We start from the raw sequence: 110,058 nt of genomic DNA on the forward strand, positions 1-110,058 counted from the left end.
ATCTTGTGTAGCTGTTTCAAAGTCGATCTTGCGGTTACCCCATATTTGGGCAACAGGCATTTTTTCGCCATCTTCGACATGTAAACGTGCCTGTGCACTAAATTTTGCTTTTGGGTGTGTAATGCTGCGGGCATTGGTGAATTCAGTGAAATAAACATCCGGACCACCAGCATGGGCAACTACCCGACGAAAAACTGAGTCAGTGACAGCTTCCATTGGTGCCATTGAAAAAAATGGGAGCTTATCTAAGCCTGCGACTGCCGGGTGATTTTGTGCTTCATCAACTACATTTTGCCAGTAGGCAGAATTTACTTGTACCATTATTGTTTTCCTTTCTGAGTGTAACTTTATTTATCAGTATTGTGCGAAATAAATCTAGACTTTATTATCTTAGCGGTATTTATCATATTTTTCAAGATACTTACATTAAGAAAGAAGGACTTTAAACATACCTTTGAGATACCCAGATTTCCATTTATTTAATAAATATTCACAATAAGTGTATAAAATTAAGGAAAGATGTGATAGAATCTAATTTAAATTTAACAAAGATAAATGGGGGCTGGATATAATGTGGCACAAAAGGAAAAGTAAGTTAATGTTAGTGGGACTAGTTTGTCTGACAATGATCGGTAGTTTGGCAGCCTGTGGTAAGAAAGGTGAAAGTGACGATAGTGTGAAACGAATTCAGGATAAAGGCAAGATCACTATGGGAACTTCAGCTGATGCACCTCCATTTGAATATACAACAGTTAAGAATGGTAAAAAGAAAATTGCGGGCTTTGACGTGATGCTGGCAGAAAAAATCGCAGAAGAATTGGATGTTAAGTTGAAAATAGAAAATGTTGCTTTTCCCTCACTGGTGACAGAATTACAAGATAAAAAGATCGATATGGTTTTATCAAGTATGGTAGCTAGTTCTGACCGGAAGAAAGTCGTTAGTTTTTCCAAACCTTATCATCAGGGTTCTAATGTCTTATTAGTTAGAAAAGCTGATGCAGCTAAATACCAAAAAATCAGTGACCTTGATGGGAAGTCGATCGGTGCACAACAAGGTTCGGCTAAAGAAAAAGTTGCTAAAAAACAGCTGCCTAAAGCTAATTTGGTAACAGAAGGTAACTTAGGCACTTTAACGACTGAACTAAAGGTAGGTAAGGTCGATGGTGTTATTTTAGGAAAAGAAGATTCAAAGCTTTATACACTAAAATATCCAGATATTTATTCGACGACTAACATTAAGCTGAAAACCTCTGGAGATATTGATGCTGTCAGTGTTGGCCTGAATAAAGATGATCAAGCTCTAAAGAAAAAAATCAACCAAGTTATTCAGAAACTAAAAAAGTCTGGCGAATTAGATAAGATGTTAGCTCAAGCACAAAAAGAACAAATTAATGAAAGTAAGTGAGAATAAAAAATGAATAAAAACTCAAAAATTGAAATTTTACAAAAAATGATCCAGATCCAATCAATCAATGATCATGAAACAAATGTAGCTGATTATATTATTTCCTTGTTTGCACCATATCCAGATGTACAGATCAAAAAAGTTGAGTATGAACCTGGTCGCGACAATTTAGTCGTTACGATAGGTGACCACAACGGACCAATTTTTGGTTTGTCAGGACATATGGATGTGGTTGCGGCAGGTAATGAAGCTGACTGGGATGAACCTCCCTTTTCTGGAGCTTTAAAAGACGGCCGGGTCTTTGGCCGGGGAGCTTCGGACATGAAAAGCGGGTTAGCTGCGGTAGTGATCGCAATGCTGGAATTATTAGAAGCAAAAACTAAGTTAACTGGTCAGGTCCGTTTATTGGCAACAGTCGGTGAAGAAACTGGGGAGTATGGTGCAGCCCAGTTAACTAGGGCCGGGTACGCCGATAATTTGACCGGATTGGTGATTGCCGAACCAAGTACTGATATGAAAGACATGGTCTATACTGCACGTGGAGTGATCGACTATGAGGTCACTTCGACAGGTAAAGGAGCACACAGTGCACGGCCTTGGTTAGGCATTAACGCCATCGATAATCTATGGGACTATTACCACTTAGCCAAAGAAAGATTATCTAAGTTTGACCATAAAGACCAGATCTTAGGACACGTAACACATGAGATCACTAAAATTAGCGGGGGTGAACAGGTTAATAGTATCCCTGCGCAAGCTAAGTATATGGGCAATATTAGGACGATCCCCGAATACCCCAATAAGTTGTTTTACGCTGAATTAGAATCGGTGTTAGACGAATTGAATGCCAAAGAAGGTTATGATCTTTCTTTAAGATATAGTTTTCCAGAAGAGGCGATCATCGGATCTAAGGATACATCGTTAGCCAAAACAGCTGCCGGAGTATACCAAGATGTTTTTGGTCATGCACCAAATCTAGCGGGAAGTTTAGGGGCAAATGATGGAGCTGAATTTCTACAAGCTCAGGGCGATTTCAATAGTCTCGTCTGTGGTCCTGGTTCTGATTCGTCACATCAGGCAAACGAGTATGTCGATGTAGATATTTATTTAAAAGCAATTGAATTTTATAAAAAACTAGCCTTGCAGTTTGTGAGTTGAACATAAATTAGGAGAGTGGAATAAAACATCTTTTGGAACATGTTTAAGGGCCATCGATTTAACCAACTAAATAGTTAGACCGATGGCCCTTTTAGTATCGCACAGCTAGTTTTGTCACAGCCTCTTATTTTTAATTACTTCGATGGTTTAAAGATGTAGCCAGTTTATCTCCTATGACTTGAACGACTACAACTAAGATTAAGACGATCAAAGTCGCAACAACAGTTACATCGTTGTTGAAACGATTATAACCGTATGAAATGGCGGTATTACCTAACCCCCCAGCACCGATTGCACCGGCCATTGCAGTTAACCCAATCAAACTGATCAAGGTCACGGTAGTAACGCGAGCGATCTCTGAACGGGCTTCACGCAGATAAACCGTAAATACAATATCAAAAAAAGTTGCCCCGACCGATTGTGCTGCTTCAATGATCCCTTGGTCAACACTGGATAAAGCCACCTGGACCTGGCGTGCATAAAAAGGGAATACACCTAAAGAAAGTGGTACTAAAGCCGCCGTGGTCCCGATTTGAGTATGTACGATCAGCTGGGTCACTGGCGCAATAAAGGCCAATAAGATAATAAATGGAATTGCGCGAAAAAATGAAACTATCTTATCGCAGATGTTAAAGATCACTTTGTTAGGGTAAACACCTTCAGGAGTAGTCAAGACTAGCCCGATTCCAAATAATAGGCCTAAGATCCCGCCAAATAGAAACGACCAAAAAGTCATATAAAAGGTTTGACCGATCGCAGTTAGCCACCCGGCTTCATCAGTCCAACCCTGGGCAAGTACATTTGGGAATACTTTTGCTAAAAATTCACTCATTTAAACGGCCTCCGTTTCAAGTTTTTCTGCCAGCACACCGTGACTCAACAAGTATTGCTTGGCTTGTTGACGAGCTTTGTTTTCACCGTGCAATATTACGTATAAAGTACCGATCGGTTTTTCTTTGAGTAAGTCGACGTTTCCATAAATAATACTAGTTTCTACGTTGAATTTTTCGAATAGGCGTGTTGTTAAGGGTTCCTGAATTGATTTTCCAGAATAAACCAAGTGATAGATCTCTTCGTTTTCTGTGAGTTCATAATTTTGTAAAAGTTTGATCGCGGTTCGCGAAGCATTTTGAGCACCAACTAATTCCTGTGTTAGTGGTTCTTTGGCATTAGTAAAGATGTCTATTAAATTACCGCGTTCAATGATCTTACCTTGCTCCATGACTGCAACCTTGTTGGCGATCCGTTTGACGGCTGCCATTTCATGGGTGATCAAGACGATAGTTAGGCCTAATTTTTGGTTTAATGATTTTAGTAGATCCAATATCTGATTGGTATTTTTGGGATCAAGCGCGGAAGTTGCTTCGTCTGAGATCAAGATCTCAGGGTCATTAGCTAAAGCACGCGCGATGGCGACACGTTGTTGTTGACCACCAGATAGTTGTGCTGGAAAGTGATTTTTTTGTTCAGTCAGATCGACTAATTCTAGTAAATGCTCGGCCTTTTTTTGGCGCTGTTTTTCATTTAACGAACTGTGTTTCAAGGCAAATTCTACGTTTTGAATGGCAGTTTGTTCATTCAGTAAATTGAAATGCTGGAAGATCATGCCGATCTTGCGACGCTTGGTCCGCAAATCTTTTTTATCGATGCGCTGAATAGATTGCTCATTTTTTGAAAAAAATATGTCGTTATTTACGGTGACCTTACCAGCCGTTGGTTCTTGTAACAAATTGATGACTCGAACTAAGGTCGATTTACCCGCACCTGAATAACCTACGACACCATAAATATCACCTTGATCTACAGTTAAAGAAACGTCATCGATGGCTTTGATCAAACTTTGATGTTGTTGAAAATAAACTTTGATATTGCTTAATTCAATGATTGAATTGCTCATGTATCTGACCTCCTTGAAATTTTGAATTTGATTTTTATTTGATTAGGACGAGAAGAAAATTGTTGGTGGACTAGGTTGCTAAAAGACAAGATGTTGTTTTCTATTTTGTATAAAAAAAGTCCCCTAGATCAGTTGATCTAAAGGACGAGAAAACCCGCGGTACCACCTTAATTATTAGTGCGCATGTGCGACTAATATCTTTATCGAAGTGGAAGTTAACGGATCCCCCGCAACAACTGCTTGCACACTTGTTGGCCTAACAGAGCTCATCTTCTCGCAGTGTTTGGTTATGTCGTTTCAGCTACAGACATTCTCTGAGAAACCTTACATAGCGATACTCTTCTCTTTGTTTTTATAAGATTAAAATTTGATGTCACTAAATTTAGCATTTAAATTGTTGGTCGTCAAGAAAAATTATAATAAATAATTAAAGCTAAGAAAATTTTGTTCTGAAAAATGGTTGATTAAGCATTGATAAATAAGCATTTTATAAATAAAAAATGTGGCGATTAAGTACTGAAATAAAAATTGTTCCAAAAAAAACTTGCAATACTTAAAATTAACTAGTAGACTTGCATTAAATTAAAATTAAAATATTATGTGATGAAGAGAAGAGTAGTTTGCAAGTAGTTTTTTCAGAGAGAGTCCGTTATGCTGTGAGGGCTTAAAACGAAAGAAGATGAAGATGAGCTCTGAGCATTAGTGGTTGTGCAAGCAATTATTACAGTAAGACCTGTTATCGTCTAGCTTATTGATTCTAGTAAGTTGTTGAGGTGTTTTCTGTGAGGAAGACACGAATTAAGGTGGTAACGCGTTGCTTTCGTCCTTTACTTGGGGCGGAAGCTTTTTTTATACCCAAAATTAAGTAAGTTAGTCAAAGTAAATATATTTCAGGAGGGATCATTCATGAAAAGAACAGAAAAAATTAAGGTGTTACAAGATCTAGTCCAGTTACATACGGTCAATGGCAATGAAATAGTTGTCGCGCAATATTTGCAAAGTTTACTTGAGAAACACGGAATTCAAGCCAAAATTGATGCTTTCGGTGACAACAGGGCAGACCTTGTGGCAGAGATCGGTGACGCGGATCCAACTAAAAAAGTTTTAGCTTTTACTGGCCACCAAGATACAGTCGCTGTGGGAAACATTGATTCTTGGAAACATGATCCATTTGCTGCTGAGGTCAGCGGCGATAGGTTATATGGGCGTGGAGCTTCTGACATGAAAAGTGGTTTAGCTGCGATCGCGATCGCATTGATAGAATTATCAGAAAATGACGAAGTCAAACTTAAAGGTAAGTTGCGCTTTATTGCGACTGCTGGCGAAGAATACGGGACGCCTGGTGCTTATCGTTTGAATGAACAACATGTGATCGATGATGCTGATGCTTTGGTAGTTGGTGAACCGACAAATGGTAACGTGTCTTATGCTCATTCCGGTAGTTTTAATTACCGTATTAAAAGTACTGGTAAATCGGCGCATAGCTCAACACCAACGGAGGGGATCAATGCTATTCAAGGATTGATAAATTATATCAATGTGGAAAAAGACTTGTTTGCTGATACACCAACTGATCCTTATTTAGGTGAAGTTCAGCATAGCATTACCGTGATCAACGGTGGCGAGCAAGTCAATACGATCCCTGATCAAGCTGAACTATTAGGCAATATTCGTCCCACGCGAGAATTTAATAATCAAAAAGTCATTGAACGGATCACAGGTGCTGTTAATGACCTGAACGCAAAAAATGATGTCCAGCTTGAATTAGAGATCATTCATAATTTTGAACCTGTTGAAACAGATTCAGAGCATGAATTTGTGCAATTAGCCAAAAAAGTAGCGCAAGATAATTTTACAGATCGTGAAGTTAAACTACAGACGATGAATGGTGCGACAGATGCCAGTGTTTTTGTTAAAAATAATCCAGGATTACCAACTGTAGTTTTAGGAGCTGATAACAGTAAAACTGATCACCAGCTTAATGAATATACGACCTTGAGCAGTTATTTGGAATTGATCGAAGTTTATCAGCAGATCGCAGAAAACTTTTTGAAATAAATTAATTGGAAATTAAAAACTAGGAGGGTATTGTAATGAAAAAAGGGTGGAAGTATTTAATTGGTATCGTGGTAGTTGTTGTGATAGTGATCGCGGGTTATTTTAGCTTTGGTGATAAGTCACAAGCAAAAGAAAAGACGATCACGGTTGGGGTAGTTGCGCCGGCAGATAAAGATACACACGTTTGGGATGCCGTTAAAAAAGAGGCTAAAGATAAATATGGTTTAACGGTCAAACTCAAAGAATTTAGTGATTGGAATCAGCCCAATAAGGCAGTAGCAAATGGTGAGCTAGACGTAAATTCCTTTCAAACCAAGGAATTCCTAGATGATTGGAATAAAGCACATGATAATACCTTAACATCTGTAGGTCAGACTATCATTGCTCCATTACGGTTATATTCAAAAAAAGTAGATTCAGTCGCTGATATCAAAAATGGCGCAACGATCACGATCGCAAATGATGCAGTTAACGAATCTCGTGGTTTGAAATTACTGCAAAATGCTGGACTGATCAAATTAAAGTCCGATGATTCACTAGCAACAACTAAAGATATCGCGGAAAATCCAAAGAATTTGAAAATCAAAGAAGTTGATGGTAGTCAAACAGCGCGGGCATTATCTAGTGAAGATGCTTCGGTCGTAAACGGCGGCTTTGCTGTGTCAGGTAACATCCCCTTGAAATATACTCTATATAAGGAAAAGCTAGATAAAAATTCTAAACCTTACATTAATGTTTTAGCCGTTTCCAAAAAGAAAAAGGACTCTCAAGCTTTTAAAAATCTGGTTAAGGCTTATCAAAGTAAATCAGTTAAAAAAGAAATCAAAAAACAATATAACTCATTGATCATTCCAGGCTGGGACTTAGACCTAGATTAGAACGATCGGAGTAATGTGAACAACAATTGCACTTTAATGGGAGGTAAACAATAGTGAAAATGACATTTACGGCTGCTGGTGATGCCATTATCCAACGGCATATACCTCAAGGCGGTTATCCCGGATATGATAAATTTAAAGAATTGTTGAGCCAAGGTGACACATGCTTCTTTAATTTGGAAACGACTTTACATCATTATGAATCGTATGGTTCTCAGTATAGTGGGGGTGGTTATCTGTGTGGTCCGCCCGAAGTTTTAGAAGACGTGAAGAAATTAGGCTTTAATGTTACTTCTTTTGCTAACAACCATACCTTAGATTATTCTTACGGTGGCTTAGAAAAAACTTTGGAAAACGTTAAACAAGCTGGCATTCCTTGTGCGGGCGCCGGAAGTAATTTGCAAGAAGCAGCGCAGCCAGTCTATTATGAGTCGCCTACTGGCAGAGTAGCGGTCATTGCCGCTACTAGTACTTTTAATCCGGCTGCGATCGCGGGAAATGCATCGGCTTATATACAGGGACGGCCCGGGCTAAATCCAGTACGATTTACAACAACCTACTATATTAAACAAGATGATGTATCACGTTTCAAAAAGATCATTAGAGAAACGCAGATCGATGATGAAAACGAATTTTATCGTCAGTCTGGTTTTGCTCCCGCAGTACCAGATGATGAGATCACTTTTGGAGATTATAGTTTTAAAGTCGCAGACAAACGCGGCTTTAGCACTAGCGTTGATACCAGAGATCTGGCTAGATTTCAAAAGATCATTGCTGAGGCAAAAACACAGGCTGATTATGTATTGATTTCTCTGCATTGTCATGAAATGAAGGGAAAAGACCGTGAGTCGTTGCCTGATTTTGAAAAAGAATTTGCCCATAAGTGTATCGACTACGGCGCTGATGCGATCATCGGTCATGGGCCACATACGATCCGGGGACTTGAGATTTATCAGGGGCGACCGATTTTTTATTCACTGGGAGACATTATCTTGAATATTCAAAATTTGACTAAAGCGCCAGCTGATTATTTTGAAAGTTTTTCGTTACCGACCGATTCTACGATTGCTGACTTGTTTAATGCACAGTGGGCTGGTTATACACGTGGGATGCATGTTGATCCTAAATTATACGAAACTGTTGTACCATACTGGCAAGTTGAAGATGGCCAGCTGACTGAGTTAACTTTGACACCGATCGAACTTGGTTTTGACTATCCTTTATCAGATAATCGCAAGGGTTGGCCAGTAGTTGCGCAAGACGATCAAATATTGCAGCGATTAGCTGACTTATCCGAACCATTAGGAACTAAATTTGAAATCAGGGATAATGTGGCACACTTGCGGTTATAAAATGAAATTTATTATTAAGGAAAGTGAGAAAAAGATGTTTTGAAGCCGATTTGTAACGGCGATTGAATTATTTTGGGTCGAAGCGAAGAACCAGAATAATGCAATCGTTGTTGCAGTATGGCTTCAATCTTTCGGAACACCTTTAAGGGCCGGCAATCTACCCCATTTAATGGGATAGATCGACGACCCTTTTAGTATCGCACAGTTAGTTTTACCTCAGTTCCTTTTAATTGGGGGTTGAATATAAGTAGCTTTAAACCTGACTCTAGTGGTAAGCTTGTAATAATTTAATTCAAGGGGGGGGGAAGTTAATTGTACGGAACGATATTTAATGCTTCAATGATCGTTGTTGGTAGTGTTATTGGTAATTTATTTAAAAGTAAGTTTGCTCCCAAATTCCAAACAGTATTGATGGAAGCACTTGGTTTAGCGGCCGTTATAATCGGGATCCATACGGTGATCGAACCGCTGGATAAAAGCACACTGCCGGTTTTGTTCATTATTAGTTTGGCAATCGGCGGGATTTTAGGAACAATGTGGAACATACAAGGACATTTTGATCGAATCGTTCAACGTTTTACCAACAGTGAATTAAGCGCTGGGTTGGCGACTGCTGTTTTACTGTTTTGTTTTGGCTCGTTGTCGATTTTAGGCCCGATCAATGCTGCTTTAGACCATGATTATTCTTTCCTATTGACAAATGGTGTCTTAGATCTGATCACTTCGATCGTGCTCGGAGCGGCGTATGGCCTTGGTATTGCCTGGGGTGCAGTCGTGCTGCTTGGTTGGCAGGGCAGCTTATATGTGTTGGCTTTAGTCTTTAGATCTGCTTTAAGTCCAGCTTTGTTAAATGAGTTGATGATCGTTGGTGGGGTCTTGATTTTCGCTTCAGGGTTGAGTGTTTTGGAGATCAAGAAAATCAATACATTAAATTTCTTGCCTGCTTTATTGGTGCCGCCACTGGTTTTAGGGATTCTTCATTTTTTCTAGTTTGGACTTAAGTTTTGAAGTGGTGTTTTTGTTATCAGGATTCGTGTTATTTTAAGGATAGTGAATAATGGAAGGAAGCAGATGATTTGAAAGTCCTTGGAATTTTAGGATCACATCGGCGTGATGGTGTTACTGCAAAATTATTGGATGCAGTTTTAAAAGGAGTCGATCCGGCACATGAAACAGCAACGATTTACCTAGAGGATTATGAGTTCAAGCCGGATACATATGAAAGTAAAGATAAAGTATTAGACCAGCTAGAAGCCAAGTTGCTTGAAAGTGATGTTTGAGTGATAGCGGCACCGACTTATTGGCGTAATTTGTCTGGAAAGATGAAAGATTTCTTCGATTGTATGCGTCAAAGGCTGGTTCGTTTTGACAGAAAAGGTGAGACTCATCCTGACCGGTTTAAAAACAAGCATTATTTGAGTATCACTGACTGTTATACAGGCGCTTTTGAAAACTGGGTGACCGGTGTGACCGACCAAAGTTTACGGACGATCGATCAAGTGATGTCTGCAGCAGGCGTGATCAAGATAAATGAGATCGTAATGACCAATAGTTGGGGTGTTCAAGAATTGTCAGCTGGCAAAAAGGCTGAATGTTTGAAACGTGGAAAACAGATCAATTCAATTCAAAAAAAGGATGATAGTACATTGAAACGATATATTCAGTTATTTTTTATGGTTGCAGTGATGGCACTTGCGGCGATGGGGATCCAAGTTGGTCTGGGCCTGATGCCGAAAACAAACTTTTGGCTGAGTTATAGTTCGTTTGTTGTGATCTTCTTTGTTCTATTGGCATGTATCCTACATTTTGCAACCTATGTTAAACATAAACGCAAATAGTATGTTGAATCTGCAATTAATGCGGGTTTGTCTAATATAACAACTGCTAAAATAGTTAAAAAGCAAGTGTCATTTTCGCGATGATATGTTTGTATTATCACGACAACGAAAAGGAAAACATGAGGCTGGGATAAAGCAATGTCCCGGTTTCTTTTTTTGCTAAAAATAATCAAATTATCGCTTGTAATTTTTATAGCATAAGCGCGTTTCAAAAGTCTGAATTTTCAATGTAATGCCATTTACGCCATTCCTGTCCTGTGCTTTGCTACGGCCAAAAATGGCGTAAACGACGTTACACACTGACTTCAAAACGATATTTGTCCTGCGCTCGTGTTTTTGTTTAGAGATAATTTTAGAGTGCGTTGTCTTTTGTATTTATTAATTTGCATTTATTATTATAGTCAAACAGGTAAATTAAGTTTGGTTGTTTATCCTAAATAAATGTAAGGAGCCTTGCTTATGAAAACCATGAGCATGTGCTTTCTGGTCAAGATAAGTTATTTGGAAAACAGGGACTATTGATCAGTTTCGAGGAGGCTTTTTAATATGATAGATAAATTTTTGATCACGGGGGCTAATCGTGGAATCGGATTTGAAATGAGTAAGCAGTTAGGTTTGAGCAACTATTTTGTAGTGCTTGGTGCGCGGAGTTTGGACAAAGGAAAAGACGCTTGTGCTCAGTTGGTTCAAGCAGGCGTTCCAGCAGAAAGGTTAGACGTTGTGCGGTTGGATCTAGATGATACTAATTCGATCTCGGCGGCTTTTAAACAAGTTAAACAAAAGCATCCAGATCTAAATTATTTGATAAATAATGCGGGAATCGCAGGACAAATGGATAAACCGGCATTGGAAACAACTGCTGCAGATTATCGCCAAACGCTTGAAACAAATTTCTTTGGGACTTTAGCAGTTATTCAAAATTTCTTGCCGTTGCTGCAACAAAATCACGGCAAAATTGCTGCAATTACAGGTCCATTCTCTGCCACTAAATGGTACAATCCAGCAGCTTATCGGGTCTCTAAAATTACGCTAAATGCTCTGCTGCAAACCTTAGCGGTTGATATCAGTAATCAAAAGTTACCTTTGTCTGTCTTTGGAATTTTTCCTGGCGGAGTTTCGACTGAGATCAACGGTTATCGTCAGGGCAGCTACATGAAAGATGTTGCTACAGCAGCTCATGATATTTTAAAAGTTGTTTTGGACGGACAAGACCATAACGGACAGATCATTGGAGCAGACGGTCAAGTATTATCGGGTATTTCGGATTAAGTAGTTTTCAGAAATAAACTGCGTTATACTGGAGAATAACAATTTTAAGAGTGAGGAAAATGAATGAAAGCAGCACAACGATTACCACAGAAAATAAAAAATGTCTGGCAGCTCAGTGCGTTATTGTCATTGGTCATTGGCTTAGTTGTCTGGGCGATCGTCGTTTGGGCAGTAGGTCATTTTGACTGGCCCAAATGGATCGATCATATTTTTTTAGCACTCGTTCTGCTTGATTTTGTTACAGAATTACTGGTGATACCTTACCGTTATCGCTTCTGGCTGTATCAGATCACACCGACCGACGTTGAGATCGAGTCTGGCTTTTTCTTGCATAAGCAAACGGCGATCCCTATTTCACGGATCCAAAATGTTACTTTACAAGCTGGACCTTTGTTTCAGTTCTTTCATTTGCAAAGTGTAAAAATCGAGACTGCAGCAGCCGCGCACGAAATTGCAGGCGTTTTGCCAGAAACCGCGACGCAGTTAAAGAAACAACTGATGGAATTAGCGCAAGAGGAGGATGTTAATGCAAGTTAGACGACTTCATCCGGTGGCATTACTTTATTTTTGGTATCAGTCGTTTAAAAGTGGTCTGCTGTATCTTTTTATTTCGTTTGCCTTTAATTTTAGCGATAAATTAGATGGTTATTTTGGGGGAGCTGTGACCATAATTCTGTTGCTCACAGTTCTTGGTGGTATCTTGAAGTATCTGCGTTATACTTATGAACTTACGCCCCAAGAAATTATTTTAAATTCGGGGATAATTTTTCAAAAACATTTGTATATTTCATATGCTAAGATCCAGACCTTGCAGACCAAACAGTGGTTTTATTTGCGGCCATTTGGTTTGTTATCTTTACAAGTCGAAACTTCTAGTCAGTCTGAAGATGCACCGGAGGCTATTTTACCAGTTGTTTCACGAAAAGTAGTTGCACAGATCCAGGAAAAACGTGACGCGTTTCAGACAAAAGAACAGCAAACTGAAACTTTTCCAAAACTAATAATAATTTGACAGAAAAAGTTTCGGAAGGATATGAGCCATCTTACCAGATCAAAGGGCGTGACCTGAATTTATATGCTTTGACTTCTTTGGGATTTTTTCCCTTAGTTTTAGGCTTCTTAGCCATATATAATCGACTTTCCAACGCGATTCCGCAAAAATATCTTGACTCAGCCATGGAAACTTTAGTACATGAAAGTGGCTTGATTTTAAGTTTACTTGCGCTCGTGATCGTTTTGTTGGCACTCGGAGTTTCGTATTTGCTGGTGCTCAATCGTTATTTCGGCTTTGAAGTTCATCAAGAAAAAGAACAGTTGGTCACCACTAAAGGTTTACTACAGCAAAACGTCGTGACTGCTCGCCCGGAAAAAATTCAAGCGGTCGTAATTTCACAATCATTTTTACGTCAAGCTTTGAAGTTAGCAACGATCCAGCTAGTTCTGGCCTCGCAAGCGGCAAATGATGAACAAGATGAGGATCTAGTTTTGTTGCCAGTACTTAGTCAAGGTCAGGCGTTGAAAAAAGCCAGCCGTTTTGTTAAATGGCTGCCTCAAAAAACCCCTAACTTGCAAATGGTAGGACGTATCGGGCGCTGGCGGCTCCTACGTAATATGTTGTTACCAACAATTTTGCTGGTCGTGTCAGTTGGGGTGTTCTTTCGGCCATATGGCTGGTTGGCGACGATCTTATTACCTTTTGCATTTTGGGTCGGACATTATGCTGGTGCAAATAGCGGTCTGGCAGTGACAAATTCAGATATTTTGCTAGCACAAAGCGGTCATTTGCTAACGCGTAAAATGTACTTGATCCCTCATAACAAGATCCAAGCACTAAGTATGAAACAGACAGTTTGGATGAAAAAAGCAGGATTAAGCCACCTTGAGATAGTTTTACGGTCAGGTAATTCACAACATGAAGAAGAAATACGCTACTTGCCTCAAGAACAAGTTGAAAAGATCTATCAGTGGTATCGTCAAAAATAAAAGCCAGTGCTTGTTTTGAACAGGCACTGGCTTTTATTTTGTTATTATTTTAAAACTTTGTGGGATCAAACAGTCAACCGTTTCAAATTTCCAGTCAAAGGGAAGATAGTAAGTGATCTGGTAAGCGTGTAGATACATTCGATCGGCGATGATATCACTGTATAAGGGATCGCCAACAATGGCCATTTTCTGACTGGCTAAGTGGACTCGGATCTGATGTGTGCGGCCAGTTTCTAAGGATAATTTGACCAGAGCATACTGGTCGTTATGTTGTAGGACTTCATAGTGAGTCTTTGCTGTTAATCCATCGGCAGTTACTTTCCGCTTGCGTTTGTCAGCTGGATCTAGCCCGATCGGTCCATCGATCACTCCACTAAGTGGTAGCTCAGAATTAAAGGCGGTTACAGCAACATAGTTACGTTGCATAGTTTTGCGTGCTAACTGACGTTCTAAAATTGGGATCACCAGTGGATCTTTACCGATCATGATCAATCCACTGGTCAGCATGTCCAGTCGGTGTAACATCAGCGGCGGGGTATCTAAGTAAGTTGCCAATTCATTATAAAGGGTGCCGTTTTCGTCCGGACGATTAGGATGGGTTTTAATACCCTGGGGTTTATCGACGACGATTAAGTCTGAATTTTCCGTAATGACTTGGAAATTGACGATGGGTGCTGGTAAATAATGTTGAATTTTAATGTCGGTATCTAAAGTTAGGTCGATCTGATCACCGTTTTGTATTAGATTGTTGTAAGAGATGTATTCGCCGTTTACGAGTATCGAACGGTTGATCCGTAATTCGTGTTGCCATTTCTTCGGAACGAGCCACTCTTTGAGAGTATCACGCACTGAAAGTGGTTTTGGCATATGATCGATTTGGAAATGTCGTTCTAAATGCAATTGTGTCAGACTCCTGTTCATAGTAATAAGCTTCATTATAAGCTATCGCGTACTTGATAACAAAGAAAAATTAGTCTAGATGTTTGTTTGGCCGGTCGGATAAAGGTCGAAAGAATTTGTTACTGGTTAAGATTCGTGAAGCAGGTATTAAAGGTAGGAATGTGATGCATAGTTAGTAGAAGTAAGTGTTACAAATAGAAATGCGAAGCCAAGTCAGTGAAAGTGAGTAGCGCAAATAGAAATGTGAAGCCAAGTCAGTGAAAGTAAGTGTCACAAGTAGAAATGCGATACCAAGTCGGTGAAAGTAAGCATCACAAATAGAAATATGATACCAAGTTAGTGAAAGTAAGTATCACAAATAGAAATGTGATGCATAGTTAGTGGAAGTAAGTGTTACAAATAGAAATGTACTCCTAATTTAGTTCATCCGGCCAGGTAGCAGTCGAACATGGTAATCAAACAGTTTGTAACTTAGACAAGCACGAGTTAGCCGAGGCTTAAAATTGTCATTTTATTTAAAAAATCGTTAATATTTAAGTAAGGGGAAAATAAGTTTGGTACTGATCATGACAGACAAGTTATCAGGCATAGTTATGGCAATATTACTTGAACCTAAGGGAGATTTAAGCCATGAATTTTGGAAATGTCATTATTTTTGCAATATTTGCGTTGTTTTGTACTGTTTTTTTCAAACATGATTAACACTAACCAAAGTAACGGTTTGTCTGGACTCTGTATATTATTATGGGAGGATTTATTTATGTATGAAAGAAATCGTTTTGATCCGTTTTCGCTGATCATCGGGATATTGATTGTCATTGTGGGGATTTTGGCTCTGCGGAACCCCTTTGCTTCATTTGGCACGATCGTGGTCTTAATGGCGATCGCTGCAATCATCGAAGGGATCTTCAAGCTTTTTGAAATTCGTAACGTTGCCCGTTCCTTGCAAATGAGCAGTGGTTGGTGGACTTTCAGTGGAATTATCGATATTTTATTTGGTATTTTATTGTTTTTCGTACCGAGTATCGGCGGCGTGGTTGTTTGGATCTCAATCGCTATTTGGTTTATCGTTGACTCACTGTTTGAGCTATGGTTGAGTCGCTTCTTACGCAATAATAATAAAACTTATTACTGGTTTACAGTCATCATCTCAATTTTAGGTGTAGTCTTGGGTGTGATCTTGTTGTTTAAACCAGCTTATGCAATTTCAATAGCAATTTTCTTATTAGCCTTTTACTTGTTATTATTTGGGATCAACCAAATAATTCGTTCATTCTAAAAATGATAAATGGAGCTGGTTAAATGGTAGAAGTTCAAAGTTCAGCCATTAAATCTCTGTGCAAATTAGTGCCCGCATTAGTTGCGGGTTTTTTTAGCTATTCTAAAAGCTGGCGTCATTTTTGGAAGACTTATTCAAGTAAAGTCCCCCGTGAATTTGGACCATTGTTAAGTTTTAACTTCAAACGTGCTTTAAAGAAACAAATTCAGTTATTAAAAAAGAAGGACAAATGGGACCAAGCAGCTTTACAAGAATATATTAAACGAGTGCAAGAACGAACATTTAAGCAAACACGGCCGCAAGAAATCTTTGAAGCTATGGCAAAAGAATTCGAACAGACTCAAGTGGTTGGGTCAGAGGTATATACGCAAATGTATTTGGCTAGTCGCTTGAGATCTAAGAAGAAATTACGCTTAGTTTTGCGACATTTAGGCGCGAGAGTGGACCAGTTTGGCTTTTTACAGTTGACTGGCGGGCATCTTTTGGCTCAAGAGCTGTTATTGAATGAGCTTTTTTATGGAGCTTTTCGTTTTGATGTGTGTCAGGTTTACGCAAATGAAGATGGCTTAAAACGAGATAGTTTAGGCCAGCGGATCCACTTATTTCGCAGTTGGCTCGATCGACAAAACTTGAATTATGTTCGACAAAATTATCGTGGTGATACGGACTTTGCTAAATTACAAAATTATGCTTACCAGACGGGGCAATCATTAGATTTGACTACTAATGCTAGTTTTCATAACCGAACACAAGGAAACTTTACTTATCCTAAGTATATGAAAATACAAGTCCCTGCTAGTAATACTCTAACTTTTGGCAAATTAAATAACGCACGTATGGTTGAATTTATTGTAGATCTAACAACGGAAAAATTTGTCAGTGAGTGGAACGTTTATCATGAAACTACTGGCGGCCAGATCGATTCAGATCCAAACCACTATGATTTGACCGAATTGGCACAAGTCGCAAATACTGAATCTTTGAACTATGGTATTCCGCACGGTCAGCAACATGACATGTCAAATAAAGAACATGCTCATTATGATTTAGACGTTTATCATCCAAATGACCCCGAAGTACGAAAATTTGCTACTAAAATTTTTCATAGTCCAAAAACAATGGCTAAGGGTGGAAACTACGTGGATCTAATTAAGCATTTATCTGACCTAAGGGTATGGCAATCAATCCCGTTAAACCAAAAGCCGATAGTTTACAGTAAATATTTGGAATCGAGTCGTAACAAAGGTATCGTTAAAGGCATTGCTCATTCAGATAATGGGGGAAATCGGTCTAGTTAAACAAGTGTCTTAAAAGTAGCGATTTTAGACAAAATAGGGCAAATATGGTACAATATAAAAGTATTTATAGTGACTTTTAGCGCTAAAACATGCATTAAATAGATATGTTAAATTTACTTGTCAGGCACTGTACGCATTGTATAGTGCTTTTAATTATAGGAGGATTGCATCAATGGCTAGAGTTGTTCAACAAATCAAATTGGTGGTCAATGGGACACCGTCTTATTGTGTATATATGGGAACAAAGGAAGAAAATGACGCCGATATTACCGGTGGTAAGGGCCATTTGGTCGTGATCTGTCCAGGTGGAGAATTTGAACCAGAAATGTTAGCCCACCGCGATGGTTCTGAATTTGACTTAACTGGAGAAAATAAGATATCAAAAATCAAAGTTAGAGAAGCTTTCCGGATCGATGATGTTCCATACAAGACGATCATGCCTGATATTGTTGATCCAGACGAGGAAAAGGCGGCAGAAGAAGGAAAAGAAGAATAAAAATAAGGAAGTAACGGGGCTGGGACAAAACTGGCTGTCCAATCATAAAAGGGCCGTCGATCTATCTCATTAAATGGGATAAATCGACGGCCCTTAAACGTGTTTCAAAAGATTGAATCCTTACTATAACGATGATCCTTATTCTGGCTCTTCGCTTTGCTACGACCCAAAATAACGCAATCATCGTTACAAATCGGATTCAAAGCATTTTTTGCCCCACTTTCGTTTTTTAAGCGGAATGTTTGGGTAAGCAAGATAAAATCGTTAAAATAAGGATGTAGGCAAAAGTGAGTTAGAAAGATAGCAGGTCACTTTTGTTTAGTTTTAGTAGTTGAGTTTTAGCAAGTGAGAAATTCAATATTACTCGCTATTACTTTGTTTTTGAAAGGGTGGATCTTTATGTCTAATATTGCTAAATCAAGTATTAAACACATTGGTCGTCAAGTTAGCGCTGAGTCTGGCGGTCATTCAATTATTTTAGATGAACCGGTTAAGTCAAAAGGTACCGATGCGGGTGCTAATCCGGTGCAATATTTGTTGATGGCTTTAAATGGTTGTTTGTCGATCACGGCAGAATCATTGGCCGCAAGTCGTGGAGTTGACCTGCAAAAATTTGACCTAACAACTACTGGTGAAACACAGCGTTTCCCAGATAAATCATCTAAAGTTGGTAAGATCAAGGTAAGCTTTGACATGGAATCAGACCTTGGTTCTGGGGACCAACATCAATTTATCGATGAAGTGCTTAAACGCTGCACGGTGCATAATTCACTAGATAAAGATATTGAGTATCAATTTGAATATTAAAAAAGCGGCTTATTTAGGCCGTTTTTTTGTTCATCTTTTTGGTTATTTCAACATGTTTAGTTGATGTCCTGCCACGCTGTGAACTTGTTCCAGCACGATCATGGCATTCGGATCGATCTGTTCAATCAAAGGAAAGAGCTTGGCAGACTGCTTTTTACTACAAATGATATAGATCATTGCACGTTCTTCACCACTGTAATAACCATGAGTATGTACCATTGTGATACCTTGCTTTAACTGATTAGATAAAGATGCAGACATTTGCTCGACCTTAGGTGTAATGATCTTGATCGAGTATTTCGCACCAAACATGTCATTGAAAATATTTAGTACAACAGCAGAAATATAGAGTTCGATCATAGTTAAAAACATGCGTTCAGTCCCGATGATAAAACCAGAAGGAATGGCGACTAATAGGTCACAAAATAACATGGCTGAACCGGTTTGGACACCCAAATATTTATTTAGGATCGAAGCAATTATCGTACTGCCAGCGATGGTTCCGTCTGCACGGTAGATCAAACCTAACGCAATGCCCATGAAAACTCCAGCAATAATAGCGGGGATCAAAGTTTGTTTCGTATGGTACTGAAAAATTGGCGGTAATTTGAGAAAAATCGAGATCCAAACAACACACCATAATGAATAGAAGATAGTTTTTTTATCCAGAAGTTTGAAACCGATCAGTAAGATGATCGAGTTTAAAACGATGTTGGTCAATGCAGGTTGGATATGTAAGGCGTAATACCCGATCGCCGTCAAACCAGTGACGCCACCTTCACCAATTTGGTGAGGTAATAATAGACTGTTGATCGCGACTGAGTAAATGAAAGAACCTAACATGATCAGTAAACACTTGCGAATGACTATCATAGTTGTTTTTTGCATAGTCGTGTCCTCCTTTGAGACAGCTTCATGTTTCAGCATGTCATATTCATTGCCTAAAATCAACCGGATCCTCCAGTAAAAAATTGCTAGAAATTTGGATAAAATTTACTAAATATAGAGCTATATTTCTCCGTGCTGGCGCTTACATCGTTGATGCTACGGCCTTTAAAATTGGTACGTCCCAATTTTAAAAAAGGTTGACTTTTTGCCAAAATGATTTATCATAGAAAATGAAGATCGGTAGGACCGGTCAGTGATAATAACAATCAAAGGTTTAGCAACTTAATAAGGAGTGTGCTTAAAATATGCCTGTAAATTATGATTCAAAAGAATATTTAGAACTTTTAGACAAATATTGGCGCGCAGCTAACTATATTTCAGTTGGTCAGCTTTTCTTACGTGACAATCCTTTATTGAAGCGTGATTTGACTGCAGACGATGTTAAAGTTAAGCCGATTGGCCACTGGGGTACGATCGTTTCCCAAAACTTCATCTATGCTCAATTAAATCGTGTTATTAATAAGTACGACTTGAACATGTTTTATATTGAAGGTTCCGGTCATGGTGGCCAAGTTATGGTTTCTAACTCATACTTGGATGGCAGTTATTCCGACATTTACCCTGAAATTTCTCAGGATGAAGAGGGTATGAAGAAGTTGTTTAAACAATTCTCATTCCCTGGCGGAGTTGCTTCTCATGCTGCACCTGAAACACCCGGTTCGATCCATGAAGGTGGGGAACTAGGTTATTCATTATCACACGGTACAGGTGCTATTTTAGATAATCCTGACGTGATCGCTGCCGTTGAAATTGGTGACGGTGAATCAGAAACTGGTCCATTGGCTGCTTCATGGTTCTCTGACAAATTCATCAACCCAGTTAAAGATGGTGCTGTATTGCCTATCATTAACATGAACGGTTTCAAGATCTCTAACCCAACCGTACTTTCACGGATGAGTGACGAAGACTTGACAAGTTACTTCAAGGGTATGGGCTGGGAGCCTTACTTCGTTGAAGCAGATGCAAATACAGATCACTTAGAAGTATCTGAAAAATTTGCTAAGACATTGGATACTGTGGTTGAAGAAATCAAAGACATCCAAAAGAAAGCTCGTTCAGCCGCTAAAGCAGCTGACGGACAAGCAGATTTGCCTAACTGGCCAATGATCATCTTCCGTTCACCTAAGGGCTGGACTGGTCCTAAGTCTAACCTTGACGGTGATCCGATCGAAGGTTCGTTCCGTGCCCACCAGGTTCCGATCCCTGTTGATTCAGAGCATATGGAACACAAGGACATGTTGATCGATTGGTTGAAGTCATACAAACCTGAAGAATTATTCGATGAAAATGGTAAATTGAAAGACGAGATCCGAGAAATTGCTCCTAAGGGTGCTCAGCGGATGTCAGTTAACCCAATTACTAATGGTGGTCTTGACCCACAATCATTGAAGTTCCCAGATGTTCGTGACTACGCTGTTAAATTTGACAAACGCGGTGTTGAACAACATTCAGATATGATCGAATGGGCTAAATGGTTGAACAAGGTTTCTGAATTGAACCCAACGAACTTCCGTGGTTTTGGTCCTGACGAAAGTGAATCAAACCGTTTGTACGCTATGCTTGATGGTCAGAAACGTCAATGGATGGAAGACATCAAGGACGGAAACGACCATAATCTAGCTAACTCTGGTCGTATCATTGATTCACAATTGTCAGAACATCAAGCTGAAGGTTGGCTTGAAGGTTACGTTTTGACAGGTCGCCATGGTTTCTTCGCAACTTATGAATCATTTGGTCGTGTCGTTGACTCAATGTTGACACAACACTTCAAGTGGTTACGTAAAGCTAAAGAACAATCATGGAGAAAACAATATCCTTCATTGAATATTGTTGATACTTCAACTGTCTTCCAGCAAGACCATAATGGGTATACTCACCAAGATCCAGGTATGCTAACACATTTAGCTGAAAAGAAACCTGAATTTATTCGTGAATATATTCCAGCTGACGCTAACGAATTGCTGGCAGTTGGTGACAAGGCCTTCCGTGACTACGAAAAGATCAACGTGATCGTTTCATCCAAGCATCCACGTCGTCAGTGGTACAGTATTGAAGAAGCTAAGAAGATCGTTGACCAAGGCTTAGGTTATATTGACTGGGCTTCAACTGATCAAGGTGCAGAACCTGACTTAGTGATTGCTGCTGCTGGTAGCGAACCAAACTTGGAAGCTTTGGCTGCAATTTCATTGTTGAACAAAGAATTCCCTGAAATGAAGATCCGCTTTATCAATGTGGTTGATATCTTGAAGTTACGTTCACCTAAGAACGACCCTCGTGGTTTGACGGATGAAGAATTCGACAAGTACTTCACGAAGGATAAACCAGTGATCTTTGCATTCCACGGTTACGAAGACTTGATCAAAGACATTTTCTTTGACCGTCATAACCGTAATGTTCACATTCATGGTTATCGTGAAAACGGTGATATCACAACACCATTTGACATGCGTGTTTTGAATGAATTGGATCGTTTCCACTTAGCTAAGGATGCTGTTGAATCAGTCCCTGCTTATGCACAAAAGGGTATGTACTTCGCAAAACGTATGGATGACATGGTTGCAAAACACAACCAGTACATTCGTGACGAAGGTACTGATTTGCCAGAAGTGGAAAATTGGAATTGGGAACCATTACAAAAATAATAAAAATCTGTAAATAAGGTAAGAAGCATCTTGTCTATCATGACAGGATGCTTTCTTTTTCTAAGATTTTCTAAGTAGGCTTTAAATTATAGTGCAAGTATGATAACTTCTTAGAGTGGATTTATAAAAGGAGAGAATTATTTTATGGCGCAATTTCAACAGATCGGTTTGAAGATAAATGATGAGGACGCCCACGCAGTATATGTCGGTGGACAAACAAGTAAAGGACATATCGTCATGATTTCTTCAGAGGGCAAACCTTCGACACAAATGTTGAAGCACAGTGATGCTCGCCAATTTGAACTGGCTGATGAAAATACGATCGAAAAAATTAAGGTCCAAGATGCATACAGGATCAATAACATTAAGTACGAAGACATTGAAAAAGATGTTGTGCAACAAGATTAAGTAAGGACAGAGCTTTTGGTGGGTCATCCCACTGATGGCTCTTTTTTTGTCAAATTTTAACGTGAATTGGCGTTTTTTGCGTATTTATTAGTAAATGAGTGGGGAGGTTAGGCAAATGCGCGAAAAGTGTTTTGAATATCAGTATTTACAAACACTGAATGAAAGAACGGATTTGTTGCCAGCAGAAAAACTACAGCTGCAACGCTTAATACGGGGTTATAGTGGCGAAAGTAATTTGGACAAATTAGCACAGAACTATTTCAGACGTTCGGGGTTAGTGATGGATGATTTAAATTTGGCATATCAAAACGAGCGTATTCAAGTTGATAAGATAATCGTGGTGGGAAATATAGTTTATTTGATCGACGTTAAAAATTACCAGGGCAGTTACACTTATCAAAATAACAGCTGGTATTGTGGAAATAAATTGTTAACGAATAACATCTTTCGGCAAATCGATCGTGCCCATGATGTTTTAATGCAGATTTTTTTGCAAATGAGATTTCGTTAGAAATTCGACGTGTTTTGATATTTATGGATCCGACAGTCAAGATTGAAATCAATCAGCCAATCATCCAAAAAGTCTTGCGGGTGGAAGAAGCTGCTGCTTGGCTGATGAAACTAAATAATGAAACAAAAATTTATTCTCAAGAAAACGTGAAACGCTGGTATGGTACATTGACGAAGTATTCTGTCCCACCGTATCGACCACAAGCAGATTTTGGCAGTCAAACTAAGCGAGTTTTGCGGCCAGGAATTTGTTGTCCTAAGTGTCATAAATTTGATTGGACAACTTATCGGTATTACTTATGTTGTTGTCATTGAGGTTTTTGTCAGAGCAAGGAGCAAGCGTATGTCAGCACGATTTGTGATCATGGCGTGTTATTTTTTAGGGGAAACTTGAAGCGTAAGGAGTTAAAGCAATTTTTTGGAAAGGATTGGAGTGAGAAATATATCCGGACCCAATTGAAAAAACATTTTTCTTGTTAAGTAACCATGGAAGGAGTAGTTGTTACCAAAATAAAGGATTAAAATTTGAATATTGGTTTAAAAATCAGCAGGATTATTTTAAGTCTCTTGAAAAAAGACAAAAGTGGAAGAAGAATTAGGGAATGCCGATCCGTTATATTAAATTTTACAGATGAATTTCATTGTAGCAGTAGTTACTCAGAGTCATAGGTCCGAAAAAAGTTAATTGGCTCCAAGTTAAAGCGATGTAGGTCCAAATGGAAGCTAAACGGCCCTAAGTTAGAGCGATGTGGGTCCAAATAGAAGTTAATTGGCCCCAAGTCGAAGCGATGTAGGTCCAAATAGAGATCCTAGCAAGTTCTATCTTAATAAATTATCCCCAGCTGCCTTTTGAAATGACAACTGGGGATAATTTTTATTCAAAAACATCGTTTGCAAGTACCTCTTGGACCCGTTTGATTTCAACCTGATTTAACTCGTATTTGTCAAAAACAAATTTATTGATCTCGTTTCTTAAATCTTTACCAGATAGTTGTTCTGTCACTAACTTTTCCAAACGTGTGCGCTCACTGACCGATAGTTTTGCAAAAGGTAGTTCTTCCAAATTGCCGCGCAAGACTTTCGGACTGGCAAATAAAACCTGGTTCAAGTATTGAAAGAGTGCTGAGTTCAAGAATGCTAGGACGGTTTTAACACTATGCGTGTCAACTTTTGGAACTAAGATATTTGCACTATTTAGTGTTAGTCGTTGTTGATCATCATAAGCGAAGATTAGTTGGTCGTTAATAAATTTGTACACTAACTTTTCTGGACTACGGTAGACTTCTTCTGTTGCTGTTTGTTGAAAATTCTCACGTTGAAACTTGAGGAAACGTTGTGGTGACCGCAACAAGTATGGCTGCACATCCTTACCAGTTAATAGTGGTTCTGCTCCTGTTGCTGCTTGCTTTAAGACATATTTCTGGTTATTCCCAGTCACGATCCCTAACCCCCAGGTACTGTTTCTTAGATCCGCATGTGGTTTTTGCCAAATGTCGTGTAAAATTTGGCAGTCACTTTTTTGTAATGGTAAGAAATTGTGTTGTGGCATTTTGTTTAAAGTTACTTGCGGAACTGTGATTTGCTGGCCACTTTTTCTGAAAATAACCTTATTATTAGTAGTTTTTCCTTTAGTCAGTACCAACAACACAACGTCTGAAACTACTCCCTGAAAGAGGTGCGGTAAATAAGTGATCGATTTAATTACACTATTTGCTAAAATCAACTGCCGCACTGGCTCATGCGTCCCGATATTTAACAGAGAAACTGGCAAGACAAAAGCTAAAGTGCCTCCATCACTTAGTTCCTGTACACTTTTCTCGATGAAGTAGGCAAATGAATCGGCCCTTTGAAATTGGCTATCAGGAACAGCTGTTAGTTTTTTTGCACCCCAGGGTGGATTTCCCACAATATAAGAGTACTTTTGTAAAGTGGGGGTTGGATCTCGCAAAAAATCTCTGACCACAATGTCCGGATAGGAGTTATCCGTTAGTGGAGCTTGCAGTAATAAATTGGCCGTTGCTAGTAAAACAGCGATTGGATCAGTGTCTGTGCCGTGTAAAGCTGCAACTGGGATATTAAATTCCCGTACTAACTCAACTAGGAAGATCCCAGTCCCTACCGCTGGATCCAAAAAGTCGGCATTATTGTCAACGAAAACTTGCTGTAATAATTCGTCGGCTGCAAAAAAAGGAGTATAGTACAAGCCATTTTTATTGCGTGCACCCTCAGCTTGCAAGGTTTGATAAAGCGCGCCTAAAAAGTCTGGCTCTTCAAAATCGACATGGAAGCGTTTAATACCTGGGATTTCTCTTACATGAGTAAGTTGTTTAGTCACTGCCTGTTGAAAGCGTGCTTTGTTGTCGTCACTGATAGTGCTTGCTTGTTTGACTGCCGATAAAGCGAGCTGGCAAATAAACTGTTGCAAGTCGAGCTTATTAACTGTAATGAAATCAGCCAGCGACAGGATCACTTGTTTATTTTCACTATTTTTAATGTATTTATCTGGGAAAATTTTACGTAGAGATTCTGTCTTATTGGCGCGATGCAGTAATTTTTTTTCGTTGCTGCCTAGTCGTTGCCAGTTTGCCAGAGTTGCTTTACTGACGGTTCGTTTCATCGGGCACTCTCCTAATGTTGTAATTATAATTATTTTAGCATGAAAGTTACCATAATATAAAAGAGGCTGGGACAAAACCATATCCCAGTCTCTTCTTTTGCTACGGCCAAAAATGGCGTAAACGACGTTACATACCGGCTTCAAAACGACTTTTGTCCCGCTCTCTATACGATCATTTAATTTGATTTAAGGCATCTTTGACTGCTGCTTGTAAAGCATAGCTTGATGTTGAGGCACCAGCGACGGCATCGACATTGACCTTATTTTGTTCAACCATTTTTTGTGGCAATTCTTTTAAGGCATTGACACCAACGTCGCTACTTTCACTTTGTTGTAAAATTTCAATGTTTTTAAGATTTTTATCATGATCGGCTGTCAAACGAACCACAATGTCCCCGCCGATTCCCTCTTGGCTGCGTCCAATGTATTGATTTGGGCCTGTCTCATAATGTTGATCGTTTAGGCGATCATCACTAGTGATCATGAAGGTGGAATTTTCTGAGTTTGTTACGACTTGTTCGGGCATGTCTTCTTTTGAGACAGCGGCGTTTTGCCCCGCAATTTTACCGAAAATCAGACATTCGGCTAAGTTTCCGCCTCCTTGATATTGGTTGGCACAGATCCCGCCAAGTTCACCAGCAGAATACAAATGTGGGATCGGTTCGCCCTTAGTATCAAGTACTTCTGCTCGTGAGTTGCGCCGCGGACCACCTTGGGTATTGAGCATGGTTTGTTTCATGCGTACGGCATAAATTGGACCAGTTTCAAATACTTTTAACGTTTCAGCTGGCCGGTGGAATTCTGGGTCGTTTTGATCTAACGCTGCCTGGTTGAACCGGGCTAATGTTATTTGTAAATTATCAGAATCAAGCTCAATTCTTTGGCCTAATTCTTCGATCGAATCTGCAACCACGATATTTTCTCGGTATGGGGCGTATTGTCCGATGATCTCATCAGCGTCCAACTCTTTTTTCTTAACTGAATCAAAAATCAAGTAAGGATGATCTTGATTAAGCGGAACTTTCCACTGTCCGTGATTTTTAATGTGTCCGTGGCGATTTTCTTCTGCTTCATTAAAATAACGTGTACCATCGTCACCAACCACAAAGATGCTCCCATGGGCCACAGCATTATTTTGCTCGCCGATCATCAAACGCCCACGGTGATTTTTTGGAACTGAAAAAGCCATACCATGTAATAAGCCGAGTGATTCAAAGTTATTCATGTGCCAAAGATCAGCGCCCACTTCTTGTGCCATCCGGACACCTGCACCTTGATTGTACAGAGTGCCAAGAGGGGTTAGGTTGGAGGCTCCTAAGTTATCTTCGACCATGGTCTGATTGTTTTCAAAACCACCTGTTGCTAAAACAACACCGTTTCTAGCCTGAATATTACGTAAAACGTGATCGCGTTCGATCACCACACCCATGATAGTTTTAGAAGTTGGATCTTGGATCAGTTCAATAGCTGGTGTACTATAGAGAACATCGATCTGTTGACTGCGATGTGAGATCTGTTGTTTCAAATTTTGCCATAAAGCAGCGTCAAACATTCCCGGGTGAACAGTCGTAAAATCATAGGATCCGACCCCGCCGTATTCAGGAAATTCCTCGTATGCATTACGGGCAAAACCGCCTTTTTCAGGAAAATGTTCCCGCCAGCTAAAGGGTTTTACTCCCAAATAGTTTTTAACGTATTTTGGTATATTGACCATTCCTTCAACAAAAGTATCGATTATTTTTTCATCTAAGTTCATAGGAGCAGTCAGATTTTGATAATATTTCTTAGTTTGGTCAAAATCACTACCAGTCCCGATCAATTGGGCGGAATAACGAGTATTACCACCTTCATGACCTTCTGGTGCGGAGTCAACTAGCAAGACTTTCGCACCATCATCCGCTGCAAAACGGGCCGCGGTTGCTCCGGCACCACCAAATCCTAAGACAACGACATCATATGTTGCATCAAAACGAACTTCATTTGTGATAGCCATTAGTTATCCTCCTTAATATCGCTTAGGTGTCTATTACAAGTTAATAGTATCACAAATATGAAAGCGCTTAAATCAAGAAGCTGCCATCTTCCATAGCAAATTTTATTTATCTGAATATGTCGAGTAAAAAATGCAATAGATCATGGAAACCGCTTAAAGATTATTCTTTGATGAGATGCAGCTAACAGATCAACTCAGATATATTAATAATGACTTTTTTTATTACACAAGTGCGAATTTTTTTGATATGTTAAAATAACAACAAGTATAGTGGACATAAAAACTTAGTTAGTAACGGTTCTGCAAAGGATAGCAGCACCCGTTTCCTGACTGAGTATATTTCACACTCTTATAAAAAAGAAGGACTTCTTATGCAACATAAAAATAAAAAAAGACATTTTTCGATGCCCACGGCCTTTACGATCTTATTCTTATTGATCGTTGTGATCGCCATTTTGACCTGGATCATTCCTGCCGGTAAATATGATGTTGATCAAGCAGGTGAGGTTATCCGTAATAGTTATCACGGTGTTTCAAGCAAGCCGCAAGGTTTATGGGATATCTTGATGGCGCCCGTTATTGGGATGGTCGGCAATGCTCAGACTGACGGTGCGATCTCGATTTCTTTATTCATCTTAGTGATCGGCGGTTTTTTGGGTGTTGTTAACCAAACTAATGCTTTAAACGATGGTATCAAAGTTTTAGTTAATAAATATTCCAAGCAAAAGAAAATGCTGATCCCTTTATTGACCTTATTATTTGCAATTGGTGGTTCAACTTTTGGGATGTCAGAGGAAACGATGGCTTTTTACCCATTATTGATCCCGATAATGCAAGCGATGGGATTAGATGCGCTAGTAGCGGTGGCAATTCCACTAGTGGGTACACAGATCGGTAATCTAGCTTCAACTGTTAATCCGTTTGCGACGGGTGTTGCCTCACAAACGTTACATATTTCGATGGGGGACGGCTTGATCTCACGGTTGATCCTGCTAGTTTTAACTTTGGCTTTGTCCGTGTGGTACATCTATCATTACGCTTCTAAAATCGAAAAAGATCCCACGAGATCATTGTTGTATACAAATAAAAATTCTGCTCAAATCACGGACGAAAAGACTTCATCAAAAGAAGTTCCGACTTTAACTAAGGGACAAAAGCACGTTTTGTGGATCTTTGGTTTGACATTTATGATCATGATCGTTGGGTTAGTACCATGGCAGACGATCGATCCTAACTGGACTTTTTTTGAGACATTTTTAAAGTGGCTCAGAAACGTTCCCTTCTTGGGTACATTATTTGGTAAAAACATGGTGGCTTTTGGCAGTTGGTATTTTAATGAGATCACAATGTTGTTTTTCGGAATGTCAATTTTGATCAAATTCGTTTATCATATGCCAGAAGAAAAATTTGTTGCTTACTTTATGGATGGAGTTAAAGACTTTGCCAGTGTTGCGATCGTGGTTGCTTTGGCACGCGGACTTCAAGTTGTAATGGACGCGGGTATGATCACTGACACTGTTTTGCACTGGGGTGAGCTAGTCTTGCAGGGTTCCAGCAAGATAATGTTCACACTTGTGACCTATGTCTTTTATTTGCCAATGACTTTTTTGATCCCATCTACTTCTGGTTTAGCTGCCGCGACGATGGGAATCATTGGACCGATGGGGCACTTTGCGGGCGTTGATCCTAACATCGTTGTCAGCATCTATCAGGCAGCTTCAGGTTTGATCAACATGTTGACACCAACTTCAGCTGTCGTAGTCGGTGCGATGCAGATCGCTCATATCAATATTTCAACTTGGTGGAAGTGGGTCTGGAAGTTAGCTTTAGGTTTGTTAGTACTTTCATGTGCATATTTTGTATTGTTAGCTGTGCTGTAAGTCAAATTAAAAGGAGGACTTTTCAAGATGGATAGACAAAGGCAAATTAAACTATTACAAGACCTGATTCAAATCGAGACGATCGATGATCACGAAAAACAAGTTGTTGATTATTTGGAAAAACTATTTGCGCCCTATGGTAACCGCGTTTCTTTAACACGTGTACCGTATCAAGGTGACCGTGAGAGTGTTGTTATTTCGATTGGCCCGACTAATGGTGATTTTACGCTAGGATTTTCTGGGCATATGGATGTTGTTAACTTAGGTGATCGTTCTGTCTGGAAAGATGATCCCTTTTCTGGCAAATTATACGACAATGATACTAAGATATATGGTCGAGGCACGACTGACATGAAGAGTGGTTTGGCTGGTATGATCGGAACATTTTTAACTTTACTAGATGAAAAGGTCGAATTAACTGGCGAGTTACGTCTTTTGGCCACGGTTGGTGAAGAAACTGGTATGTGGGGTTCAGAAGAGCTGACCAAGCAAGGTTATGTCGATGACTTAGATGTCTTGGTGATCGGTGAAGATACGACTGATTTGAATGTGGTCTATGCCAGCAATGGTGATATTGATTACACGGTCACATCGTATGGAAAAGTCGCCATTAGTTCTAAGGCTGGTGCAGGGATCAATGCCTTAGATAATATGCTTGATTTTATTGACTTGGCTAATGATAAATTACGTAATTTACCACGAATCCATGAAACTTTAGGACCAGTAGTGCATAACGTTACGATGATCTCGGGCGGAGACCAGGTCAATAGTATTCCAGGGAAAATCACAGCACGTGGTAATATTCGGATCAACCCGTTGTATACTGTGGCAGAGATCCAGGCGATCTTAGAAGATGTTGTAGGACAAATTAATCAAATGCCCCAACATAAGTTTGATTTACAATATGACTACTTGGGCGAAGCAGTTGATGGTGACCTTAAAGGTGAGTATGTCACCACGGCTAAGTCGATGTTGACTGATATTTTAGACAAACCTGTCAAGATCGTGGGTGAGCCAGGAGCAACCGATGCTTCTAATTTTGTCAAAAGCAAAAATGCTCCAACTATGATCGTGGTCGGTCCAGGCAATGATTCCGTGCATCAGATCGACGAATACGTGGATGTGGCGGAGTATTTAGCCGCGGCTGAGTTTTACGAAAGATTTGCGAAAAAATATTTAAGTTAATAATATAAGTCAGGGAGAGTGGACCAAAAGATGTTTTGAAGCCTTACTATAACCACGACTTCAAAACATTTTTTGGAACACGATTAAGGGCTGTTGATCTATCTCAATTAATGGGATAGACCAACGGCCTTTTTAGCATTGGAAGGCTAGTTTTGTCTCATCCCACTTTTTTTCCGTTTTTTAAGTTTCAAAAAAATATACAGAGTTAAATTTGTCCTCCGACAAACTCTGCTTGAGCAATTAACACTGGTTGATAATAATACAGAAAAGCTACCATTAAAATGGACTTTGTCTGAGATATTATATATAGTATACATAAATTTTTTTAGATAGCATTTTAGGTAAATTGTTGTTAGAATTGTCATCGATATTACTTATAAAATGTTAGCCAAAACAGAGGTGGAAATTTAAAGCTGGCAATTTTTAATGAAAGAGAGAGTTTAAGTAGTGGAAAAGAAAAAAATTATTGATGGTAAGACGCTAGTTGGCCTAGCTATTATTACTGTTTTCTGGTTTTCAGGCAGTTGGGGTGGAATGTCTGGCGACGCAGTTAAGGTTGCCGGTATTTTTATTGGTACACTGTTCTTGTGGTTGACGGTCGATATTTCCTGGCCAAGTATGTTAAGTATTGCCTTATTGTCTCTGGTACCTTCATTAGGCCCGGAGTCTGTTTTTGCAAGTTCGTTTGGGAATAGTACATTTTTGTTCTTAATGTTTACGTTTATTGTTACATATACTTTATCTCAGACTAGCATGATCAAACGTATCGCCGTTTTATTTGTGACAAATCGCTTTGCCCAGCGGGGGCCGTGGAGTTTCACGCTTTCTTTTTTTGCGGTGATCTTATTACTAGGGTTGTTCATGTCTCCTACGATTTTATTTTTCCTGTTATTACCGATCTTGGAAGAAATTTTTTCGCTATTGGATCTGCAAAAAGGAGAAAGTTTTGCGGAATTATTAATGGTTGGTTTAGTTGCTTTTACTTGTTTAGCTGCTGGAATGACACCGATCGCCCATGTTTATCCAGTTATCGCACTAGGGATCTTAGAATCGCTTACTAATATTTCTGTAGGTAACTTTGCGTACATTGAGTTTGCTTTGCCTGCTGGTTTGTTGATCTTTGCTGCGGTTATTTTGTTGTGGAAATTATTATTTAAACCAGATATGACTAAATTCAAACAATTGACGCGAGATGATTTTGCTGCAACTTTTGCCCATAAGTTGACCCGCCGTGAAAAATGGATCATTACAATTTTTGCTATTATCGTAGCGGCCTGGATCTTACCAGAACCGCTTAAGTCGCTCTGGCCGAATATCCCATTTGATTTGAGCAAGTATGGTAATGCTTTTCCACCACTAGTCGGCACGGTCGTACTGGCTATTTTAAATATCGATGGCAAACCGTTGCTTAATTTGAAAGATGCTTTATCTAATGGAGTTTCTTGGCCGACTTTACTGATGTCGACCGGCACTTTGGCGTTGGGCGCGGCTTTGACCAGCAAAAAAGTGGGGCTCTTAGACGTGATCCGTTCCGGGATGGGTTCTTTGATCAAGGGTCAGTCACTTGCTTTAGTCGTGGTATTGTTCATTGTTTGGACTGCCCTCGAAAGCAGCTTTTCTTCGCATATCATGACAGTGCAAGTTGTCGTATCCTTAGCCGTTCCAACTGCCATGGCAACGGGTCAGTTAAATGTAGCCGCTTTGGCTTGTGTGATCGGCATGGCTTCTTCGACGGGTATCGCTGCACCTTCAGCGATGCCTGCTACTGCGGCTGCGAGCGGCTCAGGCTGGGCTAATACATCGTCTTTGATGAAATATGGATTGGTTTTGTTAGTCGTTGTGATCGTTGTAATGGCGGTCGTGGCCTATCCATTAGCTGCCAGCATTTTATAGCAGACAAAATTTATCAAATGCGTGCGCGATTCAGCCACTGATTAGATTTAAAGGAGACAAGATGAAATTATGGGAAATATTCAAACAATACTGACTAACAGAGTCAGTGGATTATTAGCAAGTTTACGACATAGTGGGATCAAACAAGTTGTTTTATCACCGGGCTCACGTTCCACTCCTGTTGCGATCTTATTAGGAAAGATGCAAGATGAAGGTCAAATTAAATTATATATCGATGTTGACGAACGTTCGGCGGCCTTTTTTGGTCTGGGGATCGCTAAGGCTAGTGGTCAACCGGTACTGTTGGTATGCACGTCTGGGACCGCTGCTGCTAATTATTATCCAGCGATCTGGGAAGCTGATTCAACTAACGTGCCACTGGTCGTCTTGACCACAGATCGTCCGCCAGAATTACAAGAGATAGGTACACCACAGACTTTGGACCAGCCAAAAATGTATAGCACGGCTGTTAAAGGTTTTTATCAATTACCGTCTCCTAGCGCTGGTGATGGCAACGCAGAACTAGCCTATACTGATTATATTGTTCAAAAAGCAGTTGATCAGGCCTGCCAGCATCCATGCGGTCCGGTGCATTTGAATCTGCCGTTACGCAAACCATTGATGCCAGATGTTGATCAAGTTGTGAGCTTACCAGAACAAAACATTTTCCAAACAAAGCTGACACCAGTTTTAACATCAGCTGCGAAACAACACTTGACGCGACTATTTGCTGGTAAAAAAGGCTTGATCATCGCAGGTCCAGTCCAAGATGGGCACCAAAATGCCGCAGAGATCGCAGAATTTGCCGAACAGATGAACTGGCCGATCTTAGCTGATCCGTTATCTGGTTTACGGGGATACTCACACGCGTTAAGCACGGGGGACCAGCTTTTTAAAGCGTGGGACAAGCTACCCACTGATTTTCAACCGGAAGTGATCGTACGAACTGGGGCCACGTTAGTTTCAGCTTCCATGATCAACTGGTTGGCTAACAAAAGTGCACCAGTCATATATTTGGACGAAGATTGCTCGTGGAAAGACCATTCCTTAAGTACAACAGAAAGGATCGCAGCTGCTCCTGCACAGATCTTACCGCAGTTAAGCGACCTAAAGCCAGCTGTTAGCCAATGGTTTGAACGGTGGAGAAAATTAAGCCGAACTATTAGGAAAATACTTGAAACAGCTACCAGTTTTCATCCTTTGAATGAGCCAGGTGTTGCTAGTGTGATCAGTAAAAATTTACCAGCTGACGCAACTTTATTTGTCAGCAACTCCATGCCGATCAGGGATATTGACGTGCAATTTGATCCACAAATAACTAGCACTCAAGTATTATGTAACCGTGGGGCTGACGGGATCGATGGTGTTAATTCGACGGCATTAGGTGTGGCTTCACAATTACAAAATAATTATTTATATATCGGTGACTTAGCCTTTTTCCATGACCTGACAGGTTTGATGATGGCTCGAAAGTATGATTTAGATTTGACTGTCATCGTGCAAAATAATGATGGTGGCGGCATCTTTTCGATCTTGCCGCAGTACCAGGAAAAAACGCAGTTTGAAAAAGTTTTTGGAACGCCGTTGGATTTAAAAATTTCAGCAATTGCGGATATGTATGATGCCAAATATTGCAAGATAACAACGGCGGGTGAATTAGCGGACATTATTAGACAACAGCCGCATGGATTAACGATAGTTGAAGTTGTTGTACCACGCCAGGCTGTACCTGAACAACAAGATCACTTAAAAGCAGCAGTCGCTGACCGATTACAGGAGTTTTTAGATGAAAATCACGGTTAACTCACAAAAATATTACATTGAACAAAAAGGAAAAGGGACGCCGACCTGGTTACTGTTACACGGCTTTATGGGTTCGCATCATGACTTTGACCAGATCAGCGAACAATTACCTGGCCAAGTTTTAGTTCCAGACCTATTAGGGCACGGACAAAGCAGCTGTAGTCACCACCAACACGACTATCAGATGGAACGACAGGCCGCTGATTTGGCTAGTTTGTTAGAGCAATTACAGGTCAAACAAGTCATTTTAGTCGGGTATTCGATGGGAGGACGTTTAGCGTTAGATTTTGCTTTACGTTATCCAGATCTAGTACAAGCCTTAGTTTTGGAAAGCTCAACTGCCGGGATCGCCGACAAAATGGCACGACAAAAACGCATAGAACATGATGAACAACAGGCACAGCAATTAGAAAATGAGTCATTTAGTCGGTTTGTCGACTACTGGGAAAGCCTGCCTTTGTTTGATTCGCAAAAGCATTTGCCGACCAACATTCAACAAAAGATCCGCGAGCAGCGCCTAAGGCAAGACCCACAAGCATTAGCAGCTAGCTTGCGTGGGATGGGGACCGGCTCAATGCCTAATTTGTGGAAACAATTGCCGCAGCTTACTTGCCCCACGACTTTGCTAACTGGAAAATTGGATGCCAAATTCAACAAATTGACCAGTCAAATGAAAGAACTGATCCCCAAAGCACAAAGATATGTACTGAGTGGTGCAGGGCACAACCTACATTTGGAAAAGCCAGAGTTGTATGTATTACAATTACTACAAGTTTTCGCGCGCACGATGCAAGCAAAATAGGGGAGTTGTTGGATATGAAAATTGTGGATCTAAGGCTATTACCCATGACTTTACCGTTAAAGCAACCATTTGTTTCCAGTCACGAAACTTTGACACAGCGAGAATTAACTGTCATAGAACTGACAGATGTAAGTGGTCTTAGGGGCTATGGTGAACTAGAAGCATTTTCACAGCCATTTTATACCAGAGAAACACAGGTAACAGCACGATGGATAATAAAAAATGTTTTAGAAAGTTTGCTGGTAAATGTTGAGTTTGACCAGCCTGAAGACCTGTACACTAAATTAGCACCTGTTAAAGGAAATCATTTGGCTAAAGCCGCAGTCGACTCAGCGGTCTGGGACTTGTTTGCCAAACAACAACAGCGTTCCTTAGCGGATGTGTTAGCAAAAAAAGCGGACACTACTAGAAAAAATGTCGTTAAAGTCGGAATCAGCATCGGTATTTTGCCCCTTGAACAAACTATTAGAAGAGTTGAGCGCGCGATCAAGCAAGAGTATGGACGGATCAAGTTGAAGGTTCAGGGAAACGATGATTTGCAACGGATCGCTGCCGTACGGGAATATTTCCCGGCAATACAATTATGTGTAGATGCTAATGGCTCGCTAAAACCTGCATTAGGTTTGGCAGAAAAAATCGATGCTTTACAACTGACCATGTTAGAAGATCCTTTTTCTATGGAGCAGCACGAACAAACTGCTGAATTGCAAGCAAAGTTAAAAACGGACCTGTGCTATGATGAGCCGATCGAGAGTGTGGCAGACGCGATCCAGGCAATCGAGGCACATGAATGTCGCGTTATTTCGATGAAAACCAGTGTCTTGGGGGGGTTAACACCAGCCTTAGAAATGGTCGCGGCTCATAAAAGGTACGGCTTTCCCATTTGGTGTGGTGGCATGGTTGAAGGCGGCCTGGGCCGCGCAACTAATCTAGCTTTAGCGAGTTTGGATGAGTTTGCGTTTCCAGGCGACATCTCTGAAACAGCACAGTATTATGAAAAAGATTATGCTAGACCAGGGTTTGTGATTCAGCATGGGGCATTACAAGTGCCAACTGGAAGTGGAACTGGAGTTGAATTATGTCCAGGTCTTGAACGAATATAGTTTGAATGTCTGTACATTTGCTCAGTAGTCTCAGCAATAAAACATGCTATTACTTAAAAAAGCTTAACTAAAGGTCACCTTGATAGCTTTTAATTGATAAACTTTGGTACAATCTAAGAGGATATATAATTTTGGATTATTTGAAAGGATGATTATCAATGGTTTGGATCATTGTCATTGTGATCGTTGCAATTTTAGCAATTTATTTATGGACAAGTTATAATAAATTGCAACGCGCTACTAATAGTATCAATACAGCGGAAAAGCAGATCGATATTCAATTGAAGTATCGGGCTGATCTGATTCCGAATGTCGTTGAGACGGTGAAAGGTTATGCAACGCACGAACAAGAAACATTTACGAAGTTAACAGAAATGCGTAGTAAAGTAGCTGACTCTAGTTTGGATGTTAATGAACGTTCCAAAGCCGATCAGCAAATGTCACATACGCTAGGTAACTTATTTGCTGTGGCAGAAAACTACCCAGACTTAAAAGCTAGCACTAACTTCTTGAATCTTCAAGAACAGCTGACAACGATCGAAAATAAGGTCGCCGCTGCTCGTCAAATGTATAACAAGCATATCTTGTCATACAACAACTTGGTCACAACTTTTCCAGCCAACATTGTGGCTAAAATGTTTAGCTTCGCGGTTAAACCTAACTTGGAAGTTATTACAGATGAGTCACAACGGGAAGCTCCACAAGTTAAATTTTAAGGTGGCGATTAAAGTATGACCATTGAGGAACAGATTGCGAAAAATAAACGCAATTCAACGATCGTAATGATCGGCTTTAGTGCTTTGGTCACCATAATCGGCCTTTTCATTGGACTCTTAGTGGGTTGGATGATGGACTCGGCTCCAGAAGAACTGTGGAAAATCACTTTTATTACAGCTGGAGGATTCTTAATTGCGGCAGCTGCTTATTCTTTGTACGTATATTACAATACGACCAGTGTTTTTATGAGTTCGGTTCGTGGTAGGAAGCTCGAAGCACAAAATGCTTCCTTAGCTGAAACTCAGCTTTTGAATGTGATCGATGAATTACAGATTACAGCGGAGATCCCAGTCCCTGAAGTTTATTTAGTAAAAGATCAAGAAGCTAATGCTTTTGCGACTGGACGTGACCCAAATCACGCTGCAATAGGTGTGAATACTGGTTTGTTGAAAATGATGAACCGAGAAGAATTAAAAAGCGTCTTGGCTCATGAAATGTCGCACATCAAAAACTATGATATCCGTTCAGGTTCGATCACAGTAGCTTTGACGAGCTTTATTGCTGGTGTTGGTTATTGGTTAGTCGAACTTGGTGAGAGTACTTTGTGGTTTGGAGATAGTGGTCGTAGCCGACGGAAAAATGATAATGATAAAAGTAGCGCAATGATTGGTCTAGTCATGTTGTTAGGTGGTTGGCTGATCCAGTTGATCGGTGTGCCGATCGCATTATTGATGCAACTTGCGCTTTCACGGCAACGTGAGAGTTTAGCGGATATTTCCGGTGTGGATATGACACAAGATCCAAAAGGTTTGATCGATGCTTTGACCAAATTAAAGAAAGATCAGACCCCGAGTTCATACGCTAATAGTAAAGCAGCGACTTTATGTTTCCAGACTCCTTTATCAAAAAAAGACGTTAAAGAAATGAAAAAGGAAAACTTGGCCGAACCAAAGCAGCATAAATTTAGTTTAACGAGTTTACTCGACACTCATCCCCCATTGGATGAACGGATCGAGCGACTAAGAAAACTGATCGAATAAAAGAAAAATAAAAACATTTATACTTCTCCTTATAGTAGGCACAAAAGAAAAGCACGTATTCTGCTAATAAGGAGAGTTTTTTGTCTAGAAAACCAAACATGACAGTGAGCCAAAAGATGCTTTGAAGCCGATTTGTAACGATGATTGCGTTATTTTGGGTCGTAGCGAAACGAAGAACCAGGATAACACAATCGTTGTTACAGTAAGGCTTCAATCTTTTGGAACACGTTTAAGAGCCATCGATTTAACCCATTTTAATGGGATAGATGGATGGCCCTTTTATAACCGCACAGCTAGTTTTGTCCCAGCCCCTTCAGGCTGTTATTATGACTTTAACAATAAATGTGGTGCTTTTACCGTAGAAAAGTTGAGCTTAGGTTTAAAACTTTATAAGAGTAAAAAACAGTAATTCTCAACTAATGGCTGAATAGCTGAGAAATTACTGTTAAATATATAAAGGAAAAGCATAATTCAAGTAGTAATAGATTTAAGTGAAATCAACTACCATCCGTCCGATGATCTTGTTATTTTTCATTTCATCGATAATATCGTTGACTTCAGACAATTTACGTGTTTGCACGATTGGTTTAACTTTTTGCTCAGCACCGAATTGGAAAGCTTCTGCCAAATCTTGGCGTGTGCCGACTAAGGAACCAGCAACTTTGATTCCATCTAAAACAGTCTTAGAAATGTTGAGCTGCATGTCACCTTGAGGCAAGGCAATTGCAACCAAGGTCCCGTCTGCGCGTAAGGCGTTGACGGCGGAGGTGAAAGAATCCTTGCTAACAGCAGTGATCACAGCACTATGCACACCACCAACTTTATCTTGCAAGACCTGTGCAGCATCTTCTTTATTGGAGTTGATCGTCAAGTCAGCGCCTAATTTTTTAACTGCTGCTAGTTTGTCATCGTTAATGTCAACAGCTGCTACATGGGCACCGAAGACATTATGAGCGTATTGCACTGCTAAGTTTCCTAAGCCTCCGGTCCCAACTACTTCAACCCATTGGCCAGGTTTAAGGTCGCCAGTTTTTAAACCTTTGTAGACTGTGACGCCAGCACAAGTTAATGAAGTAGCCTCAACCGGGTCTAATTCGTCTGGGACTTTGACAGCGTAGTTAGCGGGTACGATACATTCTTCGGCCATGGCACCATCAACGTTAAAACCGGAGTTTAAAACATTACGACATAAGGTTTCACGGCCAGTTGTGCAGTATTCACAGTGACCACAACCAGAATAGAACCATGCGATCGAAACACGGTCACCAACTTTAAGGTTAGTAACATCACCAGCTGTTTTGATCACTTTCCCGACACCTTCATGACCGATGATCCGACCAGGGACCTTGCCAAAATCCCCGGCAGCGACATGCAGATCAGTATGGCACAGGCCACAATATTCCATTTTGACTAAGGCCTCACCTTCGTGTAAAGCACGCAAAGTAACGTCCTTAATATCAACATAACCATCACAATTATCACGAACTACGGCAGCTTTCATTATAGATATCCTTCTTTCTAAAAAACGTTTTCAACACTATAAAGAGTAATCAATAATTCAGTATTAGTCAAGTGAAATAATTAACAAAAACAGGATTCAAGTTTTGACATATAGCTATACACCCACAAATTAATGGGGGGTAATAAAAAATAATAAAATCACAAAAAATAACATTTAAATAATAACAGTTAAAAAATTAAATTTGTCTAGTCGTCAAACACCTTGATAAAAAAGCTAGTCGATGATTTTTTCATAAGAATGACTTTTTAGTTCATTATGATTGACATCTTCCAGCAAAATTTTGTATCCTTAAATTCGTTTGTTTTTATCAATACATATGGATAGAAAAATGTTTAGTTTGCCCCCAAACTGGACGCAAGTTTTAAAGTGGAGCGTTTGGATGAAGCTTAACTGAACGTAAGTCTTAAAAAGGAACGTCCAGTTAAAGTCAAACTGAACGCAAGTGTTAAAAAGAAAGGTTTAGTTGAACCCAAACTGAACCCAAATCTTTAGGAGAATCGTTATGAGAAAATTTAGGATCCAGAGTTTTGTTTTAATATTATTAGCCTTTGTTTTAGGCTTTAGTGAATTTATTATTGTCGGTATTTTGGATGATATCGCTCAGCAGTTTTCAGTTGATATTTCTGTGGTTGGGTATTTAGTTACTATCTTTGCTCTTGTTTACGCAGTAAGTACTCCGATCGTTACCAGTCTCATTAAGAGCAATCTCTATCGTGCTTTACTATTATTACTGGGGATCTTTACATTTGGTAACTTACTGACAGCTGTGTCTCCAACATATTCAGTGCTAGTTATTTCACGGGTCGTGACTGCGATCGTTTCCGGTGCTGCAATTTCATTAGCAATGACATTTGCGACAGTCATTGCTCCGTTAGAAAGACGGGCTTGGTTAGTAAGTTGGATCTTTTCCGGTTTCAGTATTGCATCGGTTTTTGGTGTACCTTTGGGAACTTGGATCAGTACGACTTTTGGCTGGCGTGAAACTTTCTATACGATCACAGCTTTTAGTGTGCTGACATTTATCTTAGTTATCAGGTTTTTGCCACGTGACCTAGAACAGGCTAAAAGCAGCGGGATCCGTGACCAGTTCGTGATTTTCAAAGACCCACGTATCTTATTGAGTGTGGCAGTTGCAATGTTTAGTTTGGCAGGCGTATATGTATTTTACACATACCTACGTCCGATTTTATCCCAAACACTAAATTATGCGCCATCTATGATCACTCTCATGTTGACGATCTACGGTATTATGTCATTGTTTAGTAATCAGTACAGTGGAAAAATTGCGGACAATCGTGGTCTTAAAGCAATGCCGACTGTTTATGTGATCGAACTTTTAGCCTTAGGAGCGATGCCGTTATTGCTTAATAGCAAGATCATAGGTACGATCGATGTAATGTTAGTAGGGGCTTTGATGTATCTGATCAACTCCCCAGTCCAGCTGCATATTTTGAGTGTGGCTGAACATGATTATCCCCAAGCGATGGTTCTAGCATCGTCACTAAATTCTATTTTTGCTAACTTTGGGATCTCTTTAGGTTCTGCTGTCGGCGGCATCGTTGTCAGCAATTTTGGGATTCAAAATGTTGGTTTTGGTGGTTCAATTTTTACGCTGATTACTTTAATCGCTGTGATCATGTTGAACAAGACTAATGATAAACACATTAGTGAATAGATACTAATAACACCATTTGCTTAGTAGAAACAATTTCTATTAGGCAAATGGTGTTTATTAGATAAAATAATTATATTTTACCAAAAATTTTACGATATCTAAGTGTAATTAAAACAGCTAATACGAATCCAAGTAAAGCGATAATTACATCGAACAGCCATATATTAGCTAAGTTTGAAGACATCATTCCTGTAAATAAGGGGATTGTAAATGAAGCAATTGATCCGGCGGTATAGAATGCTCCAGTAATAGTTCCCTTTGCTTTTGGAAAGAAGGATGACATCACCGTCAGACCTAGCTGCATGACACCGCCAGCTGCTGAAAAGCCGACAACAAAAGACATAATTGAGCAGATTAGTGCTGTTGGGAACAAATACATTGTTAAGAGTGCAATAAATGAAATTAGAGTATAGGTAATTAAGAATTGAATTTCTTTTACGGCTTTTTTAGCAAGTGCCGCTGTTACAAAAACGCAGACGATAGAACCTATACTGTAATAACTGATCAACGCGTGAGAACTAGTATTCCCCATTTGTGCAACTTCTGACCCAAACTGGCTTAACCATTGGCTAACTAGATAAAATGTTGCTTGAGAAACATAGCCATACAGAATAAATAATGTTCCGTCTATCCAGAGGCTCCCCAAATTTTTATTTTTTTGTACTAAGGAATCCTGCTTATCTGAGCTTTCATTCTGTTCGTTAACAATTTTGGGAAATTTACCAACTGTTACCATAAATAACAAATTAAGGATAAGTATAGCAATACATAAAATAAAGGACCAACCATACCATAAATTAAGACTAACGATCATGCTTATTAAAAGAGGTAAGATAAATTGACCTCCGGAAACAAAAGCTTTGATAATTACATTAGCAGTACCTTTGGAATCTGGAAACATCTCCATTAATGCTGGATAAGTACCAGAATCTAAAAATGAATTAGCCATTCCGGCCAGGATACCAAAGATATACGCTATGGTAATGGAAGGACTTAACAAAACTCCTGCAAAAAACAGAAGATATGTGCTAGCTCCTAAGATAACAAATGGCTTTCTACCAAACTTATCCGATAATATTCCTGAAATTAACAAAGGAATTAGTCGACCAATCCCTAATGAAGAAATTACAATTGCAACTCCTCCTGTATTTGTGTTCCACTGTTTTGATAAAGCAACCATATTTTGGGCTAAAATTATAACGCCCATACCATGAACAAAGTAATTTAAATATAAACTAATGGCTGTTGGCATGTATTTATTTTTCATAATTTTCCCCTCAGTAATTCATCCTAAAAAGTCTAATCATTGTCATCAAACAAAATATTATGGATATAATCAACAGGCATGTCTTCACCAGTCCAGAGTTTAAACGCTGCAGCGCCTTGTTCAAGCATCATTCCCAAGCCATCAAAGACTTGTTTTACTCCGGCTTTTTGAGCTACTTCCATTAATTTGGTCGTCCGTGGTGCATAAACCGTATCAAAGACAACTAAATCTTTACGCAACCATGAAGGATCATTAACTAAACTTTGGTCTTCCAAAGGTTTCATCCCTACACTAGTGGCATCCGCATAAATATAAGCGCTATTAATTTCATTTTTGAAATCTTCTTTATCTTCTAAACGATGTAAGGTTGCTTTACAATCCGTTTTTTCATTAATTAGTTCAACGTTACGTTTTGCCTGTTGGAAAAATTCATCATCACGGTTAAAGATAGAGATCTCTTTAACGCCATCTAAAGCACACTGAATGGCAATGGCTGTCCCAGCACCGCCAGCACCAGCTAATGTCATCTTTTTACCACGAATGTCAATTCCTTCATCATCTAATGATTTGATCATACCGGTACCGTCAGTGGTGTAGCCTGTTAAAACGCCATCATCATTTACGATAGTATTAACAGCACCTATCATTTCAGTTGCTGGGTCAAGTTTGTCTAAATATGGTATCACCTTTTGATTATTAGGCATTGAAACATTAGAACCACGCATATCTAAAGTTTTGATTGCTTCTATGGCTTTAGGAAGTTTATCATTTGTGATTTCAAATGCAAGGTAAGCAAAGTTTAACCCTAGTTTTTCAAATGCATGATTGTGCATTGTAGGTGACATTGAATGGCGAATTGGGTAGGCCATTAAGCCAATTAATATCGTATGACCATCTAACTGTTTTAAAGACATAAAAAAGCACTCCTTTTTTTTGCTAACATTGTTACTTAATTCACTAACGATGTTAGCACAGTCTTATTATAGAATAAATAAGGTAAATCCTTTGAAAGAATAGGCATAGCCTATAAAACGTGATGAATTAGTAAAAGGAATACCAAAACTGAAGAAAATAAAATCATTTTTTTGATGAAAAATAAATATTTATCTTTTAGCACACAAATAATAAATAATAAATTAACAAAATATTTTTTGAATTGTAAAACGCATTAGAAAAAATTGGATAATAAGTTTTTAGATTGTGTGAAATGGTTACACATCTTATTGCTTTTAAATCAGTTTAGCAAAATCTGTTGCATTATTTTTGACATAATTAGTAAAATTTTGAATTAATTCTGGTTTGTAAGAGTCAGTGTTTTGTGCCATATAAAGGACTTGTGAAAAGGACTCTTCTTTCATCGAAAGTGTTTTTACGTTGTATCTTGTTAAAATGTCAGATTCAGGAATTATGCCAATTCCTAAGTTTTGTTCTACTAAACTACATAATGTTGAGTCATCTAAGACATTAAATGTAACGTGCGGTATTAAGTCTTTTTCATTAAAATAATTATCAACAAGTGGACGGAAACAGCTTTTTTTACTGAATGTAATAATGCCGCTTTTTTGAATATCTTTTAATTCAACTTTATTTTTATTGGATAAAGGATGATTCATACCAACTATAAATTTGACCTTTTGTTTATAAATCGGAAAAAGCTCATTATTTTTCCATCGAGGATCACCTGTAGAAAATATAATGTCGAATTTTCCTTCCTGTAAATCTTTCATAAGAGTTGAAGTGTCTTTTTGTGAGCATTTAAAAGATACTTGGCTTTTTTGAAGATAACTTGAAATTATTGCAGGAATGAATTTACTTCCTAAAGAGTAAATAAAACCGATATTGATTTCACCTGTATCTAAATCTGACATGGATCGAACAATCTTTTTAGCCTGGTCAATGTTGTTAACCGCGGGGTTTATATAATCATAAAAGGCTTGTCCGTATCGGTTAAGTTTTATACGGCGTCCAATACGATCAAAAAGCTGGACGCCGATCTCGTTTTCTAAATTGTGAATTCCTTGACTTAAGGAGGGCTGAGAAACAAACAAGTCTTCTGCAGTTTTTTTCATTTGTTCTGTTTTTGCAAGGCTAACAAAATAATATAATTGCGATAAATTCATCTTTGAGCTTCCTTTGCTTACTGAATTTTGGTGTTACATAGTCAACATCTAATATATAATTATAAACACCTATTGGAAAAAAGAAAATTATCGCCGTACCATGAAATTATAAATGTGAAAAAATTATCATAGTTAATTAAGTCGAAAGGGGCACTTTTAGTTATGAAGAAAATAAATGTAAGAGCTTTGGGACATAATGGTCCGATTGATTTTGTATTAAAACTAAATAATAATTCCCTAGAGGATATTGAAGTTACCAAACATACAGAAACACCAGGGATCTTTAAGCAGGTTTTTGATAATCTGCGAGATAGTATATTAGATAACCAAAGTTTCCAAGTGGATGCGATAAGTGGCGCTACTGTTATGAGTCAAGCTATTTTAGATTCTGGGGAAAATGCAGTAGAAAATGCCGGTATTAAATTAGATAGTAAATCAAAAATATCTAGTAAAGAAAATCAAAAGATAAATTCAGATGTAGTTGTTATTGGCAGCGGAGGTGCTGGTTTAGTTGCGGCTTGCCGTATGCTTGATTTAGGTAAAAGAGTTGTTTTGTTGGAGAAAAATGGATATTTAGGTGGCGCGACTATATTAAATGGATCGAACGTCACAGCAACAAATTCTAAAAAAGCTCAGGCCATTTTTGGAAACGATTCTAACAAAGATTCACCTGAACTTTTAGCTTCAGATGTTGCTGATGAATGCTTAAATACAAATGATAGTAGACTTACTAAATTGATGACAGAAAACATTGGTTCGGCTATTGACTTCATTAGTGGTTTTGCGGATCTACCTTATCAGAAAGCACAAACGCAAACTCCTGAGCACTCAGTACAACGTCAAGTAGAATTACCATCTTCTAGTAGTTTTGAGTTTATTCAAAAAGTGTCTAATGCTTTCAAGAAAAAAGGTGGAAAAATCTACCTGGATGCACGTGTTGAAGAGATATTAATGGATGAAGATCAACAAGTTACAGGTGTAAAAGCAGAGAGTCGTAGTGGTAGTTTGACTGTTAATGCACCTGCAGTAATTATTGCTACAGGTGGGTACGGTGCTAATCAGAAAATGAGGGGCGAAGAAAGCCAAGGGATAGATTATTATGGACCTCAGACTTCGACAGGTGATGCGTATGAATTTCTCAAGCCTCTCGATCCAAAATCAACTAACATAGGCTGGTATAAAATTTACCCGCACGGTGTAGAAGTTGAACCTGGAATTGCTAAACTAACAACCTACGCTTCTAAAAAAGCTACGGATATGGGAGCAATATATGTTAATAGTGATGGAAAAAGAATCGTTAATGAATCTGATGTTTATGCAAAATTTCGGAATGCCGTTTTAAAACAACCAGACAAAATTGCCTTTTTGATCATGGATAAACGAACCTGGGAAAGCTTTTATAATTTGTTGATCTTACATGACTTTTCTCCCGATGAAATAGAAGGATATTTTAAAAATGAGGGTGAGAAAGCACCAGTTTTTGTGAAGGGAAGCTTGGCTCACGTTTGCCAAAAAGCAGGGATTAACTTTGATAATTTGCAGGAAACCATGCACTCATATGAAAAGGCGGTTAAGCGTGGAAAGGATACTGAATTTGATCGTAGTGCACATTGGCTGCATAGTTATGAAGGTGAAGAATATTATGTGGTTGAACAACGTGATCGTTTCGCAACAACTTTAGGTGGATTAGTAACGACTTCAGAGTTACAACTTCAAAGAAAAAATAATAAAACGATCCCAAATATTTGGTGCGTTGGAGAAGTTGTTGGTGGAGCAAATGGTCATGATTCAATGCCAAGTATGATGAATACGTGGAGTTTTTCTTCTGGTTATTTTGCAGCTAATAAGATTTTTTCATATTTGCAAAAGAGTAAAAAAGATGTTGTTAAAGTTAAAAATGTTGAATTTGGAAGTGGGCGTCCGAAAGTTGCTGTTCCCTTGACCGCAAAAACTGAAGACGATTTAATCGACCAAGCAAAACAGATTAACGGGGAAAATGCCGATTTAGTTGAATGGAGATTAGACAGTTTTCAAAATGTTGAAGATGAGCAGTCATTAAAACAGGCAAGTGTAAAGTTAAGACAGAATCTGCCCGATTTACCCGTTTTAGCAACCTTTAGAACGGTTAACGAGGGTGGTAACTATACCTTAAATAGTGATAAAGACTATTTTCAAATTTGTAGGAATGTTGTTATAAATCACCTGGCTGATCTAATGGATCTAGAACTAAAACATGATCAAGATACATTAAAAAATCTTATAAGCCTTGCCAAAAAAGAAAATATAAAGATAATAATGAGTAATCATAATTTTGAAAAAACAGATTCAAAAGAAGAAATCGTCCATAGATTATCCCTAATGGAGAAATTGGGCGCAGATATTGCTAAAATAGCGACTATGCCTAATAATTCAACCGACGTCTTAAAGCTTTTAGAAGCTACTGATGAAGCTAAAAGTGCTTTGAGCATACCTTTGATAACAATGTCAATGGGTGACATTGGTAAAATCTCTCGAGTTTCTGGAGAAATTTTTGGTTCGTGTTTAACCTTTGGTACTGTAGGACAATCTTCTGCCCCAGGGCAAATTGAGTCAAAACAGTTATTTGATCTGTTGGATGTATTTAAGCTGACTCATGACTAATTTAGTGTAGTATTTTGGATATTAAATCACCTATGTAAATGAATTTAGTTATAGTTCATTGACGTGGGTGATTATTTTTGATTATCATATTGTATGTTGTGAAACGTTGAACTATAATTTATTTATCGTTTTAATTTTATCATTTGTACTTTGTTACTTAATTCAAATAATGCACAGGTGGTGATTTAAAAAATGTTAAAAAAAGAAAGAGTTAAAACAACTTGTAGTTTATATTTCAACTATTTTATTCATGGTATAGGCATAGTTATTTTAGCTCAAAATATGACATTTTTAGGAAAACAATGGGGAGTAGGCAATGATGGTGTTTCATATATTATTTCTTCTTTAGGTATTGGACGATTACTTGTTTTGTATGTATCTGGTGATTTGTCTGACAAATTAGGGCGCAAACTGTTTATTAATATTGGCATAATAACCTATCTTCTTTTCTTTACCGGGATCATTGTTTCAAGATCAATTTATACGGCTTATTTTTTCGGTGTTTTGGCTGGAATGGCTAATTCGTTTCTAGACTCAGGAACCTATCCAGCATTAATGGAATTATATCCAGAAAATAAGGCTAGCTTTAGCATACTAATAAAAGCATTTGCCTCGATTGGAGAGTTAGTTTTACCTATTTTTGTGGCTTTGTTGGAAAAATTTTCTTTCTGGTATGGTTGGTCATTTATTTTTTGTGCACTTACACTGCTTATTAACTTGATCTTTATGAAAAATAGGCAGTTTCCTAATATTGAAAAAGAGGAACAAGTTGAAAAAAGTAAAATAAAATATGTAGATCCTAAAAAGGATAAGCATAAAATTAACAGTCCAACTAAGATAATATTAGGCGTTATTTTAACGGTTTTTGGCTATATTTCGATGGCAACTTTTTATATAATTAGCCAGTGGTTAACTCAGTATGGTATTAGTGTAGTTGATCTTAATATTGTTCATGCTCGAATGCTTGTTAGTATATATAGTATTGGTTCAATTTTAGGTGTCATTTTAACTGCAGTATTAGTTAATCGCTGGGTCAAACCCATTTGGTTTATGTTCTTCGATACGGTTATTTCTTTTTTGACGTTGTTGATAATGTCCATGTTTCCTAACCATATAGTAATGATTTGTGGTTCTTTTATTATAGGCTGTTCAGCTGCGAGCGGGGTTATGCAGATCGGTTTAACAATTATGAGTGATATTTTTCCGAACTTTCGTGGCAGAGTTACTGGTATCTATTATACTGCCAGTGCGTTAGCTTCTTTTTCGATCCCAGTTATTACTGGGATGTTGGCCAAAACCAGTATTCACTATATCATGTGGTTTGATACATTATTGTCTCTTGGTGGGATCGTTTGTAGTGTATTGGTTATATTGATTTCAAATTCCCACAACGTGGATGTAAAGAGTGACGTTATTAATAAAACGTCGGTTTAGATGTCACACTTTTAAGCCGCAATCATGTTGAACAAGACTAATGATAAACACATTAGTGAATAGATACTAATAACACCATTTGCTTAGTAGAAACAATTTCTATTAGGCAAATGGTGTTTTAAAATACAATAGATATTCAAAGCTTCAAGATGTTAAATATACAAATTTGATTGTTTATCATAAATTTGGAAGATAATAGCACAATTTTCTACATTTTTTCGATTACAGATCAAATCCGCTAATAATTGATCGGCCCCACGAACATGCTTTCTATTGCGGTGTTTTTATCGTTAAAAAGTGATAGGCATTTAGCTTATTGTTTTACTTTGTTGTGGTTCGACGTAAATGAAATTAGCGATTTCTTTGCTGACCATGATATGTTTACCTTTGGGCGTAAGCAACATGAAAACATTAAAATCGTGATCATAGTTTTCCACTGTTAATTTTGTATTTAAGGCTAAATTAAGCTCAGAAAAATAATGGATCATATTTTCACTCCCGTAATATTCTCTTAGGGTAACTACTTTTCCTGCTTTGGTATTGCTTAACAGATCCAAATTAGAGTTAAAAATTTCTGGGTTTTGAACTTCCGAACCGGAAAAAGTTTTCTCTGGTTTTCCTAACTTATAATTTATTTCTTGCAGTAGCATTTCACTAGAAAAATCAGCTAGTAACCATGCTTGTTGGACTACTTCTGATAAGGATAAATCAAAATGTCTTTCCAATAAAACTTCACATAAACGAAACTTTTGCATAATTTGCTGCGCTTTTTGTTGTCCCTTTTCACTTAAAAAAACTTTGCCATACTTTTTCCCTTTAACTAATCCCCGTTCACGCAGCTTTTGGGTAAACTCGGTGGTGGAAGCAGGAGTAACTTTTAACAGTTCCGATAATTGTTTGTTAGCGATACCTCCCTTTAAATAACTCCCTTCAAAAATAGCACGTAAATAAGTATCTTCTATTGTTCGCATTTCAAAATATTCTCCTTCCATTCTTCAGTTACCCAAAATATATGTTTCAATATGTACAAAACTATTGTACAATAGACGTGGTTTAAAAAGAAAGGTGGTTTTTTCATTGAGCCAAAATGAATCCAAGACTCATAAACAACATTTGATCCATTATGCTAATGGACCTTCCTTAGAGGAAATAAATGGTACGGTCGAAGTACCTAAAGGCAAAGGATTCTGGAAAACATTATTTATGTATTCTGGACCAGGTGCTTTAGTGGCTGTCGGGTATATGGATCCCGGTAATTGGTCAACTTCTATTACTGGTGGGCAAAACTTCTCTTACCTGCTAATGTCAGTGATTTTGATGTCGAGTTTGATTGCCATGTTGTTACAATATATGGCTGCTAAACTGGGCATTGTAAGTCAAATGGATCTAGCGCAGGCAACTAGAGCGCGGACTGGTAAAACTTTAGGTATTATTTTGTGGATCATGACAGAATTAGCTATTATGGCGACAGATATTGCTGAAGTTATTGGGGGTGCGATCGCACTTTACCTGCTGTTTAATATTCCGTTAGTGATTGCCGTTTTCTTGACTGTATTGGATGTTTTATTATTGCTCTTATTAACTAAAATCGGCTTTCGGAAAATCGAAGCGATCGTTGTTTGTTTAATTTTAGTTATTTTAGCTGTTTTTATTTATCAAGTAGCTTTGTCTGATCCTGCATGGGGTGAGATGTTTAAAGGTTTAGTGCCAACGGGTAAAACATTTGCTTCATCACCTGACATTCAAGGTATGACACCTATTTCAGGTGCTTTGGGTATTATCGGTGCTACTGTTATGCCGCATAATTTGTACTTGCATTCTGCTATTTCGCAAACTCGTAAAATTGATCATAACGATCAAGAAGACGTTGCTCGGACAGTTAAATTCTCGACTTGGGATTCTAATATTCAATTATCGTTAGCCTTTGTTGTTAATGCTTTGCTTTTGGTCATGGGTGTTGCAGTTTTCAAATCCGGGACAGTAGAAGATCCTTCATTCTTTGGTTTGTATACAGCTCTTTCCGATACTTCAAAACTAAGTAACGGTGTTTTGATCGCTGTGGCTAAATCTGGGGTCTTATCAACACTTTTTGCGGTTGCTTTACTAGCTTCAGGTCAAAATTCAACTATTACGGGTACTCTAACAGGACAAGTTATCATGGAAGGTTTTATCCACATGAAAATGCCTTTGTGGGCACGTCGTTTAGTTACACGTTTGATTTCGGTCATTCCAGTTTTAATTGCCGTTCTCTCGACTAGTGGTCAAAGTGAAGTTAGACAACACGTTGCTATCAACAACTTAATGAACAACTCACAGGTTTTCTTAGCCTTTGCCTTGCCATTTTCAATGTTGCCTTTGTTAATGTTAACTAATAGTAAAACAGAAATGGGTTCACGTTTTAAGAATTCACTTTGGGTCAATATCTTAGGTTGGGGCTCTGTCATTGGCTTAACTTACTTGAATATGATTGGTTTGCCGGGATCAATTGAAGCTTTCTATGGTGATAACCCGACTGCTGCTCAAATTTCTACTGCTGATAATATTGCTTATGTCATTATTGTTTTAATTATCGCTTTGTTGATTTGGACAATCACTGATTTATATCGTGGAGATAAACGTTTAGCGCAAAAAGAAGCTCTAGAACAGGAACGGAATCAAGGAGGACAATGATCATGGCTGAAAAACAAACAAAATTTACGCGTGTTTTAGTCGGAACTGATGATTCACATGACGCACAGCTTGCTTTCCATTATGCAATTGATTATGCCAAGGAAAATGACGCAGAATTGTTTATTGTTTCTGTGTTAGAAAGTAATGAAATGAATGTTTACCAAGCGCTTGATGACGATTATATTCATGGTGAAAGAGAAGCGCTAGAAAAGCACGTGCTTGAATATGAAAAGGAAGCAAAAGAAGCGGGCGTGACAAAAGTTCAGACGGTGGTTGCTGAAGGAAAACCGGGTAGAACGATCGTTAACGATGTTATTCCGCATATTAAACCAGATCTGTTGATCATTGGTTCCTTTGATAAGCCAGGTGTTGCGCGTCGGTTCGGGAGCGAAGCAGCTTACATGGCCAAATATGCGCCAATTTCTGTGTTAGTTATGCGTTAATTCACTGATTTTTTTACCAAACTCGTTTAAGTAGTCGAACTGTGTGAATCAAAAGTCTGCAAAACTTCTAAACGATTCACCCTGCTCGGTTTTAAGTGGAGGTTATTTTTATGATGTACAAACTAATAGCTTCTTTTAACATCACAACACAATTAGAGTTTAAGTTATTATTTGCTTCGTTCAAAAGATTTTTTTGCTAAATTTTATACAAAAAAGAGTGAGACAAAAGATGTTTTGAAGCCGATTTGTAACGATGATTGCGTTATTTTGGGGCGTAGCAAAGCGAAGAACTAGAATAAATGCAATCGTTGTTACAGTGAGGCTTCAGTCTTTTGGAACGCGTTTAAGGGCCATCGATCTATCCATATTTAATGGGTTAAATCGATGGCCCTTTTAGAATCACACAGCTAGTTATGTCCCAGCTCCTTTTTTACCACTAAATTATTTTTTACAAGAACAAAAGAATCTCAAGTGAAAGGTGTTTTTACATGAATGAATATGATAACTTATTACAACATTGCCGTGAAATTGGTGATACAGTCCTAGAAAATAATTTTAGACCGATAGCCGAGGTGACACATTCCATGGGGATCTCAGCTAATATGTTTGCAATCAAGTTTAGTGATCTACCTGGTTTTAATCATGTTGATCTTCAAGATCCCCAAAGTTGGGGTAACGCTGCTTTATGTAAGAGCCAGGGGATTGGTTTTATTAGAATGAACGATTATACCAGAGAAAGACTGAACCAATATTTAAATAGCCAAATTTTCTAAAAACTCATACTTAAAGAGCAAAAGAACTATCGCAAAAAGGTTGATAATTGTGATAGTTCTTTTGCTCTCATGGTTACACAGTAAAGGTACATCCGTGCAACTTCACCATACATTCAATCACGACTTAATGCAAGCATTTTTCAATGGTGCACAATTTTTTACTTAGCAAATTATTATGAATGTTGGCATTCGCCATGTTAATAAATCCAAAATATTTGCTTACTGTTGATCTAGGTAAGCCTTATTTAAAAAATTTAAATACACTTGTGCATGATGATAAGACTCAGTCAGAAACAGCTGAGTTTTATAAAGAAAGCACAGTATTCATACCATCCCAAAGCCGGAAAAGATGGCAAACAAATTATGGTGCATGGAACTTTACTCCCACTGCTAAAATTCCCAGGGGTAATTATACTGGGTATATTGATGTTGAGGTGGATTACGTTAATTTATTTACCAAGTCAGCAGGAACATTTTAGATTTAGTAGATAGTAGGGACGAATGTAATGAAAGCAGGTATTGGCTAATAAAATGCATCCGGGTTGTCATGTAAATCACGAATAATTCTAAGGTTTAGAGCTTAAATATCTAAAAATAAAGGGAGACATATATATAAGAAAATGGTTGACTCATCAAAATTAATCGGTGAGTCAACCATTTTTAATACTGTATGATCAGCTAGCTTAACTTCTTATGATTTGTAAAGTTATGCCAGCTCTTTTTATAAAGTAGTAGCCGTTAGTCACTTACGATATAGATTTTTTCTAAAACAAATTGCAAAACAAAAGCTATACAAACGGCATACAATATGTAATTAGTGTTGAGCAGCCATGCATCAATTGTGACCAAGACACAAATTGTATTGATAATTATCTTTTTGAGGTTATTATTGAGCATAAAGGTATCTCCTCGTATTCTTTTTATTTGCGTTTATTCACTGGATCAAATTTCCGGTAATGATACCAATTATCAGACCGATCAAGAGGACTATGATCTTGGTATTGTTGTTGTCGATCTCTTTTTGTTGTTCTAAAGCTAATGCTAGTTCAACTTTTCCTTTTTGAGTTAAACAAAGATTTTTTATCTGATATCGACCAGTTAGCAGGTCAGAATATAAAGAATAACTGATATAATTTTTTTGAAAGATCATATCAGATAAAAGGTTGTTAGAATAAGCTTCAGAAGGGTCGATTTTCCCCATCTCGATTTTCTGTAGTATATTGACTTGGTGTGCATCTAAATTCATTTTTACTCCTTAAGTTTTAAAATTTATTATCATTGATCAGCAGATTCAAAAGATATCTTTTGATAGAGATAATATATTGGGGATACTTAATTTTTCCATTATTATATTTAGCCTAATAAGAAAAAACTGAATATGACCCCTAAAAGTATCCCTTCCGTAAAGATTATTAACTTTAACGGACGCTTTTCATTTTTTCGGTTAGTACGCAGAGCGAGCATTAACTCAGATTTTCCTTTTTCAGTTAATTGAAGGTTCGAAATGTAGTATTGACCGGTACGTTGACTAAAACGTTGGGAATACATAACAAGCTCTTGCTTAGAAATAATTTTTTTAAGTAAGTGATCTTCTTCAATTTCCTTCATACCGATTTGTCTGGAAGCCACTTTTTTCAAAAGAGCTATTTTCTTTTTATTCAATTTCATTAGTGTTCTCTGTCATCTTTCCTTTTATAATATGTGGTTACTATGTAAATAGTCTTTTATTTAATAAGTTTCACTATTACGGGTTTTATTAAAATAAGTCTCCTAGATAACCATTGGCATCGTTAACTTTGTATATTACTTGTAGTTCATTTTTAAATTCAACGTTTGTTTTATTAACAGAATTTAAATATTCTTTAATTTAGTTATTGGTTATTTTTTGTACCTTTTTCAGTTAGTTCAATATATTTTCGTTTATCGTTTGGAAAACATTTTCGCCTAAATCAACCATTTTTTCCATCCTTTTAAAGAGAGGAGAAATTGTAACATAATCTAGTTGCAAATATTGAGTGACCTTATTCATTTGCATGGAATTTTTTCTTTCTATAAGATCAATAGAGTCACATATTGTATAAAAGTTAATTTAAGTTTCTTCAAGACTTTAGAAAAAAGTCTAGATATGTTTCTTATTGCAAAACAAAATTCATTTTTGTACTTATTATTTTCTACGCTAATCGCTCTGAAGGCTGAAAAGTTAGCACTTTTTAGTTTTTATACCTCCTTTAGATAATTTATGTGTCAATTTTGCCAAACGTATTTAAATTTATTTTTTAATTCGAACTATAAAATTCAAATACAACCGTTGATTACTTTATCACAAAAATTATAGCAAAAAAAATTGTACAAAATAAAAGGTATAGTCCATTAATCAGCACTTTTTTAAAATTTACCCGTAGTTTCTCTACAAAAATATAGATAAAATACGTGTGTGCTAGTTCCTGACAATTTAATATTTAGTACAAAATTTTAAGTCTTTTAAGTGATAGTATTCTTCTATATTTTGTAAATCAATCGGTAAATGAGAAACAAAACTTGTATTTTTAATGGGTGATGAAAGTTATCCTGTTATCGGCATAATACAAATTATGACATCAATTCCGGTTGAGTTTAATAATAAGAAAATCTTGGGTATGAGTTTAGTATTAGCCACATTTCTGCCATTTTTTTAAATCCTTGTTTAAAAACGTCATAAATATGGTATCTGAATATATTAAAAATACCGTTAGATTGCTAGAACTTAGTTTCTGCAATTTAACGGTATTTTTGGCTAGTTGCTGAGCGAACGGTAAATTGTTGGAGGAAAAATAGACTGAAATTATGCATAAAATGTATTTGTCTGCTATATTGGAACTAAAAGTCATCCCAGGTGAAGGTAAGTGCAAGAGCAATGATCAAGATCAACCACCACATTAACTTGCTTTTCTCGTGAACACGACGATGGAGCATAATAAACTTTTGATTGGACATATTTTTCAATTTCCTGTCGCGATGATTTTCTTCGTCTTGTAAAACACTAGCCTCACCGCGAAATGAAATTGCAACGATGACCCAGCTGAAAAATGCGATCACTAAAATAATTTTTGCTAATAAAATGATAATCTCCTCCCTTTAATATGGATCATCATGCCAGTCATCTTGGTGATCGTCATGGTAATCGTCGTGGTAATGATCATACATGTAATCGTAATAACCACGTTCTACCCAGCCATCATACCAGCCCATATCATTGCTAGAAGTACCGGTTGATCTAGAACCAAATCGTAGGTAAGCCCAAATTAACATCAAAGGAATAGTAAATAGCAAAGCAGTAGCAAATTTTTCCAGAAATTCAACCCATGGACGTCCATTTCTAGCAGGTTTACCTCGTTGGCTTAATTTTAACTGTTGCTTATTGATCCTAGTCGCGATTTTAAAGACACCCTTAGCCTGACTGGAAGTTGAATTATTTAGTTGATGTTTATGACCAAAAGTTAATTTTTTCCAGTTTAACTTATCATACCTTCCAAATGTAAAGCTGCTGGGCGCAAAAGTTAGTGAATTTTTTTCTGGGACAAAGACTAAAATGTTCTCATATTTTCTAATGGATTGTTCTGTTCCTAAACCTTTATAACCTCCTGAACTGTCAGTACTTTTTTTCTTAACGATTTTTTCTTGCATATTTCCAGCAGGATTTTCAATATCGCCAAAATCGTTTTTATACATATAGTCTTCTGCAAGCTCAAAATCATCTCCCAGCTTTTTAGGACTTAAGATAAATATTTTTGTAATTTGACGCTGTTTGCTGTCGGCCAACTTATCATTTTGCTTTTCTAAATTATCAATTTGAGCTTGGCTAAAGAAATCACGATCCTGATAGATATGAGTTGAAACGTTACCGTGTGTGGGTGGATCTTGAGCCTGCACCATTTGTGGCAGAATGAGCCAGCTGGTCAACAACAATAAAAATGACAACCCCAGTTTTAAATTATGTTTCACTGTTTTTCCCCCTAAATCTTAGATTCGATATGTAACCCGCTAGAAGAGTCATAACGGGCTCAAAACTATAATATCTGTTACCGGGCTTATATATTAGTTTCCTTGTGTATTAGCTTGATACTTTTGCAAGTATTTTTGGTAATCGACTTTTTCAAAATATTTGTAAAAATCACGTCCTTCAGCATAGTAGGGGGCAGTCATCAAAATGGAAAAATCCATTTCTTCTGGATGAATCGCAGGTCCACCAATATAGTACTGCTGATTTAACTCTTGTGCTAAATATGTTGTCTGTGAAGCTGGGTCATTTTGTCCTTTGAGATAATAAAAGGAACCATATAAGACAAAAGCATCAGTTTGTAAGCCATCTATTTCTTCTTCCAGATAAGCACTTTTGTTTGAATTAGTATCAATATCATCGTCGAGCCCTACGTATTTTTCTAAGTTTTTCGACAGTTCCGTTTCAACTGCGTAAATTTGGTTATTGTTTTTCAAACGGTAGACAGGTGCAGGTAAGGGACAGTTCCCATAGCCAGTTAGTAAATTATTCATCATAAAACTTCTTTCTATAAATTATTTGGAACGGTCAAGTAGGCAGATTTCTGCTAGTCATCTGCAACTAAACAGTATTTATCAAACATCCAGCTTACATTTTCAAGACTTCTTTAATCAACATCTGCTGGTCCTTGTTAACATTTGGATACTTTTCAAGCGCTTATTTAAGCTTATCGATTTGACGTCTAGCTTGGATGTTTGTGATGCGTTCTTTTAGTTGAGGATCATTAGTGGCTGATTTTATCAGTGATTCCTGTTCTAACAATGGCTTTTTAAATCTATAATCTTGCAATAAAACTGTCCGTAATTCATCTTCAATGTTTTTTCATAAATTCCTCGAGTTTAACGTCACTTGGCTTTATTTATTAATAAAGAAAAACCGTGCTCGGAAATACGAACACGGTTAAGCGACGTATATCCGTTTACAGTGAAACACCTTATCATAAAGTAGGTTGGTCAAAGTGTGTAACCACTCGCTAGTTCTTAATATAGCACAGAATCTAAGTATTAATTCTAAGATTCTATCAACGAAGTGATTTGTAAAGGAGAACGCATTTATTAAATAACTAAAGGCCTGAATAATTCATGCTTTTAAAAATATTTCTTTCTTTGCTTGTTAGCACACTGTTTTTATATGATTTAAATCGCACTTTTTGGGGGGTAAATTAGGGTATACAAAAAGAGCACATTCTGTGCTATGGTTAAGTCGACAAAAATCATCATAGAAGAGGAGTGCTCCATACTTCGGCTTTACAACAACAAACCGTTAACTTCAACAAAAATCTGGTAATTTCTAATAATGGTGGTAATTTATCTAACGATGCTGGTCTAATTTTAGTCCCCAATTGTCAAATCAACTCGTCCAGCTGGCGAGCTACTCTTTAAGCACGGGTTTATCGTGACTAATTTGGAACTGGCTTTCGCCAGCGACATCTTTGAACTCTATCGCCAACGTGGAGCCATGGAGGATCTGATTAAAGAAGCAAAAAGCGTCTTTGTTTTTGATAAAACAGACAGTTCCAGTTTTACGGCTAACCGGTTTAGAATGTTACCAGCCGGTGTAGCTTATAATTTAGTTCAAGCCATGAAAAAACTGGTTTTCTCAGCTGAATTAGGGAACGCAACGAGTGCCACTTTACGTTTTAAGCCCTTTCATTTGGCCGGCAGAGTCAACCAACATGCATGTAAATTATGGCTGCATCTTTCTAGTACCAATGTTTTTGATGATTTATATTGGCAAACATTGTTTAGGACCCAAGAATTTCAACTTAGTAGTAATTAAAAAGTCCATTTTAAAAAATTTGAGTACGACCAAGGGGGTAGTTTACTCTTTTAGCTGCAACAAACTAGTGATGTTTCCTTAAAAACAGCTCAAAAAGCAAAAACAAGTATAGCCAAGTAATTTTAAATTAATTAAATACTAAAAGAGAAGAAGAACTCTTTTAAAACAAAGTATGAATTATTCAGAGAATAGTTTATAACCGTAGCTGTTGTGTTGATAGTTACGGTTTTTTATTATGGGTAACTATTTAAAGCGGTATAATCAAATAAAGGATGACCAAAAATATTTATAGTGATATGGTAAAATAAAAGTATATATTTTCTTTTTAAGGGGAATAATGTATGGAAGTCAAGAAAACATATTATAAAAAAAAGAATATAAATAAGAAAAAGCGAGATTTAAAATGGCTTAATGTTGAAAGTATACCAAGTAACCTAATGGATTTTTTGGAATTAAATTTTAAACATAAGTATATCTTATTAAATCGTATGTCTGGGATGACTTTGCAAGAAGTTGGAGAAATTGAAGGCATTACAAGAGAACGAGTGCGTCAAATTGAATCTAAAATAATAAGCATTTTACCAACTTTTAATGACGTTGAGAAGGTAAAACGAATCGTGTTGGATTACGACATTACTGAAAAAGAATTCACCGAGTATATTCGGCAACCAATTTCTCTTTTTAGATTTATTAGATTGGCAGATAAAAGTAAGGTGGACAGGAAACCGTTTGAGCAATATCTATTATATATGAATAAGGTAGCACCGCAAACAATTACAAAAAAATTAGGTGAACGAAACAAATTTATTAATCACAATAATGACGTTGTGTCCTTAGATGTTAACAGTGTAATTGATGAAATATTGTTTTGTAATAGAAAAGAATATACAGTAGATAAGTTGCAACAAGATATGGAAAGATTTTTTTCTAAGTATGATTACTCAGCTGAAAAAAAGATTTCAAATCGGGCCTTATCAGGTCGTTTATCAAAAAGAGAAAATGTCATCCATAGCGTAAAGGGAAAATTTAGATATTATAAATATGATGTTGAAGAACTTATGGAATATGTTACGAATCTGAATGACCTTTTCAATGTTTCTGACGGTATCTACGGGATTAGATATTTTTTCGAGCTTGACCCTGATTTAATGCGATTATTAGACATAAAGAATGAAGCAGAATTAGCAAATGTTTTAAAAAAAATAGGATATAAATATTTTGGCCGTTTAAATGACATTGTTAGGCAATCTCAAGTTTATATAGGGAATATACAAAACGATAAAAAAAGTAAAGATAAATTTTATAAAGATATTTTGTTGCAATTTGATGGTGAGCCTTTGAAAGTTGTAGTTAACTATTTATATAATAATTTCTATTTACATAAGGGTTCTACACTAGCATATCTTAGTAAGAAATTTGCCTCTTTCATTTATGAGAAAAATATTGTGTTAAATGTTCCTTTACCTCAAAATGCTGATTTTTATATAAAAGCAATGAAAGTGGTTTGTGAACCAATCTATAATTTCGAGCAAGTAAAGAAAAAATTGAATAAAATTAATCAAAATGTCATTCTATCACCTCAGTTGATTGATAGATTAGGGTATTATGATAGAGGTAATACCATTATAAAGAAAAAGTATAGTAATCAAGATGAAGCGTTTAGGGCTCTTTGGTTAGTTAATGATTATATTTTTACAGACTCAATTAAAGATTTCCATAGCAGATCGGCGGATTTTAAAGCATACCAATTTGAGTTATCACATGATTTAATTAGAATTGATTATAATCGCTATATGACAATAAAAAAATTCGAAAAGAGTGGTTTTGTTAAGAATGATATATTAGCTTTTATAGATGAAGTTGTTTCATTTAGCAAATCGGATATGTTTTATACCTGGCAGTATTTGTTGAACCAAGGCTTTACTAGTGGATTTGTGGAAGAAACTTGTTTTGATTCTTTGTTTTATGAGCGACTAATTTTCACTAGCCCTTTAGTAAGGACTATTCAAGCAAATAGTTATATTTTTATAAATACAGATAATTGTGATGTTGAAAATCCAACATTAATCAAGTTTATAGAATATGAATTAGGAACGAACCCTAAAGATATTGATGATTTTATAGACGAGCTTAATTTGAAATATGGACTTGTAATTACTAAATCAAAAGTGATTGAAAAGTTAAAGCAAAGTAGTTATGTTTATTCGTCAGAAATGAGAAAAGTTTATCCTAATAAACAAATGATGTATCAAGAAATATATAAAATATAAGGAGTGCTAATTATGATTAAAGAAAGTGATTTTGAGTTAACTGAAGAAACTAAGAATCTTACTATAAAGGGTGCTTTAAAGCTCTTTGCTGTTGTAAAGATTCCTTTGGAAAAGTTAAAATATAATCGTCAAAATGGACGTATTGCAACTTGGATATCTGAGTATGAAAATGAAATTTTGCCAGAAGAAACGGAAAAATTCAATGAAGTTGTAGAGGGGTTTATAAAAAACTCCAATCCTGAATCTTTAAAAAAAACAAAGGCAAATATCGAAAGATTTGGACAAATGGAGCCAGCTGTGGTTTTAGAAAATGGAATATTAGTCGACGGAAATAGACGCTTTACGGCTTTAAGACAATTAAAACGTGAAGGAAAAGGTGCAGAATTTAATTATATTAAAGCTGTTATTTTGAGTGATTCTTATTCAACTAAAGAAATAAAGACATTAGAATTAAATTTACAGCATGCAAAAGAAGAGAGAGTAGATTATAACCCTATTGATAGGTTAGTGGATATATACCGTGATTTACTTTCTCCAGGTGCCGAATTTTCGCCAGCTGAATATGCTCGCGAAGTCGATGAAAAAGAATCGAAAGTTAGAGATAATATGTCTGTGGCTCAGCTGATGATAGATTACCTAGATTATATTCAGCATCCTAATATGTTTTATATAGCACGTCAACAGAAACTTGATGGTCCTTTACGTGAAATAAGTAAGATTTTGAAGAGTAAGAAAATTGATCCTTATGATTATAATGATGCAAAAGATATTCTTTTTGCTAGCTTGGCTACAGTAAAAGGGGATGCTACACGTAAGATTCGTGATATGCGTAGTGTGATTGAAAACCCAAGACAGTTACATTCGGTTTCTAATAAATTAGACCAAACAATGGATGATTTAGAAGAGTATTTCTCTGATGATTCTGCACGGTCTAAAGAACAATTTGAAATAAGCGAAAAAGACAGCGAAAAAACCCAAAATAACACTGATCGATATACTGTTCAAGTACCACAAGATATAGTCGATAGAGTCAATGAAACGGTTGAAACTGAAATTGACAATAGTAAGCTAAAGAAAGCAGAAAAAGCACCGTTGAAAGCATTATCAAAATGTGTTAACTATTTACATGAAGCTGATCCACAAGCCTTGGGTTATATTTCGGAAAAATCAGAGAAAGATAAAGATGATATTTTTAGTTTATTAAATGAATTAAAGAAAGGCATAAAAGAAATTGAGGATGAGCTTTAATGTTACAAAATATCCACATATGTCCTGGCTATGAAACTCCTACTAATGATATTGCGGATGAATTTTATAATCCAGTTTTATCACAATCGATTTCGTATGATCGAATCGCTGGGTATTTTTCGTCTAAATCCTTAGTATATTTTTCAAAAGGGTTAGAGTCTTTATTCTTAAATAAAGGACATTATCGTTTAATTATTTCAAATCAAATTTCTCAGGAAGACTATGATTCTATGATAGATGGTTATGAGCGTAGAGGAATACAGGAAAAATTAATTAGTCGTATTAACGAAAAATTGCCTTTTCAAAAAGATAACAAAAGTTTTTCTAATTTAGCCTATTTAATTGCTATTGGACTAGTTGATATAAAAATAGGATTTACTACGGATGGTCTTTTTCATGCTAAATATGGAATTATGACAGATAAAAATAATGATTCGGTTTATTTCTCTGGATCACTTAATGAAACTGAGAATGCTTTTGCACATAATTACGAAAATATTGATGTGAAAAAAAGTTGGACAGACAATGATACAGCAAATTATATAAAAAATTATAAACAGTCTTTCGAAGATTTGTGGAACGGAAATAATAAAGATGGAATGTTATTTGTTAAAGAAATAAATGATATTGTGAAAAAAGAAATTGTTAAGTACGATAAGGGGAAACTCATAGTGGAAGAAGATTTATTAACACCTGATAGTCTTATTCTATATTTGGTGAAAAACCAGTTATACATTCAAGACAATTTAGAGATTAGTTTGAAAAAAACGAGGAAATTAAGAAAAATCAAAGAGGACTATCTAATCAATGGTGAATTATGGAATTTTAGAAAAGATATTGGATATAAAGAAATTCAAAAACGTATAATTCCTTTTTTTGAATCTTTAGCTAAAAGAGAAGGATTCAATTTTGTTGTAGCCGATTCAGTATGGGACTTTATTGATGACTCAAAATTTGAAATCAATAAATTATCTTTGCAGGGAATTAATATTAAAAATAAGTCCGATTTATATACTCCTTATATTCATGATTTCGAGTCTATTGTTAATCAAGAAATATCACGTCATTTAAGGCCTGCACAATTATGGGTAAGCTTTTATATGGCTACAATGCAACGTGTTGGAAACTTTTCGGTTCCTGGAGCAGGAAAAACAGCTATGGTTTACGGAACTTTCGCTTATTTATCTGCTCCACAACAGAAGAAGGTAGATAAATTAGTTGTTATTGGCCCTAAAAGTTCTTTTTTGGCTTGGAAGGATGAGTTTCGTGCTGTTTTTGGAAACAAGAGGAAGTTGCGTGTTTTAGATGTACAAAGTACTAGTTTTAGTGAAGAAGACATATATAAGAATACCGACCAATATAATTTGATATTAGTTAATTATGAATCACTTCAAAAATATGAAACTCCCTTATCTCATATAATAAATCGAAAAACATTACTCGTATTTGATGAAATCCATAAATTGAAAGGAGTTTCAGCTGAGAGGCCCAAATATGCGCAGCCTTTAGCCGATTTGGCTCATTATAAACTTGCTTTAACAGGGACTCCAATTCCAAACGGATATGTCGATGTTTATAATATGCTTCATTTTCTTTATAAAGAAGAGTATCGTGACTATTTTGGGTTTACTATCTCAGAATTGCAAAATGCTGATTTTACAATAGCTAAAGAAATCAATAGTAAGTTAAATCCTTTTTTTTGGAGAGTTACAAAGAAGGATTTAGATGTACCACCTGCTGAGCCAGACCATATTAAAGAAGTTACCGCCACGCAAAATGAGCAAAGAGTTATTAACATTTTGTGGAGAAAATACGGTCACCAACCATTTAAATTATATATTAGGCTAATTCAGATGGCCTCAAATCCTTATCTTTTAAAAAGAGCTGTTAATAAGGCTTTGTTTACGAATATCGGTGGTGACGAAGACGAAAATGGTAAAGCATTAGATTTTGAATATGATGAAGTTATGTATGATGAGCCTGATTATTCTGCAGATGAATTGGAAGCAATAGATTCTCTAAAAGAGTCATCCAAGTTTGATGCTGCTCTTAATAAGACCATTAGGTTGATTAGTGAGGGACATAAGCCTGTTGTGTGGGCAATTTTTGTGGATACGATTGACAAGTTTACTACTCGTGTTGAAAATGCAGGTTATAAAGTTGCTAAAATATATGGAAGCGTACCTCCTGTCGAAAGAGAAAAAATAATTCAGGGTTTTCAAAGTGGAAAATACGATATGTTGATATCTAATCCCCACACATTAGCTGAATCTGTTTCGCTGCATAATGTTAGTCATGATGCAATTTATTTAGAATATTCTTTTAATTTAACACATATGTTGCAGTCACGTGATCGTATTCATCGTTTGGGGTTAAAGCCAAGTACAAAAACTAATTATTATTATTTTGAATTGGTTGGTGTCAAAGGTGAAAGACAGCCAATTGATAAAATAATTTATAATCGTTTAGCTGAAAAACGTGATTTGATGCTGCAGGCAATTGAAGGTACTCAGTTGAGGCCAGCATTTACTGAAAACCAGAAGAATGAAGTAAAAAATCTCATGCGTGAATTTATGAAAGATGGGCAGAAAAATGACTATAACTGAGCAAAAACAGTTTGAGAATGAGACTTTAAATAAGATTGCCCCTTATTTGGGGAAAAAAAATGAAGATTTATTTGAATACTTCTATGTGAAAAGAAATCCAAAGACAGGAAATTATCCAAAGAATGCAAATGGAATCGTTATAAATCGGATTTTAAAAACAGATATCGATGAAGAAATGAAACGAAAAATTAAAGAATACAATATATCAATAAGGTCTATAAGAATAACTGCTAATAAAAAAGTAAAAGAGAGTATGTCCTTGCCTAATATCGATTTTGAAGAAATAGTCGGTGAAAGTTGGGAGAGTTCATCTTTACGACAATATTTAACTGATATTAGATATTTGTTTGTAGTTTTTCAAGAGTTAGAAGGTTCTGTTTATCAACTTAAGGGAGCAAAGTTCTGGTCGATGCCTACAGTTTATTTAGAAAAGACTGTTAAGAGTGTCTGGGTTGATACTATAGAAACTATTAAAAATGGTGTAGAACTTAAGTATAATAGTAAACAGAAAAGAGTTTCTAACAATTTTGTAAAATCTGGTGATCAAAGAATCGTTCATGTCAGGCCAAGGGCGGCTAAAAGTAGTTACAGCGCGTATAATCCTAATGCTGAAAGGCTCCCAGTTCCAGCAAATTGGATTAATAAGCCAAAAAATTATTCAGATAACTGGATGACTAGACAATGTTTTTGGCTAAATAATCGCTTCATTTTGCAGCAGATTGCTGATTTTGTTGATTAATTGAAAAATGTAAATTTTATAATATTTGGTATTGATAGAAAAAATATTCTATCGATGCCAATTTTTTTGTGACTTGAAAAACGGAGATGAAATCATTACTTTCATCTCCGAAAATTCATATATTGTCGTACATCTTTTAATTTGATATTTTACTTCGAATGTAAAAAAGAATCAATTCGACACAATACTCAGTGTTTTTTAAAACCTGTTTTTCCCAGAAATGTAGTACTATCCAACCGTAATCTTGCAACATTTTGTCATTTCTTCTATCTCGTGCCATGTTTTCTTCTATTTTTGAAATCCAATATTTTCTGTTTCTTTTTAGGTGTTTCCTTTTATTTTCCCAGTCATAACCATGCCAAAATTCTCCATCAACAAAAATAGCAATTTTATATTTTGTAATTGCAATATCAGGGGAGCCAGGTAGTTTTTTATAATTCTTCCGATAACGTATCCCTTTATCCCATAAAGAGTGAGCAAGAAGCATTTCAGCTTTTCCACCTTTCAGGTGAACGTTAGACATTCTTTTTCTTGTCTTTTTATCTGAATTGTAACTTTTAGGATGTTTCACTTAAAACACGACCTTTGAAACAAAACACTAAAATGAGTTTTCGATTTTGGTGATTTCTTTACCGATACGTTCAATAATAGTAGTTACCAAGGCGTTACCCATGAAGAACATTCTCATTCTATCTGTAACTTCTTTTACTTCGCCATCAACAATTTTATATTTTGTCCAATCATCAGGAAAGTCCTGTAGACGCTCAGCTTCGATTGGTGTGATCAAGCGATATCTATCATTGATTTTTAGCCAATGGGTTGATCTATTCACAGAGCCTTCAGAAGTTAGCATAGTCCGACTTGGTAATGAAAGGTCTTCATAGGGTGACATACCACCTTCTGCATAATTATATTTATGTCCATCTGAGCTAGTTCTTTCTAGTTTTTTTGGACCACGCAAATAAGCAAATTTGGCAATCTTTTCTGGATCATTTACATAGAAACTGTCATCTACTTTATTTTCATCCTGAAGTGTATCTTTCAATGGAATTGGTTTCTCGTCTCCGGTTGGCTTTGTATCTATTGTAAAATATCTACCGTGTCTCATAACACCTGTATTGAACACTTTTCCGACAAAATTATTTGACGTTTCAACAATATCCTCAGGAAAAATATAATAGGCAGTGCGTCCTTTGTAAGGAGTTTGTTGTATAGGGAATTGTCGTGCAAATAGTCCTTTTTTAAAGATGTATTCGTCATAACGATTTTCTTCTTCTAAGGATGAATTATTTTCGAAATTCTTATCTATTTGCTCAGCTAAAGGTAAATCATTCCGATAAACAAAGAAATAAACTCTGCGTCGACGTTGACGTCTGCCATATTCAGCTGCGTTGATAACACGCCATTCAACCGAATAGCCTAATTGATTGAAAGAGGCGAGCATAACCGAAAAGTCTCGCCCTCTTTGCTTTGAAGGAGCTTTTAAAAGACGATCAACATTTTCTAGAATGAGATACTTAGGCTTGATAATTCTTGTAGCTCTAATGATTTCCCAAAATAAGACACCTTTTTTCCCTTGAATCCCCATTTCATTCTTTTTAGAACGAGCAACAGAATAATCCTGACATGGAAATCCTCCAACAATCAAATCTGCATCCATTTTTTCAAAAGTTTCATCTTTGATTTTTGTGATGTCAGTATTGATATTATCCGTTTCTGGGTAGTGATAATCATAAACTTGAAATGCATCTTGCGACTTTCTTGCTGGTTCAAATTGATTTGACCAATAGGTCTTAAAGAAATCACTATCGGCATGTTCTAGGCCAACACGAAATCCACCTACACCAGCAAAAAGTTCTAAAATTTTTAAACTCTTAGTCACTTTTATATCCTCTCTTAGTACCTGTAAAATTTAGACATATATTAATCCATTGTTCAATAATACTTCATTATACGCTATTTTAATAAATTGATCAATACATATGTTTGTCTTTTTGAAAATCAAGCTAGTAGAAAGCATAGATATGAGTATAATTGTAATAGAAAAGTGTTATAAAATGTCATTTTAATTTAACGGAGGAATAGTCATGTTTGGCTTTTCAATATATTTAAGTGCACCAATTACTTCAAAAATCAAAAAGAAAATAAATCGACTGGCAAAGGCTGGATTTAGTGGTGTTTTCACATCTCTTAACCTCCCGGAAGATGATCCAGCTGTCTTGTTAGATCGTCTAAGTGAGTTAGGTGCTGAGTGTCGTCGCTTACGAATTGAACTAACAGTCGATATCTCAACAGCAGCTTTAGAACGGCTGTCCATTAGTTTGGACAAAGTTCATGAGTTGACTGATCTGGGTGTGACACAATTGCGGATCGATGACGGTATCCCGATGCCCTCGGTCGCCGAATTATCGCAAAAGATGGGTATTGTCCTAAATGCAAGCACAATTAGTGAAGAAGATATTTCCTTATTACAGGAAAATCATGCTAACTTTGAGAATTTAGAAGCCTGGCATAATTACTATCCACGCAAAAATACTGGCCTAGAAGAAACTTGGTTTGATCAGCGTAATGCTTGGTTAAAAGAAAATGGTTTTACTGTAACTGCTTTTGCTCCTGGGGATAGTGACCTGCGTGGTCCAGTTTATGCCACTTTACCGACTTTGGAAAGTGGGCGTTATCAACACCCACTGTCTGCTGCTTTGAATCTGTTACAAAATAACGTTGATAATGTTTATATTGGTGATGAAGGACTACAAGTAGAAACAGCGGCTCAATTTGATTCTTACTTTAGATTTAATACATTATTATTACACGCTAATGCTGAAGTCAATATCCCTGAATATTTGTCGGATGGTGAATTTATTTTTCATCAACGACCAGATGTCGCACGTGACTCGGTGCGTTTACGTGAAGGACGAAGCTTAAAAGAAGGCACGATAGAGCCAGCTAATGTCAAAGAACGTTCACGAGGAGCAATCACTTTAGATAATAAGTTAGCTCAACGTTACGAGGGCGAACTACAATTGATCAAATGTGACCTACCAGCCGACCCAACTGTGAATGTATTAGGTTACATTAGCCCAAGTGATTTTGGCTTGTTAGAAAACTGTGAAGCAGGACAAGCGATTCAGTTAGTATTTTAAGCAGTCAAGTTGCGTGAACCAAAAGTCTGTGCCTATCCCGCTTGTCCAACAAGTCGCTAAGTACACGACTTATTGTTCAAGCCCGATAGTACTCACTTTCTACCGTTTCTCTCCACCTTGTGTTATAGTCGAGCTCCGAAATCCAGAAGGTTGTGCCTAGCCAACTTTTCCACCACATTGCCTAAAACGCAATATGGTGAAAACGTCCGCTAGTGCTCACCTTCTACCCGGATTTCTGCGCTCTGTTTTGTTAGGAGGCCCATCCGTGAAAAAAGAGGAAATGGAACAAACATATCAAACAGCCGTAAAAATGCTGAAAGATCATCGCGCTGATGATGCACGTCCGCTTTTGACACGAATCTATCACCAAAAAGATGATTTTAAATCGGTCAGCTATTACTTAGGTAAAACTTGTTACCGACTGAAACAGTATGAAGATGCGGACCGTTATCTGCATCTTTTTTTAGATTTAAAAAAGAAAACTAATCGCGCTCAAGCTTATCGCCTATTAGCACGGAATTCTCTGAACTTAAAAGATTCTGACTCTGCTAAAAAATACGTGACCTTAGCGCAAAAGGCTGGTCTGTCGGAGGAAAAGCTGGCTAAAACTAAACAGGCGATCACTACTGCTGAGGAAAAATTAGCCGCGGCTGAAAAGAAACGAAAGGAATTGCTTGAACGCGGTTATGCTCAGATGCAGTTTCGGTTTATCAAACTTGCACGCAATGGGACACCAATCGCTGAAACTGACAGTGACAAATACCGTCACTCTTATTTTTTTATCAATGGAATGACCATTAGAAAATTGCGTAATTTTAAAGATGGTGAATGGCACGAATTAGATGTTACAGTGCCTAAGTCAGCCGATTTCCCTGGCTATTACGTAGTGTCGGTCACTGACCTGCGGACTTATTATAAAGATATTATTCCTGAGTTAAAGGAGTTGCGTTACCGTTCAGCTATTAACGACTGGATGGAAGATGACCCATTTTTTAAACAACGCTGGGAAAAATCACGAGTCTTTTCTTTATTGTTGTTACCATCTTTTGATAAAGATTCAATTGAGCAGCTGCTAGTCGAATACCATCTGTTAGATGACAGGGTAAAAGAGCACTTACAAAGTTGCGATGATTTGATTAAGTTAAAAACACAGGGTGAGACTTTACCGTTATTCCAAAGTAATTTGATCTCGAACTTAAATCTCTTACGTGAATTCGGCTATGTTTGTCAGGATGATTGTAATAATACTTTACATTTGCGTGAAAAGTGCGAAGGGGAACGTTATTTAGTTGAGATGTTAGGAGAAGACCGTTGCCATAAGCATCAGTTAAAGTCGACATTTGGCAGATTCAAACCGACTCGCGAGCAAAAACAGTTTATCAATTGGTTGAAAAAATCTGACCGACGGGTCGATGCCTTATTAGGTGTAGGCGGCAGTGGTAAGACCTACACCTTAGGTAAAATCTTTAACACTAATAAAGTGCTGGCTTTAGCACCAACACATAAAGCGCGGATCAATCTGATCATGAATGGCTTTACTAATGCGCAAACGATCCAGAAACTAGGCTTTGATATTGATAATGGCTTAGATGACAGTGATTTTAACAAGGAATATGGAGATTTTGACACGATTATTATCGACGAGATCTCCATGGTGACCCAAGATATTCTGGTTAAACTCATGAAAACGTTCGGGCATGGTGTACGTTACTTATTCTTGGGGGATGATCGGCAATTACCACCCGTGACAAATGACAGCGAAGCTCTAGCTGTTTCAGGTAATGTAATGGAATTATTGAAAAAAAGGGGACATGCTTTTTACTTTAAAGATAATATCCGGTGCCAAGATGTACGAACTAGTGCTTTTATCGCACAGTGTCGGGCAAAAAGCTGGGATGGGCACAGTGATGCCTTACGCTATTTCCATGAATCTTTAAGGGAAATGCTGCGTTATAAAAAAGAGCACATCGATATTTCTGAGTGTATGATCTTGGCTTTTCGCAACTATAATGTGGCGCAGATCAACCAGGCATTTTTCAAAGTTTTAACGCAAGATAAACAAAATGTAGTCCCCTTTGAGATCGATAATAATAAGGGACGCGGCGGTTTTTTTGTCGGTGCGCAAGTCGTCTTTTATGAAAATGGCTGGGCTGGTAAAAACTATACTAATAGTGAATTTGGTGTGGTGACCGCTGTTTCTTTACCAAGTAATCATAGTAAAGGGCAGGTCAAAGTTCGCACAGATCTGAACGAATACGAGTTACCGTTGTGGAAGGCTAAAAAAGATCTTCTGCTAGCTTATGCGATCACGATACATAAAGCGCAGGGCAGTGGTGCGGACAAAGTGTATGTGGTAGAGACTGGTAATTACGGTTTGGCTTATACGGCAGTCTCGCGCTCAAAAGGAAAGCTGAGTTTTGTAAACATGTCGGAGCAGCAATTATTGGATAGCTTGGATAAGCCGGCAGAAGTGAAGGATAATGTTTACCAATATTAAAAAAGATGGTGTTTAGCTAGTGTTGAAAAAGCTGAGTGCTATCCTTTTTTATGGCCTAAATTACTACCGATTTGTCAGTTTGAATTGTTTTAAAATTAATATTTTAGCTGTTATTATTTACCTAAATTAAATCAAGCACCAAGATAGTACTTTGTTTAATTTGAACTTTTTAAGTAACATGTTGCAGGGAGGAAGAGCTATATGGCAGTTGATGGAAAAGTAGTTGTGATAACAGGAGCTTCAAGCGGGATCGGTGCAACTACTGCAAAGTTATTGGCAAAAAATGGTGCGAAAGTTGTTTTAGGTGCCAGACGTGAAGACAGGTTAGAGACACTCGTTTCTGAAATAGAAATAGCGGGTGGTACAGCTGTTTATCAAGCGACAGATGTGACTAAACCTGCTGATAGTCAAAGATTAGTCCAGCTGGCTAAAGATGAGTTTGGTAAAGTTGATGTGATTTTTTTGAACGCGGGGATCATGCCCGTTTCAATGTTAAGTTCTTTACGAACAGATGAATGGAATCAGGCGATCGATGTTAACATCAAGGGTGTTTTGAATGGGATCGCTGCTATTTTACCGACCTTTAACGAACAAAAGTCAGGACAAGTGATCGCTACATCGTCAGTTGCTGGTCTAAAAACTGCGCCTGGTTCAGCTGTTTATTCTGCTACAAAGTTTGCAGTCAAAGCGATCATGGAATCATTACGGATGGAATCAGCCACAGCGGGGACTAACATTCGGACAACTACCTTGTATCCTGGTTTGATCAATACTGAATTGATCGATTCTGTGAAGGACCCTACGCTCAAACAAGCCAGCCAAGCACAATATGACAAATTGGGGATCTCACCTGAAAGTATCGCCGAGACGGTCAAGTTTGCGGTCGATCAGCCAGAAGATACGAACGTCAGTGAGCTGACAATTTATCCAACAAAGCAGGCTTAAATTATTGATAACAAAAGGAAAGTGAGACAAAAGATACTTTGAAGCTGATTTGTAACGATGATCGTATCATTTTGGGTTGTAGCAAAGCGAAGAACCAGAATAGCATAATCATTGTTACAGTAAGGCTTCAGTCTTTTGGAACACGTTTAGGGGCCGTCGATCTATCCCATTAAATGGGTTAAATCGACGGCCCCTTTAGAATCGCACAGTTAGTTATGTCCCAAATCATTTTTGACTATTTTGGATTATTTTGGTCAAGCAATTCAAGTGCTTTTTCAATCGTTTCGGCCTGTGAAAGGTCTAGACGACGGGAGAGATTCAGCAATAGTTTTCGTGTTTCCTGTGAGGTGTTGACGTGGATCGATTGCTCACGTTCTTTTTCGTCAGCCATATGTGCTTCCTCCTTCAGTTTTTAAAATTAATATATTTAATTAAGCTAAATATATTTAAAATATACCTTCTTAATTCGTGTTTTACACCTTTTTAGACTGTAACTCAAGGGTTATCTCTTTTAAAATCAGTAATTATTGTGCTATCATTCGAAATGGAATCTATTATAAATAACTAATAGCTATTGTGATTTAGGCAGTTTCACTTTAAGGGAGGAAGTTAGAATATGATCAATATTGCATCAACAACTGACAGTGACTTTGCCGACAATTTATTAACATTTTATGTTTCAATTTTGGAACACAACTTAGACGAAGCTTTTCATTTTTACATTATCGATGATAAATTAAGCCAAGCTGATAAGTCTTATTTAAGTCAGTTGAAGGACATTTACGGTAATTGTAAAGAGATCACCTTTTTAGAAGGGAATTTTGACTACTATAAAGAAGCCAATACGGATTCACCAGATTCGGCGATCAAAGAAAATACTTATTATCGTTTGGAACTTCCAGAATTGGTTGATTGTGACCGGATCTTGTATTTAGATAGTGACATGATCTGTACAGGTAATTTGGATGAACTATGGAACGAAGATTTAGACGGCAACGTGATCGGTGCGGTCGAAGATCAAGGTTACGTGGATCGCTTGGATGAAATGGGAGTTTTACATGATAAAAATATTTATTTCAACGGTGGTTTGATATTATTTGATACCAAGAAGTGGCGGGAAGAAAATGTCACTAAAAAGGTACGTCAGTATATCGTTGAGCATCCTGATAATTTGATCTATCAAGATCAGGATGCTTTGAATGCGGTTTTAGTCGGGAAGTGGAAAGTCTTAGATCCACGCTATAACGTTCAGTCAAAATTAGCGCGGCATGACTTAGAAAACCCTGACCCAGAAGCGGAAAAACTAGCAGTAAAAGCTAGACGGCATCCACTATTGATCCATTTTTCCGGTTGGAGTAAACCATGGGTCCATATTGGTAAGTGGGTCCATCCATGGCGTGATGAGTTTTACCGCTATAAATTTATTTCGACCCAACGTTTGCGTGAATACGCAGAAACCTTGCAAGAAGAAAATAAATGATTAACGTTACGCTGCTTTTTAAGCTGATCATTTTAGGCTTAAAGAGCAGATTTTTTTGGCTTGAATTGCTGTGATATATATTTAAATGGGGTATCATTAATAATGAAAACAGTACCATGTAAAAGGAGGTAACTTACCATGAAATATACTCTAAACGACCTTAGTCAAATGATCGATCATACTAATTTGCATGCGGATGCTTCATTTGGCGAAATGGTCAAATTATGTAATGAAGCAAAGCAGTATCATTTTAAGATGGTCGCTATCAATCAAGCGCAAACGGCAACTTGTGCGAAACTTCTAGCTGACAGTGAGGTACACACAGGGGCTGCGGTCAGTTTTCCACTTGGACAAACGACCTTGCGGGTCAAATCATTTGAGGTCCATGACGCTATTGAAAAAGGAGCCGATGAAATTGATTACGTTGTTAATTTGACGGCTATCAAAAATGGCGATTTCGATTACGTCAAAAGTGAAATGCAGACTTTAGTACAACTCTGTCATGATAAAGGTGCTTTGTGCAAAGTTATTTTTGAAAACTGTTACCTTACCAAAGACGAGATCCGTAAATTAGCTCTGATCGCTAAAGAAATCGGGCCAGATTTCATTAAAACTTCGACCGGTTTTGGTTTAGGTGGGGCAACTCTAGAAGATGTTAAGCTGATGAAGGAAAATTGTGGTGATAATGTTCAAGTTAAGGCCGCTGGCGGGATCAGGAATACAGATGATTTTTTGGCGATGATCGAAGCTGGTGCGGATCGGATCGGGACCAGTTCGGGTGTGAAGATCATGGATGCTTTGAATCAGCGCTTTGAACAAGATCGGGTCACGTCTTTGGAATTACGTGTTAATGAAAAGGAAGCTCAAAAAGTGGATGTTGGTAATCCAGATGACCATGAAACACCGGGTGAATATGACTTGTGGTCAGATCTGTATGAATAAATAATGGAGAAATTAGCTTAGGTACTGGGACAAAACTAGCTGTGCGATACTAAAAGGGCCGTCGATCTATCCCATTAAATGGGTTAAATCGAGGGCCCTTAAATGTGTTTCAAAACATCTTTTATCTCACCCTCGTTTTTTACGCCCAATTTTATTGTTGATGGTTTTTGTTTGAAACCGTTTGCTTGTAATGGTATTCTCAAGGAGTAGAAGTTATTTAAGAAAGGAGAGTTTTTTTCATGAAGAAAGGTAGTTGGGTCAAAGCTGCTCTGACTAGTGCGGCGGTTTGTTTAGGGGCATTTGGGATAGGTCAGCTCAATAATGAGCAGACTGTTGATGCTGCAAGTACTGATAATGGTCAGGTGCAAAAGTTTGATAAGTATAAAGGTCATCAAGTATACGAGTATACGGTCGAAAATAAGAACGGCTTAAAGGTTTCCGTTTTAAGTCAAGGTGGGACTTTACATGGGATCTACGTTCCAAAAGGACCTAAAGATAAACGCAATATTATTATGTCATTCAAACATACCAAGCAATATTATGATAAAAACGGTAAATCGCTATATGTTGGTCAACAAGTAGGCCCTGTCGGTAACCGGATCAAGGACGGTAAGTTCAAGATAGACGACAAGAAATATTCAGTTCCAACTAACGAAAAAGGTAACACTTTACATGGCGGCCCTAATGGTTACAATTCTGTCCGTTGGAAGGGTGAAACTGGGACTTATAAGGGTAACCCTGCTATTACTTTGCGTCATACTTTCAAATCTAAATACACAGGTTTCCCTGGTAACGTTAAGGCCACGACTAGGTACGTTGTCACTGATGATGATAAAGTCCAAGTTTTAATGAATGCTAAAACGGATAAAGATACTATTTTTGATCCAACGATCCATGCTTACTTTAATTTAGGGCAAGAAAAGACGATCAATAACCAAGTCTTAACACTCAATGCTCCACAACGTTTGGACCTTAACAAAGAGAAGATACCAACTGGTAAATTTATCAACAATATCGGTAAATATGATTTCTCCAAAGAAAAACCACTGAAAAAACACTTAGATCCAATGAAGAAGACTAAAGAAGGCGGCTTTGACACGATGTTTAGTGTTGAACCAGATAAGAACGGTCAAATCGCTAAATTGTCTGATCCTAAGACTGATCGGGCAGTTACCTTCCATTCAAAACGGAATGGTTTAGTTGTCTTTAGTGGTCAGTCCTTCAATAAGAAGATCCCGTTTGAATCAGGTAAGGGACACAAATACGGTGCAATCGCACTAGAACCGCAGATGTTGCCCGATACCGCAAATCATCCAAGTTTCGGGGATGTTTCCTTGAAAGCAGGACAATCTAAGACTAAGACGATCACTTATCAGATCGATTACTAAGAAAAGTTATCTGTAAAAGAGTGAGACAAAAGATGTTTTGAAGCCGATTTGTAACGCAATCGTTGTTACAGTAAGGGTTCAATCTTTTGGAACACGTTTAAGGGCCCTCGATTTAACTCATTTAATTGAGATAGATCGACGGCCCTTTTAGTATCGCACAGCTAGTTATGCCCAGTTCCTTTTATATATCTTTGGGAATTATTTTACATTAGGAACATTTGTTCGTATAATATTAATGAGGTGAAAAGTATGGTATATAAAAAGCGTTTGAAATTTAATCCAGATGATTTTAATGAGGCAGAATTACAACATTTTTTCGATTATGAATATCAAGATCGTGGAATGTTGAAATGGCAGGGATTCTTTTTATCTGATCATACTAGTGCTTTGAATCAGAAGAAACAAGAAGAAATACCAGTGCTCCAGCCACAACAAAGCTCAGCTGAAGTCTCTGAGTTGTTAATGAGTGCCTGGCAAAATAAACACCAAGTGATCTTGCAGTTAGAAGAAGTCAATGATGACCAGATCCCTAAAGAAGTGACAGGAACTATTGCCGGTTATCGCGAAAATGAAGTGGCTGTCCAAGTTGTTGAGGGAAAAAGCCCAGTGATGATCTTAATAGAAGAGATCCGTAATATTCGTAATGGCAAACCTAAAAGACGGCTAAGCAATGGTTGAAAAGGAGTACTTAGGCTAATTTAAAAAAATTGCCAGATAAAAAACAAAACTTGCTCTTTTCTGCGTATATATCTATATAGGGCATCTAAGGTCCCAAATTGAAGATAAGTGGGGTAAAGTAATTATGAAAAAATTGGCAACATTAAGCGCAGTTTTGTTGTTAAGTTGTGGTTTATTGGCGGCATGCGGTTCTGATCAAGGAGATAGTTCTACTGATAATGGTCCGAAGACGAACAAGGTCTCTGGTCATAAAACAACGGCTAAGGAAAAAGGTTCTGACCAAAAAGGCAAGGCAAAACCGCGCAAAATGGCCAAGAAGAACAAACAAAAATTAGAGATCAATTATGAAGATTATCAGTTAAAAAAGCAAAAAAAGTACACTTCAGATTTTACTGATGATAGCTGGGCTAAGACGAAAGTTGTTATTGACCAAGTAGAAGTTGATCAGGTCGAAAAACAAGAATATGATTCTGCTAACGATGGAAAGTATAATGTGAATGGATTTGTACGTTTACATATGTCAGTTACACCAGAACGTGACATTAATTTTTATCCCACCCAAGGCACAGCGATCTACAACGATGGTCAACAACATGAAGCAACTGGCAATGAAAGTTGGGATGGTGAAATTGCCAAAGGTGCAACTAAAGACGGTTGGATCTCATTTCCAGTTAAACAATTAGACCAAATAACTGACCTGAGCAGTATACGGTTAAAATTTACAGCGGACTATGATACTGATGATTATGAAGATGACAATGCGTATCAAGATTATGATCTGACGTTGGATCTGAAGTAAGAATTGAGAGTGAGACAAAAGATGCCTTGAAGCCGATTTGTAACGAAGATTGCGCTATTTTGGGGCGCAGTGAAGAACCAGGATAACGCAATCGTTGTTACAGTAAGTCTTTAATCTTTTGGAACACGATTAAAGGCCGTCGATTTCCCCCATTTAATGGGATAGATCGACGGCCCTTTTAGGATTGAACAGCTAGTTTTGTCCCAGTCTAGTTTTTTTACTATTTAAATTACTTGTTGAATTCCTCCATGGAATCTTTATAGATCCGGATCGCATCTTTTTCAGTGACTGGTACGTAAGCATCAGTAGATAATTTGCCATCAACTACTGCCGCCTTGGCCATTTCTTCAAATTTACTGTCATCGGTAATGCCGACATCCGGCAAGGTCATCTCATGATTGAGTGACTTGAGCCAGTCATGTGTCCGACGAATTGAATTTTCAGCCAATTCCATATCATCATAACCATATTGATCCCAAACAGCACGAGCAAAGCGTGCAAAGAGTGGTTTAGTGTTAGTATTTAACGCAAATTCCATCCAACGTGGTGTTAAGATCGCTAGTCCGATCCCATGAGTGATGTCATAGTGGGCAGATAATTCATGTTCAAGCGGGTGAACTGTCCAACTATTGATCGTGCCTAAACCGACGATCCCATTTAAAGCCATGGTAGCGACCCACATTAAGTTCGCTCGTGCGTCATAATTTTCAGGCTCTTTAACGGCGATCGGTGCCCAGTATATAACAGTGCGCATCAATCCTTCGATCATATTTCTTGAAATGTCATTGCTGGCGTTGTTGTCGAAGTATTGTTCACATAAGTGACTGAAAATGTCGCTGGCACCGGCAGCAGTTTGTCGAGCAGGGACGGTATAAGTCAAAGTTGGATCTAAGAAAGAAACTGCGGGAGAATTAGGACCGCCAGTTCCTTTTTTCAGCGGGATATCGGGGTTAGAGATGACTGCACCAAAGTTCATTTCTGAACCAGTAGCTGATAATGTTAAGATATCAACGACTGGCAGTTGGTCGATCTCATAACGTTTAGCTGAGTCAACGACCAGCTCCCACGGGTCACCATCATAAAAGGCAGCTGAACCGATCACTTTAGCCGCATCGATCACTGAGCCGCCCCCGACAGCCAAGATCACATCGACCTGACTGTCTTTAGCTAGTTTTTGACCTTGACGGATCGAGTCAATTTTAGGATTAGGTTCGATCCCGGCTAGTTCAGTGACATTGAGGTCTGAGATCAAATTTAAAACGCGTTCGTATAAGCCGCTTTTTTTGATCGAATGTCCTCCATAAACCAATAGTACATTTTGACCATAATGACTTAAGACATCGTGAAGTTCAGCATCGATATGGTCATTACCAAAGCGAACATCGGTGGTATTTTTAAAAGTAAAATCTAACACGTAAATTTCCTCCTTAATTGAATTGAGGTGCTATTTAACGGTTACTCAAGTACATAGTAATTATAGGCGGTTTTGTTGTGATATTTCAAGAAAATTTATAAATCTATCCTAATTTTAAACGTTTTCAATTGTTTAGTAAAAACTGCTAGTGTAAGCTTGTAGCGGAAGAAGAAATGTGAGGAGAATTTTTATATGAAGGCTTTTATTTTTGATATGGACGGTGTGTTAGTTGATAGTGAAAGATATTATTATCGTTTAAAAATTGATTTTCTAAGACAAATGGGTGAAACGCCGGGAGTTTCTAATATTACCGAGATCGTGGGCTTGTCAGCGGATAATGGTTGGAAAAAGTTAGTTCCTGCCGCCAAAAAACGAGCATGGCTACAACCGTTATTTGAAAAATACCGTAGCCAGCATATGATCGACTACGCACAGTATTTGAACGCAGATGTGCCTGAGTTTTTACAGGATATCAAAAATGATGGGCAAGTCATTGCTTTGGCTTCAGCTGGTTATATTTCCGGGATCCAAAAGATGTTGTGGGAATGCAACTTTGCACAATACTTTTCTTCAGTGATCAGTGGTGAAGATGTTGAACATAATAAGCCAGCACCAGATATTTATTTGTCAAGCGTTGAAAAATTAGCACTAAACCCTAATGAATGTGTGGCAATTGAGGATAGCCCGGTCGGGATAAAGGCAGCTAAAGGCGCAGGTTTAGAAACATGGGCGATCAAATATCCATACTATCAATTGGACCAGCGTCAGGCTGACCGTATTTTTTCTGGATTTGGTCAAATGCGAAAATACTACCAACAAGAATATGCACAGAAGTCATAGGAAACATGATCCACTTTAAAAAATAACAAGGTGGTGTTCTTTGTTCGTATTCAAATAAATTAATTGCTTGACTTATGGACTGAATTAGTTAAAATGTTGACTTAGTAAGTGAATAGTAACGAAAACGTTGAACGAATGAGTAAGTCGTGATGGAGTTCAGAAAGACGGTGGTCGCTGTGAACCGTTCCCTTAACTACTGAAGATGGTTCGGGAGTTGTTTTATAGTCGAGCGTATTGTAAGACTATGCTGGTCGGTTCATTATTCCAACAGTTTAGACTGAGTAAGAAAGTAGGTGTGAACCTGCTTTGAAACAGGGTGGTACCACGAGAACACGTCCCTGTCCGACTGTATATTTAGATCCAATTTGTTAAAAGACAGGTTGGATCTTTTTTTATAATCAGTTTTAGTAGCGACTTTGATTAAACTTTGTTTTTTATCAGCTATTTTCTTATACTAAATTAAAGTAAGATAAGGCATAGTGTCTTACTTAACTGTGAGCCGGTAATAAATGGTACTATTAAATTATAGAGGCAGTACTGGTGATCAAAAGGAAAGAAGGAATTATCTATGGCAAACAAAAAAGGACAGCATGGTCTGTCTGTCCAAGCAGTTGTGGCAACGGGGATCGGGATTGCAATCGTATTTGTGTTAAAGAGATTTTTACCGATTCCAACAGGTGTACCCAATACAACTATTGATCTAGGAGAGGCATTCCTTGCATTTTTAGGTGCAATTTTTGGTCCAGCAGTCGGGGGCTTAACGGCGCTTTTTGCTCATGTGTTTACTGATTTAACCTGGGGTGATCCATGGTGGTCATGGATCATTGCCGATGCACTATTTGGTTTCGTTATTGGTTATTCACGTAACTTCTTAAAAATCAGACAAGAACTCCTAACGACCGGTAAGTTAGTTAAATTTAATATTTTACAAGTCGTAGCTAATATTGTTTGTTGGGGAGTAGTTGCGCCATTGGGTGACATTTGGATTTATTCACAGCCGGCAGGTAAGGTTTTCTTGCAAGGAATAGTAGCTACTTTGACGAATGCAATTGCGATCGGTATCGTGTCAACTTTACTATTGATTGCTTACAACAAGACTCAATCACAGAATAAAAAGTTAACGAAGGAATAATTTTATGCCGACAACACCAATAATTTCATTAAAAAATGTTACTTTCCAATATCAAAATCAAAGTGAACCAACCCTGAAAAATATTGACCTACAAATTAAACCAGGAGAAAAAGTTTTGTTGACCGGTCCGTCTGGTTCGGGAAAATCAACGCTAGGTAACTTGTTAAACGGGGTGATCCCTGAAGAGTTTCCTGGTGAGCTGTCAGGTCAACTCATGATCAATGGTAAAAATTTAGCAGAGCTTGATCTGACTGCTTTATCATTCGAAGTAGGGACCGTTTTGCAAGATCCTGATGCACAGTTTGTAGCTTTAACAGTGGCAGAAGATATTGCCTTTGCGCTGGAAAATGATAATCGTTTCGTGGACGAATTACACCAGCGAGTACAGCAGTGGGCAGAGATTTTACAGATGCCAGATTTATTACAACAAAAGCCGCAAGAACTTTCTGGTGGACAAAAGCAACGAGTTGCTTTAGCGGGGGTTTTGATCGATGATGAGCCGATCTTATTGTTAGATGAGCCTTTAGCGAACTTAGATCCAGCTGCGGGTCAAGGCTCGATGGAATTACTTGATCGTCTGGCGCAAGAACGTGGCCTAACGGTAATCGTGATCGACCATCGGATCGAAGAGGCCTTACATGTTCCGTTCGATCGAATTGTTGTTTTAAAAGATGGACAGTTCATTGCTAACGATTCACCAACGCATGTCTTACAAAGTGATGTTCTATTGTCAAATGGTTTACGCGAACCACTTTACGTGACAGCCCTGAAAGATGCTGGGGTCGATGTAAGTGGTTTAGATCATTTGGATAAGCTAGCAGATATTATATTGACACCAGATGACAAAAGTAAATTGATCAACTGGCAACAACGATTACCACGCGTTCAGGTTAAGGAAGACCCTGTACCATTATTGAATGGCAACGGATTGACTTTTGGTTACCCAGGCCAAAGGATGATTTTTGAAAACTTTAATTTTTCGATCAATGCTGGCGAAATGGTGGCTTTAGTTGGTCAAAATGGAACAGGTAAAACAACTTTGATCAATTTGATCACTGGCTTTTTACAGCCACAGTCTGGACATTTAACGCTTGGCGATCGTTCTTTAGACTCGTTGTCAGTTAAAGAACGTGCTGAAAAAATTGGCTACGTGCTTCAAGATCCCAATCAAATGATTTCGAAAACGATGGTTTTTGACGAAGTTGTTTTAGGCTTGCAATTGCGTGGAATTAGTCAAGAGGAACAAGAACAGCGAGCTAAAAGAATTTTGCAAGTAACTGGTTTATACCCATTTCGTAACTGGCCGATCTCGGCTTTAAGTTTTGGTCAAAAAAAGCGTGTCACGATCGCAGCCGTTTTAGTGTTACAGCCCCAGGTTTTAATTTTGGATGAACCGACTGCAGGGCAAGACTTGGCGCATTATGCTAAAATGATGGATTTTTTGCGTAAAATGAATCGACAACTGGATGTGACAGTTTTAATGGTCACTCATGATATGAATTTAATGATGAGCTATGCTGACCGGACTCTAGTTTTGGATGGAGGTCGATTATTGGCAAATTCGAAGCCAGCCGAGGTTTTGACTGATCCAGCTTTAGTGCAACAAGCTCATTTATCCCAGTTAAGTTTACAAAAGTTAGCTGATAAAGTGGGGATTGCTGACGCGATTACTTTTGCGGAAAAATTTAGTGCATATGAAAGGGGTAAACACGATGCCAGAAGAGTCTGAGATCACTGGAAACTCGTCAGTGGAACGATTATGGATCAAGCGTTTATCGGGCACTACTAAGATCGTGATCTTATTAGGCCTTTCAGCTATTGGAATGGTTAGCTATGATACATTTTACTTAATTTTATTGACGGTCTTTGCTTTTGTTTTCTATCATGCTGCACATCTGCAATGGCAGAAAATAAGAGCTTTAGTCTATGCGGTAATTGGATTCACGTTGTTAAACTTGGTTTTAGTTTATGTCTTTAGTCCGCAGTATGGTACAGAAATTTATGGTACCAGCCATGTTATTTTAGGGCGCGGCTTTTTTGCACTCACAACGGAAGAACTTTTTTATCTATTAAATATGACTTTAAAATATGTCTTTATTGTGCCATTGATTTTGGCCTTCTTATTTACGACGGACCCGTCGGAACTAGCGGCAGGGATGAACAGGTTAAAGATACCCTATAAAATATGTTATGCAGTGGAATTATCTCTTCGCTACATCCCAGATTTTACCCGGGAATTTAAGCAGATCAGTTTGGCACAGCAAGCACGAGGATTGGAAATCTCTAAAAAAGCAAATCTGTGGCAAAGAATCAAAGGTAGTTCACAGATTTTGGTACCATTAGTCTTTTCATCATTAGACCGGATAGAAGTAACGACACGAGCTATGCGATTACGTCGCTTTGGGACACAGAAGAAACGTTCTTGGTATATGACACATCCGTTGTCTAAATTAGACCATTTCTTTATCATAATAACAATCGCGTTGATTTTTTTAGGGATTTGGTTATTTAAAGTAAACGGTGGAAGATTTTATAATCCATTTGTTTGAGTCAATTTGAACAAAAATGTGTAGTTTGGAATGGAAAAGCTAGGAGGATCTGCCTAGCTTTTTTAGTCTCTTGAAAAAATAAAAAATCTTTTTTTGCAAAACTTTGTGTAAAAATCATCTTTTTTTAAAATATTTTGTAATAATTGCCTTCAACTTATCGAGATTTTGTTATAAACGAAACAAAGGCTTAACAGTTGGTATTAAAAGAATTTCTTTGCTGATCCTAGAGATTTGGTTGTGAAATATTACTAAATGTTTCAAAAATAGTGTAATTTTTCAAAATCCATGGAATTAGTAAATATTTTGGTATTTTAATGTTACATTCATTGGCTATACTAGGTGACGTTGATTAAAAAGAGGTCGACAAGTCATCTAGAAACTTGTCACTAGAATAAAAAGTAATTTATAGGAGTGTACAACAAACCATGAATAAGAACATCAAAAATGCTTTACTTTCAGTTACAGCTGCTGCAGGTTTATTCGCAGCAGGATCAGTTGCCGTTAACGCCGATACAGTTACCGTAAAATCAGGTGACACAGTTTCAGATATCGCTGCTGCTAATCATACAACAGTCGCAGCGATCGAAAAGGCTAACGAATTAGCTGACGTTAACTTTATCTTGCCTGGTCAAAAACTTGACATCGATGGAGAAGGTAATGTTAAAGTTGTCGAACAACCAAAACAGGTCCAAGCACCTGCTAAACAACAAACACCAGCTCAACCAAAGGCTGCAACACCTGCTCCAAAACAGGCAACAGCTAAACAGGTTCCGGCTTCACGCTCACAACAACCAGCTGTTCAAAAGAGCAATAACTCTGGCTCATCACTTTCTGGCTCAGAAGCAGATGCACGTAACTTTATCATGGGTAAAGAATCCGGCGGCAACTATGGTGCCAGAAATGGTATCTATATCGGTGCGTTCCAGCTTTCTGCCGACAAATTGGGTGGCGACTATTCAAAAGCTAACCAAAACCGTGTAGCCAATGAATATGTTAAAGGCCGTTATGGTTCATGGAACAATGCCAAGGCATATTGGAACCAGCATCAATCATACTAAAATAGATCATAATTTATGACATGGCTTCTAAATGTAGAGGTCATGTTTTTTTGTGATTAGACAGCGAGTGAGACAAATACTGGCATATGCACCGAATTATGCTTATGCTTGTGATCCAGCTTACCAAGTTAAGGTCATGAAAGGTCAACAAGACACTTTGTTTTACGCAGATGTTTAGGTTGGCGGCAGGTATCCAGAATATCGTCTGAAAAAATATGAACGCCAAGGTTTCAAGCTGGACGATCGTCCCCCAAGATTATGAGTTGTGAGCGGAATATTCGGCTGATTTTCTAAGCGTTTCTTGTTATAGTTCAATTGTGATAACAACACATCCAAGTGATGATGAAGTGGGGGGTAATTTAGGCGCAGCTGGAGTAGCTAATTCTTATTTGGAAACTAATCATGATATTTTGATTTACTGCTGAAAGTTAGACTGGTCTATTTGATAAGTTGCCTTAATTTTAAGGAAGTAACATAGTATAATTAAAGTATAAGCTAGTGTATCGATGCTCTTGTAAAATTACATAGTTATAGTCAAAATCAAAAGGGATGTAAGCAATGGTAAATGCATATCTGAAAAAACAAATAATCGCTGCGAGCCAAGAGCTTGGGATCGATAAGATTGGTTTTACGACCGCAGAAGACTTTGAACACTTGCGTCCAAGTTTGATGGCACAAAAAGCAGCTGGTCATACATCTGGGTTTGAACATCAAAATTTAGATGAACGCTTGGATCCAGATTTGATTTTTGATCAGCCCCGTTCGATCATTGCAATTGCCTTGGCTTATCCGAGCAAAATGACACAACGTCCGCCGCGGACTAAGTATAAACGGGGACACTTTGCACGGGCCTCTTGGGGTGATGATTATCATACTGTTTTGAATAAAAAAATGTCTGCTTTGATTGAAAAAATTAAAGATTTGGCGACTAATGAATCTGAGTTTAAGCCTATGGTCGATACAGGCGAGTTGATCGACGTTGCAGTTGCTCAGCGAGCTGGGATCGGTTTTATCGGCAAGAATGGTTTGCTGATCACTAAAGAATTTGGTTCTTTTGTTTATTTAGGTGAGATCATTACGGACCTGGAGTTTGAGCCGGATGAGCCGATGGATTCGCAGTGTGGTGATTGCACCCGGTGTGTTGATTATTGTCCGCCACATGCTTTATTAGGCGATGGGCGTTTGAACGCGCAAAAGTGTTTGTCATATCAAACACAGACTAAAGGAATGATGCCTGAAAAGTACAGACCGATGATCCATAATGTGATCTATGGTTGCGATATTTGTCAGTCGGTCTGCCCATTTAACCGCGGTTCAGATCATCATTTTCATCCGGATATGGAACCTGATCCAAAAAAAGTTTCTCCCGAATTATTACCGTTGCTGACGATCTCTAACCGGGAATTTAAGAATACTTATGGTCCGATGGCTGGTTCTTGGCGGGGTAAGAAACCTTTGCAGCGAAATGCCTTGATCGCGCTAGCTAATCTGGGCGATAAAAGCGCACTGCCACAGATTTTAGAGGTCATTGACCATGATTCAAGACCAGTGATACGGGCAACTGCAGCTTATGCAGTGGGGCGCTTAGTACGGAAATTTAATCCAGAGATCTGTGATTTTTTGACTGAAAAGTATCAGCAAGAACAACAACAAGGACAAGAAGAACAATATTTACGTGAGTATCGTATGGCAATACAAAAAATCAGCAGCCTAGAATAGAGAGTGAGTTTGTTGAAAAACAGATTACTTTGTTTGTGATGATTTTTGCCGCAATGATTTTAACGAATTACGCTGGCTTACAAATAATGGTAATGATCCCTATAAGCAGATCAAAGCTTTTTATCAGATTGAAAAAGAAAATAAGCCATTAGATAAAAAAGCAGTCACGGCTAAAAAAGTGCTAATGTTTTGACTGGTCCGAAGAAAGCTTGGACTACTAAGGCAGAAAAGAAAATAGTCACGAAAATTGATGGTTATGGACAAGTTCCGGATCTGGATCATTATGGGGTCTAGGTCTATTTAAAAGATATTTCTAAATAGTTTTTGATATTTTACGGGACTGGGACAAAACTAGCTGTGCAATTTAAAAAGACTAAAGCTAAATTCGTTTTGATTGAAAAAAACTCAAGTTTCCCTTTTAATAAAGATAAGTGTTAACGGAAGGGATGTGAGTCAATGTGATCACGATCGAAGGACCGATCGCCGCCGGTAAAACTAGTTTGACAGAATTATTGAGCGATCGGTTACAAGGTACGCCTTTTTACGAGCCAGTTTCAGATAATCCCGTTTTGCCTTTGTTTTATCAGGGGAACAAAGAAGTCGCAGCTGGTAAATGGAAGACTAATCCCTATGCTTTTTTATTGCAAGTCTTCTTCTTGAACCGGCGTTTTAAAATGATGAAGCAGGCCTCTGCTGATAAAAGTAGTGTTTTAGATCGCTCCATTTATACTGACCAGCTTTTTTGTAAAATGAATTATGAACGCGGTAACATGACTAAAGTTGAGTGGGAAACCTACCGAGAATTACTGGAAAATATGTTAGAAGAATTACCTTATGCTAGTCATCAAAAAGCACCTGATCTAATGGTCATGTTAGATATTTCGTATCCGACACTTATAAAACGGATCAAGATCCGAGGCAGGGATTATGAACTACCTGAACAAGATCCTAGTTTGAATGATTATTATCATGACCTATTGAAACGGTATGCAAGGTTCAAACGAGACTATGAAAAATCTGATTTGTTAGTCATTGATGGTGATCGCTATGATTTTGTTAATTCGACAGCTGACCGGTGGGAGGTCTTGGATCAGATCTATACCAAGATGGTACAGTTAGGTCAATTGACTGGAGAAAAACAGCAATGTTTATTAAACAAAGAAAGATAGTTTTCTTTGTTTGTGTTTTAGCTTACTATTTGTTAGAATTACTTAGTTAGTAAGCGAAAAAAGTTTTTAAATTCAGGTAATCAGCAATTATTAAAGGAGGAAGTTTAATGGCAGTAAATGTTAAAAAGGCTCTTGGCGCGGGGATCGTGGCCGGCTTGATCTCAGGTTTGGTTAAAATGGGGTGGGAAAATGTTTTCCCTCCGCGAACTGAAGAACGTGATGCCAAAAATCCACCGTACAAAACGATGAAGTTCTTGGGTGTTCCTGATAAAGTGATCCACCAAAACTATACGTTTTCCGGTCACAAGATCGAGTGGCCCGGTTTCATTATTCATTATGGTTTTTCCGTTTCTTGGGCAGTGATCTATGAACTATTACGGCATAGATACCCTGCGATCACTAAAGACCATGGTAGTTGGTATGGCATCGGTGTTTGGGCTATCTTCCACTTAGGTGTAATGCCGGCATTGAATGTTGTCCCGTCTGCTAAAGAACAACCAAAAGACGAACATTTATCAGAATTGGTTGGTCATATGGTTTGGATGTGGACAAATGACCTCGTAGGCGGTAAAGTATACGATGAATTAAGTAAAAAAGATTAGTTTACTTTAACAAGTAAGTATCAGTAAGATCCGGGTAAGTTTATCGCGCCCGGGTCTTTTTCGATAAAAAAGTCGTTTTTAGTAAGCCTGGCTTGTAAAAAACGTTGAAAAAAGGAAGGTGTTTTACTGTGAAAAATAAGAATTATGAAACTGGCTGGGTCGAACGGATCAGTTATGGTTTGAGTGATGCGGCCGATAACCTGATTTTTCAAATGATGAGTTCGTATTTGCTATTTTTCTATACAGATGTTTATGGTTTACGTGCACGTGATGTAGGGATCTTATTTGCTATTGCTCGTTTTTTGGATGTGGTCGAAAGTGTGATCTTAGGCTTGATGATCGATCGGACACATTCCAAATGGGGTAAAAGTCGGCCATTTTTCTTATGGTATGCATTGCCATATGTCCTGGTCGCGATCTTGACTTTCGTAACGCCAGACTTTTCTGGCGGCGGAAAACTCGCTTGGGCATATGTTACATATCTTGGTTTAGGTTTCTTGTATACAGCGGTCAATCTCCCAGTTACTTCGATCTTACCGACTATGACTGAAAATGACCGTGAAATCACGATCTTGGGTGTGATCCGTCAGTTCTTTGGCAGTTTAGTCCAAGTTGTTGTTGCAACATTTACTATCCCATTGGTTAAATTGATCGGCCAAGGTGACCAACAAAAAGGGTTCTTGGGAACGGTGATCATTTTTGGGATCATTTCGTTGGTTTTGATCTTGAATACATTCGTGCAAGTTCGTGAACGGCATACAAATCAAGAAATGAGTCATCAGCCTCTCAGTAAAGTATGGAACATGTTACGGCATAATAAACCATGGATCATATTGTCGATCGTAGTCTTCTTATATTGGTTGTCTACTGCTATCAAAAACCAAACAACAATTTACTATTTTAAGTATGTTTATGAAAACGACAACTTAGTTTCAGTGGCTAATAGTTTTACTTTAGCTTCGATCATTGGTGTGTTGTTGATTTTGCGTTTCACCCAGGTCAGAAGTAAAAAGGCTACCATGTCTCACGGGATCTTGATCGAATTATTGGGTCAGATCATTATTGGTGTGGGTGCATATACAAAGACCTTATGGATCACCTTTGCTGGGATCTTTGTCAATTCGGTCGGTAATGGGATCGTGATCGGTTTAGTTTCGATCATGATCGCCGATACGATCTCATATGGGACTACCATGGGGATCCAAGCTGAAGGCTTACTGGCTTCGACTAGTGATTGGGGTGTTAACCTAGGCTTGGGGGTCGGTGGCTTGATCACTGCTTCGATGTTTGACGCTTCAGGTTACGTGGCTAATCAGGCACAAAATGCTGCAACATTACACATGATCGATTTGAACTTCGTGTGGATCCCAATGGCAATTTACGTGATCATGTATCTGGTTTTACGTAAATATGATGAAAGTGTTATGCAGCCACAAGAATAAATTGTGATCAAAAGAGTGAGACAAAAGATACTTTAATCTTTTGAAACAAGTTTAAGGGGCGTCGATTTAACTCATTTGATGGGATAAATCGACGGCCCTTTTAGAATCGTACAGCTAGTTATATTCCAACTCCTTCTTAACGGGTCTCTTTGTTACAAAGACAAATAATTTTGCCACACGTGTTGTTTAGTGAGTGAGAACAGCCAGCTTACCCTTATTTACCACGGTAAATTCTGTTAGGATAAACAGACCGCTTTTCATTTGTGAAAACATCAGGCATAATGAAAATGATGATCAAGAAATAAAGATAAGATAAAATTAGTGAAAAGGAGTATTAACATGTGTACTAGTATCTTGCAAGTTGCCAAAAATGGGACGCACATGTTTTCACGGACGATGGACTGGCATGAGCTAGAATCAGGCCCAGTGTTTTCGCCACGTGATTATGAATGGATCGCGGATTTTGACCAGCGGACTGAGCAAAATAAGTACGCTATTATTGGCGTGGGAAGAAAGAAAGAAAGTGCGATCGATATGAGCGATGGCGTGAATGAATGGGGTTTAAGCGTTCAAAAATTGACCTTTAGAAATGGAACTAACTTGTATGATGAACCACAAGCTGATAAAGAACAACTAGCTCCATATGAGGTACCATTTTATATGATGGGCAATTACAAGTCAGTGGCAGATATTATCGAGCATCTGGATGAGATCCGTTTAATGAGCGGTAAAAACTCTGCCATCCCTTATGGCTATCCGGAATTACATTATGCTGCCACAGATCCGACGGGGCGCATCGTGATCATTGAACCGACTGTTCAGCCGATGAATGTCATTGAAAACCCGATTGGCGTCGTGACCAATGCCTTTAATTTTGCACATCAAGTTGAACAATTAGAAGATTATATGAATCTCAAACCAGACTTGCAAAAAGAAGGTAAGACCTCTGTAGTGCAGCCCCATATTAGTACAGGAAGTTTTGCTGGTAAAAAGGTCCCTTCTTCGGCCTATACGCCGACTGGACGTTTTATTCGGGCAGCTTATTATAAAGAAAAAACCGACCAGCCGACCAATGAAAAAGAAGCACTGATCAGTAGCTGGCATTTGTTGAACAGTGTGACTGTTCCTAAGTTGAATAACTATCAACATACCCATTCCGTTTACCGTTCAGCGACTTGTTTGGAATCGCGCAGTTACTATTTTGAACCATATAATCGTTTGGGAATCACTAAGTATCAGTTAACTGATGAGATGTTGAATTGGAAACACCCGCATTTTTACAATATTGATGATCATTTGAGGCTGACAGAAGCAATGGGAGAATAAAAATAAAAGTGAGACAAAAGATGCTTTGAAGCCGATTTGTAACGATGATCGCGTTATTTTGAAACGAAGCGAAGAGCCAGAATAACACAATCGTTGTGACAGTAAGGCTTCAATCTTTTGGAACACGTTTAAGGGGCTGGAACAAAACAAGCGTTAAGTAAAAATAACTTTGGAGTAAAATAAGAACTGCATCATAGTGGGATTTTTTCATCCCATTATGATGCAGTTCCTGTATTTATGGCCAGGATTATTAGTTATGTCCCAGCTTCATTATTATTAACGTAAAAGATAGCCACCATCCACTGGGATCATTACGCCGTTCAGATAATCAGCTGCGTGACTAGCAAGAAAAACCACCGTGCCCATTAGTTGTTCGGGTTGCGCCCATTTACCGGCAGGAATGTGTTCAATGATTTCCTGATTGCGATTTGGGTCCTCTTGTAAGGCCTTGGTCATGGGAGTATCAACGTAACCAGGTGCGATCCCATTGACCTGAATATTGTCTGGTGCCAAGGCATCGGCGTAAGCTTTAGTCAAGCCTAATACCGCGTGCTTACTGGCAGTATATGGAAAGATCCGTTTGCCGGCTCGGTAGGACTGCATAGAGCCAATGTTGATTATTTTGCCGCTAGATCGTTTTTGCATTACTTGCGCAACTTCATGTGAGAGATAGTAAAGCGCGTTGAGGTTGATCTCGATCACCGCTCGCCAATCTTCATCCTTAAAGTCGGCTAAGTCATTACGTAATTGCAAACCAGCGTTGTTAACTAAAATATCGATCTTGCCAAATTCGTCTAAGCAGCCATCCACGATATTTTTAGCGGCATTTTTAGCGGTGAGGTCTTGTTGTAAAAATCTGACTTTTCCGCCAGCTTGTTCGATTTTTTCACTGAGCTGTGTCCAACCTTTAGTAGTCCGTGAAACCACATAAACTTGTGCGCCTGCTTGAGCTAATGCCAATGAGTAGTATTGTCCTAAGCCGCTCGCACCACCAGTTATGATCGCGGTTTGCTCTGTTAAGGAAAATTGTTCTAAGAAAAAAGATTTCATAATTGAGTTATCCTTTCTGCTTATTGATGCCTTTAGAATACCACTAAAAGACAGCTTTTAAAAAATATTAGCTAAAATAATGACTGCTAAAAGCATTATCTTTGCGTTGTTCCGTTAAGTTGTTGTATCCTGATTTTAAGTAAGAAATTATTTGTTAGAAGGGGAGTCAGATTTAATGCCAGAAAATGGTTATCAATATGATGTTTTATATATCGGAGCAGGTCACGGAACTTTTGACGGTGCCGCTCCATTAGCCGCTAAGGGGTATAAAGTTGGTGTAGTTGAGGCTGATAAGATCGGAGGAACATGTCCTAACCGTGGTTGTAACGCTAAAATCACCTTGGATGCTCCTGTTGAATTAGTACGTTTTCAAGAACGCATGAAAGATATTGTCAGTGGTGATTTAACTTTTAACTGGGCAGAAAATGTTAAGCATGAACATGAAGTGATCGACGGTTTACCTGATTTTATCAGTGGATTATTAAATGATTCAGGTGTTGATATTATTAAGGGCCACGGTAAGTTGACTGGCGCTCATAGTGTTGATGTTGATGGCACAGAAAAAACTGCTGCAAATATCGTAGTTGCTACAGGTCAGCGTCCACATCGTGTCGATGTACCTGGTTCAAAATTAGCACATGACAGTACAGAATTCATGGCTATGACTGAACTTCCACAAAACATCACGATCATTGGTAGTGGATATATTAGCTTGGAATTTGCTACGATCGCTAATGCTGCTGGTTCAGATGTTACTGTTTTGATGCACCATGACAAGGCATTGCGTGCTTTCCATCAACCATATGTTGAACATGTTTTGGCTGATTTAGAAAATCGCGGCGTTAATTTTGTCAAAAATGTTGAAGTTTCAGAATTTACACAAAATGGCGACAAATACACAGTTAGTTACAACGATGGTCAAAGCGTAGAAACAGATTGGATCTTAGACGCTTCAGGCCGGATCCCAAATGTTGAAGAACTTGGACTAGACGAAGTTGGTGTAAAATATAACGAACACGGTATCGAAGTTAACGATCACCTACAAACAAGCGTTGATAGTATCTATGCTTCCGGTGACGTTCTTGATAAGAAACAACCAAAACTGACACCAACGGCTATTTATGAAACAACTTACTTGATGCAACTCTTTAGTAAAGAAACAACTGATGCGATCAACTATCCAGCAATTCCTTCAGTTGTCTTTACATCACCACGGATCGCTCAGGTAGGTGTAAATCCAGTATCCGTTGCAGATAACAAGGATTATACAGTTAATGAGAACAACTTATTAGATGGCTGGTATCGTTTGGTCGACAATGAATCATATGCTAAAAATACGATCGTTTATGATGCAGATCACAAGATCGTGGGTGCTTCTGAAGTCAGCGAAAAAGCTGATAATGCAATCAACTCGATCTTACCAGCGATCGAATTTGGCTTTGGACCGGAAGAATTGGGCCGATTAGTTTATCTCTTCCCATCACTTGAATCTGACACAAAAGATTTACTATAGAAATTAATTTTTAAATTTCAGAACAGTTAAGTTCTTCTCTCCAGTTACGCAGGATATTTTCTGTTAGCTGGAGAGTTTTTATTGTGAAATAATGGAATCGCTTTAAAATGTTGGAAAAATTTGCTATTAATAAGGTTAGACCTGTAAAAAAATTAATATTAATTCGGTAGTTACAATAAGGTAGAGTACCACTGCATCTGGTTACATCTTATACAATATTAAATTACTTAGGTAATTGGTTTTTTGAATTTTTCGGTGTATAGTAAGAATGGTTATTTTATAAAATTTTAATAAGGAGGGGTTGTGAATGGATATTCTGAGTTTGGCACGTTTTCAATTTGGAATGACAACGATCTTCCACTTTTTCTTCGTTCCGTTTTCAATTGGGACAGGACTTGTAGTAGCTATTATGGAAACCATGTGGGTTCGTACCAAAGATAAAACGTACTTACGTATGACCAAATTCTGGGGTAATATTTTTCTACTTAGTTTTGCCGTCGGTGTCGTAACAGGTATCATTCAAGAGTTCCAGTTCGGAATGAACTGGTCAGATTATTCCCGTTTCATGGGAGATATTTTCGGGGCTCCACTAGCTATTGAAGCTTTATTAGCATTCTTTATGGAGTCAACATTTCTTGGCTTGTGGATGTTTACATGGAAGATGGTCAAGCCATGGCTGCATGCTACCTTTATGTGGTTAGTAACGATCGCGTCAATGTTGTCGGCTTTCTGGATCATTACAGCCAACGCATTTATGCAACATCCAACAGGTTATGCGCTCAAGGGCGGCCGTGCTGTGATGACAAGTTTCCCTAAATTGATCGCTAACACACAGGCGTGGTATGAGTTCGGCCATACGATCGCGGGTGCGATTTGTATGGGTGGTTTCTTGATCGCTGGCATGTCTGCGTTCAAGTTATTAAATAAGAAGTTAAAGGAGAAAAACTTTTTCAAACGTTCTTTAAAACTTGGTTTGGTTGTCGGTTTAGTTGGTTCGATCGGTGTTTTTGTCGCTGGTGACTTGCAGATGCAGGCTTTGATCGAAGACCAGCCAATGAAGTTTGCCGCAACTGAAGGTGAAAAGAAAGACACAGCAGATCCTGCACCTTGGAAAGTAATCTCTTTCATGGATCCTAAGACGCACGAGGATAAGTTTGATATTCAGATCCCATACATGTTGAGTTTGCTTTCTTATCATAAGCCATCAGGCTCGATTCAAGGAATGGATTCGGCAAATAAAAATCTGCAAGCTAAATATGGTGATGAAAATAATTACTATCCGCCAGTAAATACATTGTTCTGGTCATTCCATATCATGGCTATCTTTGGTATGGCAATGCTAGGTATTTCTGTTTTAGGCTTGTTTTTCGCACGTAAGAAAAGTCAACTGCTATTTAGGCAAAAATGGATGCTTTGGATCGTAGGGCTTTTCACTTTCGTTCCATTTATTACTAATACTTGTGGTTGGTTAGTCACAGAACTTGGTCGTTATCCATGGACTGTTTATGGCCTATTTACGATCAAAGATAGCGTGTCACCCAACGTTTCGGTTGGTTCATTACTGACGTCAAATATTGTTTATTTCTGCTTATTCTCCTTCTTGGCCATTGTTATGGTCGCCTTGGTCGTCAAGGAATTAAAGAAGGGGCCTGAGTCTGACGATGATGAAATGATCAATGCGCCATTAAGTTCTGAGGTCGAAGTTGACCCATTCAACAAGGAGGCGTTTGAATAATGACAACATTACAATTAGTTTGGTTTATCATTATTGGTGTCTTGTTTGCCGGCTTCTTCTTTTTGGAAGGTTTTGACTATGGTGTTGGGATGTCAATTTTAACACTTGCAAAAGATGAAGATGAACGCGACCAGGTCGTTGCAAGTATCGGACCTGTGTGGGATGGTAATGAAGTGTGGCTGATCACTGCTGGTGGTGCCATGTTTGCTTCTTTCCCATACTGGTATTCGGCTTTATTTTCAGGTTACTATCTAGTATTATTCCTCATTTTATTTGGTTTGATCATCCGCGGTGTTTCTTTTGAATTCCGTGGCCGGACAGATCCTAGCAAAAAATGGATCTGGGACTGGACATTGGGGATCGGTAGTTTCATAGTACCGTTTACGTTTGGTATTATGTTTATTAGCATGATCCAAGGAATGCCAATGGATTCACATGGTAATGTCTGGGCTGGTTTTACTGACTACATCAACTTATTCTCAGTTGTTGGGGGCGTGGCACTTACGTTGTTAGCCTACCTGCATGGATTAAATTATATTGGTCTAAAAACTGAATGGCCATTGCGTGATCGGGTCAAAAAATATGCTGAGGTCTTGTATCCTGTTTTGTATGTCGGCTTAGTTGCTTTTGCAGTTTTGATGTATTTCAAGACGGATTTCTTCCAAAACCATTTTGTGGGAACTCTAAGCTTATTAGCAGTAATTGTTTTATTGACAGTGATCGCTCATATAGCGGTTATCAAAAATAACGAAGGAATTGCATTTACAACTAGTGGTCTAACATTAGTTTCATTAGTTGCTTTGTTATTCCAAGGACTTTTCCCACGTTTGATGATCAGCTCAAACAACTCTAAATTTGACTTGTTGATCACTAATGCCTCTTCATCACCATATACATTAAAAGTGATGACGATCGTGGTCTGCACATTCTTGCCAATTGTTTTGCTTTACATCGGTTGGACTTATTACATCTTTAGAAAACGTGTAACTGGTAAGAAAAGTAAGGTAAAAACGTCGAATAATTAGTGAATATGTAAGCTCAAAAAGAAACGGTGAAAAACAAATAATGTTAGATAAAAAGATAATGGAACTCCCAGGTGCAAAGGGAATTATGTCCTTGCTGACGCTGTTGACATTGATCCAGTCTGTCGCGATAATCGGTCAGACGAGCACGATCTCACGTGCGATCGTGGGGTTGTGGAATGGACATCCATTGTCTGCACAGATAACGTGGCTCGTATGGTTCGTAGTACTATACGTGCTGCGTCATTTGTGTATATACATAAAACAGCAGCGCTTGGATAAATTCGCTAGTAAACAGTCCCAAGAAATCAGAAATCAGCTCTTGGACAAGATCTTTCGGGTCGGACCTGAGATCACTCAAAAAGAAGGAACAGGTAACGTGACGACTATGGCCTTAGAAGGCGTCGACCAGGTCGAAGATTATTTAAGCTTGAGTTTGTCAAAAATCGTCAATATGATGATCATTCCTTTTGTGATCTTAATTGGGATCGCGGTTTATGACTGGAAATCAGCTGCCTTTTTGTTACTGATCTTACCAGTCGATGTGATCTTTATGATCATCTTAGGGTACGCTGCGCAAGCGAAAGCTGATAAGCAGTATGCTTCTTATCAAATCTTGTCGAATCACTTTGTTGATTCTTTGCGCGGTATTGATACCTTGAAGTTTTTTGGTCTCAGTAAAAAATACGGACAGAGTATCTTTAAAACTAGTGAAAAGTTTCGGATAGCTACGATCGACACTTTGAAAATTGCAATTTTATCGACTTTTGCACTTGATTTTTTCACGACGCTTTCAATTGCGGTCGTTGCTGTGTTTCTAGGCTTACACCTGATATCAGGTAAGATCTTATTGTATCCGGCGTTGGTTATTTTGACCTTGAGTCCCGAATATTTCTTGCCGATCCGTGATTTTTCAAATGACTATCATGCGACTTTAAATGGGAAAAATGCTTTCAGTGCGATCAATGAGATCTTAGATTTTGATGAAGATCCTCCAGTTGAACAAACATTACCGCAGTGGGATGAAAATAGTCATTTAAAGGTCGAGCAGATGTCTTATGCGTACAATCAAGCGGGGCAAAAGAACCAATTTTCATTTGAAATTGATGGCTTTCAAAAAGTGGGGGTCATTGGCCTGAGCGGCTCGGGTAAATCCACTTTGATCAATTTGCTAAGTGGTTTTACTCAACCAAAACATGCGCAAATAGATTTTAATGGTGTAAAATTTGATTCATTTAAACAAGCTGATTGGCAAAAACAGATAATCTATATCCCACAAGATCCGTATATTTTTCATGCTAGTTTGCATGATAATATTGTTTTTTATCATCAAGAAGCAAGTGATGAACAAGTCACAAAAGCCGTTAAAGTAGTTGGCTTAGAGCAACTAGTAAAAGACTTGCCAGATGGATTAGATACTTTGATTGGCGAAGGTGCTCGTAGTTTGAGTGGAGGGCAGGCCCAAAGGATCGCCTTAGCGCGTGCCTTTCTAGATCAAAGTCGAAAGATCATCTTGTTTGACGAACCAACAGCACATCTGGATATTGAAACTGAAGTTGAGTTAAAGGAAAGAATGTTGCCGTTAATGGAAAACCATTTGGTGATTTTTGCGACCCATCGTTTGCATTGGATGAATGAAATGGACCAGATCTTAGTGCTTGATAATGGTCAAGTAGTTGAGGCAGGCAGTTTGGATGAATTGCAAGAAAAGAATGGTGCGTTGGTGCAATTAAGACATGCGATGGGGAGAATCTAAATGAAAATTTTTAAGTTATTAAAAAAAGATACTTGGATCAAGCCATTTTTGTCTAAATATGCAAAATCAATGATCCTGGCATTATTTTTAGGGTTTATGACATTCTTTTGTGCCGGAGCTTTGATGTTTAATTCTGGTTATTTGATCAGCAAGTCGGCCTCTTTACCAGAAAACATTTTGTTAGTGTATGTACCGATCGTTTTGACACGTGCATTTGGGATCGGGCGCCCGGTTTTTCGGTATTTAGAAAGATTGACCAGTCATAACTGGGTCTTAAAGTTAACCAGTGAATTGCGGTTAAAATTATATAATGTTTTGGAAAAAGACGCAGTTTTTTTCAAGGATAAACATCAAACTGGGGATATTTTGGGTGTGTTATCAGATGACATCGATCATATTCAAAACTTGTACTTGCGTACGATTTTTCCAACTATCGTGGGCTGGTTATTATATGTTGTGATCGTCTTAGCTTTAGGTTATTTTTCCTGTTTATTTTCTTTGGTGATGTTATTGTTGCTCGGGGTCTTAACGATTTTAATGCCACTAACAGCCATGATCGTGAACGGTGCTAAACAAGAAAAACAAAAGACGATAAAAAATACACTTTATAGTGGTTTGACTGATAATGTCTTAGGTGTTTCAGACTGGATCTTTAGTCAGCGTGGTCGTGATTATGTAAAACAACATGATCAAGAAGAAGGCAAGTTGCGAGATGTTAACCATCACTTAGCTAACAATGAAAATCTCCGCAACTTCCTTGTTCAGCTAGTTGTGGCTGCAATTACAGTAGCGATTTTATTTTGGACAGCTTTTCAATTTCCAGGTGATCACGGTGGAGCAGCTAACTGGATCGCAGCGTTTGTCTTAGTGATTTTTCCACTAGGGGATGCCTTTACTGATATACCAGGTGCGGCACAAGAAACCAATATCTATGAAGATTCACTCGTACGTTTGAATAATTTATCAGATAATGAGAGTCAAAGTATTTCAAACGATCAAGCGGCTGATGAGAATAGTCAAAAACTTGCGGCTAGTATTACTGCACCAGTCAAATTTGAAGTCAAAAACCTGAGTTTCAGATACGATGAACAAGGTCTCAATGTTTTAGAAAAATTAGACCTTTCGATCTCACAGGGTGAAAAGCTAGCAATTTTAGGACGTAGTGGCTCGGGCAAGACAACTTTGATCCACTTATTACGTGGCGATCTTAAACCAGTCAGTGGTCAAATATTGTTAAATGGAGTGCCTGTTAGTGGTTTAGGTGAAAACATCAGCCAATTTATCGGTGTTATCCACCAGGCTCCATATTTGTTTAGAACAAGCGTGCGCAACAACTTGAAAATTGGGAATGAAAATGCCAGCGATGAAGAGTTATGGGACGTCTTAGACCGTGTCGGTTTGACCGAGATGGTCATGCGTTTACCTGATAGATTGGATACGCAGGTTGATGAGGCAGGACATCGCTTTTCTGGCGGTGAACGACACCGGATGGCTTTAGCTCGAATCTTGTTACAAAACGTGCCAGTCGTTATTTTGGACGAACCAACAGTTAGTTTAGATCCTGTGACCGAGCAAGATTTGATCGAAACATTTGTCAAAGAGTTGTCTGGTAAAACTTTGATCTGGGTCACACATCATCTGCAAGGTTTATCGTTGATGGATCAGGTGATCTTTATTGAAGATGGAAAATTGAAATTAAATGGTAGCCCAGAACAATTAGCGAATGAAAATTCATATTATCAGAAATTACTACGGATCGACCGTGGAAGTTTCTAAAAAGATGTTTTGAGCCGATCTGTAACGATGATCCTTATCTTGGATCGTAGCAAGGTAAAAGACCAGGATAAAGCAACCGTTGTTCCAGTGAAGATTCACTTTTTTGGAATACGTTTAAGGCCGTCGATCTAATCCATTTAATTGGTTAGATCGACGGCCCTTTTAAAATCACACAACTGGTTATGTTCCAGCCTGTATTTACGAGTATGTTAAGCTCAAATTATGAAGCACGATTTAAAAGTCTGATTGCGACTGTTTTGATTTGGTGGGCAACTCTTCGGTCACCTAGCAAATCGATTTCTTCTAAGGCTAGATCGGTATAATGTTGAGCAAGTTCTTGAGCGTCTTTTACGCCATTGTATTTTTTTACTAGACGGGCAACTTCTTTTATTTCAGCTGGCTTGATATCTTGTTTCTTATCAAGCAATGGTTTGAATTCAGCCGGTGCCTTGGCAAATGCAAATAGAAGTGGTGATGAATAAACGCCTTCAGCCACATCTTCTAAAACTGGTTTTTTCAAATCTTTTGTGGTGCTAGTATAATCCAAAATATCATCATAGATTTGGAACGCGATACCGATATTTAGGCCAATGTCTCCAGCTAATCGTTCACGTTTTTCATTAGGCTCACTGAAATGGATACCTTCCATACAAGCTAGCTTAAAGAGTGCTGCAGTTTTACCTTGGATGTTCTTTAGATAATCATCGATCGTTTGTGTTTGCGAATAACGAAGATGCATTTGGCTGAGTTCACCAACTAATAAGTTGTACATGGCTTGTGAGTTATAACTCATATATTTTGAACCGTTCATGGCTTCAGTTAACAAGCTGAAAAAGACAGTAAATAATAAATCACCAGCGTAGACTGCAACGTCTTTGCCGTACTTAGATTGGATCGTGATTTTTCCACGCCTGAGTGGTGAATCATCAATAATATCATCATGGATCAAAGTTGCCTTGTGCAAAATTTCGACAGATGCCGCAATTTTGATGAGTTCTTCATCAGTATGTAGTTTTTGATCACCTAGTTGGCTGAATAGCAGAAATAACCCTGGACGTAATTGTTTGCCTTGATCATCTGCTAAGGCTCTTAAAAGTTCTTCAACATTGGGATTATTTGTATGAAGCCTGTCGTCGATCAGTTTTTCGACGCGATTTATTTGTTTGTAAATTTGCGGAAATTTATTCCATAATGTAAACATGTGCGTATTTCCTTCCTGCCCCTAATTAGTAAACAAGTATATACACTATATTAAACCATATTTTGGGTCGATGTGAAAAACATTTAATTGATATTCTTACCTGTTTGCTAGTAGAATGTAAAGAAGATAGGTTGTTGGCAATGTTTTAGGGAAATTGCAACTTTTAATAATAATTGCTACCGTTTTTTGTGTGCTTGTTTATTTAAGCTGATTGCTCCTAAATTTTGTTATTAGTATACTTCAACATTATAAAAATAAAAAGAACTTGCTATAATTCTAGTATAATTTAGTATGTTTTACCTTTTTGAAAGGAGGTGATATTTTGCCCATTCCTGTTTTTTTGGAATTAGTTGAAATGAAAGCTAAAACTGCAAGTGTTTTACCTTTTATCTTAGGTGCTTGCTATAGCTGGTACAATTTTCATTCTCTTCATCCAGGTTTGTTGGTGGCATTTTTTATCTCAATGTTCCTATTTAACATGTCAGTTGATATTTTGGATAACTTTAATGACTATCATCACGCAGTTGATGAAAAAAACTACAAGCAAAATACTAACATTATTGGGCGAGAACATTTATCATTAAAGTTAGTATTTGGACTTATGATATCGATGATACTTGTTTCGGCTGCGATCGGGATTGCTTTGGCTTATGTTACTGGGTGGCCAGTGTTAATAATGGGTATTTTTTGTTATTTAGTTGGGGTCTTTTATTCATCAGGTCCTAGACCTTTATCAAGTTTACCTTTAGGGGAATTATTTTCAGGACCGACAATGGGATTTATGATCACCTTATTGTGTGTATATATTAATACATACCAAGATTTTACGTGGAATTGGTCCACTGTTTTAGGTGTTGTCCTGGTCTCTTTGCCTGATACATTATGGATCTCTAACCTAATGTTAGCTAACAATACGTGTGATTTGGAGGAAGACGAAAAAAATCAGCGTTTTACCTTATCTCATTACCTGGGAAAAAAGAATTCTGTCCGATTATTTGTTATAATGAACGTTGTGGCAGTGCTTGCATTGGTATTGGCTGTGTTTGTTGGGATTGCTCCTTGGACAGTCCTGTTGACTTTGCTGGTATTACCCGTAATTATTAAAAATGTGCGTATGTTTAAGGAAAAACAAGTTAAAAAAGAAACCTTTCCGTGCGCTGTTAAGATCCTTGCAGTTGGTTCAGCTGCACAAGCTTTATCTTATTTAGTCTACATTATTTTTACACTATAAGGAGAGATTTACATGAGGGAAATCGTTATTTTAGGCGGCGGCTACGCAGGTTTGCGTGCCTTGAGATTTTTGCAAAAGAGTAAGGGGGGCTTTCACATTACTTTGGTAGATCGCAATGACTATCATTACGAGTCAACAGATCTACACGAAGTTGCTGCAGGGACACAACCTGCTGAAAAGATACTTTATCCGATCGAAGACGTAGTTGATCCAGATGTAACAACATTTGTCCAAGCTAGTGTTGAAAAAATTGATCGGGATAACCGGGAAGTTAGTTTAGATAACGGCGAAACACTTTCATATGATTACTTGATCGTGGCCTTAGGCTTTCGTTCAGAATCATTTGGTATCGAAGGTGTAGATGACAACTCATTACCAATGGTCGATGTTAAAACGGCAATCGCGGTTCATGACCACATCATTGCTCAGATGGAAGACTATAAGGAAACACACAACCCTGATGATCTAAAAATCGTTGTTTGTGGTGCCGGCTTTACTGGTATCGAATTATTGGGTGCTTTAAATGATAACCGCAACGAGTATGCTGAAATTGCTGGTGTTGCTCCAGAACGTATCGAACTTTACGTAGTTGAAGCTGTTACTCGCTTGTTGCCAATGATGCCAGAAGAATTGGCTGATTATGGTGTTGCTAAGCTTGAAAGCTGGGGTGTCAAGTTCTTGACCGGTAAACCTATCAAGGCTATCAAACCTCAAACTGTTGTTTACCAAACAAACGCTGAAACAGGCGAAACTGATGAATTAACTGCTAATACGATCATTTGGACTACTGGTGTTTCTGGCAGCAAGGTTATCGATGATTCAGGCTTCTCCGCAAAACGTGGTCGTATGATGGTTGATAGTGACTTGCGTGACCCAGACTATCGTAATGTATATCTGATCGGTGATTGTTCTGCAGTGATGGACCCTGAATCAAACCGTCCATTCCCTACAACTGCCCAAATTTCTCTTGTAATGGGTGAATTAGCTGCTAAGAATATCTTGGCACAATTAGCTGGCCGGCAAACAGGTGACTTTACTTACGAACCCCTTGGCACGGTTGCTTCAATTGGTAACACACATGCCTTTGGTGTACTTGGTAACGGTGATAAGACCGTTAAAGGTTATGCAGCTTCAGCTTTGAAGAAACTTATTATGGATAAAGCTTTGACTGAAACTGGCGGTTCTAAAGAACTGTTTGCTAAAGGTCGTTTTGACTTATATCATTAGGATAATTCAAATATTATTTAGGGTGTTACTTCCGATTTGGAGGCAGCGCCTTTTTCTTTAGTTCGAAATAAAGGTGAATTTGACTGATTTGTATTATACTTTGAATTAATGTTTATTAACATTTTGAAACAAAAGGTCAAAAAGGAGCTAGCTAATGAAAATATTAAGTTTGCAAGAATTAAAACAAGCTGACATAGAGTTGCTTAATAACGCTGGATCAGTTAAATACACATATCTGCCAGCAAAAAATGTAACTCAGGCTGATTTAGACGACGTGGATGTTATTTTAGGCTATGATGATAAATTAACCCCGCTATTGCAGAAAAATAATTCTGTTAAGTGGATCCAAGCATGGTCAGCTGGAGTTGACCAGCTACCACAAAATGTGTTTAAAGAAAAAGGAATTCAACTGACGAATGCCTCTGGGGCGATGGTTCCTGGTTTAGCTGAGCAGATAATTGGTCAAATGATCGGTTGGGATCGTAATTTAGGATATTCCTTTGCTGCAAAACAAAAGCACAAGTGGGATGAATTAGCTGCTGCTTCTTATCAAGAATTGGCCGGTAAAAAGCTTCTTTTATTAGGAGTTGGTCATATCGGACAACAGGTGGCGAAGTTAGCGACGGCCTTTGGCATGCATGTTATTGGAGTACGACACAGTGACAAACCAGCAAATAATGTAGAAGAAATTTATACATTTGAACAAATATTTCAGGTCGCAGGTAAAGCTGACTTTGTTTTGAATACTTTGCCTGTCACTGTACAAACTGAAGATGTGATCGACCAGAAATTCTTTTTGCAAATGAAAAAATCAGCTGTTTATATCAATTACGGAAGAGGCAAGACGAATAATGAAAGTGATCTGCTTCAGGCTTTACAAACAGGAGAGATAGCAGGCGCAATTATGGACGTCTTTAAAGAAGAACCATTGTCCAAAGACTCTGCCTTTTGGAAACTACCTAACGTTTTAATTACGCCACATACCGGTGGAGATACTGCCTTGTATGATCATCGTGTAGTAAAAATTGCCGCAGATAATATTTCTATGATGAACGATGATTCGATAAAACCGCAAAAAAATGTTGTCGACCTAAGACAGGGATACTAAAAAGTGATTCGAGTGAGTTAAATACTTGCTCTATTGCCGACTATGTAGTTAAAATAACAACAAAATAAATAAGATAAACTTTGTGATTTAAATTGATTTGCGTATTTAGTACTAAACATGTGATTTTAAGCTAACTGAACGCAAGTCTGGCAAAGTAAGGTTCAGATGGAGTCTAACTGAACGTAAGTTTCGGAAAGTAGCGTTTGGTTGAAGGTTAACCGGACGTAAGTTTTCAAAAGAAACGTTCAGTTGAGGTCTAACTGAACGCAAGTCTGGCAAAGAAACGTTCAGTTGAAGTCTAACTGAACACAAGTCTTTAGAAGACGAGGAGGAATTACACATGAAGTTAATTTGGCATGGACATTCTTTTATTGAGATCCAAACAGCTGGAAAGCAGATCTTGATCGATCCATTTATTGATGGGAATCCCTTTACTAAGTTTAAAGCGGCCGATTATTCCCCAGACTATATTTTGTTAACACACGCTCATGGTGATCATGTAGGAAGTACGGAAGAAATTGCCAAACGTTCAGGCGCTAGTATTGTTGCTATGACTGATCTGGCAGGATACTTTGAAGAAAAAGGATTTCACACGTACGGACCTAATATCGGAGGAACTGAAAAACTTGATTTTGGTGAAGTTAAAATTACACCTGCTTGGCATACAACTGCCACTGAAGTCAACGGTGTGAACTTGCCGTTAGGTGTAGCTACAGGTTTAGCATTGAAAATCGAGGGTAAATTAGTTTATGTGGCAGGTGATACTGGGTTATTTTCAGATATGCAGTTAGTTGGTCGTAAACAACCAGTTGATTTAGCCTTTTTACCGATCGGTGATCATTTCACCATGGGTAGTGATGATGCTGCTTATGCGGCTAAACTATTGCACGCTAAGACCGTTGTTCCAGTCCACTATAATACTTTCCCAGCGATCAAAGCTGATCCGCAAGAATTTATCCAGCTTTTAGATGATGGACAAGGTTACCTGCCAGAAGTGGATCAGGAATGGACTTTGTAATTTATTGAGAGAACGGTACTTTTTGGTGCTGTTCTTTTATTTTTTGCAATATCCTCATAAAAACCAACTTTAGTTCACCATTCCTTAAAAATAAAGCACAAGAGCATTGAGTCTGAACTTTATAAGAAGTGTTAGCTAGAAAATTTCAGTAAAATGCAAAACGGTCTGTTAGATAGGCAACTTTAATGGTTTAAGAAACTTTAAAATTCATAGGATAGTTTTCCTAAGCTAGTTCGATTATTTTCGTAAAGGTATTTTTTGAGCTACAATAATAGGGATTCAAAATTTGAAAAGGTCTTTAAAAAATTTTAACAGACCTTCATTCTCATTTGGCTCGAAAATGAAGGGAGGCCAGTATGCCAGAAAAATATACAAAGCAAGATCTACTTGATCTTCAAAATGATACAATGCGTGAATATGCTGCGCAATTTGAAAAACACTATGCGGCTGGCTTGGCTAAAGTTTTGCAAATTTCAGAGATCCATGCTGTCTTAGCACAAGACTTTGAAGATGAGTTGTTAGAGGAATTACAACAATCACATGGAAAAAGAGGAGTTATGCTGCAGACAAACGGCAACATTGCACCATATTCTTTGATCATTTATTTAGGTGATGATCCGTTAACTGCTTTTTCTGAGGGAAATTATGCTTTCGCTGAAGAATCAGGCTTAGAAAGTATAGTAACCCGTTTAGTTGATCGAGAAACGGACCGAGACGCACAAGAAAAGGGCGTTTTGGAAGAAAATCTATTGATGGGGTTGTCAACGACCTTTTTGCTAACGAGTGTTTATATGACCGAAGATCCAGTCATCAGTAAATTCTTGGAAAAGCCGGAACCTCCTAAAGTTGAACAGAATGTGTTGGAATATTCAGCTAACGGGCGTAATATCGTAAATATCCCAACACGCCATGTTTTAAATGATTCTGAGCAAAAAAGTTTACAGGTCATCTTAAAGTTACGTCCAGAAATTGATGAAACTACGATCGATGTACAGTCAGATCGTGCACGTTACAGTGTGTTTGATTTCTAAATGTCCCCCCCTTTAGTTATTAATTAGGCTAAAAGGGGGATTTTTTTGTTAATTATTTATTTTAGAAAAATAATAAAAAACTTTAACAAATGTTTTTTTAAAGGGAATAACATTGATATTTCTTAAAGGAAAATATACAATAAAAAAGTAAACAAAAGAAAGAGTCGTACTCAATAGGGAAAGTAATTATCTTACATACTTTTAAGAAACGACTCCAAAAATTTAGGGGGTTTAAATATGAAAGTTGATGCTAGTCAGGCGCAAGATGTCTGGAAAGATATCGGTGAACATGTTCAATTCACAGTATTAAAATTAAAGCGAGAAGATCAGGCACGTGACCGAGAGGTTATTCAAGAATTTGCCGACCGTTATCAGGCGATCTTACGTTCTTTGAAAATCAGAGATGCCGACCCTAAAACTGGTGAATCATCTTTAAAAGCTAGTTTTGGCTTTAGTAGTGATGCTTTTGAGTATTTGTTTCCGAATGCACCTAAGCCAAAAGAATTAGAAAATTTTACTGGTTTAAAAGGACCTAAATATGAGATGCCTGGTACTGGTGGAGATTTATTTTTTCATCTGCGAGCTAGTAATGAAGCTGTTGTTTATGAAGCTCAAACACAGTTTATGCGCTTTTTAGGTGATATTGTTGAAGTCTTGGATGAAACGAAGGGATTTCGTTACTTTGAAGGGCGTGCGATCATTGGTTTCGTAGATGGAACTGAAGCACCACAAGTCGAAGATGCTGCAGAGTATGCAATTATTGGCGATGAAGATCCTAATTACATCAATGGTTCATATGCATTTGCACAAAAATGGTTGCATGACATGGATTTTTGGGATCACATGAAGACTGAACAGCAAGAAAGAGCAGTTGGACGAGAAAAGTTTACAGATCTCGAGCTAGAAGACGAAGACAAGATGCCAAATGCACATAATGTTAGTTCAAATTTTGAGATCGATGGCGAAGAGCAAAAAATAGTTCGCATGAATGTTCCATTTTCTGATCCTGCTTCTGGCAAAACTGGTACTTATTTCATTGGTTATGCACGTCATTTCGAAGTTACTAAGCAAATGTGCCAGCAAATGGTGGATACTTCAGATTTTTTATTGACATTTTCGACGATCTTAAGCGGTCAACTTTTTTTCATTCCTTCCAGACCAACACTTGACGCAATTGCTGACGGTGAACTCTAAGAAATGTTGTGCAATAAGCATTTAATTTGCATACTTACAAATAATTAGTAGAATTAGGAATGTATAGACGAAAGGAGAGTTGTTTATGTATTTGACTGTTGAACCACAAGCACAAGAAAAATTACAACAATATATTGATGAAGACAAAGACCTATTATTAGATTTTGACGATGGCGTTGGTTCATTGTCTAACGTGGGTACATGTACTTTAGCTTCTGTTTTTCGGATCATTGCAGTTGCTAAAGATGCAGAACAAAAAGATTATAATAAGTCATTAGACTCTAATCTTGGTACTTTTAGATATAAAGGTTACAGTGAAATGTTTATGGATCCGCAAATGCGCTTAGTAGAAAACCCAACTAATAAGATGCTAAGTCTGCGGGGAAGTAATAGTGGTGAATTGACTGGTATGGTAACAGTTGAGGACCTTTCGGCTGAGGCTTAATGCTTAAAAACTTCTAGTTTATCTTTACTTTTAGTGAAAGGTAAGCTAGAAGTTTTTTGTTTGCGTAATTATATAACTAAAAAATTTTTCCCGATTTTGATTGTAAGTCTCTATATGAGCTGTTGTTAGGCTATTTTTATCGATAAGTGAATTTTATTCAGCTTAACCTGAAAAGGTTGAATTTTACTAAACTAAGAGGCAATAGTATCCTTAGTGTAACTTATTGATCAAAGAAACAAGCTGAGGAGGAATTAATATGTTGCCAAAAGTATCACAACGTATCTCGCAAGATCCATCAGCAATGGATGAGCTATTAGAACTCAGTAATAATGAGCAAGTGATCTCATTTGCTGCGGGCTATCCAGCGCAAGAATTATTTCCAAAAGAACAGCTAGAACACGCGTTTGTACATAGATCACAAAATAGTGCACCAGATCTATATCAGTATGCATCCGTTGATGGCTATGCACCTTTACGGCAAAAAATTGCTCATTCAATATTGCAAACGGGTATTAGCGATGTTGATGAAAGTAATTTGTTTTTGACTCAAGGAGCGCAGCAGGGAATCAGCTTGTTAGCAGACCTGTTCTTGGATGTTGGCGATGGTGTGGTGGTTGAAGGCCCAAGTTATATCGGAGCTTTGCAAGCCTTCGAAAGTCGTAAGCCAACTTTTTATGAAATGCAAATGAAAAATGATGGTCCAGATTTAGCTCAACTAGAAGAGATCGTCAGTCAACATCCAGTTAAGTTAGTTTATACGATCCCGACATTCCAGAATCCGACAGGTGTTTGTATGTCAGCAAAAAAACGACAACGGATCGTTGAATTAGCTCAAAAGTATAATTTTTTGATCATTGAAGATGATCCATACCGTGAATTACGTTATCGCGGTAAGAGTTTACCCAGTATCAAATCATTTGACCAGACCGGCAATGTTGTCATGTTGGGTAGTTTTTCTAAAATCTTATCGCCAGCTTTACGTGTGGGCTGGATGGTAGCTGATCAAAGTCTATTAAGTTTAGTAAATGGATTACGTTCTGCGACGGACTTTCAACCCTCGAATGTCGTCTTACAAATGATCGACCAATATTTACAAGAAAATGATCTACAAGAACATATTGAAAAAATCTGTGACGTCTATAGTAAACGTAATGAGGCGATGCAGACAGCTCTGGGCAAATATTTACCTCAAAGTTGTAGTTTTTCCAAACCTGACGGCGGTTTCTTTATTTGGGTCACATTACCGCAAAATTTGTCAGCTAAAAAGCTTTTGCAAAATAACAGCCCCGTTACTTTTATTGAGAGTTCTCAGCTATATGAAACTAGCCATCAAATAAACCAAATGAGGTTGAATTTCACAGGTGTGACAGAAGGACAGATCAATGAGGGCTGTCGACTTTTGGCAGATAGTATAAAAAAGGCTAGTCTAGCATTAACAGCTTAAAAAATTAAAATAAAACACTTAAGAGGCTGGGACAAAACAATATTCCAGTCTCTTCTTTTGCTAAAAATAATCAAATTATCGCTTGTAATTTTTATAGCATAAACGCGTTTCAAAAGTCTGAATCCTCAATGTAATGCCATTTACGCCATTCCTATCCTGCGCTTTGCTACGGCCAAAAATGGCGTAAACGACGTTACATACCGGCTTCAAAACGACTTTTGTCCCGCTCTCTTTTATGAAAAAATGTGAAATAAATCACGAAAATTAAAATGATAAAATATAAACCTATCATTAGCTATGACGTATCCTTAAACAGTTGTGATATCGTTTACCAAACTGGTATTTAGATATTCTGTATATATAATTAAATTCATATAATTTAAAAACCATCAAAATTTATGCTATTCTTTTAGTGAGCGCTATTACAAAGTTAGGAGGAGAAATAATGGAAGAACCGATTTTATCCTTTAAGGATGTTAAAAAGGTTTACCGTGGTGGGAGCGTAGGTGTTGAAAATGTCAACCTTACGATCGATAAAGGGGAGTTTGTTTGTATGATCGGGACATCAGGTTCCGGGAAAACAACTCTGATGCGGATGATCAATCGGATGCATGATGCCACGTCGGGCGAAATATTGTTTAATGGTCAAGACATTAAGAAGATCGATCCTGTTACTTTAAGACGACAGATCGGTTATGTGATTCAAAATATCGGCTTGATGCCACATATGTCGATTTACGATAATATCACCTTGGTTCCTCGCTTATTGAAATGGCCAGAAGAAAAGAAACGCAAGCAAGCCG

General features: G+C 37.9%; 91 protein-coding genes, 3 pseudogenes and 1 other annotated feature. Of the genes and pseudogenes, 72 read left to right on the forward strand and 22 right to left on the reverse strand.

What is annotated here, in order from left to right; translation table 11 throughout:
* On the reverse strand, positions 1 to 321 hold a 321-nt coding region (locus LACPOB_RS13115), incomplete at its 3' end, for a tRNA-dihydrouridine synthase (RefSeq protein ID WP_040533037.1).
* 250 nt (positions 322 to 571) lie between these two features.
* On the opposite strand from LACPOB_RS13115, the gene LACPOB_RS0108615 reads away from it, so the two are divergent.
* Both LACPOB_RS0108615 and LACPOB_RS0108620 read left to right on the forward strand, forming a co-directional pair.
* Entirely contained in the window at positions 572 to 1,405 is an 834-nt protein-coding gene (locus LACPOB_RS0108615) for a transporter substrate-binding domain-containing protein (RefSeq protein ID WP_017868438.1), read from the forward strand.
* A gap of 9 nt (positions 1,406 to 1,414) precedes the next feature.
* On the forward strand, positions 1,415 to 2,563 hold the full coding sequence (locus LACPOB_RS0108620; protein ID WP_017868439.1) for an ArgE/DapE family deacylase: 1,149 nt from the start codon (positions 1,415 to 1,417) through the stop codon (positions 2,561 to 2,563).
* A gap of 130 nt (positions 2,564 to 2,693) precedes the next feature.
* Here the strand turns inward: LACPOB_RS0108620 and LACPOB_RS0108625 are convergent, their stop codons facing one another.
* Both LACPOB_RS0108625 and LACPOB_RS0108630 read right to left on the reverse strand, forming a co-directional pair.
* Complete coding sequence (locus LACPOB_RS0108625; RefSeq protein ID WP_017868440.1) at positions 2,694 to 3,395, reverse strand: methionine ABC transporter permease; 702 nt, start codon at positions 3,393 to 3,395, stop codon at positions 2,694 to 2,696.
* Positions 3,396 to 4,460 (reverse strand): methionine ABC transporter ATP-binding protein, encoded by a 1,065-nt coding sequence (locus LACPOB_RS0108630; RefSeq protein ID WP_017868441.1) that lies wholly within the window; start codon positions 4,458 to 4,460, stop codon positions 3,396 to 3,398.
* A 906-nt stretch (positions 4,461 to 5,366) separates the two neighbouring features.
* On the opposite strand from LACPOB_RS0108630, the gene LACPOB_RS0108635 reads away from it, so the two are divergent.
* The 9 genes and pseudogenes from LACPOB_RS0108635 to LACPOB_RS0108675 all read left to right on the forward strand — a co-directional run bounded on the left by LACPOB_RS0108635 (position 5,367) and on the right by LACPOB_RS0108675 (position 13,838).
* Entirely contained in the window at positions 5,367 to 6,518 is a 1,152-nt protein-coding gene (locus LACPOB_RS0108635) for an ArgE/DapE family deacylase (RefSeq protein ID WP_017868442.1), read from the forward strand.
* Positions 6,519 to 6,553: 35 nt separating this feature from the next.
* On the forward strand, positions 6,554 to 7,396 hold the full coding sequence (locus LACPOB_RS0108640; RefSeq protein WP_017868443.1) for a MetQ/NlpA family ABC transporter substrate-binding protein: 843 nt from the start codon (positions 6,554 to 6,556) through the stop codon (positions 7,394 to 7,396).
* A gap of 59 nt (positions 7,397 to 7,455) precedes the next feature.
* The gene (locus LACPOB_RS0108645) at positions 7,456 to 8,748 is read left to right on the forward strand and encodes a CapA family protein (protein WP_026142807.1); all 1,293 of its coding nucleotides are present in this window, start codon (positions 7,456 to 7,458) and stop codon (positions 8,746 to 8,748) included.
* 312 nt (positions 8,749 to 9,060) lie between these two features.
* Complete coding sequence (locus LACPOB_RS0108650) at positions 9,061 to 9,738, forward strand: DUF554 domain-containing protein (RefSeq protein WP_017868445.1); 678 nt, start codon at positions 9,061 to 9,063, stop codon at positions 9,736 to 9,738.
* Between the two features lie 86 nt (positions 9,739 to 9,824).
* Positions 9,825 to 10,586: pseudogene (locus LACPOB_RS11975) on the forward strand (flavodoxin family protein).
* A gap of 546 nt (positions 10,587 to 11,132) precedes the next feature.
* Positions 11,133 to 11,855: an SDR family NAD(P)-dependent oxidoreductase gene (locus LACPOB_RS0108660; RefSeq protein ID WP_017868448.1), complete on the forward strand. Its 723-nt coding sequence runs from the start codon at positions 11,133 to 11,135 to the stop codon at positions 11,853 to 11,855.
* A 63-nt stretch (positions 11,856 to 11,918) separates the two neighbouring features.
* Complete coding sequence (locus LACPOB_RS0108665; protein ID WP_017868449.1) at positions 11,919 to 12,392, forward strand: PH domain-containing protein; 474 nt, start codon at positions 11,919 to 11,921, stop codon at positions 12,390 to 12,392.
* Complete coding sequence (locus tag LACPOB_RS0108670) at positions 12,382 to 12,867, forward strand: PH domain-containing protein (protein WP_026142808.1); 486 nt, start codon at positions 12,382 to 12,384, stop codon at positions 12,865 to 12,867. Before LACPOB_RS0108665 ends, LACPOB_RS0108670 begins: the two co-directional genes overlap by 11 nt.
* Positions 12,864 to 13,838, forward strand: a complete 975-nt coding sequence (locus LACPOB_RS0108675) for a PH domain-containing protein (protein ID WP_026142809.1) — start codon at positions 12,864 to 12,866, stop codon at positions 13,836 to 13,838. Before LACPOB_RS0108670 ends, LACPOB_RS0108675 begins: the two co-directional genes overlap by 4 nt.
* A gap of 33 nt (positions 13,839 to 13,871) precedes the next feature.
* Here the strand turns inward: LACPOB_RS0108675 and LACPOB_RS0108680 are convergent, their stop codons facing one another.
* The gene (locus tag LACPOB_RS0108680) at positions 13,872 to 14,738 is read right to left on the reverse strand and encodes an RluA family pseudouridine synthase (RefSeq protein ID WP_017868450.1); all 867 of its coding nucleotides are present in this window, start codon (positions 14,736 to 14,738) and stop codon (positions 13,872 to 13,874) included.
* Positions 14,739 to 15,498: 760 nt separating this feature from the next.
* Between LACPOB_RS0108680 and LACPOB_RS0108685 the strand changes: the two genes are divergently transcribed.
* The 4 genes from LACPOB_RS0108685 (at position 15,499) to LACPOB_RS0108700 (ending at position 18,618) form a co-directional block, all read left to right on the forward strand.
* A complete protein-coding gene (locus LACPOB_RS0108685) occupies positions 15,499 to 16,017 on the forward strand; it encodes an HdeD family acid-resistance protein (RefSeq protein WP_017868451.1) in 519 nt (172 codons plus the stop codon).
* A gap of 23 nt (positions 16,018 to 16,040) precedes the next feature.
* On the forward strand, positions 16,041 to 17,315 hold the full coding sequence (locus LACPOB_RS11980; protein WP_017868452.1) for a DUF3114 domain-containing protein: 1,275 nt from the start codon (positions 16,041 to 16,043) through the stop codon (positions 17,313 to 17,315).
* 172 nt (positions 17,316 to 17,487) lie between these two features.
* Positions 17,488 to 17,811, forward strand: coding sequence for a hypothetical protein (locus LACPOB_RS0108695; RefSeq protein ID WP_017868453.1), 324 nt, complete (start codon positions 17,488 to 17,490; stop codon positions 17,809 to 17,811).
* Between the two features lie 399 nt (positions 17,812 to 18,210).
* A complete protein-coding gene (locus LACPOB_RS0108700; RefSeq protein ID WP_017868454.1) occupies positions 18,211 to 18,618 on the forward strand; it encodes an OsmC family protein in 408 nt (135 codons plus the stop codon).
* 42 nt (positions 18,619 to 18,660) lie between these two features.
* On the opposite strand, the gene LACPOB_RS0108705 is transcribed toward LACPOB_RS0108700, so the two are convergent.
* A complete protein-coding gene (locus tag LACPOB_RS0108705; protein WP_026142810.1) occupies positions 18,661 to 19,506 on the reverse strand; it encodes a YitT family protein in 846 nt (281 codons plus the stop codon).
* A 305-nt stretch (positions 19,507 to 19,811) separates the two neighbouring features.
* Between LACPOB_RS0108705 and LACPOB_RS0108710 the strand changes: the two genes are divergently transcribed.
* The 4 genes from LACPOB_RS0108710 to LACPOB_RS0108725 all read left to right on the forward strand — a co-directional run bounded on the left by LACPOB_RS0108710 (position 19,812) and on the right by LACPOB_RS0108725 (position 23,441).
* Complete coding sequence (locus tag LACPOB_RS0108710) at positions 19,812 to 22,208, forward strand: phosphoketolase family protein (RefSeq protein WP_017868456.1); 2,397 nt, start codon at positions 19,812 to 19,814, stop codon at positions 22,206 to 22,208.
* A 144-nt stretch (positions 22,209 to 22,352) separates the two neighbouring features.
* Positions 22,353 to 22,616 carry a hypothetical protein gene (locus LACPOB_RS0108715; protein WP_017868457.1) on the forward strand — a complete coding sequence of 88 codons (264 nt, stop codon included), beginning with the start codon at positions 22,353 to 22,355 and terminating at the stop codon, positions 22,614 to 22,616.
* 115 nt (positions 22,617 to 22,731) lie between these two features.
* Positions 22,732 to 23,127 (forward strand): nuclease-related domain-containing protein, encoded by a 396-nt coding sequence (locus tag LACPOB_RS0108720; RefSeq protein WP_017868458.1) that lies wholly within the window; start codon positions 22,732 to 22,734, stop codon positions 23,125 to 23,127.
* 23 nt (positions 23,128 to 23,150) lie between these two features.
* A complete protein-coding gene (locus LACPOB_RS0108725; protein WP_017868459.1) occupies positions 23,151 to 23,441 on the forward strand; it encodes a hypothetical protein in 291 nt (96 codons plus the stop codon).
* 559 nt (positions 23,442 to 24,000) lie between these two features.
* Here the strand turns inward: LACPOB_RS0108725 and LACPOB_RS0108730 are convergent.
* Positions 24,001 to 25,743 carry an N-6 DNA methylase family protein gene (locus LACPOB_RS0108730; protein ID WP_017868460.1) on the reverse strand — a complete coding sequence of 581 codons (1,743 nt, stop codon included), beginning with the start codon at positions 25,741 to 25,743 and terminating at the stop codon, positions 24,001 to 24,003.
* 172 nt (positions 25,744 to 25,915) lie between these two features.
* Positions 25,916 to 27,736, reverse strand: a complete 1,821-nt coding sequence (locus LACPOB_RS0108735; RefSeq protein WP_017868461.1) for an FAD-binding protein — start codon at positions 27,734 to 27,736, stop codon at positions 25,916 to 25,918.
* 371 nt (positions 27,737 to 28,107) lie between these two features.
* Between LACPOB_RS0108735 and LACPOB_RS0108740 the strand changes: the two genes are divergently transcribed.
* The 8 genes from LACPOB_RS0108740 to LACPOB_RS0108775 all read left to right on the forward strand — a co-directional run bounded on the left by LACPOB_RS0108740 (position 28,108) and on the right by LACPOB_RS0108775 (position 38,159).
* Positions 28,108 to 29,616, forward strand: coding sequence for a YfcC family protein (locus LACPOB_RS0108740; protein ID WP_017868462.1), 1,509 nt, complete (start codon positions 28,108 to 28,110; stop codon positions 29,614 to 29,616).
* Positions 29,617 to 29,643: 27 nt separating this feature from the next.
* The gene (locus LACPOB_RS0108745; protein ID WP_017868463.1) at positions 29,644 to 30,801 is read left to right on the forward strand and encodes an ArgE/DapE family deacylase; all 1,158 of its coding nucleotides are present in this window, start codon (positions 29,644 to 29,646) and stop codon (positions 30,799 to 30,801) included.
* A 447-nt stretch (positions 30,802 to 31,248) separates the two neighbouring features.
* Complete coding sequence (locus LACPOB_RS0108750; RefSeq protein WP_017868464.1) at positions 31,249 to 32,694, forward strand: SLC13 family permease; 1,446 nt, start codon at positions 31,249 to 31,251, stop codon at positions 32,692 to 32,694.
* A gap of 69 nt (positions 32,695 to 32,763) precedes the next feature.
* Entirely contained in the window at positions 32,764 to 34,497 is a 1,734-nt protein-coding gene (gene menD, locus LACPOB_RS11985; RefSeq protein ID WP_017868465.1) for a 2-succinyl-5-enolpyruvyl-6-hydroxy-3-cyclohexene-1-carboxylic-acid synthase, read from the forward strand.
* Entirely contained in the window at positions 34,481 to 35,299 is an 819-nt protein-coding gene (gene menH / locus LACPOB_RS0108760; RefSeq protein WP_017868466.1) for a 2-succinyl-6-hydroxy-2,4-cyclohexadiene-1-carboxylate synthase, read from the forward strand. The genes menD and menH overlap by 17 nt, the downstream gene beginning before the upstream one ends.
* A 14-nt stretch (positions 35,300 to 35,313) precedes the next feature.
* The gene (gene menC / locus LACPOB_RS0108765; RefSeq protein ID WP_017868467.1) at positions 35,314 to 36,402 is read left to right on the forward strand and encodes an o-succinylbenzoate synthase; all 1,089 of its coding nucleotides are present in this window, start codon (positions 35,314 to 35,316) and stop codon (positions 36,400 to 36,402) included.
* A gap of 158 nt (positions 36,403 to 36,560) precedes the next feature.
* Positions 36,561 to 37,118, forward strand: a complete 558-nt coding sequence (locus LACPOB_RS0108770; RefSeq protein WP_017868468.1) for a LemA family protein — start codon at positions 36,561 to 36,563, stop codon at positions 37,116 to 37,118.
* A gap of 15 nt (positions 37,119 to 37,133) precedes the next feature.
* Positions 37,134 to 38,159 carry a M48 family metallopeptidase gene (locus LACPOB_RS0108775; RefSeq protein ID WP_017868469.1) on the forward strand — a complete coding sequence of 342 codons (1,026 nt, stop codon included), beginning with the start codon at positions 37,134 to 37,136 and terminating at the stop codon, positions 38,157 to 38,159.
* 487 nt (positions 38,160 to 38,646) lie between these two features.
* Here LACPOB_RS0108775 and adhP read toward each other — a convergent pair whose 3' ends face one another.
* Positions 38,647 to 39,660, reverse strand: a complete 1,014-nt coding sequence (gene adhP / locus LACPOB_RS0108785) for an alcohol dehydrogenase AdhP (protein WP_017868471.1) — start codon at positions 39,658 to 39,660, stop codon at positions 38,647 to 38,649.
* A gap of 523 nt (positions 39,661 to 40,183) precedes the next feature.
* On the opposite strand from adhP, the gene LACPOB_RS0108790 reads away from it, so the two are divergent.
* On the forward strand, positions 40,184 to 41,356 hold the full coding sequence (locus LACPOB_RS0108790) for an MFS transporter (protein ID WP_017868472.1): 1,173 nt from the start codon (positions 40,184 to 40,186) through the stop codon (positions 41,354 to 41,356).
* A 70-nt stretch (positions 41,357 to 41,426) separates the two neighbouring features.
* Here the strand turns inward: LACPOB_RS0108790 and LACPOB_RS0108795 are convergent, their stop codons facing one another.
* The 3 genes from LACPOB_RS0108795 to LACPOB_RS0108805 all read right to left on the reverse strand — a co-directional run bounded on the left by LACPOB_RS0108795 (position 41,427) and on the right by LACPOB_RS0108805 (position 44,743).
* Complete coding sequence (locus LACPOB_RS0108795; RefSeq protein WP_017868473.1) at positions 41,427 to 42,623, reverse strand: MFS transporter; 1,197 nt, start codon at positions 42,621 to 42,623, stop codon at positions 41,427 to 41,429.
* A 32-nt stretch (positions 42,624 to 42,655) separates the two neighbouring features.
* The gene (locus LACPOB_RS0108800; RefSeq protein ID WP_017868474.1) at positions 42,656 to 43,537 is read right to left on the reverse strand and encodes a shikimate dehydrogenase; all 882 of its coding nucleotides are present in this window, start codon (positions 43,535 to 43,537) and stop codon (positions 42,656 to 42,658) included.
* A gap of 315 nt (positions 43,538 to 43,852) precedes the next feature.
* The gene (locus tag LACPOB_RS0108805; RefSeq protein ID WP_017868475.1) at positions 43,853 to 44,743 is read right to left on the reverse strand and encodes a LysR family transcriptional regulator; all 891 of its coding nucleotides are present in this window, start codon (positions 44,741 to 44,743) and stop codon (positions 43,853 to 43,855) included.
* A 162-nt stretch (positions 44,744 to 44,905) separates the two neighbouring features.
* On the opposite strand from LACPOB_RS0108805, the gene aroD reads away from it, so the two are divergent.
* Both aroD and LACPOB_RS0108815 read left to right on the forward strand, forming a co-directional pair.
* Positions 44,906 to 47,383, forward strand: a complete 2,478-nt coding sequence (aroD, locus tag LACPOB_RS11990) for a type I 3-dehydroquinate dehydratase (protein WP_017868476.1) — start codon at positions 44,906 to 44,908, stop codon at positions 47,381 to 47,383.
* Positions 47,384 to 47,575: 192 nt separating this feature from the next.
* Positions 47,576 to 48,817 carry an MFS transporter gene (locus tag LACPOB_RS0108815; protein ID WP_017868477.1) on the forward strand — a complete coding sequence of 414 codons (1,242 nt, stop codon included), beginning with the start codon at positions 47,576 to 47,578 and terminating at the stop codon, positions 48,815 to 48,817.
* Positions 48,818 to 49,125: 308 nt separating this feature from the next.
* On the opposite strand, the gene LACPOB_RS0108820 is transcribed toward LACPOB_RS0108815, so the two are convergent.
* Positions 49,126 to 49,788: a metal-dependent transcriptional regulator gene (locus tag LACPOB_RS0108820; RefSeq protein WP_017868478.1), complete on the reverse strand. Its 663-nt coding sequence runs from the start codon at positions 49,786 to 49,788 to the stop codon at positions 49,126 to 49,128.
* A 106-nt stretch (positions 49,789 to 49,894) separates the two neighbouring features.
* Here LACPOB_RS0108820 and LACPOB_RS0108825 point away from each other — a divergent pair, with 106 nt between their 5' ends.
* The 4 genes from LACPOB_RS0108825 to LACPOB_RS0108840 all read left to right on the forward strand — a co-directional run bounded on the left by LACPOB_RS0108825 (position 49,895) and on the right by LACPOB_RS0108840 (position 53,182).
* A complete protein-coding gene (locus LACPOB_RS0108825; RefSeq protein WP_017868479.1) occupies positions 49,895 to 51,487 on the forward strand; it encodes an Nramp family divalent metal transporter in 1,593 nt (530 codons plus the stop codon).
* A gap of 2 nt (positions 51,488 to 51,489) precedes the next feature.
* A complete protein-coding gene (locus tag LACPOB_RS0108830; RefSeq protein ID WP_017868480.1) occupies positions 51,490 to 51,930 on the forward strand; it encodes a universal stress protein in 441 nt (146 codons plus the stop codon).
* 488 nt (positions 51,931 to 52,418) lie between these two features.
* On the forward strand, positions 52,419 to 52,703 hold the full coding sequence (locus LACPOB_RS0108835; protein ID WP_017868481.1) for a hypothetical protein: 285 nt from the start codon (positions 52,419 to 52,421) through the stop codon (positions 52,701 to 52,703).
* Between the two features lie 194 nt (positions 52,704 to 52,897).
* On the forward strand, positions 52,898 to 53,182 hold the full coding sequence (locus LACPOB_RS0108840) for a hypothetical protein (protein ID WP_146983669.1): 285 nt from the start codon (positions 52,898 to 52,900) through the stop codon (positions 53,180 to 53,182).
* 455 nt (positions 53,183 to 53,637) lie between these two features.
* Here LACPOB_RS0108840 and LACPOB_RS0108850 read toward each other — a convergent pair whose 3' ends face one another.
* The 4 genes from LACPOB_RS0108850 to LACPOB_RS0108875 all read right to left on the reverse strand — a co-directional run bounded on the left by LACPOB_RS0108850 (position 53,638) and on the right by LACPOB_RS0108875 (position 57,236).
* Positions 53,638 to 53,949 (reverse strand): hypothetical protein, encoded by a 312-nt coding sequence (locus tag LACPOB_RS0108850; protein WP_017868484.1) that lies wholly within the window; start codon positions 53,947 to 53,949, stop codon positions 53,638 to 53,640.
* A gap of 107 nt (positions 53,950 to 54,056) precedes the next feature.
* On the reverse strand, positions 54,057 to 54,371 hold the full coding sequence (locus tag LACPOB_RS0108855) for a hypothetical protein (protein WP_017868485.1): 315 nt from the start codon (positions 54,369 to 54,371) through the stop codon (positions 54,057 to 54,059).
* A 1,446-nt stretch (positions 54,372 to 55,817) separates the two neighbouring features.
* Positions 55,818 to 56,684: a hypothetical protein gene (locus tag LACPOB_RS0108870; protein WP_017868488.1), complete on the reverse strand. Its 867-nt coding sequence runs from the start codon at positions 56,682 to 56,684 to the stop codon at positions 55,818 to 55,820.
* Between the two features lie 93 nt (positions 56,685 to 56,777).
* Positions 56,778 to 57,236, reverse strand: coding sequence for a hypothetical protein (locus tag LACPOB_RS0108875; protein WP_146983668.1), 459 nt, complete (start codon positions 57,234 to 57,236; stop codon positions 56,778 to 56,780).
* An 844-nt stretch (positions 57,237 to 58,080) separates the two neighbouring features.
* Here LACPOB_RS0108875 and LACPOB_RS11995 point away from each other — a divergent pair.
* The 5 genes and pseudogenes from LACPOB_RS11995 to LACPOB_RS12005 all read left to right on the forward strand — a co-directional run.
* Positions 58,081 to 58,518, forward strand: a pseudogene (locus LACPOB_RS11995) (transposase); the annotation flags it as partial.
* A gap of 341 nt (positions 58,519 to 58,859) precedes the next feature.
* A complete protein-coding gene (locus LACPOB_RS0108885) occupies positions 58,860 to 60,788 on the forward strand; it encodes a sigma factor-like helix-turn-helix DNA-binding protein (protein ID WP_017868491.1) in 1,929 nt (642 codons plus the stop codon).
* A gap of 12 nt (positions 60,789 to 60,800) precedes the next feature.
* Entirely contained in the window at positions 60,801 to 62,036 is a 1,236-nt protein-coding gene (locus tag LACPOB_RS12000) for a ParB/RepB/Spo0J family partition protein (protein WP_017868492.1), read from the forward strand.
* Positions 62,036 to 64,642, forward strand: a complete 2,607-nt coding sequence (locus LACPOB_RS0108895) for an SNF2-related protein (protein ID WP_017868493.1) — start codon at positions 62,036 to 62,038, stop codon at positions 64,640 to 64,642. The genes LACPOB_RS12000 and LACPOB_RS0108895 overlap by 1 nt, the downstream gene beginning before the upstream one ends.
* The gene (locus tag LACPOB_RS12005) at positions 64,629 to 65,381 is read left to right on the forward strand and encodes a PDDEXK family nuclease (RefSeq protein ID WP_017868494.1); all 753 of its coding nucleotides are present in this window, start codon (positions 64,629 to 64,631) and stop codon (positions 65,379 to 65,381) included. The genes LACPOB_RS0108895 and LACPOB_RS12005 overlap by 14 nt, the downstream gene beginning before the upstream one ends.
* Positions 65,382 to 65,517: 136 nt before the next feature.
* Here LACPOB_RS12005 and LACPOB_RS0108905 read toward each other — a convergent pair whose 3' ends face one another.
* On the reverse strand, positions 65,518 to 65,952 hold the full coding sequence (locus tag LACPOB_RS0108905; RefSeq protein ID WP_017868495.1) for a very short patch repair endonuclease: 435 nt from the start codon (positions 65,950 to 65,952) through the stop codon (positions 65,518 to 65,520).
* Positions 65,953 to 65,979: 27 nt separating this feature from the next.
* Entirely contained in the window at positions 65,980 to 67,263 is a 1,284-nt protein-coding gene (gene dcm / locus LACPOB_RS0108910) for a DNA (cytosine-5-)-methyltransferase (RefSeq protein ID WP_017868496.1), read from the reverse strand.
* A 205-nt stretch (positions 67,264 to 67,468) separates the two neighbouring features.
* Here dcm and LACPOB_RS0108915 point away from each other — a divergent pair, with 205 nt between their 5' ends.
* The 3 genes from LACPOB_RS0108915 (at position 67,469) to LACPOB_RS0108925 (ending at position 71,966) form a co-directional block, all read left to right on the forward strand.
* Positions 67,469 to 68,524 carry a MupG family TIM beta-alpha barrel fold protein gene (locus LACPOB_RS0108915; RefSeq protein WP_017868497.1) on the forward strand — a complete coding sequence of 352 codons (1,056 nt, stop codon included), beginning with the start codon at positions 67,469 to 67,471 and terminating at the stop codon, positions 68,522 to 68,524.
* Between the two features lie 265 nt (positions 68,525 to 68,789).
* Complete coding sequence (locus LACPOB_RS0108920) at positions 68,790 to 71,021, forward strand: AAA family ATPase (RefSeq protein ID WP_017868498.1); 2,232 nt, start codon at positions 68,790 to 68,792, stop codon at positions 71,019 to 71,021.
* A 201-nt stretch (positions 71,022 to 71,222) separates the two neighbouring features.
* Positions 71,223 to 71,966, forward strand: a complete 744-nt coding sequence (locus LACPOB_RS0108925) for an SDR family oxidoreductase (protein ID WP_017868499.1) — start codon at positions 71,223 to 71,225, stop codon at positions 71,964 to 71,966.
* A gap of 235 nt (positions 71,967 to 72,201) precedes the next feature.
* Here LACPOB_RS0108925 and LACPOB_RS12745 read toward each other — a convergent pair whose 3' ends face one another.
* Positions 72,202 to 72,357, reverse strand: coding sequence for a hypothetical protein (locus tag LACPOB_RS12745; RefSeq protein WP_017868500.1), 156 nt, complete (start codon positions 72,355 to 72,357; stop codon positions 72,202 to 72,204).
* Positions 72,358 to 72,582: 225 nt separating this feature from the next.
* Here LACPOB_RS12745 and LACPOB_RS12010 point away from each other — a divergent pair, with 225 nt between their 5' ends.
* From LACPOB_RS12010 to LACPOB_RS0108955, 5 genes are all read left to right on the forward strand, one after another.
* Positions 72,583 to 73,446 (forward strand): glycosyltransferase family 8 protein, encoded by an 864-nt coding sequence (locus LACPOB_RS12010; protein WP_017868501.1) that lies wholly within the window; start codon positions 72,583 to 72,585, stop codon positions 73,444 to 73,446.
* Positions 73,447 to 73,584: 138 nt separating this feature from the next.
* The gene (gene deoC, locus LACPOB_RS0108940) at positions 73,585 to 74,388 is read left to right on the forward strand and encodes a deoxyribose-phosphate aldolase (RefSeq protein WP_017868502.1); all 804 of its coding nucleotides are present in this window, start codon (positions 73,585 to 73,587) and stop codon (positions 74,386 to 74,388) included.
* A gap of 239 nt (positions 74,389 to 74,627) precedes the next feature.
* Positions 74,628 to 75,776: an aldose epimerase family protein gene (locus LACPOB_RS0108945; protein WP_017868503.1), complete on the forward strand. Its 1,149-nt coding sequence runs from the start codon at positions 74,628 to 74,630 to the stop codon at positions 75,774 to 75,776.
* A gap of 249 nt (positions 75,777 to 76,025) precedes the next feature.
* Positions 76,026 to 76,454 (forward strand): hypothetical protein, encoded by a 429-nt coding sequence (locus LACPOB_RS0108950; RefSeq protein WP_017868504.1) that lies wholly within the window; start codon positions 76,026 to 76,028, stop codon positions 76,452 to 76,454.
* A 124-nt stretch (positions 76,455 to 76,578) separates the two neighbouring features.
* Complete coding sequence (locus tag LACPOB_RS0108955; protein ID WP_017868505.1) at positions 76,579 to 77,253, forward strand: DUF4352 domain-containing protein; 675 nt, start codon at positions 76,579 to 76,581, stop codon at positions 77,251 to 77,253.
* 229 nt (positions 77,254 to 77,482) lie between these two features.
* On the opposite strand, the gene LACPOB_RS0108960 is transcribed toward LACPOB_RS0108955, so the two are convergent.
* Positions 77,483 to 78,667 carry an iron-containing alcohol dehydrogenase gene (locus tag LACPOB_RS0108960; protein WP_017868506.1) on the reverse strand — a complete coding sequence of 395 codons (1,185 nt, stop codon included), beginning with the start codon at positions 78,665 to 78,667 and terminating at the stop codon, positions 77,483 to 77,485.
* Between the two features lie 192 nt (positions 78,668 to 78,859).
* On the opposite strand from LACPOB_RS0108960, the gene LACPOB_RS0108965 reads away from it, so the two are divergent.
* The 11 genes and pseudogenes from LACPOB_RS0108965 to LACPOB_RS0109015 all read left to right on the forward strand — a co-directional run bounded on the left by LACPOB_RS0108965 (position 78,860) and on the right by LACPOB_RS0109015 (position 90,504).
* A complete protein-coding gene (locus tag LACPOB_RS0108965; RefSeq protein ID WP_017868507.1) occupies positions 78,860 to 79,507 on the forward strand; it encodes an HAD family hydrolase in 648 nt (215 codons plus the stop codon).
* Positions 79,508 to 79,625: 118 nt separating this feature from the next.
* Positions 79,626 to 79,850, forward strand: a binding site (T-box leader).
* Positions 79,851 to 80,075: 225 nt separating this feature from the next.
* Entirely contained in the window at positions 80,076 to 80,639 is a 564-nt protein-coding gene (locus tag LACPOB_RS0108970; RefSeq protein WP_017868508.1) for an ECF-type riboflavin transporter substrate-binding protein, read from the forward strand.
* Between the two features lie 4 nt (positions 80,640 to 80,643).
* Positions 80,644 to 82,368 carry an ABC transporter ATP-binding protein gene (locus tag LACPOB_RS0108975; RefSeq protein ID WP_017868509.1) on the forward strand — a complete coding sequence of 575 codons (1,725 nt, stop codon included), beginning with the start codon at positions 80,644 to 80,646 and terminating at the stop codon, positions 82,366 to 82,368.
* Positions 82,352 to 83,188 carry an energy-coupling factor transporter transmembrane component T family protein gene (locus LACPOB_RS0108980; RefSeq protein ID WP_017868510.1) on the forward strand — a complete coding sequence of 279 codons (837 nt, stop codon included), beginning with the start codon at positions 82,352 to 82,354 and terminating at the stop codon, positions 83,186 to 83,188. The genes LACPOB_RS0108975 and LACPOB_RS0108980 overlap by 17 nt, the downstream gene beginning before the upstream one ends.
* Before the next feature lie 425 nt (positions 83,189 to 83,613).
* Positions 83,614 to 84,246 carry an aggregation-promoting factor gene (gene apf / locus LACPOB_RS0108985; protein WP_017868511.1) on the forward strand — a complete coding sequence of 211 codons (633 nt, stop codon included), beginning with the start codon at positions 83,614 to 83,616 and terminating at the stop codon, positions 84,244 to 84,246.
* A 64-nt stretch (positions 84,247 to 84,310) separates the two neighbouring features.
* Positions 84,311 to 84,647, forward strand: a pseudogene (locus LACPOB_RS13120) (glycoside hydrolase family 1 protein); the annotation flags it as partial.
* A gap of 157 nt (positions 84,648 to 84,804) precedes the next feature.
* On the forward strand, positions 84,805 to 85,965 hold the full coding sequence (gene queG / locus LACPOB_RS0108995) for a tRNA epoxyqueuosine(34) reductase QueG (RefSeq protein WP_017868512.1): 1,161 nt from the start codon (positions 84,805 to 84,807) through the stop codon (positions 85,963 to 85,965).
* A 458-nt stretch (positions 85,966 to 86,423) separates the two neighbouring features.
* The gene (locus LACPOB_RS0109000; protein WP_017868514.1) at positions 86,424 to 87,134 is read left to right on the forward strand and encodes a deoxynucleoside kinase; all 711 of its coding nucleotides are present in this window, start codon (positions 86,424 to 86,426) and stop codon (positions 87,132 to 87,134) included.
* Positions 87,135 to 87,241: 107 nt separating this feature from the next.
* Complete coding sequence (locus LACPOB_RS0109005; RefSeq protein WP_017868515.1) at positions 87,242 to 87,736, forward strand: DUF1440 domain-containing protein; 495 nt, start codon at positions 87,242 to 87,244, stop codon at positions 87,734 to 87,736.
* A 128-nt stretch (positions 87,737 to 87,864) separates the two neighbouring features.
* Entirely contained in the window at positions 87,865 to 89,178 is a 1,314-nt protein-coding gene (locus LACPOB_RS0109010) for an MFS transporter (RefSeq protein WP_017868516.1), read from the forward strand.
* 339 nt (positions 89,179 to 89,517) lie between these two features.
* Positions 89,518 to 90,504: a linear amide C-N hydrolase gene (locus tag LACPOB_RS0109015; protein ID WP_017868517.1), complete on the forward strand. Its 987-nt coding sequence runs from the start codon at positions 89,518 to 89,520 to the stop codon at positions 90,502 to 90,504.
* 276 nt (positions 90,505 to 90,780) lie between these two features.
* Here LACPOB_RS0109015 and LACPOB_RS0109020 read toward each other — a convergent pair whose 3' ends face one another.
* Positions 90,781 to 91,554, reverse strand: a complete 774-nt coding sequence (locus tag LACPOB_RS0109020) for a glucose 1-dehydrogenase (protein ID WP_017868518.1) — start codon at positions 91,552 to 91,554, stop codon at positions 90,781 to 90,783.
* A 175-nt stretch (positions 91,555 to 91,729) separates the two neighbouring features.
* Here LACPOB_RS0109020 and LACPOB_RS0109025 point away from each other — a divergent pair, with 175 nt between their 5' ends.
* The 5 genes from LACPOB_RS0109025 (at position 91,730) to cydC (ending at position 99,356) form a co-directional block, all read left to right on the forward strand.
* On the forward strand, positions 91,730 to 93,067 hold the full coding sequence (locus LACPOB_RS0109025) for a dihydrolipoyl dehydrogenase family protein (RefSeq protein WP_017868519.1): 1,338 nt from the start codon (positions 91,730 to 91,732) through the stop codon (positions 93,065 to 93,067).
* 307 nt (positions 93,068 to 93,374) lie between these two features.
* On the forward strand, positions 93,375 to 94,802 hold the full coding sequence (locus tag LACPOB_RS0109030; RefSeq protein ID WP_017868520.1) for a cytochrome ubiquinol oxidase subunit I: 1,428 nt from the start codon (positions 93,375 to 93,377) through the stop codon (positions 94,800 to 94,802).
* The gene (gene cydB, locus LACPOB_RS0109035; protein ID WP_017868521.1) at positions 94,802 to 95,827 is read left to right on the forward strand and encodes a cytochrome d ubiquinol oxidase subunit II; all 1,026 of its coding nucleotides are present in this window, start codon (positions 94,802 to 94,804) and stop codon (positions 95,825 to 95,827) included. The genes LACPOB_RS0109030 and cydB overlap by 1 nt, the downstream gene beginning before the upstream one ends.
* A gap of 40 nt (positions 95,828 to 95,867) precedes the next feature.
* Entirely contained in the window at positions 95,868 to 97,580 is a 1,713-nt protein-coding gene (cydD, locus tag LACPOB_RS0109040) for a thiol reductant ABC exporter subunit CydD (protein ID WP_017868522.1), read from the forward strand.
* Entirely contained in the window at positions 97,581 to 99,356 is a 1,776-nt protein-coding gene (cydC, locus tag LACPOB_RS0109045; RefSeq protein WP_017868523.1) for a thiol reductant ABC exporter subunit CydC, read from the forward strand. It begins immediately after the preceding gene.
* Positions 99,357 to 99,576: 220 nt separating this feature from the next.
* Here the strand turns inward: cydC and LACPOB_RS0109050 are convergent, their stop codons facing one another.
* Positions 99,577 to 100,557, reverse strand: coding sequence for a polyprenyl synthetase family protein (locus LACPOB_RS0109050; protein ID WP_017868524.1), 981 nt, complete (start codon positions 100,555 to 100,557; stop codon positions 99,577 to 99,579).
* A 322-nt stretch (positions 100,558 to 100,879) separates the two neighbouring features.
* On the opposite strand from LACPOB_RS0109050, the gene LACPOB_RS0109055 reads away from it, so the two are divergent.
* From LACPOB_RS0109055 to LACPOB_RS13125, 9 genes are all read left to right on the forward strand, one after another.
* Complete coding sequence (locus LACPOB_RS0109055; protein WP_017868525.1) at positions 100,880 to 101,788, forward strand: prenyltransferase; 909 nt, start codon at positions 100,880 to 100,882, stop codon at positions 101,786 to 101,788.
* Between the two features lie 12 nt (positions 101,789 to 101,800).
* Complete coding sequence (locus tag LACPOB_RS0109060; RefSeq protein ID WP_017868526.1) at positions 101,801 to 103,015, forward strand: NAD(P)/FAD-dependent oxidoreductase; 1,215 nt, start codon at positions 101,801 to 101,803, stop codon at positions 103,013 to 103,015.
* Between the two features lie 154 nt (positions 103,016 to 103,169).
* On the forward strand, positions 103,170 to 104,123 hold the full coding sequence (locus LACPOB_RS0109065; protein ID WP_017868527.1) for a D-2-hydroxyacid dehydrogenase: 954 nt from the start codon (positions 103,170 to 103,172) through the stop codon (positions 104,121 to 104,123).
* 340 nt (positions 104,124 to 104,463) lie between these two features.
* A complete protein-coding gene (locus LACPOB_RS0109070) occupies positions 104,464 to 105,141 on the forward strand; it encodes a metal-dependent hydrolase (RefSeq protein ID WP_017868528.1) in 678 nt (225 codons plus the stop codon).
* A 356-nt stretch (positions 105,142 to 105,497) separates the two neighbouring features.
* A complete protein-coding gene (locus LACPOB_RS0109075; protein WP_017868529.1) occupies positions 105,498 to 106,172 on the forward strand; it encodes a hypothetical protein in 675 nt (224 codons plus the stop codon).
* A gap of 237 nt (positions 106,173 to 106,409) precedes the next feature.
* The gene (locus tag LACPOB_RS0109080) at positions 106,410 to 107,366 is read left to right on the forward strand and encodes a Dyp-type peroxidase (protein ID WP_017868530.1); all 957 of its coding nucleotides are present in this window, start codon (positions 106,410 to 106,412) and stop codon (positions 107,364 to 107,366) included.
* 85 nt (positions 107,367 to 107,451) lie between these two features.
* Positions 107,452 to 107,811 carry an iron-sulfur cluster biosynthesis family protein gene (locus LACPOB_RS0109085; protein WP_017868531.1) on the forward strand — a complete coding sequence of 120 codons (360 nt, stop codon included), beginning with the start codon at positions 107,452 to 107,454 and terminating at the stop codon, positions 107,809 to 107,811.
* A gap of 256 nt (positions 107,812 to 108,067) precedes the next feature.
* Positions 108,068 to 109,255 carry an aminotransferase-like domain-containing protein gene (locus LACPOB_RS0109090; protein WP_017868532.1) on the forward strand — a complete coding sequence of 396 codons (1,188 nt, stop codon included), beginning with the start codon at positions 108,068 to 108,070 and terminating at the stop codon, positions 109,253 to 109,255.
* Between the two features lie 445 nt (positions 109,256 to 109,700).
* A partial coding sequence (locus LACPOB_RS13125; RefSeq protein ID WP_040533044.1) for an ATP-binding cassette domain-containing protein occupies positions 109,701 to 110,058 on the forward strand: 358 nt, incomplete at its 3' end.

The sequence above is a fragment of the Ligilactobacillus pobuzihii E100301 = KCTC 13174 genome (genome assembly GCF_000349725.1).
GTDB classification, from domain to species: domain Bacteria; phylum Bacillota; class Bacilli; order Lactobacillales; family Lactobacillaceae; genus Ligilactobacillus; species Ligilactobacillus pobuzihii.

Bases quoted from the DNA above. Each gene is read 5' to 3' on its own strand.
- LACPOB_RS0108615 (WP_017868438.1), top strand. From the start codon at position 572: ATGTGGCACAAAAGGAAAAGTAAGTTAATGTTAGTGGGACTAGTTTGT.
- LACPOB_RS0108620 (WP_017868439.1), top strand. From the start codon at position 1,415: ATGAATAAAAACTCAAAAATTGAAATTTTACAAAAAATGATCCAGATC.
- LACPOB_RS0108625 (WP_017868440.1), bottom strand. From the start codon at position 3,395: ATGAGTGAATTTTTAGCAAAAGTATTCCCAAATGTACTTGCCCAGGGT.
- LACPOB_RS0108630 (WP_017868441.1), bottom strand. From the start codon at position 4,460: ATGAGCAATTCAATCATTGAATTAAGCAATATCAAAGTTTATTTTCAA.
- LACPOB_RS0108635 (WP_017868442.1), top strand. From the start codon at position 5,367: ATGAAAAGAACAGAAAAAATTAAGGTGTTACAAGATCTAGTCCAGTTA.
- LACPOB_RS0108640 (WP_017868443.1), top strand. From the start codon at position 6,554: ATGAAAAAAGGGTGGAAGTATTTAATTGGTATCGTGGTAGTTGTTGTG.
- LACPOB_RS0108645 (WP_026142807.1), top strand. From the start codon at position 7,456: ATGACATTTACGGCTGCTGGTGATGCCATTATCCAACGGCATATACCT.
- LACPOB_RS0108660 (WP_017868448.1), top strand. From the start codon at position 11,133: ATGATAGATAAATTTTTGATCACGGGGGCTAATCGTGGAATCGGATTT.
- LACPOB_RS0108665 (WP_017868449.1), top strand. From the start codon at position 11,919: ATGAAAGCAGCACAACGATTACCACAGAAAATAAAAAATGTCTGGCAG.
- LACPOB_RS0108670 (WP_026142808.1), top strand. From the start codon at position 12,382: ATGCAAGTTAGACGACTTCATCCGGTGGCATTACTTTATTTTTGGTAT.
- LACPOB_RS0108685 (WP_017868451.1), top strand. From the start codon at position 15,499: ATGTATGAAAGAAATCGTTTTGATCCGTTTTCGCTGATCATCGGGATA.
- LACPOB_RS11980 (WP_017868452.1), top strand. From the start codon at position 16,041: ATGGTAGAAGTTCAAAGTTCAGCCATTAAATCTCTGTGCAAATTAGTG.
- LACPOB_RS0108695 (WP_017868453.1), top strand. From the start codon at position 17,488: ATGGCTAGAGTTGTTCAACAAATCAAATTGGTGGTCAATGGGACACCG.
- LACPOB_RS0108700 (WP_017868454.1), top strand. From the start codon at position 18,211: ATGTCTAATATTGCTAAATCAAGTATTAAACACATTGGTCGTCAAGTT.
- LACPOB_RS0108705 (WP_026142810.1), bottom strand. From the start codon at position 19,506: ATGCAAAAAACAACTATGATAGTCATTCGCAAGTGTTTACTGATCATG.
- LACPOB_RS0108710 (WP_017868456.1), top strand. From the start codon at position 19,812: ATGCCTGTAAATTATGATTCAAAAGAATATTTAGAACTTTTAGACAAA.
- LACPOB_RS0108715 (WP_017868457.1), top strand. From the start codon at position 22,353: ATGGCGCAATTTCAACAGATCGGTTTGAAGATAAATGATGAGGACGCC.
- LACPOB_RS0108720 (WP_017868458.1), top strand. From the start codon at position 22,732: ATGCGCGAAAAGTGTTTTGAATATCAGTATTTACAAACACTGAATGAA.
- LACPOB_RS0108725 (WP_017868459.1), top strand. From the start codon at position 23,151: ATGGATCCGACAGTCAAGATTGAAATCAATCAGCCAATCATCCAAAAA.
- LACPOB_RS0108730 (WP_017868460.1), bottom strand. From the start codon at position 25,743: ATGAAACGAACCGTCAGTAAAGCAACTCTGGCAAACTGGCAACGACTA.
- LACPOB_RS0108735 (WP_017868461.1), bottom strand. From the start codon at position 27,736: ATGGCTATCACAAATGAAGTTCGTTTTGATGCAACATATGATGTCGTT.
- LACPOB_RS0108740 (WP_017868462.1), top strand. From the start codon at position 28,108: ATGCAACATAAAAATAAAAAAAGACATTTTTCGATGCCCACGGCCTTT.
- LACPOB_RS0108745 (WP_017868463.1), top strand. From the start codon at position 29,644: ATGGATAGACAAAGGCAAATTAAACTATTACAAGACCTGATTCAAATC.
- menD (WP_017868465.1), top strand. From the start codon at position 32,764: ATGGGAAATATTCAAACAATACTGACTAACAGAGTCAGTGGATTATTA.
- menH (WP_017868466.1), top strand. From the start codon at position 34,481: ATGAAAATCACGGTTAACTCACAAAAATATTACATTGAACAAAAAGGA.
- menC (WP_017868467.1), top strand. From the start codon at position 35,314: ATGAAAATTGTGGATCTAAGGCTATTACCCATGACTTTACCGTTAAAG.
- LACPOB_RS0108770 (WP_017868468.1), top strand. From the start codon at position 36,561: ATGGTTTGGATCATTGTCATTGTGATCGTTGCAATTTTAGCAATTTAT.
- LACPOB_RS0108775 (WP_017868469.1), top strand. From the start codon at position 37,134: ATGACCATTGAGGAACAGATTGCGAAAAATAAACGCAATTCAACGATC.
- adhP (WP_017868471.1), bottom strand. From the start codon at position 39,660: ATGAAAGCTGCCGTAGTTCGTGATAATTGTGATGGTTATGTTGATATT.
- LACPOB_RS0108790 (WP_017868472.1), top strand. From the start codon at position 40,184: ATGAGAAAATTTAGGATCCAGAGTTTTGTTTTAATATTATTAGCCTTT.
- LACPOB_RS0108795 (WP_017868473.1), bottom strand. From the start codon at position 42,623: ATGAAAAATAAATACATGCCAACAGCCATTAGTTTATATTTAAATTAC.
- LACPOB_RS0108800 (WP_017868474.1), bottom strand. From the start codon at position 43,537: ATGTCTTTAAAACAGTTAGATGGTCATACGATATTAATTGGCTTAATG.
- LACPOB_RS0108805 (WP_017868475.1), bottom strand. From the start codon at position 44,743: ATGAATTTATCGCAATTATATTATTTTGTTAGCCTTGCAAAAACAGAA.
- aroD (WP_017868476.1), top strand. From the start codon at position 44,906: ATGAAGAAAATAAATGTAAGAGCTTTGGGACATAATGGTCCGATTGAT.
- LACPOB_RS0108815 (WP_017868477.1), top strand. From the start codon at position 47,576: ATGTTAAAAAAAGAAAGAGTTAAAACAACTTGTAGTTTATATTTCAAC.
- LACPOB_RS0108820 (WP_017868478.1), bottom strand. From the start codon at position 49,788: ATGCGAACAATAGAAGATACTTATTTACGTGCTATTTTTGAAGGGAGT.
- LACPOB_RS0108830 (WP_017868480.1), top strand. From the start codon at position 51,490: ATGGCTGAAAAACAAACAAAATTTACGCGTGTTTTAGTCGGAACTGAT.
- LACPOB_RS0108835 (WP_017868481.1), top strand. From the start codon at position 52,419: ATGAATGAATATGATAACTTATTACAACATTGCCGTGAAATTGGTGAT.
- LACPOB_RS0108840 (WP_146983669.1), top strand. From the start codon at position 52,898: ATGTTAATAAATCCAAAATATTTGCTTACTGTTGATCTAGGTAAGCCT.
- LACPOB_RS0108850 (WP_017868484.1), bottom strand. From the start codon at position 53,949: ATGAATTTAGATGCACACCAAGTCAATATACTACAGAAAATCGAGATG.
- LACPOB_RS0108855 (WP_017868485.1), bottom strand. From the start codon at position 54,371: ATGAAATTGAATAAAAAGAAAATAGCTCTTTTGAAAAAAGTGGCTTCC.
- LACPOB_RS0108875 (WP_146983668.1), bottom strand. From the start codon at position 57,236: ATGATGAATAATTTACTAACTGGCTATGGGAACTGTCCCTTACCTGCA.
- LACPOB_RS0108885 (WP_017868491.1), top strand. From the start codon at position 58,860: ATGGAAGTCAAGAAAACATATTATAAAAAAAAGAATATAAATAAGAAA.
- LACPOB_RS12000 (WP_017868492.1), top strand. From the start codon at position 60,801: ATGATTAAAGAAAGTGATTTTGAGTTAACTGAAGAAACTAAGAATCTT.
- LACPOB_RS0108895 (WP_017868493.1), top strand. From the start codon at position 62,036: ATGTTACAAAATATCCACATATGTCCTGGCTATGAAACTCCTACTAAT.
- LACPOB_RS12005 (WP_017868494.1), top strand. From the start codon at position 64,629: ATGACTATAACTGAGCAAAAACAGTTTGAGAATGAGACTTTAAATAAG.
- LACPOB_RS0108915 (WP_017868497.1), top strand. From the start codon at position 67,469: ATGTTTGGCTTTTCAATATATTTAAGTGCACCAATTACTTCAAAAATC.
- LACPOB_RS0108925 (WP_017868499.1), top strand. From the start codon at position 71,223: ATGGCAGTTGATGGAAAAGTAGTTGTGATAACAGGAGCTTCAAGCGGG.
- LACPOB_RS12745 (WP_017868500.1), bottom strand. From the start codon at position 72,357: ATGGCTGACGAAAAAGAACGTGAGCAATCGATCCACGTCAACACCTCA.
- LACPOB_RS12010 (WP_017868501.1), top strand. From the start codon at position 72,583: ATGATCAATATTGCATCAACAACTGACAGTGACTTTGCCGACAATTTA.
- deoC (WP_017868502.1), top strand. From the start codon at position 73,585: ATGAAATATACTCTAAACGACCTTAGTCAAATGATCGATCATACTAAT.
- LACPOB_RS0108945 (WP_017868503.1), top strand. From the start codon at position 74,628: ATGAAGAAAGGTAGTTGGGTCAAAGCTGCTCTGACTAGTGCGGCGGTT.
- LACPOB_RS0108950 (WP_017868504.1), top strand. From the start codon at position 76,026: ATGGTATATAAAAAGCGTTTGAAATTTAATCCAGATGATTTTAATGAG.
- LACPOB_RS0108955 (WP_017868505.1), top strand. From the start codon at position 76,579: ATGAAAAAATTGGCAACATTAAGCGCAGTTTTGTTGTTAAGTTGTGGT.
- LACPOB_RS0108965 (WP_017868507.1), top strand. From the start codon at position 78,860: ATGAAGGCTTTTATTTTTGATATGGACGGTGTGTTAGTTGATAGTGAA.
- LACPOB_RS0108970 (WP_017868508.1), top strand. From the start codon at position 80,076: ATGGCAAACAAAAAAGGACAGCATGGTCTGTCTGTCCAAGCAGTTGTG.
- LACPOB_RS0108975 (WP_017868509.1), top strand. From the start codon at position 80,644: ATGCCGACAACACCAATAATTTCATTAAAAAATGTTACTTTCCAATAT.
- LACPOB_RS0108980 (WP_017868510.1), top strand. From the start codon at position 82,352: ATGCCAGAAGAGTCTGAGATCACTGGAAACTCGTCAGTGGAACGATTA.
- apf (WP_017868511.1), top strand. From the start codon at position 83,614: ATGAATAAGAACATCAAAAATGCTTTACTTTCAGTTACAGCTGCTGCA.
- queG (WP_017868512.1), top strand. From the start codon at position 84,805: ATGGTAAATGCATATCTGAAAAAACAAATAATCGCTGCGAGCCAAGAG.
- LACPOB_RS0109005 (WP_017868515.1), top strand. From the start codon at position 87,242: ATGGCAGTAAATGTTAAAAAGGCTCTTGGCGCGGGGATCGTGGCCGGC.
- LACPOB_RS0109015 (WP_017868517.1), top strand. From the start codon at position 89,518: ATGTGTACTAGTATCTTGCAAGTTGCCAAAAATGGGACGCACATGTTT.
- LACPOB_RS0109020 (WP_017868518.1), bottom strand. From the start codon at position 91,554: ATGAAATCTTTTTTCTTAGAACAATTTTCCTTAACAGAGCAAACCGCG.
- LACPOB_RS0109025 (WP_017868519.1), top strand. From the start codon at position 91,730: ATGCCAGAAAATGGTTATCAATATGATGTTTTATATATCGGAGCAGGT.
- LACPOB_RS0109030 (WP_017868520.1), top strand. From the start codon at position 93,375: ATGGATATTCTGAGTTTGGCACGTTTTCAATTTGGAATGACAACGATC.
- cydB (WP_017868521.1), top strand. From the start codon at position 94,802: ATGACAACATTACAATTAGTTTGGTTTATCATTATTGGTGTCTTGTTT.
- cydD (WP_017868522.1), top strand. From the start codon at position 95,868: ATGTTAGATAAAAAGATAATGGAACTCCCAGGTGCAAAGGGAATTATG.
- cydC (WP_017868523.1), top strand. From the start codon at position 97,581: ATGAAAATTTTTAAGTTATTAAAAAAAGATACTTGGATCAAGCCATTT.
- LACPOB_RS0109050 (WP_017868524.1), bottom strand. From the start codon at position 100,557: ATGTTTACATTATGGAATAAATTTCCGCAAATTTACAAACAAATAAAT.
- LACPOB_RS0109060 (WP_017868526.1), top strand. From the start codon at position 101,801: ATGAGGGAAATCGTTATTTTAGGCGGCGGCTACGCAGGTTTGCGTGCC.
- LACPOB_RS0109065 (WP_017868527.1), top strand. From the start codon at position 103,170: ATGAAAATATTAAGTTTGCAAGAATTAAAACAAGCTGACATAGAGTTG.
- LACPOB_RS0109070 (WP_017868528.1), top strand. From the start codon at position 104,464: ATGAAGTTAATTTGGCATGGACATTCTTTTATTGAGATCCAAACAGCT.
- LACPOB_RS0109075 (WP_017868529.1), top strand. From the start codon at position 105,498: ATGCCAGAAAAATATACAAAGCAAGATCTACTTGATCTTCAAAATGAT.
- LACPOB_RS0109080 (WP_017868530.1), top strand. From the start codon at position 106,410: ATGAAAGTTGATGCTAGTCAGGCGCAAGATGTCTGGAAAGATATCGGT.
- LACPOB_RS0109085 (WP_017868531.1), top strand. From the start codon at position 107,452: ATGTATTTGACTGTTGAACCACAAGCACAAGAAAAATTACAACAATAT.
- LACPOB_RS0109090 (WP_017868532.1), top strand. From the start codon at position 108,068: ATGTTGCCAAAAGTATCACAACGTATCTCGCAAGATCCATCAGCAATG.